The organism is Microvirga makkahensis (assembly GCF_009830105.1).
GTDB classification, from domain to species: Bacteria; Pseudomonadota; Alphaproteobacteria; order Rhizobiales; family Beijerinckiaceae; genus Microvirga; species Microvirga makkahensis.
The window spans coordinates 339,760-420,710 of record NZ_WURB01000002.1; the positions used below are offsets into that span (position 1 = coordinate 339,760).

The 80,951-nt window shown below is 62.3% G+C and carries 73 protein-coding genes and 3 pseudogenes (1 of these 76 running past the window's edge); 30 read left to right on the forward strand and 46 right to left on the reverse strand.

Going from position 1 to position 80,951, the window contains the following annotated elements; translation table 11 throughout:
- Together GR328_RS04490 and GR328_RS04495 are read left to right on the forward strand one after the other, a co-directional pair.
- Positions 1-190, forward strand: partial view of an ABC transporter permease gene (locus GR328_RS04490; RefSeq protein WP_160883317.1) — the 3' portion only. It extends 602 nt beyond the left edge of the window; only the last 190 of its 792 coding nucleotides appear in the window; its start codon lies off the left edge, out of view; the stop codon is at positions 188-190.
- Between the two features lie 45 nt (positions 191-235).
- Complete coding sequence (locus tag GR328_RS04495; protein ID WP_160883318.1) at positions 236-1,258, forward strand: ABC transporter substrate-binding protein; 1,023 nt, start codon at positions 236-238, stop codon at positions 1,256-1,258.
- Between the two features lie 130 nt (positions 1,259-1,388).
- Here GR328_RS04495 and GR328_RS04500 read toward each other — a convergent pair whose 3' ends face one another.
- Both GR328_RS04500 and aptA read right to left on the reverse strand, forming a co-directional pair.
- Positions 1,389-1,919: an ureidoglycolate lyase gene (locus GR328_RS04500; RefSeq protein ID WP_205789727.1), complete on the reverse strand. Its 531-nt coding sequence runs from the start codon at positions 1,917-1,919 to the stop codon at positions 1,389-1,391.
- A 450-nt stretch (positions 1,920-2,369) separates the two neighbouring features.
- The gene (aptA, locus tag GR328_RS04505) at positions 2,370-3,707 is read right to left on the reverse strand and encodes an omega-aminotransferase AptA (protein ID WP_160883319.1); all 1,338 of its coding nucleotides are present in this window, start codon (positions 3,705-3,707) and stop codon (positions 2,370-2,372) included.
- Positions 3,708-3,860: 153 nt separating this feature from the next.
- Here aptA and GR328_RS04510 point away from each other — a divergent pair, with 153 nt between their 5' ends.
- The gene (locus GR328_RS04510; RefSeq protein ID WP_160883320.1) at positions 3,861-4,409 is read left to right on the forward strand and encodes a cupin domain-containing protein; all 549 of its coding nucleotides are present in this window, start codon (positions 3,861-3,863) and stop codon (positions 4,407-4,409) included.
- 375 nt (positions 4,410-4,784) lie between these two features.
- Here the strand turns inward: GR328_RS04510 and GR328_RS04515 are convergent, their stop codons facing one another.
- The 14 genes from GR328_RS04515 to GR328_RS04580 all read right to left on the reverse strand — a co-directional run bounded on the left by GR328_RS04515 (position 4,785) and on the right by GR328_RS04580 (position 19,223).
- Positions 4,785-5,564 carry a FadR/GntR family transcriptional regulator gene (locus GR328_RS04515; RefSeq protein ID WP_160883321.1) on the reverse strand — a complete coding sequence of 260 codons (780 nt, stop codon included), beginning with the start codon at positions 5,562-5,564 and terminating at the stop codon, positions 4,785-4,787.
- A complete protein-coding gene (locus tag GR328_RS04520) occupies positions 5,561-7,063 on the reverse strand; it encodes a M81 family metallopeptidase (protein ID WP_160883322.1) in 1,503 nt (500 codons plus the stop codon). Before GR328_RS04520 ends, GR328_RS04515 begins: the two co-directional genes overlap by 4 nt.
- Positions 7,064-7,148: 85 nt before the next feature.
- The gene (locus GR328_RS04525) at positions 7,149-8,402 is read right to left on the reverse strand and encodes a M20 family metallo-hydrolase (protein ID WP_160883323.1); all 1,254 of its coding nucleotides are present in this window, start codon (positions 8,400-8,402) and stop codon (positions 7,149-7,151) included.
- Between the two features lie 25 nt (positions 8,403-8,427).
- On the reverse strand, positions 8,428-9,138 hold the full coding sequence (locus GR328_RS04530; protein ID WP_160883324.1) for an ABC transporter ATP-binding protein: 711 nt from the start codon (positions 9,136-9,138) through the stop codon (positions 8,428-8,430).
- Positions 9,135-9,908: an ABC transporter ATP-binding protein gene (locus tag GR328_RS04535; protein WP_160883325.1), complete on the reverse strand. Its 774-nt coding sequence runs from the start codon at positions 9,906-9,908 to the stop codon at positions 9,135-9,137. Before GR328_RS04535 ends, GR328_RS04530 begins: the two co-directional genes overlap by 4 nt.
- Positions 9,905-10,888: a branched-chain amino acid ABC transporter permease gene (locus GR328_RS04540; RefSeq protein WP_160883326.1), complete on the reverse strand. Its 984-nt coding sequence runs from the start codon at positions 10,886-10,888 to the stop codon at positions 9,905-9,907. The genes GR328_RS04535 and GR328_RS04540 overlap by 4 nt, the downstream gene beginning before the upstream one ends.
- Before the next feature lie 10 nt (positions 10,889-10,898).
- On the reverse strand, positions 10,899-11,753 hold the full coding sequence (locus tag GR328_RS04545; RefSeq protein WP_160883327.1) for an ABC transporter permease subunit: 855 nt from the start codon (positions 11,751-11,753) through the stop codon (positions 10,899-10,901).
- 70 nt (positions 11,754-11,823) lie between these two features.
- Complete coding sequence (locus GR328_RS04550; RefSeq protein WP_160883328.1) at positions 11,824-13,029, reverse strand: ABC transporter substrate-binding protein; 1,206 nt, start codon at positions 13,027-13,029, stop codon at positions 11,824-11,826.
- Between the two features lie 392 nt (positions 13,030-13,421).
- Positions 13,422-14,714: an NAD(P)/FAD-dependent oxidoreductase gene (locus GR328_RS04555; RefSeq protein WP_246215676.1), complete on the reverse strand. Its 1,293-nt coding sequence runs from the start codon at positions 14,712-14,714 to the stop codon at positions 13,422-13,424.
- A gap of 77 nt (positions 14,715-14,791) precedes the next feature.
- Positions 14,792-15,523 (reverse strand): cupin domain-containing protein, encoded by a 732-nt coding sequence (locus tag GR328_RS04560; RefSeq protein WP_160883330.1) that lies wholly within the window; start codon positions 15,521-15,523, stop codon positions 14,792-14,794.
- A 117-nt stretch (positions 15,524-15,640) separates the two neighbouring features.
- Positions 15,641-16,927, reverse strand: a complete 1,287-nt coding sequence (locus tag GR328_RS04565) for an NAD(P)/FAD-dependent oxidoreductase (RefSeq protein WP_160883331.1) — start codon at positions 16,925-16,927, stop codon at positions 15,641-15,643.
- 65 nt (positions 16,928-16,992) lie between these two features.
- The gene (locus GR328_RS04570) at positions 16,993-17,724 is read right to left on the reverse strand and encodes an amino acid ABC transporter ATP-binding protein (RefSeq protein WP_160883332.1); all 732 of its coding nucleotides are present in this window, start codon (positions 17,722-17,724) and stop codon (positions 16,993-16,995) included.
- The gene (locus GR328_RS04575; protein WP_160883333.1) at positions 17,721-18,374 is read right to left on the reverse strand and encodes an amino acid ABC transporter permease; all 654 of its coding nucleotides are present in this window, start codon (positions 18,372-18,374) and stop codon (positions 17,721-17,723) included. The genes GR328_RS04570 and GR328_RS04575 overlap by 4 nt, the downstream gene beginning before the upstream one ends.
- 90 nt (positions 18,375-18,464) lie before the next feature.
- Positions 18,465-19,223, reverse strand: a complete 759-nt coding sequence (locus tag GR328_RS04580; RefSeq protein ID WP_160883334.1) for an ABC transporter substrate-binding protein — start codon at positions 19,221-19,223, stop codon at positions 18,465-18,467.
- Positions 19,224-19,390: 167 nt separating this feature from the next.
- Here GR328_RS04580 and GR328_RS04585 point away from each other — a divergent pair, with 167 nt between their 5' ends.
- A complete protein-coding gene (locus tag GR328_RS04585) occupies positions 19,391-19,987 on the forward strand; it encodes a cupin domain-containing protein (protein WP_160883335.1) in 597 nt (198 codons plus the stop codon).
- 76 nt (positions 19,988-20,063) lie between these two features.
- Here GR328_RS04585 and GR328_RS04590 read toward each other — a convergent pair whose 3' ends face one another.
- The 7 genes from GR328_RS04590 to GR328_RS04620 all read right to left on the reverse strand — a co-directional run bounded on the left by GR328_RS04590 (position 20,064) and on the right by GR328_RS04620 (position 27,562).
- Positions 20,064-20,981 (reverse strand): sugar phosphate isomerase/epimerase family protein, encoded by a 918-nt coding sequence (locus tag GR328_RS04590; RefSeq protein ID WP_160883336.1) that lies wholly within the window; start codon positions 20,979-20,981, stop codon positions 20,064-20,066.
- A 229-nt stretch (positions 20,982-21,210) separates the two neighbouring features.
- Complete coding sequence (locus tag GR328_RS04595) at positions 21,211-21,957, reverse strand: glycerophosphodiester phosphodiesterase family protein (protein WP_160883337.1); 747 nt, start codon at positions 21,955-21,957, stop codon at positions 21,211-21,213.
- A 45-nt stretch (positions 21,958-22,002) separates the two neighbouring features.
- Entirely contained in the window at positions 22,003-22,878 is an 876-nt protein-coding gene (locus GR328_RS04600; protein ID WP_160883338.1) for an ABC transporter permease, read from the reverse strand.
- Between the two features lie 12 nt (positions 22,879-22,890).
- Positions 22,891-23,820 carry an ABC transporter permease gene (locus GR328_RS04605; RefSeq protein WP_160883339.1) on the reverse strand — a complete coding sequence of 310 codons (930 nt, stop codon included), beginning with the start codon at positions 23,818-23,820 and terminating at the stop codon, positions 22,891-22,893.
- 23 nt (positions 23,821-23,843) lie between these two features.
- Entirely contained in the window at positions 23,844-24,827 is a 984-nt protein-coding gene (locus GR328_RS04610; RefSeq protein ID WP_160883340.1) for an ABC transporter ATP-binding protein, read from the reverse strand.
- Positions 24,824-25,822, reverse strand: a complete 999-nt coding sequence (locus GR328_RS04615) for an ABC transporter ATP-binding protein (RefSeq protein WP_160883341.1) — start codon at positions 25,820-25,822, stop codon at positions 24,824-24,826. Before GR328_RS04615 ends, GR328_RS04610 begins: the two co-directional genes overlap by 4 nt.
- 111 nt (positions 25,823-25,933) lie before the next feature.
- Complete coding sequence (locus tag GR328_RS04620) at positions 25,934-27,562, reverse strand: ABC transporter substrate-binding protein (RefSeq protein ID WP_160883342.1); 1,629 nt, start codon at positions 27,560-27,562, stop codon at positions 25,934-25,936.
- A gap of 658 nt (positions 27,563-28,220) precedes the next feature.
- On the opposite strand from GR328_RS04620, the gene GR328_RS04625 reads away from it, so the two are divergent.
- On the forward strand, positions 28,221-29,129 hold the full coding sequence (locus GR328_RS04625; protein WP_160883343.1) for a LysR substrate-binding domain-containing protein: 909 nt from the start codon (positions 28,221-28,223) through the stop codon (positions 29,127-29,129).
- A 229-nt stretch (positions 29,130-29,358) separates the two neighbouring features.
- Here GR328_RS04625 and GR328_RS04630 read toward each other — a convergent pair whose 3' ends face one another.
- The 10 genes from GR328_RS04630 to GR328_RS04675 form a co-directional block, all read right to left on the reverse strand.
- A complete protein-coding gene (locus GR328_RS04630) occupies positions 29,359-30,312 on the reverse strand; it encodes a cyclase family protein (protein ID WP_425487012.1) in 954 nt (317 codons plus the stop codon).
- 347 nt (positions 30,313-30,659) lie between these two features.
- On the reverse strand, positions 30,660-31,793 hold the full coding sequence (locus tag GR328_RS04635) for a zinc-dependent alcohol dehydrogenase family protein (protein WP_160883345.1): 1,134 nt from the start codon (positions 31,791-31,793) through the stop codon (positions 30,660-30,662).
- A gap of 66 nt (positions 31,794-31,859) precedes the next feature.
- A complete protein-coding gene (locus tag GR328_RS04640) occupies positions 31,860-32,624 on the reverse strand; it encodes a glucose 1-dehydrogenase (protein ID WP_160883346.1) in 765 nt (254 codons plus the stop codon).
- A gap of 13 nt (positions 32,625-32,637) precedes the next feature.
- Entirely contained in the window at positions 32,638-34,113 is a 1,476-nt protein-coding gene (locus GR328_RS04645; RefSeq protein ID WP_160883347.1) for an aldehyde dehydrogenase family protein, read from the reverse strand.
- The gene (locus GR328_RS04650) at positions 34,110-34,787 is read right to left on the reverse strand and encodes an ATP-binding cassette domain-containing protein (RefSeq protein ID WP_160883348.1); all 678 of its coding nucleotides are present in this window, start codon (positions 34,785-34,787) and stop codon (positions 34,110-34,112) included. Before GR328_RS04650 ends, GR328_RS04645 begins: the two co-directional genes overlap by 4 nt.
- 3 nt (positions 34,788-34,790) lie before the next feature.
- A complete protein-coding gene (locus GR328_RS04655) occupies positions 34,791-35,549 on the reverse strand; it encodes an ABC transporter ATP-binding protein (RefSeq protein ID WP_160883349.1) in 759 nt (252 codons plus the stop codon).
- Positions 35,546-36,616, reverse strand: coding sequence for a branched-chain amino acid ABC transporter permease (locus GR328_RS04660; protein ID WP_246215677.1), 1,071 nt, complete (start codon positions 36,614-36,616; stop codon positions 35,546-35,548). Before GR328_RS04660 ends, GR328_RS04655 begins: the two co-directional genes overlap by 4 nt.
- Positions 36,616-37,521, reverse strand: coding sequence for a branched-chain amino acid ABC transporter permease (locus GR328_RS04665; protein WP_160883350.1), 906 nt, complete (start codon positions 37,519-37,521; stop codon positions 36,616-36,618). The genes GR328_RS04660 and GR328_RS04665 overlap by 1 nt, the downstream gene beginning before the upstream one ends.
- A 123-nt stretch (positions 37,522-37,644) precedes the next feature.
- Entirely contained in the window at positions 37,645-38,958 is a 1,314-nt protein-coding gene (locus tag GR328_RS04670) for an ABC transporter substrate-binding protein (RefSeq protein WP_170304103.1), read from the reverse strand.
- Positions 38,959-39,192: 234 nt separating this feature from the next.
- Positions 39,193-40,167, reverse strand: coding sequence for a LysR substrate-binding domain-containing protein (locus tag GR328_RS04675; RefSeq protein ID WP_160883351.1), 975 nt, complete (start codon positions 40,165-40,167; stop codon positions 39,193-39,195).
- A 291-nt stretch (positions 40,168-40,458) separates the two neighbouring features.
- Between GR328_RS04675 and GR328_RS04680 the strand changes: the two genes are divergently transcribed.
- Genes GR328_RS04680 through GR328_RS04690 form a run of 3 tightly spaced genes read left to right on the forward strand, consistent with a single transcriptional unit; the run spans position 40,459 to position 43,489 of the window.
- Positions 40,459-41,277 (forward strand): HpcH/HpaI aldolase/citrate lyase family protein, encoded by an 819-nt coding sequence (locus tag GR328_RS04680; RefSeq protein ID WP_160883352.1) that lies wholly within the window; start codon positions 40,459-40,461, stop codon positions 41,275-41,277.
- Between the two features lie 3 nt (positions 41,278-41,280).
- Positions 41,281-42,636, forward strand: a complete 1,356-nt coding sequence (locus tag GR328_RS04685; RefSeq protein WP_160883353.1) for an MmgE/PrpD family protein — start codon at positions 41,281-41,283, stop codon at positions 42,634-42,636.
- A gap of 10 nt (positions 42,637-42,646) precedes the next feature.
- Positions 42,647-43,489, forward strand: coding sequence for an HTD2 family dehydratase (locus GR328_RS04690; protein WP_160883354.1), 843 nt, complete (start codon positions 42,647-42,649; stop codon positions 43,487-43,489).
- Positions 43,490-43,612: 123 nt separating this feature from the next.
- Here the strand turns inward: GR328_RS04690 and GR328_RS04695 are convergent, their stop codons facing one another.
- Together GR328_RS04695 and GR328_RS04700 are read right to left on the reverse strand one after the other, a co-directional pair.
- A complete protein-coding gene (locus GR328_RS04695) occupies positions 43,613-43,753 on the reverse strand; it encodes a hypothetical protein (protein WP_160883355.1) in 141 nt (46 codons plus the stop codon).
- 25 nt (positions 43,754-43,778) lie between these two features.
- A complete protein-coding gene (locus GR328_RS04700; protein WP_160883356.1) occupies positions 43,779-45,290 on the reverse strand; it encodes a fumarate hydratase in 1,512 nt (503 codons plus the stop codon).
- A gap of 461 nt (positions 45,291-45,751) precedes the next feature.
- On the opposite strand from GR328_RS04700, the gene GR328_RS04705 reads away from it, so the two are divergent.
- The gene (locus GR328_RS04705; protein ID WP_160883357.1) at positions 45,752-46,915 is read left to right on the forward strand and encodes an acyl-CoA dehydrogenase family protein; all 1,164 of its coding nucleotides are present in this window, start codon (positions 45,752-45,754) and stop codon (positions 46,913-46,915) included.
- Positions 46,915-48,021 carry a CaiB/BaiF CoA transferase family protein gene (locus GR328_RS04710; protein ID WP_160883358.1) on the forward strand — a complete coding sequence of 369 codons (1,107 nt, stop codon included), beginning with the start codon at positions 46,915-46,917 and terminating at the stop codon, positions 48,019-48,021. Before GR328_RS04705 ends, GR328_RS04710 begins: the two co-directional genes overlap by 1 nt.
- A 206-nt stretch (positions 48,022-48,227) precedes the next feature.
- Here the strand turns inward: GR328_RS04710 and GR328_RS04715 are convergent.
- Both GR328_RS04715 and GR328_RS04720 read right to left on the reverse strand, forming a co-directional pair.
- Positions 48,228-48,647 (reverse strand): annotated as a pseudogene (locus GR328_RS04715) (RuBisCO large subunit C-terminal-like domain-containing protein); the annotation flags it as partial.
- Between the two features lie 171 nt (positions 48,648-48,818).
- Positions 48,819-49,139, reverse strand: coding sequence for a hypothetical protein (locus tag GR328_RS04720; protein WP_160883359.1), 321 nt, complete (start codon positions 49,137-49,139; stop codon positions 48,819-48,821).
- Positions 49,140-49,522: 383 nt separating this feature from the next.
- On the opposite strand from GR328_RS04720, the gene GR328_RS04725 reads away from it, so the two are divergent.
- Positions 49,523-51,862: a putative bifunctional diguanylate cyclase/phosphodiesterase gene (locus tag GR328_RS04725; RefSeq protein WP_160883360.1), complete on the forward strand. Its 2,340-nt coding sequence runs from the start codon at positions 49,523-49,525 to the stop codon at positions 51,860-51,862.
- A 540-nt stretch (positions 51,863-52,402) separates the two neighbouring features.
- On the opposite strand, the gene GR328_RS26630 is transcribed toward GR328_RS04725, so the two are convergent.
- A complete protein-coding gene (locus GR328_RS26630) occupies positions 52,403-52,555 on the reverse strand; it encodes a hypothetical protein (protein ID WP_170304104.1) in 153 nt (50 codons plus the stop codon).
- 96 nt (positions 52,556-52,651) lie between these two features.
- Here GR328_RS26630 and GR328_RS04730 point away from each other — a divergent pair, with 96 nt between their 5' ends.
- Both GR328_RS04730 and GR328_RS04735 read left to right on the forward strand, forming a co-directional pair.
- Positions 52,652-53,353 (forward strand): FadR/GntR family transcriptional regulator, encoded by a 702-nt coding sequence (locus GR328_RS04730; protein ID WP_246215678.1) that lies wholly within the window; start codon positions 52,652-52,654, stop codon positions 53,351-53,353.
- Between the two features lie 709 nt (positions 53,354-54,062).
- Entirely contained in the window at positions 54,063-54,641 is a 579-nt protein-coding gene (locus GR328_RS04735) for a cupin domain-containing protein (RefSeq protein WP_160883361.1), read from the forward strand.
- A gap of 36 nt (positions 54,642-54,677) precedes the next feature.
- On the opposite strand, the gene GR328_RS04740 is transcribed toward GR328_RS04735, so the two are convergent.
- Entirely contained in the window at positions 54,678-56,114 is a 1,437-nt protein-coding gene (locus GR328_RS04740) for an aldehyde dehydrogenase family protein (RefSeq protein WP_160883362.1), read from the reverse strand.
- Between the two features lie 400 nt (positions 56,115-56,514).
- On the opposite strand from GR328_RS04740, the gene gabT reads away from it, so the two are divergent.
- The 12 genes from gabT to GR328_RS04800 all read left to right on the forward strand — a co-directional run bounded on the left by gabT (position 56,515) and on the right by GR328_RS04800 (position 71,040).
- A complete protein-coding gene (gene gabT, locus GR328_RS04745) occupies positions 56,515-57,798 on the forward strand; it encodes a 4-aminobutyrate--2-oxoglutarate transaminase (protein WP_160883363.1) in 1,284 nt (427 codons plus the stop codon).
- A 30-nt stretch (positions 57,799-57,828) separates the two neighbouring features.
- On the forward strand, positions 57,829-59,385 hold the full coding sequence (locus tag GR328_RS04750) for an acetolactate synthase large subunit (RefSeq protein WP_160883364.1): 1,557 nt from the start codon (positions 57,829-57,831) through the stop codon (positions 59,383-59,385).
- Between the two features lie 465 nt (positions 59,386-59,850).
- A complete protein-coding gene (locus GR328_RS04755) occupies positions 59,851-61,320 on the forward strand; it encodes an ABC transporter substrate-binding protein (protein ID WP_246215679.1) in 1,470 nt (489 codons plus the stop codon).
- A 110-nt stretch (positions 61,321-61,430) separates the two neighbouring features.
- Entirely contained in the window at positions 61,431-62,408 is a 978-nt protein-coding gene (locus GR328_RS04760; RefSeq protein ID WP_160883366.1) for an ABC transporter permease subunit, read from the forward strand.
- A 7-nt stretch (positions 62,409-62,415) separates the two neighbouring features.
- Complete coding sequence (locus tag GR328_RS04765; RefSeq protein ID WP_160883367.1) at positions 62,416-63,252, forward strand: ABC transporter permease; 837 nt, start codon at positions 62,416-62,418, stop codon at positions 63,250-63,252.
- A 13-nt stretch (positions 63,253-63,265) separates the two neighbouring features.
- The gene (locus GR328_RS04770; RefSeq protein WP_160883407.1) at positions 63,266-64,894 is read left to right on the forward strand and encodes an ABC transporter ATP-binding protein; all 1,629 of its coding nucleotides are present in this window, start codon (positions 63,266-63,268) and stop codon (positions 64,892-64,894) included.
- A gap of 55 nt (positions 64,895-64,949) precedes the next feature.
- Positions 64,950-66,008, forward strand: a complete 1,059-nt coding sequence (locus GR328_RS04775; RefSeq protein WP_160883368.1) for a histone deacetylase family protein — start codon at positions 64,950-64,952, stop codon at positions 66,006-66,008.
- 102 nt (positions 66,009-66,110) lie between these two features.
- A complete protein-coding gene (locus GR328_RS04780) occupies positions 66,111-67,370 on the forward strand; it encodes a Zn-dependent hydrolase (RefSeq protein ID WP_160883369.1) in 1,260 nt (419 codons plus the stop codon).
- A 28-nt stretch (positions 67,371-67,398) separates the two neighbouring features.
- Positions 67,399-68,451, forward strand: coding sequence for a phosphotransferase (locus GR328_RS04785; RefSeq protein WP_246215701.1), 1,053 nt, complete (start codon positions 67,399-67,401; stop codon positions 68,449-68,451).
- A gap of 2 nt (positions 68,452-68,453) precedes the next feature.
- Positions 68,454-69,770: an aspartate aminotransferase family protein gene (locus tag GR328_RS04790; protein ID WP_160883371.1), complete on the forward strand. Its 1,317-nt coding sequence runs from the start codon at positions 68,454-68,456 to the stop codon at positions 69,768-69,770.
- Positions 69,771-69,779: 9 nt separating this feature from the next.
- On the forward strand, positions 69,780-70,730 hold the full coding sequence (locus GR328_RS04795; protein WP_160883372.1) for a DMT family transporter: 951 nt from the start codon (positions 69,780-69,782) through the stop codon (positions 70,728-70,730).
- Positions 70,720-71,040 (forward strand): cupin domain-containing protein, encoded by a 321-nt coding sequence (locus GR328_RS04800; RefSeq protein ID WP_160883373.1) that lies wholly within the window; start codon positions 70,720-70,722, stop codon positions 71,038-71,040. The genes GR328_RS04795 and GR328_RS04800 overlap by 11 nt, the downstream gene beginning before the upstream one ends.
- A gap of 85 nt (positions 71,041-71,125) precedes the next feature.
- On the opposite strand, the pseudogene GR328_RS04805 reads toward GR328_RS04800, so the two are convergent.
- Both GR328_RS04805 and GR328_RS04810 read right to left on the reverse strand, forming a co-directional pair.
- Positions 71,126-71,242: pseudogene (locus GR328_RS04805) on the reverse strand (LysE family translocator); the annotation flags it as partial.
- Between the two features lie 112 nt (positions 71,243-71,354).
- Positions 71,355-72,254 carry a LysR family transcriptional regulator gene (locus GR328_RS04810; RefSeq protein WP_160883374.1) on the reverse strand — a complete coding sequence of 300 codons (900 nt, stop codon included), beginning with the start codon at positions 72,252-72,254 and terminating at the stop codon, positions 71,355-71,357.
- 126 nt (positions 72,255-72,380) lie between these two features.
- Here GR328_RS04810 and GR328_RS04815 point away from each other — a divergent pair, with 126 nt between their 5' ends.
- The 4 genes from GR328_RS04815 (at position 72,381) to GR328_RS04830 (ending at position 75,601) form a co-directional block, all read left to right on the forward strand.
- Positions 72,381-72,926: a carboxymuconolactone decarboxylase family protein gene (locus tag GR328_RS04815; RefSeq protein ID WP_160883375.1), complete on the forward strand. Its 546-nt coding sequence runs from the start codon at positions 72,381-72,383 to the stop codon at positions 72,924-72,926.
- Between the two features lie 95 nt (positions 72,927-73,021).
- Positions 73,022-73,417, forward strand: coding sequence for a VOC family protein (locus tag GR328_RS04820; RefSeq protein ID WP_160883376.1), 396 nt, complete (start codon positions 73,022-73,024; stop codon positions 73,415-73,417).
- A 41-nt stretch (positions 73,418-73,458) separates the two neighbouring features.
- Complete coding sequence (locus GR328_RS28175; protein ID WP_160883377.1) at positions 73,459-75,060, forward strand: 2Fe-2S iron-sulfur cluster-binding protein; 1,602 nt, start codon at positions 73,459-73,461, stop codon at positions 75,058-75,060.
- A 19-nt stretch (positions 75,061-75,079) separates the two neighbouring features.
- On the forward strand, positions 75,080-75,601 hold the full coding sequence (locus GR328_RS04830; RefSeq protein ID WP_160883378.1) for an HPP family protein: 522 nt from the start codon (positions 75,080-75,082) through the stop codon (positions 75,599-75,601).
- Positions 75,602-75,875: 274 nt separating this feature from the next.
- Here GR328_RS04830 and GR328_RS04835 read toward each other — a convergent pair whose 3' ends face one another.
- From GR328_RS04835 to GR328_RS04850, 4 genes are read right to left on the reverse strand one after another with little or no spacing between them, the layout of a single operon-like run.
- Positions 75,876-76,991, reverse strand: coding sequence for a CobW family GTP-binding protein (locus GR328_RS04835; protein WP_160883379.1), 1,116 nt, complete (start codon positions 76,989-76,991; stop codon positions 75,876-75,878).
- Positions 76,984-77,313, reverse strand: coding sequence for a hypothetical protein (locus GR328_RS04840; protein WP_160883380.1), 330 nt, complete (start codon positions 77,311-77,313; stop codon positions 76,984-76,986). Before GR328_RS04840 ends, GR328_RS04835 begins: the two co-directional genes overlap by 8 nt.
- A gap of 53 nt (positions 77,314-77,366) precedes the next feature.
- Complete coding sequence (locus GR328_RS04845; protein ID WP_160883381.1) at positions 77,367-78,248, reverse strand: polysaccharide deacetylase family protein; 882 nt, start codon at positions 78,246-78,248, stop codon at positions 77,367-77,369.
- 33 nt (positions 78,249-78,281) lie between these two features.
- Positions 78,282-79,661: an amidase gene (locus GR328_RS04850; protein ID WP_160883382.1), complete on the reverse strand. Its 1,380-nt coding sequence runs from the start codon at positions 79,659-79,661 to the stop codon at positions 78,282-78,284.
- A 337-nt stretch (positions 79,662-79,998) separates the two neighbouring features.
- Between GR328_RS04850 and GR328_RS04855 the strand changes: the two genes are divergently transcribed.
- Positions 79,999-80,691 carry a glutathione S-transferase family protein gene (locus tag GR328_RS04855; RefSeq protein WP_160883383.1) on the forward strand — a complete coding sequence of 231 codons (693 nt, stop codon included), beginning with the start codon at positions 79,999-80,001 and terminating at the stop codon, positions 80,689-80,691.
- A gap of 43 nt (positions 80,692-80,734) precedes the next feature.
- Here the strand turns inward: GR328_RS04855 and GR328_RS04860 are convergent.
- A pseudogene (locus tag GR328_RS04860) lies at positions 80,735-80,951 on the reverse strand (nitroreductase family protein); the annotation flags it as partial.

The following is an 80,951-nucleotide window of genomic DNA, read 5'->3' on the forward strand; positions in this document are numbered from 1 at the left end:
GTATCTCGGCTCGTCCGCGGGACTCGGCTACAAGATCCACGAGGCGGAGAGCGTGTTCGACGTCACCGGCGTCTTTGCGGGCATGGTGATTCTGTCGATTTTCGTGATTCTCATAGACCTCGTGGTGACTCTCGTCGAAAGACGGCTCTTGGTCTGGCGCCCTGCCCCATCGACAAACGGGCAGGGTTAGGCGATCCTTTCATGCACAATCTGTATTCAAACAGGGAGAACTAGGATGGAACGCCGTACATTTCTCGTTGGAACGGGCGCGGCTGCTCTGACTGCCGGACTAAGCCGTAACGCTTTCGCACAGGAGGAGCCTGAAAAGACCAAGGTCACTCTGGGCGTCGGCGGCAAACCGCTGCTCTATTACCTCCCGCTGACGATCGCGGAGCGGAGAGGATTCTTCAAGGACGAAGGCCTGGAGGTGGAGATCAACGATTTCGGCGGCGGCGCCAAATCGCTCCAAGCCCTCATCGGCGGCTCCGTCGATGTCGTGACGGGGGCTTATGAGCATACCATCCGCATGCAGGCCAAGGGGCAGGATATTCGCGCCGTTACCGAGCTCGGGCGCTTCCCGGCCATCGTGATCGCGGTGAAGAAGGACAAGGCGGAGCAGGTCAAATCGGCCGCCGATTTCAAGGGCCTCAAAATCGGCGTGACGGCACCGGGCTCCTCCACTGCGCTCACGACTCAATACGCTATGGTGAAGGCGGGTCTAAAGCCTACCGATGCGGCCTTCATCGGTGTCGGATCCGGCGCGAGTGCGGTCGCCGCCATGCAGAAGGGCGAGATCGACGTGATCTCGCACCTCGACCCGGTGATTTCCAAGCTCGAATCGGATGGGGACATCTCTATCCTGATCGATACACGCACGGAGGCCGGCACGCGGTCGCTCTTCGGCGGCTCGAACCCGGCGGCGACGCTCTATACGACGAAAGACTTCATCGACGCCAACCCGGTGACGACCCAACGGCTCGTCAACGCATTCATGAAGTCGCTCAAATGGCTCCAGACGGCTAAGCCGGAGGATGTCGCCGAGACGGTGCCACCCGAGTATCATCTCGGTGATCGCCCGCTTTACCTCAAGGCCGTGCAAAACTCCCTTGAGAGCTATTCCCGTGACGGCATCATACCGCCTGATGGCATGAAGAGCGTCATGGATATGCTGCAGCAGCTCGACCCCGAGATGAGGGATGCCAAGGTTGATCTCTCCGCGACTTTCGATGGCCGCTTCGTGAAAAAGGCCGCTATTTAGCCGTGGTCCGATCCGGTGAGGAGGGCCGCTTCTGCGAACGCCCTCTGGTCACCCTGTCGTGCAGAGGTCTGCCCGCATTCCAGGGATGCGGGCAGCCGAATGTGTCGGTTAACCTGACGGATATCCCGTCTCACCCGGTGATGTGAAGTTGCCGTACGTCTCTGAGGCTCGTCTCCAGGGCCGGGTGAGCGCCGGAAAGGTGGCTGACGAGATCAAGCGTCGTCGATCGGCGGGTCAACATCAGACATGTGGCTTCCGGCCCACTTGTTCGGGTCGCATGCCAAACACCGGGGCGCATGCAGATTGCGACGCCGGGAGCCAAGCGAAAGGCTCGGAGCGTGGCAAGCTCAGGGGCGCCCTCTTTATCGCTTGTAGCCACGACCTGAATGATCTCTCCGGTCAGCGGCACGACTGCCTGCTGGGTCAGATGATGGACCTCTAAGCGAGTGATCACTCGACTGGCATCGCTGTAGGTCACCCAAAGGATCTCGACCTGCCCATTCGGTCCCGGGTCGAACAGATGCTCCTGCCAGAAGGAAGTCGCGGTATTCCGGTAGGCGGCACCGGATTCAACGGGATATGGCTTGCCAAGCATCCAGCCGAAGGGCGCAACCTCAACCGGATCGGGAAGCCGGACACTCACCGTTGCATCGACTGACATGCCCTTTCTCCCCCTTGTCCGGGCGCAGCTGATCTGGCGCTGGCCATAGCAGGTTAATCATGGGATTCGCATCAGGAGACCTGCGCAGACATGGGCACAAGTCCGTGCGATCAGCGGATTCTTTCACGAGATTTCGCCTGCTCCCAGTCAGAACACGACGGAGAATTCTCATCCCGGAAGCTGCTCTGAAGGGGGCATGGCCGATCCATTCTGATGGACGATGCGCGAGAATTGCGGCTGCGGTCAAGCAACGCGTCCGACCTGCCATCATTCGATCATTGCTCGGCCTTCGCTCAGGGAGAGGGCTACCTTGCGCTCAGCAGGATTGAGGCTGTCATACCCCGGGCCTGTTGGGCCCGGAGCTGTTCCTGGAGATGATACGGATGCTGGATCCAGACATGGCGTCCATCCAATCCGCGGCGATCCCATTCCGGACAAGCGCCGTAGGGATCAGGCGACCTGCTTCAAGACACCTGACAAGGTCTCGATGATTGCATCGATCTGAGAGGTCTCGATGATCAGCGGCGGCGACAGGGCAATGATGTCGCCGGTGATCCGGATCAGCAGCCCTTTCTCGAAACAGTCGACGAAAGCATCGTACGCTCTGCCACCTGGCGCTCCGGCACGACTTTCCAACTCGATGCCGGCGATGAGACCGATGGTCCGGATGTCGAGGACATGGGGCAATCCCTTCAGATTGTGGATCGCCTCGTGCCAGTAGCTCTCGAGCCCGGCTGCCCGGGTGAGCAATTCCTCGTCCTGGTAGATCGAGAGTGTCGCCATTCCCGCAGCGCAAGCCGCAGGATGGCCCGAATAGGTATAGCCGTGGAACAGCTCGATCTGTCCCTCGGGCCCCTGCATCAGCGCATCGTGCACCCTCCGGCTGGCGAACACGGCACCCATCGGAATGGCGCCGTTGGTCAGGCCCTTGGCCGTCGTCACGAGGTCCGGAACGACACCGAAGTAGTCAACGGCGAAGGGCGCACCGAGACGTCCGAAGCCTGTGATGACCTCGTCGAAGATCAGCAGGATGCCATGGCGGTCACAGATCGCCCGCAAGCGCTCGAGATAACCCTTCGGCGGAATGAGAACTCCGGTTGAGCCTGCAACCGGCTCGACGATCACGGCTGCAATCGTCTCGGCTCCATGGAGAGCGACGAGGCGCTCGAGATCATCTGCGAGTTCAGCGCCATGCTCAGGTTGCCCTTTTACGAACGCATTGCGAGCCGGATCGTGGGTATGCCGCAGATGGTCCGTACCCGGGATCTGCGGGAACACGCGGCGGTTGTTGACGATACCACCGACCGAAATGCCCCCGAAGCCGACCCCGTGATAGCCGCGCTCACGCCCAATCAGACGCGTTCTCGTGCCCTGGCCGATGGCGCGCTGATAGGCGATGGCGATCTTCAGGGCGGTATCGACGGATTCCGATCCGGAACCGGTAAAGAATACCCGGTCGAGGCCGGTGCTCGCCCCACCTGGCGCCATGGAGGCAAGCCGCTCTGCGAACTCGAAGGCAATCGGATGCCCCATCTGGAATGAGGGGGCGTAATCCATCGTAGAGAGTTGCCGTCCCACCGCGTCAGCGATCTCGCGACGCCCGTGGCCGGCGTTCACGCACCACAAGCCTGCCGTGCCATCAAGGATCTGACGCCCATCATCGCTCGTATAATACATTCCTTCTGCGCTTGCGAGCAGACGGGGTGAGGCTTTGAACTGGCGGTTCGCCGTGAAGGGCATCCAGTAGCTGTCGAGCCGGACGCTGTTGTGTCTATGAGGAGCATTCATGGCCGTGATCCTTTTCCTGGAGGATCATGGCCATGAGCGGGAGAAGACAACAAGTCCTTTTCTTCACTATGCCAAGATACTGATATTGTTAATCCCGCCAGTGTGTGTTTGTCTTATTTAGAACATACGAAACACACGGGTTGCGGTGACGGGATGGAATTCGATCTTGGCGGTCGGCTGCGTTATGTTCGGGGTCTGCACAATCTGTCCCAACGCGAACTCGCTAAGCGCGCAGGCATCACCAACTCGACGATCTCGCTAATCGAGTCCAATCAGACCAATCCCTCGGTCGGTGCGCTGAAGCGCATCCTTGACGGCATCCCGATCGGTCTGGCGGAGTTCTTCTCCCTGGAGCCGGAGAAGCCCAAACAGGCCTTTTACCGTTCCGACGAGCTGGTCGAGATCGGCAAGGGAAAGATCTCCTACCGCCAAGTCGGGAACAACCTGTTCGGCCGCGCGCTTCAGATCCTGAAGGAACGCTATGAGCCTGGGGCGGATACGGGCAAGGTTCCTCTGACGCATCAAGGCGAAGAGGGCGGCATTGTCCTGAGCGGACGCCTGGAGGTCACGGTCGATGACGAGCGGCGGATACTCGGGCCGGGTGATGCCTACTACTTCGAAAGCTGGAGACCGCACCGGTTTCGCTGTGTCGGCCCGGTGCCTTGTGAGGTCGTGAGCGCCTGTACACCGCCGACGTTCTGACTTGGCATGGTCGAGACGGACGTCGCATCCGGGCTCACGGCGGGCAAGACAATAGGCGGATTCATCACTTTGAGCGGGGCATGCGGGCAACGCGAGGCAGACAGGACAGGACGTGCGTGTGAATGTACTCGCGGCGCGCGGCGTGGGGGATAGCCACGCGGTGAAGGGTCGGATGTTCCGATCATGAGACAGAACTCCCAGACGGCCGGGCACTGACAGGCACCCTCTCTACGCGCCTAGGATTGTCGCCCGTCTGCCGCTCCAAGGTGATCTGCACGACCACGACCGTTTTTGGTAAAGCGTCTCGGGATCGGTTACGTTGAACGAGTGCGATGGAGAGGCGTCACCGCATGGCTCTGCCCCAAGCAGCCGGTCTCAGCCCGTGCTCAGCAGATCGGAGCGGAAGGAGGCGTCGAGGCGCTGCATGAAGCTCTCCGCGCAGCACATGTGCTCGCGCATGATGCGGCTGACGGCGCGGCGGTCCTTGGCGCGGAAGGCGGCCAGGAGGTCGCGGTGGCTTGCCACGTTGTGCTGACCGAAGGCTTCGTGCTCGTCGTAGCGGTCGCTGCGGAACTCGACGAGATCGCGCAGAAGGCCATTCAGGAAGCGGCAGATGAAGGCGAGCAGGGGATTGTCGCAGCTTTCGCAGAGGATGTCGTGGAACTCTATCTCGAGCCGTCGGCCCGAGACACGGTCGCCGCTGTCGCGCGCCTCGACGCATTGCTCAATATTGACCTCCAACCGTTTAAGCTGATCCTCCGTCAGGCGACCGACGACGCTATCCGCTAGGGAGACCTCAAGACTGCGCCGGAGGACGTAGATCTGCTCGAAATCCAGCACCTGGAAATGGAGATAACTGCGCAGCTGCTGCATGGCCGCGTCGGTTGAAACGGGCTGGATCTCGGCGCCACCGTTCGGGCCGGTCTGCATTTTTACGAGGCCCTGCACCTCAAGGGCCTTCAGCGCTTCGCGAAGAGTGCCCTTCGCGCAGCCGTAATGCTGCATCAATGTTTTCTCGTTGGGCAGCCGGTCCCCTGGCTTCAGGCCTTCCCGCGCGATCCAGCGCCTCAGGTCCTCGGCGATCTGGTCCGAGAGCTTCGTGCGCTGCATCCGCCCGCGCCCGCGGACCGGAACGCCTTCCTTCTCGTTTGTCATAGCCTCACAGCCTCAGGTCTCCACGATCCGTCTTGCTGGAGAGGATATACCGGACGAGCGAGCTTCTCGAAACGAAATAACTCATAATTCGAACTCGTCACGCCGCGGCTCGCGCACTCGACGACGGCTCTCGCGATGGGCTCGAAAACGGGGCGGCAATACATGCGGGACTTCAGGATCAGGTAGCGGCACGCACGGGGGTCGAGGCCGACGCTCATGAACACCGCCAGATCCCAGGGCTCGTGAGGCAGCTCGGTGACGAGCACCCGCGCCCGGCCGGTATCCAGAACGGCGGCCCGCCCCATGAAGCAGCGCATTCCCGTGTAGGTCGGACCGCTGATCGTGTACTCGCCGTCGCCCAGGGCGCGCACCATCCCGCCGAGCTCCAGCGGACGCTTGGAGACGCCGATGCGGGGCATCGCCACGCGATTGCCGATCCCAAGCTCGATCCGGGCTCCGACGCCCGCCGCCGTCATCGCCGCCACGGCCTCGGGGTCGCAGATCGGGCCCGCAACGATGTCATCAAGCCCCTGCGCGAGCGCCTCGCCGAGTACGTCCATGGTATCGCAGGTGCCGCCGGACATGCAGTTGTCGCCGTGATCGAGCAGAAGCACGGGACCCTCACCCGCTCGTTCGGCCGCGGCGCGCGCCGCGGCGATCGAATGGTGAAGCGGCTCCTCGTGGTAAACGAACTCGGCACGGCGCTCCCACAGGAGCCCGCCGATCTCACGCGCGATCTCCGCCGCGAGATCGGCCGTCTCTGCGACCGTGACCACCGATACGCCGGCCTCCGGGATGTCGGCAATGGGAAAGCCGCCGAAGACGCTGACGGCCAGCACGCCGGGCCGTTCCTCCGCATTTCTCGCAGCCGCGATCGCATCCTGCATGGCCCCGGGAACGCCGGTATTCATCCTCAGGGTATGGGCGAGTTGCGGTGGGTGGCACCAGGCCCGCTTCGGCGCCAGCCCTCCGGATAGCATACGCCCGACGAGCCTTGCCGCGTGGGCCCCGGTCTCGAACATGTCCACATGGGGATAGGTCTTGAAGCCGATCAGCACGTCGGCATTCGCGACCATGCGCGCGGTGATGTTGCCGTGAAGGTCGAGGGCTACGCCGACCGGCACGTCCGGCGCGACGGCACGGATGCGGGCGAGGAGCTCTCCTTCGCCGTCGTCCAGGCTCTCCGTCACCATTGCCCCGTGAAGATCGAGAAGAACGGCGTCGCACCCCTTCCCAACGGCCTCGACGATGGCCGCCGCCATGGCCTCGAAGGCGTCGTCCGCCACGGGGCCGCTTGGATTGGCGGTCGCGAAGACCGGCGTCGTCACCTCCGCCCCGCGCTCCTCCGCGAAGTCGAGGAAGGCGCCCATCGCCGTGCGGGAGCCCTTGCCGGCCCGCAGGGCATCCGCTCCCCAGCGCGGATCGAACGACGCCAGCGGCGTCGGCACCGGCGAGAAGGTATTGGTTTCATGATTCATGCGGGCGACAACGAAGCGCATGCGGGTCTATCCTTCTGAAGGCGCTGCCCAGCGCCGATGGGTTCCATGCATCCTGATGAAGCGTGAGCCGTTCGCCTGACGCATGTCAGCGCGGGCTTTCCGTCCCGCGCCCGTCGTAGTCGAGAACGGCACCGAGGAGCACCTGCGCCCCGGCCGCGCATTCCTCGAAGGAGGTGCTTTCCTCCTCATTGTGGCTCAGTCCACCCGCGCAGGGCACGAAGATCATGGCCGTCGGCGCGACGCGGGCGACGTAGGCCGCATCGTGGCCTGCGCCCGAGATCATGGGGCGCGCCGGATATCCCGCCGCCTCCGCGCTCCTGCGCACGGATGCAAGGCAATCGGCATCGAACCTGACGGCCGGCGACTCCCACACCGTCTTGAGCTCCACCGCGAGGTTCGTCTTGCGGGCCGTCTCCTCGACGGCTGCCTGGAGCTTCTGCTCCATGACATCGAGGGCGGCATCGTCGGGATGGCGGAAATCCACCGTGAAGAACACACGGCCCGGCACGACGTTGCGCGAGTTGGGCTGAGCTTCGATCAAGCCGACGGAACCCACGGCGGAGGGAGCGTGCTCCAGCGCGATGGCCTCCACCCGGTCGATGAGCCGGGCCGCGCCCACCAGGGCGTCGCGCCGCATGGGCATGGGCGTGGAGCCCGTATGCGCCTCCCGGCCCGTGACGGAAATTTCGTACCAGCGCATGCCCTGCACGCCTTCGACGATTCCGATGGACATCTCCTCCTGCTCGAGGATCGGCCCCTGTTCGATATGCAGCTCGAACATCGCGCCGAACTGGACCGACCCGGCCTTGGCTTCCCCCCGATATCCGATCGCCTCGACGGCCTCGCCGAACGTGACGCCCTGACGATCCTCCCGGCTGTCCGCATAGGCGCGGTCGAACACGCCCGCATAGACGCCGGACCCGAGCATGGCGGGCGCAAAGCGCGATCCCTCCTCGTTGGTCCAGTTCACCAGCATGAGCGGCGCGTTCGTCTCGTAGCCGGAATCCTGAAGGGTCCTGAGGATCTCCAGGCCACCGAGCACGCCGAGCACCCCGTCGAACTTTCCGCCCGTGGGCTGCGTGTCGAGATGGCTTCCGATCGCGATGGGTGGCAGATCTGAGCGCCTGCCGGGTCGAACGGCGAACATGTTGCCGACCTCGTCGACCGTCACGGTGCAGCCGAGCCTCTCGCATTCTGTTTTAAGCCAGTCGCGCACCTGCCTGTCGGCCTCCGTCAGGGTCAGCCGCGAGATGCCGCCCTTCGGCGTTCCGCCGATCCGGGCGGTATCCATCAGGCTGTCCCAGAGACGCCGGGCATCGATTTGGAGATTTGGAATCATTGGTTCTTTACCAGGGAACGTCGGGTCAGTGAGCCTTCACGCCGAGATAGCGGTCCTTCGTCGCCTCATCGGCCGCGAACTCGTCATGCGTGCCGTGATAGACGACACGGCCGAGCTCCAGGATGTAGTGGCGATCGGCGAGCTCCGTACAGACGGCGAGGTTCTGCTCCACAAGCAGGATCGGGATTCCGGTCGCTCGGATCTTCCTGATCTGGTCGACGATCTCGTCGACGATGACAGGAGCCAACCCTTCGACGGGTTCGTCCAGCATCAGGAGCTTCGGCGCGTTGAGAAGGGCGCGGGCGATGGCCAGCATCTGCTGCTCGCCGCCGGAGAGCTGGCCGCCTCCGTTGCGGCGGCGCTCCTCGAGACGCGGAAAGATCCGGTACACGTCCTTGAGCGACCAGGGCGAGCCCTTCCGCTCCGCGATGCGCAGATTTTCCTCCACGCTGAGCAATCCGAAGATGCCGCGATGTTCGGGCACGAGGGCGAGGCCGCGCTGCGCGATCCGGTGAGGGCGCCATCCCGTGACGTCCGTCCCCGCGAAGCGCACGCGCCCGGCGCTCGGCGAGAGCAGGCCGCTGATGCTCTTCAGGGTCGAGGTCTTGCCCGCGCCGTTCCGTCCGAGCAGCGTCACCACCTCCCCTGCCCGCACCTCAAGTGTCACGCCCTGAAGGATATGGCTCTTGCCGTAATAGCCGTGCACGTTTTCGATTTCGAGCAATGCGGCGGTCATGCAATGTCACCCGTGATCATGTTGCCGAGATAGGCACGCCGCACTTCAGGGTCGTCGCGCACCAGGGCGGGCGGCCCCTCCACCAGCACGCGCCCTGCGCGCATGACCGTCACGGTATCGCTGATGTTCATGACGATGCCCATGTTGTGCTCGATGAAGAGCACCGTGTGATCGCGGCCCAAATCACGGATCAGGGCTTTCATCGCCTCCACGTCGTCGATCCCCATTCCCGATGTCGGCTCGTCGAGCAGGATCAGCCGCGGCTTCGCCGCGACCGCCATGCCGACTTCGAGCCGTCTCTGCTGCCCGTGCGAGAGCTCGCCCGCGGCCCTCTCCGACACATGAGCCAGCTCCAGGCGCTCCATCACCTCGTCGGCGACGGCGAGCGCACCGCCGCGCGGATCGACACCGCGCCAGGGTGCGAGCGCCTGCAGGGGCGTGCGCCCCTGAGCCGCGAGGCGCAGGTTCTCGCGGACGCTCAGGTTCTGGAAGAGGCTCGTCACCTGGAAGGAGCGCGCGATGCCAAGAGGCACCCTCTTGTCGTCGGAGACATGGGTGATGTCCCGCCCGTTAAGGGAGATCCGCCCGCTCGATGCGCGCACCCGGCCGGTGAGGGCATGGAACAGGGTGGTTTTTCCGGCGCCGTTCGGGCCGATCACGGAATGGATGGTGTTGGGCCGGATGGACAGCGTGACGTCCGAGAGGGCCACGAAGCTGCCGTAGCGGACGCCGAGGTTGTCGGCTGCAAGGATCGGAACCTGGGTGCTCATATGCTCCTCCCCTCGGATTCCGGCCGGACGGGAGCCTCGACGGGAGACTTGCGGCCGTTCTGGAGAGCCTCGACCAGCCGTTCGAGGAGCCCCCAGAGGCCCTTCTGCATGAAGAGCGCCACCACCACGAGAAGCCCGCCGAGAAGGAGAAGCCAGCGCGGCCAGATCGACGAGAGCAGATCCGATACGATCACATAGAACCCGGCGCCCAGCACGGAGGCGAACAGGTTTCCGCTGCCGCCGATGATCGTCATGATCAGGATGCTTTCGCTCATGTGGTATTCGATGCTCGACAGCGGCGCGACGCCGATGAGGAGGGCATGGAGCGCCCCAGCGAGCCCCGTCACCGCGCCGGAAACGGCGAAGGCCGTGATCTTGAAGAGCCTGACGGGAAAGCCGATGGCGCGTGCGCGCTCCTCGTTGTCGCGGATGGCGAGCAGAGTCCGCCCGAAGGTGGAGCTCGCGACCCGCTGCAGGGCCGCGAAGACCAACAGGAAGAGCACCGCGACGAAGGCGTAATAGGCCCAGGACTCCCCTAGAGCGAACGGTCCGATGGCGGGCCGGGGAATGTTGAGCAGACCATTGTCGCCGCCCGTCACGTCCTTGAATGTATAGGCGAGGAAGTAGAAGAACTGCGAGAAGGCCAGCGTCAGCATGACGAAGTAGACGCCCTGCCTGCGGATCGAGAGCCAGCCGACGCCCGTGGCGGCGACGGCGCCCGCGATGGTCGCGAGCGCGAGCGCCGCGCCGAGCGGGAGCGAGGTGTGCAGCAATGTCAGTCCGGCCGCATAGCTCCCGAGACCGAAGAAGATTCCCTGGCCGAAGGACAGAAGGCCCGTATAGCCCAGAAGCAGATTGCAGGCGGCCGCGGCCATGGCGAAGATCAGCACCTCGGACGCGAGCGTGCCCGATCTCATGAAGAGCGGGAGCGCGATGGCGACGAGCGCGGCGAGGACGAAATGGAGGGAAGCGCGGTTCATGACGGCTTCCTCATGCCCGGCCGAGCAGGCCGCGGGGCATCGTCAGGATGACGAGACCCATGCCGAGATAGATCATCAGGCGAGCCCCCTCGGGCCAGAGGGTCGCCATGACGCTCTGCACGATCCCCACCAGGAGGCCGGCGATGAGCGCGCCCGTGTAGCTGCCCATGCCGCCGATGACGACAACGACGAAGGCAATGCCGAGGGCCTCTACGCCCATGAAGGGCTCGACGCCGCGAATCGGTGCCGCGAGGGCTCCGGCGAGGCCCGCGAGGCCCGCGCCGAGAGCGAAGACGGCCGTGTTCACCCGCACGATGTCGATGCCGAGCAGCGAGACCATGTCGGTCGATTCCGAGCCCGCGCGCACCACCGCGCCGAGTCGCGTGCCCTCCAGGAGCCACCAGAGTCCGATGGCGAGAACGAGGGTCAGGCCGATGACGAAGAGGCGGTACTGCGGATAGATGAAGTCGCCCAGCATGAAGACGCCGCCGAGCACGTCCGGAGGCGAGACGTTTCCGCCCACCGGTCCCCACAGGATGATGACCAGTTCCTGCACCATCAGGGCAAGCCCGACGGTTACGAGGATGTGGAACGTGTGAGGCAGATGATAGATGCGCCGCAGGAGAACGGCTTCCGTCAGGGCGGCAAGCCCCGCAACGACGACTGGCGCCAGGAGAAGCCCCGCCCAGAAGTTCACGCCCCGCTCGGTCATGTCATAGACGAGATAGGCGCCCAGGAGGTAAAATGCGCCGTGGGCGAAATTCACGAAATGAAGCAGCCCGAAGATGATGCTCAGTCCTACCGCGAGCAGGAAGTAGAGCATTCCCAGGCCGATGCCGTTCACCAGCTGAAAAAGATAGATCACGCGGCCACCCGACGTTGGAACCGATCGCTATTGGAAAGGAGGGGACGGTGCGCGGCCGCCCCCGTAACGTTCAGGCCATCTTGCAGAGGGCTTCCTCCGGGGACTGGAAGGACTTGCCGAAGCTGATGATGTCGGCGTAGTCGTCCTTGTCCTTCATAGCGCTCTTGGCCTTGCCCTTGAGAAGGTAGTAGTTCTTGATGACCTGATGGTCTGCGGCGCGGATCTCCTCCTCGCCGGTGAGGCCCGCATATTTCATGCCCTCCATGGCCTTGACGACAGCCGGTCCATCCGTGCTTCCCGCCTTCGCGGCCGCGTCGATCAGGAGCTTCGTCGTCAGATAGGCGCTCGCGAAGGCGTAGTTCGGGTTCATCTTGTGTTTGGCCTGCACCTTGGCGACCAGCTCGCGATTGAACGGCGAGTCGATGCCATGCCAGTACTGCGCCCCGAAATAGACGCCTTCCATCAGATCGGGCCCGAGGGTCTCGAACTGTTCGAGGCCCGAGGCCCAGGCGAGCAGGATCGTCATGCGCTGCTTCATGCCGAAGCTGACGGCCTGACGAAGCGTGTCGGAGGATTGCGAGCCGAAATTGAGGATGAGGAGCGCATCGGGCTTGGCCGCCATGGCATTTGTCAGGTAGCCACTGAACTCCTTCTCGGTGAGCGAGTGGTAGCTGTTGCCCACGTGCTCGATTCCCTTCTCCTTGAAGATCGCCTTCGCGGCGTTGAGCAGGCCGTCGCCAAAGACGTATTGAGGCGTGATCGTGTACCACCGCTTCGCGTTGGGAAGCTGCTCGATGAGCGGACGCACCGTCTGCTCGATGGCGCCGAAGGTCGGCACGCTCCACCGGAACGTCGCCCTGTTGCACTCGGAGCCGGTGATCTCGTCGGCGCCGGCCGTGGTGATGAAGACACCGTTGCCCTTCGCGACCTCCTTGCCCATCGCGAGGGCTTCGGAGGACAGGATGCCGCCGGAGAACATCGTCACACCGCGCTCCATCGCTTCCTGCACCTTGCGCACGGCGGTGGCGGGCTTCCCTTCCGTGTCGATCTCCAGATAGCCGAGCTTGCGGTCGAGGATTTTGCCGACTTCCTCGACGATCATCGCGGTGCCCATGGAGCCGAACTTGCCGTTGGCGGCGAAGGGGCCGGACATCGGCAGCGGTGCACCGATGGTGATGGCCTCGCCGGCGGCAAAGGCCGGGCGAAGGCCTGCGGGCAGGAGCAGCGAGCCTGCGGTCAGAGAGGACAGTTTCAGCAGATCACGACGATTGAGCATGGATACCTCTGGTCATTTATTTGTTCTATTTATACGAATAGTTATCATAGAAACCGGGGTGTCAAGAGGCGTCGGAAGACGCCGCCGGGATTTTCCTGGCTGCGAAGTCATTCGAGATCAGGGGCTCAGGGGCTCAGGGGCTCAGGGGCTCAGGGGCTCAGGGGCTCAGGGGCTCAGGGGCTTTCGAGCCCAAGCAGGTCCATGCGCTTAAGGCAACCTTGCTCCGTCCAGGCAGCCCCATGATAAACTCGCAGCCGCAATGCTTGCGGCACCAGCACGCCCTGAGTCGAGGCAAGAAAAAGCCGGGCCAAGGGCCCGGCGACGTCGAGGTCCGGCAGTCCAGCCAAACTTCCCCCGGAGGAAATGCCCGATGAATCGATGCCGTTCCACCGTCAGGTCTTGCGCCGTGTCCGCGCCGCCAGCCGATCCTGAAGGGTCAGCCAGGCGAACACCGCAGGCATGAACCACGCCTTTCCGTTGAACAGCGGAACGGCCGCGGGCGGCCTGAAGTCGAGGGCGGAGCCGCCCTCGTCGAGGCCGAGCACCTGCATGGCGGCCTTCTGTCCGGCCCATCGCGCCCACACGACGCCCGACCCGCAATAGCCGGCCGCATACCGGATGCCGCGGCGGGAGAAGATCCTGGGCACCATGTCGCGATTCATGGCTACATGGCCGTACCAGCTATGCGTGATCTCGGTCCCGGCAAGCTCCGGGAACAGGTCGACGAGCGTGCGGCGGAGGGCTTCGGTCGGCCAGTCCGGCTCCCCGGCAATGGTGCCGTCCCGTCCGCCGAACAGGATCCGTCGGCCGTCCGGGGACGGGCGATAGTAATAGCTGAGCTGGCGCGTGTCGCTGCACATCATGCCTCGCGGCATCAGCCCGGCCATCAGGTCCGGCGGGAGAGGAGCGGTTGCGATGATCCGGCTGCGCACGGGAACCAGCCGGCGTCGGAGCCACCGGTCGGACGCGTCCGTGTAGCCGTTCGTCCCCACGATGACGTCCCGCGCGCGCACCCTGCCTCGCAAGGTCGTGACCTCGTAGCCGTCGCCCTGCGGGGTGATGCCGAGAACGGGGGTCTCGCCGTGGATCACGGCGCCCGCATCCCGGGCCAGCCGCTGCATGCCGGCATGCAGCTTGGCCGGGTGCAGACCGCCGATATCCATCCGGACATATCCGCCGTGATAGAAATCGGTGCCGAGAACAGTGCGCTGTTCGCTTCTCGGCACGGCATAGGCCTCGATTCCGAGCGTCCGGCGAAGATCCTCGGCGCCCCGGGCGAGCCCTTCGTAATCGCCCGGGGACGCCGCCCCCGTGAAACGCCCGACCAGCGTGAAATCGCAATCGATCCCCTCTTCGGCGATGAAGCGGTACAGATCCTCGCGGGCGACCTTGGCCTCGGCCTCGATCGCGGCGGCTCTCGCCTGTCCGAAGCGCCGGACCATGTCCGCACGGCCGAGGCGAAGATTGCCGCTCGTGATGCCGCCATTACGCGTGGAGGCGCCTTCTCCGGGCCGCTCCTTGTCGAAGACCTGCACCGAACGTCCGGCCCGTGCGAGGGAGATCGCTGCGCTGAGTCCCGTGTAGCCCGCTCCCACGATGACGACATCGCTGGCCGGCGCGATCGCTCGATGCTCGACGGGAGCGAGCGGCGCGGTTTCCCACCAGAGTGGCTTGCTGTGTGTCATCATGACCTCGTCCCGGTTTGATGTCCTCGGTTGTTGTCCCATCGATCCAGGCGCCGGCCCGACCGGCAGAGCAGATCTCAGCCGATGGTGCAGAACACCTTGCGGACCGTCACCTCGCTCGACCATGTATTCTCGGCGCCCGCAGGGACGATGATGGTATCGCCTGCATCGACGGTCCAGGAACGTCCGGACGGTTGGATGAACGTGACGGCGCCGGACAAGATGTGCATCAGTTCGCAATGGGCCGGTGTCAGGGCCTTGCGGGAATAGGGCGTGCATTCCCAGACGCCGACCTGGAGATCGCCCGAGGAAGCCTCGAACCAGACCCGGCTGTGCGCCGCAGGCGGCGGGCTGGTGACGAGCAACTCGCGGGCAGGTCCATGGGAGGCGGCGAGATCCGATTGCGGATCGATCTTGACGACCGCGGACGCCGGTTCACCTCGCAGGCCGGGAAAAATCATGAAGGTGCGGCTGACGGGACCCGGCTGCTTCCAGCGGATTGCGACGCCGGAGGGAAGAACGGCGCAGTCTCCCGCCCTCAGGGTGACGCATGTCCCGTCGCTTTGAAGCAGCGACAGTTCCCCGGTGTCGACAACCGTGAATTCCGTGTACGCGAGGACGACGTCTTCATCGCGCGGGCCCGACCGGCTGATGCCTGCGCGATAGCCCAGGGTTTCGTCGGACAGGTAATAGGTGCGCCCATCGGCCAGTGGATCGCCGTCGAGATCCGGAATGCGCAGCGGCGTCGCCGCGTCCGCAACGATGCCTGCGCGCAGATGCAGGCATAACGGCCTCTGGTCGTGTTCCATCGCGATGCTGATCCTCGAATGAGCGGCCTTGAAGGGTAAAAGGGCGGGGAAGCGCATCTGTGCTCCCTCTAGGAGACAGCGCATCGTTCATGCGGACCCGAAGGGCCGCACGATGCGCTAGAGTCCGCCGTCGTTGAGGCGGTACCAGGCAATGATGGCCGAGACGTAGAGCTTGTGAAGCGCATGGAACGGCAGCGGCCGTATCGGCGAGAGGGGGACCGGAAGCGCGCCCTCGTCGCCTGTGGCGACGTATTCCGCCATCGCCCGGCCCATGGCGGTCTGCATGCCGACCCCGCGCCCCTGGCAGCCGATGTCGATCAGAAGGCCCGGCGCGGGCTCGTGAAGATGGGGCATGAAATCCCGCGTGATCGCCACGCGGCCGCACCAGCGGTACTCGATGGGAACGTCTTTGACCTGCGGAAACATCTTGCCGACGATCCGTTCGAGATGCGCCCAATCCTCCGGCCCCTTCGGCTCACGGAACGGTCCCCGGCCGCCCATGAGCAGGCGCCCGTTGTGGTCGAGACGGAAGTAGAGCAGCAATTTGCGGGTGTCGGAGCTGACATGGCCCTCGGGCAGAATCGTGCGCCGCAGGTTGTCCGAGAGCGGCCTGGTCGCGATCTGGAAGGAGTTCGCCGGAATGATGGTTTCGTGCAGCCTCGGCCAGAGCCCGCTGGTGTATCCATTGGTGCAGAGAACCACGCGGTCTGCGGTGACAGTCGCTCCTGACGCGGTTTTCACCGTCCAGCGCCCCCTCTCCTGCGCAAGGCCGGTCGCAGGGGTTCGCGTATGAATGATCGCGCCGGCCTTCTGTGCGGCCCGCGCGAGACCCCGGGCGTAGCTCAGCGGCTGAATGCCCCCACCCCGCCCGTCGATCCAGCCGCCGACATAGCGCTCGGAGCCGAGGAGGCGCCCAGTCTCCGACTGATCGAGAATGCGAACCGGCGCGCCGCGCCGGCCCCACTGCTCTGCCCGGCGCCGGGCCTGGTCCATGCCCTCCTGCGTATGCGCGCCCTGGATCCAGCCGTTGCGGATATGGGGCACGTCCATGGCGTATTTGTCGATCAGGCCGAACACCGCATCGGCCGTGCCGCCACCGAACGCGATGAGCCGCTCGCCCCGCTCGCGGCCGAACTTGGCGATCAGTTCGTCGGGATCGTATTTCAGGCCGGGAATGACTTGGCCTCCATTGCGGCCCGAGCCTCCGAAGCCGACCTCCTGCGCTTCGAGCACGACCGGCTTAAATCCGCGCTCGGCCAGATGAAGTGCCGTCGACAGGCCCGCATAGCCGCCGCCGATCACGACGATCTCGGTCGAGAGCGAGGCCTCCAACCGCGTGGTCTGCGGCGGTGCGGCGGCTGTTGCCGCCCAAAGGGATGGCTCGAGAGGAAATGGGTTGGCCATGGGGCTTCTCGCAGGTCTAGGGCACTTATCGGCGAAAGGATTGACTCCACCTCGGTGAATCATCCCTAGAGCGGGTGCAGGACGCGTCTCAGGAAATCCTGAGTGCGCGCATGCTTGGGATCATTGAGGACGTCCTTCGCAGCCCCCTGCTCGACGATGACGCCGCCGTCGATGAACAGCACCCGGTCGGCGACTTCCTTCGCGAAGCCCATCTCGTGGGTGACGACCACCATCGTCATGCCGTCGTCCGCGAGCTTGCGCATGACGCCGAGAACCTCGCCCACCAGCTCCGGATCGAGGGCGGATGTCGGCTCGTCGAAGAGAATGGCCTTGGGCTGCATGGCGAGCGCGCGGGCGATGGCGACCCGCTGCTGCTGTCCGCCGGAGAGCTGCGGCGGATGGGCGTCGGCCTTCTCGGCTAAGCCGACCTGCGCCAGCAGCATGCGAGCCCGCTCGATGGCCTCTTTGCGCGGCTCCTTCTTCACGAATACCGGACCCTCGATGACGTTCTCGAGCACGGTGCGGTGCGGGAATAGATTGAAGCGCTGAAACACCATCGACACCTGCGTGCGGATGGAGACGATGGACGGCGCGTTACGGTCGACACGCTGCCCTTCGACGAGGATCTCGCCGCTGTTGTAGCTCTCGAGTCCGTTGATGCAGCGCAGGATGGTCGATTTGCCCGATCCGGATGGGCCGATGATGCAGACGACCTCGCCCTTCTCGACGGAGGCCGTGATCCCTTTCAGGACCTCGACGCTGCCGTAGCTTTTGCGGATGTCCCTCAGCTCGATCATGGGCGGCCTGCTTTCTTCTCGAAGTGACGAACAAAGAGGATGAGGGGAATGCTCATGACGAGATAAAGGAGCGCTACGAGCGTGAAGACGCTCGTGTTCTTGAAGGTGGAGGAGGCGATCAGCTTGCCCTGGAGGGCGAGTTCAGCCACGGTGATGGTGGATGCCTGGGACGAATCCTTCAGCATCATGATCATGGTGTTTCCATAGGGCGGCAGGACGAGCCGCACGGCCTGCGGCAGCACGACCCGGCGCATGGTCATCCACCAGCCCATGCCGATGGACTGGGCCGCCTCGATCTGTCCCTTGTCGATAGCTTCGATGCCCGCGCGGAAGTTTTCCGCCTGGTACGCCGAGTAGGCGATGCCCAAGCCGATAATCGCGGCCTGAAGTGCCGTCAGCGAGACGCCCAGATCCGGCATCACGAAGTAGATGTAGAACAGCTGGACGATAATCGGGATGCCGCGGATCACGTTGATGATGCCCGCGCTCGTCCGGGAAATGAGCTTGATGCTCGAGACGCGCATTATGGCCCATACAAGGCCCAGGAGCGTGGACAGGATGAGCGAGCCGATGGTGACGAGGATCGTCAGCCTTACGCCCTCAAGGAGAATAGGCAGAAACTCGGTGGCATCGCGCAGAAAGGCTTGCATGAGCGCGGGTATCCGGGGAGGTCAGAAGAAGAGGGAGCGGCGGCGCGTGAACCGCGCCACCGGATGTTGCAAGACTTGGAAAGCCAAGACTTAGGAAGCCTTGAGGCCCCACTTCGCGAGGATCTTGTCGATCGTGCCGTTCGCCTTCAGCTTGGCGAGCGATGCGTTGATCTTTGCAAGGAGTTCCTGATCGTCCTTGCGGGTGCCGATGCCCACGGAGCCGAGCATGGTGGATTTGTAGCTTTCGACGAGACGCGCCTGCGGGAACTGGCCCTGCTTCAGGCTGTAGGCAACCACCGGGTAATCGGCGAACCCCGCCTTGAGGCGGCCGGCATTCACATCCCGCATGATGTCGGGGATCGTATCGTAGATCTTCACCTCGGAGAACAGGCCGGCTTTCTTCAGCGGCTCGACGAAGGCGGTTCCGACCTGAGCCCCGACCGCCTCGCCCTTCAGATCGTCGAAGCCCGCATAGTCCTTCGTATCGGATTTCGGGACAATCAGCCCCTCGCCGTAAGTGTAGACCGGCTCGGAGAAGCTGATTACCTCCTTGCGCGCCGGCGTGATGAACATCGCCGCCGAGATCACGTCGATCTTCTTGGATGTCAGAGCGGCGATCAGGGACGAGAACTGCATCGGCTCGACCTGCACCTGGAAGCCGGCATCCTTGCCAATTTCCGTGATGATATCGACCATGACGCCCTGAATGGTGTTCGTCTTGGTGTCGAGGAAGGTGAAGGGTACGCTAGTCGGCGTCGAGCCGACCTTGACGACCTGTTGGGCGAAGGCAGGCGCCCCTGCGGCGAGAGCAAGCGAAAGACAGGCCGCTTGCAGGACGGATTTGAACATGGTGGTCTCCCTCGATTGCCACGACACGAAGGGGTCCCTTACCCCGTTATGATGATCGTGTTTGACATAATTTCACATTTATGAAAAAATTTCTGCATATTTCCTGAAGTAATGCAAGCGATTTTCACATAAGTGAAAAAGAGGGTACGGATCAAGGCAATTTCCGCGTGAGCAGCCAGAACACCAGCAATCCACCATCCGAGAGACTCGTCGATCAGGCGGTTGGGCGCCGGCTTCGCGACCTCCGCCGCTTACGCGGCCTTTCGCTTGAGACCGTCGCAGCGCGCGCAAGCCTCTCGGTCGGCTTCATCAGCCAGATCGAGCGCGGTTTGTCCTCCCCGTCATTGCGGGTTCTCGCGACCCTGGCCGACGTGTTCGAAGTGAGCATCGCCGCGCTGTTCGATGCGGCTCCCCTGGAGAGCAGTCCCGAACAGATCGTCAGGCGGGAGCACGAGCGCGCAGAGCTCAATCTGTGGCGATCCGGCATTTCGAAGCAACTGTTGAGCCCCAAAGGGTCGGACGGCCGTCTCAACCTGTTCCTGATCTTCCTGGAGCCGGGGGCCAGCACCGGCGACGAGCTTTATACTCACGACGGCGAAGAGGCCGGCGTCGTTCTCGAAGGCGAGATGGTGCTGACCGTCGATTCCGCCACAATGACACTCGGCAAAGGCGACAGCTTCCGCTTCGCCAGCCGCAGGCCGCATCGCTTCGGCAATCCGTCCGATAGCAGCAGGGCGCTCGTCCTGTGGGTGAACTGCGTCTGAGCGGCCCGGTGCGTCTGAACGTGAAGGTGGGATCTGCCGCGGCGTTCTTGATCGTGGGACCGGGAGGCGGAACAGCTCAGGCTGCGGCGTCCATGGCCGTCCGGGCCTTCGCGGCCAGAGTCTTGGTTGTATCGACGCAGGCCTGACCGACGTGCCAGTATCGATCCTGCAGCTCGATGTTGAACACGACACCCTGCGGGAAGACGCAGGACGACATCAGCGCATCCCAGGGAATATCGCCCCACCCGACCGGCAGATGAAGATCGCCATGGCCGTAGGCGAGCCGCTCACCCTGCGTGAACATCCAGATGTCGTCTTGGCGGCCGAAGGAATCGTGTACGTGCAGATGCTTGGCGAAGGGTGCGAGCGCCGCGCATTCCGACACGAGATCGCCTCCGGTAAAGGAGAGATTCAGATAGGCATGGCTGAAATCCAGCGTCGCCACGACATGGCCATGCCCGATCGCCTCGAGCTCGCGGGCGAGCCGTGAGGGGCTCGCGGTATGGACCTTGCCCTCATAGCCGCCGAAGAGGTTCTCCACGCACAATATTATGTCGTGCTGTTTCGCGACGTCGCCGGCACGCGCCAGCCATTCCCGTTGCCGGGCGTAAGCCTCTTCGATCCCGTCGTTCTGCGTCACCCCGATCAGGCCGGAATGCATGACGTAGTGCACGGCACCCAACTCTGCGGAAATCTCCAGCGAGGCCTGCAGGACCTCGAAATGGCGCCGGTTGCGGAACGGCGCATCGAAGAAGTTGACTGCCAAAGGCCCATGAACGGTATAAATCACCTCGCGCCCGGCGCAGATCGCCTTGAGTGACTCAAGCTGATCCCTGCGAATGCGGCCGCCGACGATGAGATCGAGGTCGAAGATCGGCAGCTCGATCGTGTCCACACCGAAAGCCAGAGCCCGATCGAGGTTTCGGGCGAACTCGCTGAGGTCGGGCTTGCCGGACTTGGCCGAGATACCGGTGCCGAGAACATGCTGTGTCATCGAGAAGAACTCCTTCGGAGCGAAGGGCGGCGGCGCCGGCCGGGACGATCCAGACAAAGCCGCCTCAGCTGCCATGCCCTCCCGGTATTCTCGGCTTTCGGCCTTCGCCGTACCGACGTAGGAAAGATGCGTGACGGCGGGATGAAGCCCGCAAGACACGAGCATGACATACAATGGACTTGCGCTCCGCATACGGCCGGCGGCCCTCCATCCGGTACCGCCAGATGCTCTAGGCCGCCTGCAATCCGAGGGCCAGGTCAGGGCTGTCCGAGGTCACATAACCGATCTCTGTGCCGAGCCAGTGCCGCAACCGCTCCTCGTCGTTGACGGTCCAGACGCACAGCCTTTCCCTCGGATGGGCAGCGACGATACGGCTCCATTCAACGTCCATCAGCTCATGATGAACCGCGATGATGTCGACCAGCGGTTTCGCCTTCGTCAGGAAGGCCTCCATCCCTCCTGTCCTCTGGGCCCAATCGGCATTGACCGATAAGAGCCGCCTGATCTCGGGAGCGTACCGACGGCACGCCTCCAGAACCGTCATGTCGAAGCAGGTCAACCAGGCACGATCGGCAACCTCATAGCGGCGGAGCATGTCCGCAGCCCTTTCGACGAGACCGGGATAAGGCCGTCCGTTCCCATCGTGCTTGATCTCGACATGCACCAGCACGTCTTGATGGGGAGCGAGGACGCCGAGCACCTCTTCGAGAACGGGAATTCGATCGTCCACCAGACCCTCGGGCCCCTTGAGCCGCACCGTCCTGCGCTCATCGGCGCTCAGGGCTCTGACCGGACCTCTTCGATCGGTCGTCCGGTCCAGAGTAGCATCATGAATGACCAGAAGCTCACCCGAATCGCTGAGATGCAGGTCCAGCTCGACCGCCTTCACGCCAAGCTCCAGAACGTTGCGGAACCCCGTGAGCGAGTTCTCTGCCCAGAGATTGCGTGCGCCACGATGGCCGATGATTACCGTCATCGTTCTGTCCTTCCTTTCGAGGCTACGGGAGTGGCCGACGAGAGCTCAGCGCACCGTCGGGTCGAGCCTGTCGCGCAGCCAGTCTCCCGCCAGCGAAATCGACAGCGTCGTCAGCATGACGACCAGTGCCGGCGCCAGCATGATCCAGGGGGCGCGCGTGAGATACTCGCGGCCGAAACCGACCATGTTGCCCAGCGAGGTCTCCGGCGGCTGCACGCCGAGGCCCAGGAACGACAGGCCACTTTCCATCAGGATGATTTCCGGGAATGTCAGGGTCATCGAGACGATCAGCGTCGAGGCCACGTTCGGCAGGATGTGCTTGAGATAGATCCGCGCGGGCGTGGCGCCCAACTGCACGACGGCTGCGGCATATCCCTGAGCGCCTGCCGATATGGCGAGACCGCGTGCGATACGGGCGTAGCGTTCCCAGCCATAGAAGCCCATCAGGAAGACAAGGAGCGTCAAGGACGATCCGAAGAAGGCCAGCACCGAAAGGGCAAGAATCATGAACGGCAGGGCAGCCTGAAAGTCTGCCAGCGTCAGAACGAGATGCTCCACGATCCCGCGGAAGCGGGCGGCCAAGAAGCCCAGGGTCGTGCCGAACACCGCCGACAGTGCCGTCGCTCCAAAGGCAATGACGAGCGAAACCCGGATGGATTGCATCAGCCGGGACAGAACATCGCGCCCAAGCTCGTCCGTTCCCAACCAATGTCCGGGCGTTCCCGGAACGGCCAGGCGGGCGGAGAGGTCCATTTTGGTGACCGGGTAAGGCCGCACCCAGTCGGTCAGGAGCGCGACGAGGATCATCAGCGAGAGCCACAGAAGGCTCAAAATGACGAGAAAAGGCACCTTGGTCCGGATGCGCTTCAGCAGCCCCGGACGCGCCGTATTCATTGGAGCGGTCGCGATGAAGTCGGTCATGATCATGGCTCCTCAATGCACGCCCGACTTGCGGCTCAGGCGGGGGTCGAGCCAGCCATACAGGATATCAACTGCGAGATTGGCCAGGACCATCGTGCCCGCGATCACGAGAAGCAGGCATTGCACGACGGCAAGGTCACGGTTGGCGACCGATACGACCAGCAGCCGTCCGATGCCGGGCCAGGCGAAGATCGTCTCGACGACCACCGCCCCGGCGATCAGAGACCCTATCATGAAGCCGACGATGGTGACGATCGGCACCGAGGCGTTGGGAAGGGCGTGCTTCCACACGACATCGCGCCAGCTGACGCCTTTGGCGGAAGCGGCGCGGATATAGGGCTGGCCCAGGACCTCGATCATGGCCGAGCGGGAGAACCGCGCCAGAATGCCGACTCCGCCGATGCTCATCGTCAGGGTCGGAAGGATTCCATGGATCCAGCCGTCCTGACCGCCGGACGGCAGCCAGCCGAGCGTGACCGAAAAGATCAGGACGAGCAGCAAACCGATCACGAAGGACGGCATGGTGAAGCCAAGCACGGCCAGCATGATCACCCCCCGATCGGCGACGCTCTCCCGGTGCAGCGCGGCATAGACTCCCGCCGGAATGCCGATGCCGATCTTCAGGATCAGGGCCGGGACCGTGAGCTGAAGCGTCGTGGGAATGCGCTCCAGGACCAGTTGCAGCGCCGGCGACTTGTCCCGCATCGACATGCCGAAGTCGAGGGACAGGAGCGATCTAAGATACGCCCAGTATTGGACCAGGATAGGGTCGTTCAGCCCCCAACGCTCGCGAAAGGCATCGATCGCCTCCTGTGGAGCGTCGGGCCCGAGCAGAATCTGGGCCGGATCACCGGAGAGGCGCAGCACGCAGAAGGCGAAGGTCATGACCAGAAGCACGGTTATGAAGGCGCGCAGCAGCCGTGAAAGAACGAACGAAAGCATGAGACAGGTTCCTTGAGCGACGCTCACGTCACGAGGGGTACCTCAGACCGATCGAGAAGAAGGCAGGCCGCCGCGCGCTTGCTCTCAAGCGTCCGGAGCGCGGGAATCGAGGTCCGGCAGGGCGGCTGAGCCATGGGGCAGCGCGGATGGAACGCGCAACCGGAAGGTCGTTTGGCCGGGTTCGGCGGCTCTCCCTGCAGGATGATCCGGCTCTTGAGCCTCCGCCCGGGAACCGGCACCGAGGATACCAGCGCCTGAGTGTAGGGATGCAACGGCTTGACGAAAATGTCTTCGGAAGAGGCCTCCTCCACGATCCGACCCAGATACATCACCGCCACGCGATCCGCGATATTCCGCACGACCTTGAGATCATGGCTGATGAACACCATGGCGAGGCCGTGCCTGTCCTGCAGATCGCGCAGGAGGTTCACCACCTGTGCCTGGATCGAGACGTCAAGGGCCGATACCGGCTCGTCGCACACCAGCAGTTTCGGCTCGGTGGCAAGCGCACGGGCGATGACGACCCGCTGCCGCTGTCCCCCCGAAAGCTCGTGCGGGTAGCGTTCTGCCTGATCACGCCTCAGACCGACAGCGGCCATCAGCTCCGATACGCGATCCTTCACGTCGGCTTTCGCGACGAGACCGTGGATTATCAAGGGCTCCCCGATCTGCTCGGCGATCGGCAAGCGACGGTCCAGGGCGGCCAGCGGGTCTTGAAACACCAATTGCATCTGCGCCCGGAGCTTGCGCCATTCGGGCGTTCCACGGGCGGGCATCGGCTTTCCACTGAACAGCACCTGCCCTCCGGCCGCGGGGTCGATCCCGAGAAGAACCCGACCGAGTGTGGACTTTCCTGAGCCGCTTTCTCCGACAATCCCCAGTGTTTCGCCTGCCGAAACCGCCAGACTCACGCCGTCGACGGCCCGCACGAAAGCGGGTTTTGCCAAAAGACCGCGCTGGACTTCATAGACGCGCACCAAGTCGGCGGCTTCAAGAAGGGCAGTCATGCCGCGGCGCTCCCACGGCAATCGAGAACCTGTGGACGCTGCCCGTACACAGGTACCGGATGGATGCAGGATAGCTGGCGACCATCCGGCTGAGGGTTCAGCAAAGGCAGGTTGTCACGACAGAAACCCGTCGCCCGAGGACAGCGAGGGGAGAATGTGCAACCCTGCGGCAGGTTTTTCGGATCCGGCACAGTGCCGTGGATCGGGACGAGCCTTCCGCGCCCGCCATCGAGGCGGGGAATGGCGTCGAACAGACCACGCGTGTAAGGATGATGCGGATCGTCGAAAAGGAGCTGAACCGGTCCCTCCTCGACGATACGTCCGGCATACATGACGCAGATTCGCTCGCAGATATGGCTGACGGCACCGAGGTCATGGGAAATGAACACCATGGCCATGCCGGTTTCGTCCCGGACGGTCCCCAGAAGGTCGAGAATCTGCGCCTGAATTGTTGCGTCTAGTGCCGTCGTCGGTTCATCGGCAATCAGCAGATCCGGTTCTCCGGCGAGCGCCATGGCGATCATCAGGCGCTGACACTGCCCTCCCGAGAATTCATGCGGATAGGTATTGAATCGGCCGCGAGCATCGGGAATGCCGACCATATCCATCAGGCGGATGGCTTCGTTTCGAGCGGTGTCCCCCTCCAGCGCGCGGTGGATGCGAAGCGCTTCGGTGATCTGGCGCCCCACCCGGACGACAGGATTCAGCGAGGACGACGGGTCTTGAAAGATCATCGCGATGCGTCCTCCTCGCACTCTCTCCAAGGCCGCGCGGGACGCTCCGCAAAGTTCCTGTCCTTCCAGAGTCACGGAACCCGTGACACGGGCTTTGCCCGGCAGAAGTCCCAGCGCTGCCAGCCAAGTCACGGATTTCCCGCATCCGGACTCTCCGACCAAACCGACGGCTTCGCCCTTTGCGACATCAAGATCGATGCCGTGAAGGACCTGTGTACCGTCGAAGGCGACCCGCAGGTCACGCATCTTCACGAAAGACATGGCAGACCTCCTGATCCGATGAGCCGCATGATCCGATGGCTCGATGTGCACACGGGCAGAGCGACATGGACTTGCCCCTGGTCAGGGCATCCGCCAGGGGCAAGCCGCAGGTCAGAGGAACCAGTTCTCTTTGCGGAAATCCATCGCGAAGGCCGGAGCGGCCTTCCACTTCAGGGACGATTTCACGCCGGTGAACACTGCATTCTGGTGAATGATCTGATAGGCAGGGTCCTCGCGCTCGCAGATCTCGAGCATCCGGGCGAAGGCCTTCTTCCGGGCTGCGCGATCCGTCGACTTCTGGATGATCTCGGCCATCCTGTTGGCCTCCTCATTGGTCCAGTCCTTCTTCTGCTGAACCTCGCCGTTGGGGCCGAACTGGTTGACGATCGTTGCGACCGGATCGTTGAAGGCGCCGCCAGCCGACCAGTCGCGGACGCCGCGCGGAGCGGAGGCATCATGGATCTGCGCCCAGTTTTCCTTCATCTCGATTTCAACGTTCAGGCCAATCTGCTTCCACATCTCGACCATGATCTGGGCATTGGGGACCTGATTGGTGTAGTAATTGTTCAGCACACGGAAGGGGATGGGGTCGCCCTTGTAGCCGGCCTCCTTCAGCATGCTCTGCGCGAGCTTCGGATCATAGGCCGGCACGTCCCAGCCATTGACGAACATATCCCCATAGAACTCGAACTGGAGGCCTTTCGGGATGTTGGTCTTTCCTGCCCACAGAGCTTCCACGATCGCCTGACGGTCGATCGCGTGAGTCATCGCGCGACGGACCAGCGGATTCTCCAGGACAGGATGGTACTTGTTGAAGGTCGAGATGCGGTGGTTCAGGATGGGAGAGCCCTGCACTTCGAAACCGCTGGCCTTCTCCACAGCTCCGACCTGATCCGGCGGCAGGTCGCACGCAAAGTCGTACTCGCCTGAGAGCAGACCATTGATGCGCGAGGACACCTCCGGCACCTCAATGAAGCGGATCTGCTGCAGCGGCGGGCGGCCGCCCCAGTACTCATCGTGAGCCTCCAGCACCAGTGATATGTCGGGCTTGTACTCGACGACCTTGTAGGGCCCCGTCGTGACGGGTCTGCGTGCCCATTCCGTATAGGACTTGGCTTCGTTCCAGGCGCGGCGACTGGTGATCTGACTGCCGAAGGCGAACAGTCGCCCCTCCAAAGTCACGTCGGGCGACGCATTGTGGAACCGCACTGTGTATTGGTCGACAGCCTCGACGCCCCGCAGGGCGGGCCATATGCGGCGTGCGACGCCGGGGATGGAAGCCGGGAGCTCCTTATCCGTCTTGGGCTTGTAGTCGTCCTCATATATGGTCTTGCCGCCATCCGGCTGCGTGTCCGCGAACATCCGCTCGGGGGAGAACGAGAACACGACGTCATCGGCGGTCATCTCGTCGCCGTTGTGGAACTTGACACCTCGGCGCAACGTGAGCTCGACGGTCTTGTCGTCGAGACGCTTCCATTCCGTGGCAAGCCCAGGAACCGGGCCTTGATTGCCCATCCAGTCACGCAGGATCAATCCTTCCCAGAGATTTGGGAAGAACACGCGCTCGCCCACATTGGACTGCTCGTACCACACGTCGAGCGTGCCGTTGATGGTGATCTTTTGCACCGCAACGGTAATGGAGGGGCGGGCGCTCTGTCCGATGGCAACTCGCGGCAGGATCAGGCTGCCGCTGGCTGCGCCGAGAAGTCCGAGTGCTTGGCGGCGGTTCATCTTCAGCATTCAAATTTTCCTTGGCTAGCGCATCGTTCGGACCAAAGGGCCACGTTCGTGAAAGCTGGACCCGGTTTTCCACGCCGGACGTCTCCGCCTCGGCTCGAAAGACAGCTGGCGGAGCCGGAAACGCGAACCGGTTGCGACGGACTTGGTCCTATTGTGGATGTGCAACGGCTGGATGATATTCAGATGATGGTTTGATGACGCCCGCATCGAAGGCTCGGCGCCGACAGGCGGGGCGCGACCAGGACAGCTGCTCTCGTCCGGTTCCCGACCCCGTCATGGCGATCTTCACCGATCTGCTCGAGATTGATCCCGCAGATTTCCTCGCAGGTGAGGATGCTTTGCCGAGGAGCGTGACGGCTATCGCTTTCCCTCGGAACGGGAGTGCCCAGTGTGCCCCTGCCCTGCTGGCGGGGTTCCTCGTTCGAACGGCAGGTCGGCGAGCTGCTCGAGCGACATCCGTTGCAGGACCGGATGGGAGAGCGGATCCTTCTCCCACTCCTTCTCCCACTCCTTCTCCCAGCCTGAGGGTTCCTCGAGGAATCTCGAGAGGCGCTTGAGCCGTTCGACCAGTCCTGACAGGTTCAACATGCCTATAGGCTGGGCCACTTGCCCCCCGAAGGAAATCGCGTATTTATGCGTCTGAGTATAGGAAATCTATATGCACGTCCTGAACCGCTTCCACCTGAACGGCCTGCGTGCGCTCGAGGCGGCCGCGCGCCTGGGAAGCCTGCGGGCGGCCGCCGAGGAGCTCGGCGTCACCATCGGCGCGGTGAGTCAGCAGGTGCTCAAGGCCGAGGAACAGTTCGGCCATCCCGTGTTCGAGCGCCACCCCAAGGGGCTGAGGCCGACACCCTTCGGGCAGGAGGTCCTGCGCTACCTGAGCGCGGGCTTTGCGGAGATCTCCGCCGGCCTCACCCGCGCCAGCCGCCAGCGCGAGGGCGTGCTCACGGTTTCGGTCGCTCCGGTCTTCGCCAGCAAGTGGCTGGTGTGGCGCCTCCAGCGCTTCCGCGAGCAGCATCCCGACATCCGCATCCGCATCGACGCCGACGTCGCCCTGGTGGACCCGAACACTTCGGACGTGGACGTGTGCATCCGGGTCGGTCGCGGCGACTGGCGGAATGTCAGAGCCGAGAGGCTACTCGATCAGCTCGTGTTCCCGGTGTGCAGCCGAGCCTTGGCCGAGCGGCTGTGGCACCCTCATGACCTTGCCCACGTTCCCATCATCCGTGAGCCGACGCCGATGTTCGACTGGAATGTCTGGCTCGCCCCCAATGGCCTCGATGAAACAATCCTAGGCGACGGACCCGTCTTCTCGGACGCATCGCTGTGCCTGGATGCGGCGGTAGCGGGCCAGGGTGTCTTCCTCGGCTGGGAGACGCTGGCCTGCGATGCCATTGCCATGGGCCGCCTCACCTCTCCGTTTCCGGACCGCTACGCCACCGGAATCTCCTATTGGTTCGTGACTTCCCGGTCGGCGCCTTCCGCTCGGGCAGTGCAAGCCTTCCGCGACTGGCTGAAGGCCGAGCTGTCTACGGGAGTGCGGCAGGACGGAACCCTTGTCCCCTAGGGTTGGGCAAGCGGCGGCGGATGCCTGCGGATCGGCTTCGCCTCGACCACCGCGGCCTGCAGCACCCAGCCCTTCACCCTGATGGCGGTCAGGGCGGCGCTCTTCCACGCGCTCACCACCCTTTTCACCAAATCGCTTCCGGCACCCCGCCGCACCTGATCGCCCTGGGAGACCCGGCACGATCAATTCGGCCGGATCGCAAGCACGCTTGGTCGCCAATTCACCGCTTCTAGCGAATTGCGGTGGGATTGATGATGCTCTGGACGCCGCCCGTCATCTTTGAATGTCCGAGTACGAACATAAACTCGTAGGCGCGGTCGCGCGCGAGTTCCGCCGTGTTGATGTTCTCGAGAATGAAGATCCCGTTCTTCGGAATGAGGATCTGATGGACCTCGAAGATGCCCACTCCCGGCTCGAACGGTATCGCCTCAACTCCCCAAGTGTCTGCCCCGACGGCAATGACGTCCTTGCTCGCGAGGTACTCTGCGCCCTCCTTGCCGAGGCCGGGTTCGCCGGAGATGTAGCGCTTGTCGTCCTTGCCGACGAGTGAGAGCCATCCCGTGTGGAACAGCACGACGTCTCCCTTGCGGATTTCGATGCCCTGCTTGGCTGCGACCTCGTCGATCTCCTTGCGGTTGAAGGCGGTTCCCTCCGGGACGACATCCTTGCCGTAGTGGGCAGCCATGTCGAGTACGATGCCTCGGGTCACGATGTTTGGAATCTTCTCGATTCCGAGCTTCGTCAGACCGTTCGCCTGCACGAACTCGCTGTTCTTGTTGCAATTGTAATAAACGTTATCGACGCCGATATGCCCTAAGCCGTCGATCTGGGTGCCCGTCCCGACATAGCCCATATAGATGTCGTCGTTGTAGTTCGTTTTCGTGTGCCCGAGGCCAACCCCACCTACCTGACCGGGCTGGTTGATCGCGAGAGCCCAGCTCCGGGGGCCGAAGGCCGGTGTCTTGGAATTTGTTTCAACGCCAAGGGAATAGGTCTTGCCTGTCTTGATGAGCTTGGCTGCATTCATCGTCAGCTCTGGGCCGAGGAGGTTTGCGGCGCCGATCTCGTCGTGTGGACCGTATTTTGATTGACACCAGCTCTTTGGATCGCTGGGCTGGGCATTGGCATAAGATGAGAGCAGGCATGCGGTTGCCAGTCCAACCGCAATAAGAGAAGATTTCATCATGTTTCCTCCACGCCTTGATGCTTTGGATGAGCCTTGCCTCGGTGGAAGGGGGCTCATCCTGAAAGGATGCACAAGGTTTGGACGAAATTCTAAGAAAGCTTAGTTCTGGCTGGTATAAGCTGCGCCTATAACGGTGGCGTTACAGAAGACGTGGATAAACTCTCCTCATAAGCCTGACGAGTTTGAATCCGTATCCACTGACGTGGGGTCATCTCGCTTCTCCGGTTCGCTCGAAAATGCTCTGGATCGCCGGCACGAACCTCTCCGTACTTCCGACTGCTTGAATCAGGTTTCGAGCCTTTCACACCATCGTTTTGCGCGATCTGCAATGAGCCTTCGTGAAATCAGTCGAAGACCACGACCTGACGGATTGCCTTACCCTGATCGAGCAGGTCGAAGCCCTCGTTGATCTGGTCGAGGGTCAGCACGCCCGTCAAGAGCTTGTCGACGGGCAGCTTGCCTGCGCGGTACAGGGAAATGAAACGCGGGATGTCGCGCTGAGGCACGCAGGAGCCCATGTAGCTACCCTTTACGGTGCGCTCGTCGGCCACGAGGTTCACGGCCGGAATCGGGAACGTCGAGGTGGGCGAAGCCAGCCCTGCCGTCACGGTCTGTCCGCCGCGCCGGGTGATCTTGTAGGCGGTTTCGAAGGCGGCGACAGCACCGGCCAGTTCCACCGCGTGATCGACGCCTCCACCGGTCGCCTCACGAACGTTCCGCACCACGTCTGGATCCGAAGCGAGGAAGGCGTGGGTCGCGCCCAGTTGGAGGGCGACCTTGAGCTTCTCCTCGGAAAGATCGATCGCGACGATAGGGATGGCCCCCGAGGCCACAGCGCCCAGAAGGGCAGCGAGCCCTACTCCGCCCAGACCGACAATGGCCACGCTCTGTCCGGGATGGACGTTGCAGGTGTTCATTACAGCACCCACGCCCGTTTGCACCGCGCAGCCGAAGAGCGCCAATTCGGCGAAGGGAATGCCCGGCTCGACCTTGACGATGGAATGGCGCGAAATCACGGCATATTCCGCATAACCCGAAACGCCACAATGATGATAAATATCGTGGTGGTCGTGCCAGTCATGCAGGCGGATCTCACCCGACATCAGCACACCCTTGCCGTTGGCCTCGGCACCCGGAACGCACAGGGCGGGACGGCCCTCGGCGCAGGGCAGACAGCAGCCGCAAGTCGGCTGGAAGGCCATCACGACGATGTCGCCTTCCTTCAGATCGCGAATGTTCGAACCTGCCTTGACGACGGTGCCTGCCGCCTCGTGGCCCAGCACCATGGGAGTCGGACGCGGACGATGGCCATTGATCACCGACAGGTCGGAATGGCAGAGCCCCGCGGCCCCGATCTTGATGAGCACTTCCTCGGGGCCGGGCTGATCCAGCTCGACCTCTTCGATGACCAGCGGACGGCTCTCCGCGAAAGGTGCCTTGACCGGTGAGTGCTTCAGGACTGCGGCGCGGATCTTCATCGATTGCCTCGTTGGAACGGTGATCGGGCCCCATCGATGGAGCCCGAAGTCGGTTGCGGATTGGGATCAGACCGTGCGGCCGCCATCGACCGGCAGCAGAACGCCGGTGATGAAGTTGGCGTCGTCTGAGGCCAGATAGAGCGTGGCGCGGGCGATATCGTCGGGGCGCGACATTCGTCCCATCGGAATCGTCGCCACGAACTTGGCGCGGTTCTCAGGCGTATCGGGCAGGCCCATGAAAGCCTCCAGAAGACCCGTCTCACCCATGACCGGGCAGATCGCGTTCACGCGGATGTTGTCGGGGGCGAGCTCCACGGCCATGGATTGCGACAGGATGTTCACCGCGCCCTTGGTCGAGTTGTACCAGGTAAGGCCAGGGCGGGGACGGATGCCCGCCACCGAGCCGATGTTGACGATCGAGCCGCCACCCTTCCGGCGCATCATCGGCACGATGATGTTGGTGATGTGGTAGATCGACTTGACGTTGATGGCATAGACGCGATCGAACTCCTCCTCGGTGACTTCGAGCATGGACTTGTTGCGATGCGTCCATCCGGCATTGTTAACCCAAATATCGGGCACTCCGAAAGCGTCCACCATCCTGGCGACGGCGGCCTCCATCTGCTCACGCGAGGTGACATCCGCGGCAAGAGCCACCGCATCGGCCCCGATCTCGGCCGCCACTCGCTCGGCTGCGTCCGCACGCAGGTCGAGCACGCCCACTTTCGCGCCTTCCTGAGCGAAGAGCTTCGCGATCCCCTCTCCAAAGCCGCCGCCCGCTCCGGTCACAACGGTGATCTTGCCTTCAAGGCGGCCTTTGCCCGTGCTCATTCACACACCTCTCTCAATCGTGCTTCATCACAATGGTCTTGAGCGCGGAGAATTCATAAAGCGCCTCAAAACCCTTTTCGCGGCCATGGCCGGACTTCTTCACGCCGCCGAAGGGCAGCTCGATGCCGCCGCCTGCGCCATAGGCGTTGATGTAGACCTGACCTGCGCGCACCTTTCGGGCCAGACGAACGGCGCGCTTCGCGTCGGTGGTCCAGATGCCGGCCACGAGCCCGTATTCCGTGCCATTGGCAAGCTCAAGTGCTTCGGCTTCGTCCTCGAACGGAGTTGCGGCCAGGATCGGGCCGAAGATCTCCTCGCAGGCCAACACATTGTCGCGCGGGACCGGGCCATAGACGGTCGGAAGCACGTAGAATCCGTCGGCGGGGGCTTTCTCATGCAGGCTTCCTTGGCCGATGACCGGTATGTTGTCCGTTCTCGCGCGCTCGAGAAAGGCCTCGATGCGGCGTTTCTGCTTGGCATTGATGACGGGGCCAAGATCGGGATTGTCTTTGGGAAGGCCTGCTTTCAGCCCATTGAAGCGCTTAGCGAGTTCCGCCGCGACCTTGTCCCATATCGACGCCTGGATCAGAACCCGCGCACCCGCCGAACAGGTTTGACCCGAGTTCTGCACGATGGCCGCCACCACTACCGGGATTGCGGTTTCGAGATCGGCATCCTCGAAGATGATCTGGGGGGACTTTCCGCCCAGTTCGAGCACACAGCCGATGTGGTTTCTGGCGGCAGCGGTCTGGACCATCACGCCCACCTGCGGGCTGCCCGTGAAGGCAATGAAATCGACACCCGGATGCTCGCTCAGCGCAGCGCCTGCTTCATGGCCAAGGCCCGGCACGACGTTGATAGCCCCCGGCGGGAAGCCAGCTTCCGCAGCGAGTTCGGCGACGCGCAGCGGTGCGAGGCAGGCGTCCTCGGCAGGCTTCAACACGGTGGCGTTGCCCATGGCCAGCGCCGGGCCCAATGTGCGGCCCATCATCTGAAGCGGGTAGTTCCAGGGAGTGATGTGAGCGGTGACGCCAAGCGCCTCGCGCTCTCCCGTCACGTAGTAGCCATTCAGGAACGGGATCTGCTCGCCATGAACCTTATCGGCCGCGCCGCCATAATATTCGAAATAGCGGGCAATGGCCTCGACATCGCCGCGCGCAAGCCTCATGGGCTTGCCGCAGTCGCGGGCTTCGAGGGCCGCGAGTTCTTCGATGTTCTCAAGGATCAGCCGGCCGAGCCTTTGCAGCAGGCGTCCGCGCTCGATGGGGCTCAGCTGCGACCATGGGCCGCCGTCATAGGCTGCGCGGGCGGCTTTGACGGCCCGATCGACATCGTCCGGACCGGCGGCCGCGATCTCCGCGAAGATGACGCCTTCGGCGGGGGCTACCACCGGCACGGTCCGGCCGGTCGACACAGGAACCCATTCATTGTTGATGAAGGCTCCCTTGGCAGCGAGGATCTCGGCCGCGCGAGGGTAAACGAAGTTCATGCTTCCATCCTTTCAGTCTTGATGTCGCTGTCGATCTGGCCGCGCTCGATGGTGATGGCGCGTGCTGCGAAGCTCTTGAGCAGGTGCGGGTTGGATTCGGTGATGATGATGGCCAGGGACGGGTCGATCTCGCGCAACTTGCCGAGCGCCTCGGCGTAGCGATGAGCCAGAACCGGGGCGAGCCCCTGGAAGGGCTCGTCCAAGAGCAGGAGCTTGGTCGAAAGCATCAGGGCCCGGCCAAGCGCCACCATCTTGCCCTGACCGCCCGAGACCGAGCCTGCAGGGCGCGGACCAAGGGTCTCGAGTTCGGGCATGACAAAGTATATGCGCTCTAAGCGACGCTTCGTCTCGGACGCATCCAGGCCTGCGACCCGCGCGGGCAGCATGATGTTCTCGGTGATCGTGAAGCGCGAGAAGAGACGCCGGTCCTCGGGCGCGTATCCGATGCCGAGCTCGGGCCGTTTGTGCGCCACGATCTCGCTCAGATTCCTGCTCTCGAAGTGGATATCTCCCGCGGACTGGGTGAAGCCCATGATCGTGCGCAAGAGCGTGGTCTTGCCTGCGCCGTTGCGGCCGACCAGCGCGATCGTCTCCGCAGGGTCCACCGTGAAGGTGATGTTGCGCAGGATAGGGATATTAGCGATGGACGCATGGACATTGTTGAGCTTCAGCATGTCTCAGCCTCCGATCACATTGCGGACCACGTCCGGGTCGTTGAGGACGACCTCAGGTGCTCCCGTGGTCTGGATCTTGCCTTGCGCCCATACGGCGACACGGGTGGCGTAGCGCGACACCATCTCCATATCGTGCTCGACGAAAACCGAAGACACCTTGGCCTGACGGAGTGCGTTCATCAGCGTCTCCATCACATCGAACTTGTCGGCAGAGGCCACACCCGAGGTCGGTTCATCCATCAGCAGGACCCGCGGCTTCAGCGCGAGAGCGATCGCGATATCGGCCAGCTTGCGCTTACCTTCGGGCAATTCCGACGCTACGCGATCGCGCACGTCGGAGCATCCGACCAGCTCGAGCAGCCCCTCCATCTCACGACGTTCGGGCACGGCATGGAGGTTGCGAAGCGGGTTCCAATGGCGTTCGCGCACCGAGACCGCGAGCAACATATTCTCCAGCACCGTCTGCTCGGCGAACAGCTGCGGAATCTGAAAGGCGCGGGCGATGCCCAGACGCGTGATCTGGCGCGGTGGCTGCGCCGTGATCTCCCGGTTCTCGAAGCGTACCGAGCCGCCCTGTGGCCGCAGATAGCCCGTGCAGATGTTGAGGAAGGTGGTTTTTCCAGCCCCGTTGGGGCCAATGATGGCCAGATGCTCGCCCTCGTGCAGCGACAGATCGATGCCGTCTGCGGCGATGATGCCGCCGAAGCGCAGTTTCAGACCTTCCGCTTGCAGAAGAAGCGGGGACGCGGAGTAGTCGCTCATCGGCCCGCCTCCGGAGTCAGGGTCTTGGCGCGGTCGAGGCCTGTGAGGCGCCTGAACAGTTCAACCATGCCGCCTGGCGCCCAAAGGATGATGACGATCAGGGTCACGCCGAGTATGAGTTGCCAGCTGTCATCGAGCAACGCTGCCGCATAGGTGCGCACCGCCTCGAAGACCACGGTGCCACCGAAGGCGCCAGCCACATGAGCCGGTCCCCCGAGAGCCGCGATGAAGACGAGTTCCGACGACCGTGTCCAGAATGCGTGTTCCGGCGTCGCGAGTCCTTGCACCATGCCCATGAATACGCCACCGATCCCGCAAAGCACCGCCGAAGCGATGTAGCCGCCCAGGAGCACCGACTTGGCCGAGAGTCCGACATATTCGAGGCGGGTCTCGTTCGATTTTACCGCACGCAGCGCCTCGCCCATGGGTGAGCGCAGATAGCGCCATACCAGCCAGACGCTCAGGAGCGCAAAGAGGAGAATGACGTAGTAGATCGCGATGTCGAACTCGGCGCGCTTGAGCTCCATCCCCAGAAGCGTAGGACGGCGGATGCGCATACCGTCAGAACCGCCGGTGATGTGGAAGGCCTTCTCGAGGATCGAATAGAACACCATCGAGAAGGCCAGATTGACCATACCGAAGAAGATACCGCGGTAGCGGGTCACGAAGATGCCTACGATCGCCCCGGCCACACCGGAGGCTAGAATGGCGGCCCCGATCAGCAGCAGCATGTCGATGCCACGGAAGGCGGACGACAGGAAGGCTGCAGCATAGGCTCCGATCGCGAAATACATTGCATGGCCAAAGGAGACCTGGCCTGCACGCAGCAGGATCAGGATTCCTAGAACCGCGAGCCCTTTGGCAAGGGACATCGCAATGAAGGTGGTCGAGGTGCCGAACGTGAACGGCACCACAGCCAGCAGCACCGCTACGATGATGAAGGCCAGAAGTTCCTTGTTCATCGCATATTTCTCACGGTGCCTGCGCCGGACTGGCCATGGGGCTTCTGCAGCGGCGGTGGCGCTGACAGCATGATCGGGGAAGGCATCCAGAGATTTCCTGCTCATCAGATTTTTCTCGCTGTGTCTTTACCGAACAGGCCATTGGGCTTCACCAGAAGCACCAGCACCATGATCAGGTAAGGCATGATGACTTCGAGCTCCGGGCTGAGATAGACGGCAAACGCGCGCGCGACGCCGATCATCAATGCAGAGACCGCAGCGCCTTCGATCTGACCGAGCCCGGCCGTGGCAGCGACGGCAAAGGAGAGTACGATCATGTTCGCGCCCATGCCTGTCACGAGCGAGGTCGTCGGTGTCGCTAGCGCCCCGCCCAGTGCGGCAAAGCAGGCGCCGATGACGAAAGTCATGAAATAGACCCGGGTGGCGTTGATCCCGATCGAGGTTGCGGCTTCGCGGTCTTCGGTCACGGCGAGGATCTGCGCGCCTATCGCGGTGTGACGCAGGAAGTGACGCAAAGCGAAAAGAACGACGATAGCGGCCGCCGGAAGGAACAGAACTTGGTAGGCGGTGTAGTTGATGCCTAGGAAGGATATGTTGCCCAGCAGGTTCAGCGGCGTCGACATGAAATAGGGCTGAACACCCCAGATCATGCGCTGCAGGTTCTCGAGGATCATGAAGACCGCGAAAGTCACCAGGAGCTGCAGAACCTCGTCTTTTTTGTAAATTCGTTGAAGCAAGAATCTTTCCAGCATTCCTCCCAGCGCGATGCCGACGACAGTGGCTCCAGCGAACAGAGCTGGGAAGGTAAGCCATGGATTGTAGCCGTTGGCGACAAGCCATTGACCCAAGGTGGCGGCGACATAGGCGCCGATCGCGTAGAGACTGCCATGGGCGATATTCAGGATGCCGAGGACCCCGAAGACCAGGGTCAGGCCGACCGCAACCAGGAACAAGAGGGATGCATATGCTATGCCGTCGAGCAAAGCGAGGACGGCGAAATTCGGTGTCATGAGCATATCTCGATACAGGGGCTAGGGCCGGGAGGAGCTAGCCCGGGGAGAGGCGGGCGACGTGAGACTGCGTCGCAATCACGTGGCGGCCTGCCGGAGCAGGCCGCCATGCCATAGACGAGACTATTGATGGCGATAGGGGGTCGCAGGAACCTTGCTCAGGAAATCCGCCTTGAACTTGGAGATCCACGCCAGCGACTTTTCGCCGACCGGAGCCATGAGGTCCTTGCCGTCATAGATCTCCATCTGATCGATGACCTTGAAGTCGTAGCCATCCCGTTTTGCGGTGGTGCCGACGAGTTGGGCTTCGATAGCCTGGCCGTCCTCACGGATGACCAGCGGGCGACCCAGACCTTTGAAGTTGAGGCCGATCATGGCTTCGGCGATCTGCTCCTTGGTCGGCCATTCGCCGCCATTAGCCTTGATCGCTTTGTCATAGACCGCTTCCAGCGCCGCGAAGGCCTGGACCATGTGAGCCGCCGAGTAGATCGGATACTCGCCGGTGCGCTCTTTGAACTTCTCATTGAAGGCCTTAAACTTCTCGTCGTTGCGCGTTTCCGGATGGAGGAAGTAGTGGTCACCGCGGGCGCCCACGATCACGCCTTCGGGCAGGTCGTCGCGCAGGCGCTGCAGCGAGGACTCGGCCAGCGGCAGGACGAATTTCGAACTTTCAAACAGACCGCGCTGCTTGGCCTGACGCACGAAGGTATCGAGGTCCCCGCCCCAGGAAGTCGATAGGATGACGTCCGGTTTCAAGGCTTGCAGGCGCGACACTTCGGTCGAGAAATCCGCTGCGCCGAATGCCGGGAAGAGTTCGGCGACGACCTTCACGTCGGGACGCTGAGTCTTCAGGGCGTTGGAGAAAATTTCCCAGCTGTCGCGGCCCCAGGCATAATCCTGGTTCACGACCGCGATGGTTTTGAAGTCCGGGTTCGTCTTCAGCAGATAAGCCAGCGGCGCCAGCACTTCGGGCGTGGCATTCGCCTGGGTCCGGAAGACATAGTCGTACTTGTCGTCCTCGAGGATACGCTGAGTGCCGCAATCCCACATGAAGTTTACGACTTCCAAGTCTTCCGCCAACGGGGCCATCTTGTTGCATACGCCGGAAGAAATCGACGCAAAGGTGACATCCACACCCTCGTCCTCGACCAGACGGCGGTATTCGGCCATCAGGGTCTCGAGACCCGCGCCTTCATCGATGAAGTAGAGTTTGACCGGAACACCGTTGATTCCGCCCTTCGCGTTGATTCCCTCCGCAAGAATCTCGGCCGCATGGCGTGCAGGAACGCCGAACACGGAGGCCGAGCCAGAGCTATAGGTCGTAATGCCGATCTTGAGCTCAGAGGGCTTGTCGGCAGCCCAAGCCGCACTGGTCAGCGCCGCAGCGGACATGGCCGCAGCCAGAACGCCGCCCAGGGAAAGCTTGTTGAATATCATTGAATCCTCCCAAACCTGTCGACATCCGGAGGTTTTCCTCCAGACCGACCAATCCTTGGGGGGCCATAATCTTTAGGCAAATTGATTATTTCGCTTGCCCCTATAGAAATTCGTTATAGAAGCCGCAAAAATCAACCAATAAGTTCTATGGCTCGCAGAATTCGCGCTGCCATGGCTCCGCCGATGATTTCAAAATATCGAAACGGCGCGACGCGCCAAGGGCAATTTGCCGGATCAGGGCTGCATCTCGCAGTCTATGTCCAGCTCTTGAGGCGCGACACCCGCCCACCTTCCAGATTTCACGAGCTCCCTGAGCACCTCGTGCGTCAAGGATTCGATCGCCGCTACAGCGTGGATCTTGGGACGGCTCACGGCATGGGCAATGTGGACGCCACGGGTCAGGTTCGGATCACGGATGCGCCAGCTCCGCAGGGAGCCTGCCTCTACTTCCTTCGAGATCGCATTGAAGGGAAGAATGGAGTAACCGTAATCGACGGCGACGAGCTCTTTGATGCTGGCGTAGGAATCGATGTCGATGACGGAATTCAGGACAAGTGTCCGCGCCAGGGCATGACGTTCGATCAGATCACGCAGTCCATGGTTCTGGCTGGGCAATATCAGCGGAAATTGCGCCACGTCCTCGAACGCGAGACTGCGTTGGGCCGGGTCGGGTGCCCTGTTGCCTCGCGCCGGATGGGCCGGCCCGAAGAATACTAGTTCCTCGTCGAGAACATGAGTCAAGCTGATGCCCGCGTCATCGGGTTTGTTGTAGAGTATCGCCAAATCAACCCGCTGCTCGCGCAACCAATCCAGCACGAACCCGCTCATGGCTTCGGCAATGCGCAACTTCATCCTCGGATATCGCGTTCGCGCGGCCATGATCAGCGGAACGGAAAGAATTTGGCTGATTGTTCCCGGCAGGCCCAATCTCACTTCGCCCGCAGGATCGTTCTCCTGCCCCCGGATTTCCTCTTCGACGATTGCGAGTTGGTCCAGGATGATGCGCGCGTTCCTCAACAGGATCTCGCCTGTCTCGGTCGGCACGACGCCCTTCGAACTGCGAAGCAGGAGCGAGGTGCCCAGATGAGCTTCCATGTTGCGCACGTGAAGCGACAGCGCAGGCTGGGCGATGTTCAGAAGCGAGGCCGCCCGCGTAAAGGATTTCTGCTCGACAACTGCTATGAAATAGCGAAGCTGGCGTATGTCCATCGGCCTCTCACTATATATAAAATCTATAGATACCGCCTGGGTAACACATTGTAAATTATGCCACAACGCGGCTGGCCTGGGCTGACGAGACGTTGGCCAAGCCGCGATCCAGCGCCTCCCGATGCTGCTTCCATTCAAGATTGCACATGGTGGCTTTGGCGTCCTGCGGCATGACAGGAGGGGCAAAGGGGAAGCCGATATAATTTTTCTATAATAGAGAAACCAAATGAATATTTCACTTATGCGTTCCGGCCTTTCATCTTCTGGCCCAACCCAGAACAGAGTCTCGACATGAAGAGCCGCCTCGCAGCTTGTACTTTGCCACTTTTTGTCCCCGCAGACCGAACGGAGCGATTCCCCAAGGCCGCAGCCGCGGGCCCCGATGCCATCGTCATCGATCTCGAGGATGCGGTGGCGGCGGAGAACAAGGTCGCCGCCCGAGACGGTCTGGCCGGGGCGCTGGCTGAAACCGATCTGGGAGGGCTGCCGATTTTGTTGCGGGTGAATGCCACCCATGCTGAATGGGCGGTGGACGATCTGGCGGCGGCATCGAGGCTGCCTCTGGACGCGATCATCCTGCCCAAGGCTGAAACGGCCGGAGACATTCTGGCCGCCGGCCGTGCCTCGGGTCTGCCGGTGATCGCCCTGGTGGAAACTGCGCGAGGTCTGAGAAACATCTTCGAGATCGCCGAAGCGGCTGACCGCATTGCCTTTGGATCGATCGATTTCGCGGCTGATCTGAACATCGGTCATACCCGCGAGGCGCTTCTTTTCGCCCGTGCTCAGATCGTTCTGGCCTCGCGCTGCGCCGGCAAGCCTGCGCCGATTGATGGTGTGACTACCGAGATCAGGAATGAGGCGATCATCGTCTCCGACAGTCGGTATGCGGTGGAGCAGGGTTTTGGCGGCAAGCTCCTGATCCACCCGGCCCAGATCGCTCCTGCCCGCCATGGCTTCGCCCCGACCGAAGCCGAGATCGACTGGGCGGGCCGCGTGCTCGAGGCCGCGGCCTCGGGGCTTGCCGCAATCAAAATCGATGAGGCGATGGTCGATGCCCCTGTCATCATCAAAGCGCGCCAGATCTTCCAGCGCGCCGGAAAGGATGTTTGAGCCATGAGCGTGACCTGCACCCTTGCGACATTCGCGGCCGAGACCAAAGCCGAGAGCCTGCCCCCCGAGGTTCCCAGCCGCGCCCTCGCCCTGACGACCGATCTGATCGGCTCGATGATCCGGGCGGCGAACGAGGCGGACTCGACACCCTCGGTACTCAAGATGCTGGCGCGGCTGGGGCTTGATGCGCCGGGAGAATGCACGGTCTTCGGCCTTTCGCGGCGCTATACGCCCGCAACGGCCGCCCTGTTGAACGGCACCTTCGGCCACTCACTCGATTTCGACGACACTCATTCCGACAGTTCGCTCCATCCTTCGGCCGCCGTGGTCCCCGCAGCCCTCGCGGCAGCCGAGATGACCGGCGCGTCGGGGGCCGATCTCCTCGCTGCGATCGTCGTGGGCTTCGAGGTCTGTTGCCGGCTGGGCAATGCGCTTGATCCGACCGCACACTATGCCCGCGGCTTCCATCCGACCGCGACGGCGGGCAATTTCGGGGCCGCGGCCGCGGCGGGCCGCCTTCTGGGCCTCGGCGCTGATCGGATGTGCTCGGCCTTTGGTGTTGCCGCAAGTCAGGCCTCCGGTTCTCTCCAGTTCCTGGTGAACGGCGCCTGGAACAAGCGCTATCAGGTGGGCGAAGCCTCGATGAAGGGGCTGATCGCCGCGACGCTGGCGCTCGAAGGGTTCACCGGTTCCGCCGAGGCGATTGACGGCAAGCACGGCTTCCTGAAGGGCTACAGCGACGGGGCCGACCCTGCAAAGGCCGTTGCGGGTCTTGGCGAGGTCTGGGAAACGATGAACATCGGCGTCAAACCCTATCCGGCCTGCCGCTACACCCATGCTGCTGTTGACGGACTTCTGGCGTTGAAGCGCGAGCATGGTCTGGCCGCAGCGCATATCGACAGCATCACCGTCGGCCTTCATCGCAACGGCATCACGCTTGTCGGGGCGCCGCTTGACGAAAAACGCCGCGCCCGCAGCATCGTCGACGGGCAGTTCTCGATGCCCTTTGCCGCCGCCGTGGCGCTGACCCGCGACCGTTTCGGTTGGGATGACTACGAACTCCTGGGTAAGCCGGAGATCGACGCGCTCGCCGACAAGGTCGATGTGATCCGTGACGAAAGCCTCGAAGGGCTGCGCCATCCTTTCGGGGCCACGCTGAAGGTCCGCGCCACAGGGCGGGAGTATGACCTGCGGATTGCCGATCCCTCGGGCGAGCCCGAGACCTTTCCGACCTCGGCGGCTTTGATCGAGAAATTCCGCGCATTGACGGGACCCTGCCTGAACGCGGGGACCGAGCCGATGCTGGCCAGACTTGCTGCCCTGGGCGGAGCCGAAAGCCTGAAGGGCTATTTCGGCTGAAGGAGAAGAAATGAGCCTGGAACTCGATATCAATCATCTGAAAGGATGGATCGGGACCGTACGCGTCAGCGAGGACATCATCACACCCCGCCTGGCGAACTCGCTGGCCGCAATCCTGGATGAGCCCTGCAATTTGAAAGCGGGCGACCCGGCGCCGGTGGGTGCACACTGGTGCCTCTCGCCCGATATCGCTCCGATGTCGGGACTGGGTCCGGATGGTCACCCCGCTCGGGGCGGCTTCCTTCCTCCCGTGCCCCTGCCGCGCCGCATGTGGGCGGGCGGGGAACTCCGATTCTCGGGCGAGTTTTACGTGGGCGACGAGGTCAAACGCATCTCGCGAATCTCCGACGTGGCGATGAAGACGGGGCGCACGGGCACGCTCTGCTTCGTGGCTGTCGATCACGAATACTACACCGGAGCGGGCCTCGTGCTGCAGGAGCGCCATGACATCGTCTACCGTGCGCTCGAGGTGCCTACGGGCGGACAGCCCCCGAAGGTCGAACTGCCCGAGCCCGACCTGACGCTTGCGGTCGAAGGGACTCCGGTTCTCCTCGCGCGCTATTCTGCCGTAACCTTCAACGGCCACCGCATTCATTACGACCGCGAATATTGCATCACGGAAGAGTTCTACCCGGGGCTGATCGTGCATGGCCCGCTGCAGGCGAACTTCCTCCTGCGCATGGCCCGTCAGATGAACGGAAATGCGTTCCCTGCGCGTTTCAAGTTCCGTGGCACCTCGCCGCTTTTCGACGGCTCGGTCTTTACCGTGAACGGCAAGGCTGAGGGCGAAGGGTTCAGGCTTTGGGTCGCCGACACCGATGGCGTCATGACCATGCAGGCCAGCGCGGAGTAGCCTGCACAGGCGTTTCTGGAGCATTGGTCTTGAAAAGTGGACCTGCACTTTTGGAAACGGTCCGATGCTCCCTGCTTGGATGAACCTATCGTGTCATGGCCGGGCCTGCCCCGGCCATCCCGATCAGAGGAACGCTGCGCTCGACGCAATCGGGATCACCGGCACAAGGCCGGTGATGACGTCGAGGGCCGAGCGGGCAAAGACCCAAGTCCACATTTCACCGAGGCGGCCCCTCGGATCGCCGACGCGTCCGCCTGGGTCCATACGATGCGCCAATTCACACCACCCGCTATGGGTCATCGGCCTTGGCCTCTGCAATCCGTTTCCGCCAGAGCGCAGGGCCTGTTTTGTGAATCGATTGGCCCGTGGCATCGACAGCAACCGTCACCGGCATGTCCTCCACCTCCATTTCGAAAATCGCTTCCATGCCAAGGTCTTCGAAAGCCAGTAACTTGGCGGAGCGGATCGACTTGGAAATGAGATAAGCCGCGCCTCCCGTGGCCGCGAGATAGACTGCGCCATGACGGGCCAGGGTCTCGACAGTGGCATCGCCGCGCTCGGCCTTGCCGATCATTCCGAGAAGTCCGGTTTCCAGCATCATCTCGCTGAACCCGTCCATCCGGGTGGCGGTGGTGGGGCCCGCCGGGCCTACGGCCTCGTCGCCAACCGCGTCCACAGGACCTACGTAATAGATGAACCGATCCTTGAACGTCACAGGGAAGGGTTCGCCTCGGGCCTGCATGTCCGCCAGCCGTCTATGCGCGGCATCCCGCCCGGTCAGAATGCGCCCCGTCAAAAGCAGAGTCTCGCCCGCTCTCCAGCCCGCGATTTCGGCGTGGGTCAGCCTATCAAGGCACACCCGTCTGCCGGTTGCGCTTTCCTCCTCAGGCATCTCGGGCCAGTCGCTCAGCGCAGGAGGCTCGAATTCCGCGGGCCCGCTGCCGTCGAGGTGAAAATGCACGTGGCGGTTCGCCGCGCATTGCGGGATGAGCGCCACAGGTTTGGAGGCCGCATGCGTGGGGTAGGTCGCGATTTTCACGTCGACGACGGTCGTCATGCCGCCCAGACCCTGCGCCCCAATGCCAAGCGCGTTGATCTTTTCATAAAGGGAGACGCGCAGCCCCTCGAGAGGGGTCTGCGGCCCCCGTTCGAGCAGATCGAGCATGTCGATGGGCTCGTTCAGCGCTTCCTTGGCCATCAGCATGGCCTTTTCGGCGCTGCCGCCCACGCCAAGCGCGATCATGCCGGGAGGACACCAGCCGGCACCAAGCGTCGGCATGGTGGCCAGAACCCAATCCTCGATCGAGGCGGCAGGATTCAGGGTCGTGAAGCGCGCTTTGTTTTCCGACCCGCCGCCTTTGGCGCCGATGCTCATGCTGAGGCCGGGCCCCTGCACCAGCTGAGTGTGAATCACCGCTGGCGTGTTGTCGCGGGTGTTCTTGCGCTCGAAGATCGGGTCGGCCACCATCGAGGCTCGCAAGGGATTCCCGACATCACGATAAGCGCGGCGCACACCCTCATTGACCAGATCTTCGAGGGGGCGATCGGAAAGAATGCGGCTTTCCATTCCCAGTTTCGCGAAGACGACAATCATACCCGTATCCTGGCAGAGCGGACGGCGCCCATAGGCCGACATGCGCGAATTTCGCAGGATCTGCGCCATAGCGGCTTTGGCGGCGGGGCTTTCCTCGCGTGTGTATGCTGTACTCAAGTGGCGGATGTAGTCCGCCGGATGGAAATAAGAGATGAACTGTGCCGCCCGGTAGACGCTTTCGACGATGTCGTCCCCTTTGATGTCCATCGCTCGCCCCTTTCCTGTCCTCAGCTCATATCTTGAGGGCGGGCGGGCCGAATATCAACAAACGACACCGTTCGGGCAACCACGATCTGAGATTCCAGACCATGGCGTGCGCCCTGTTTCAGGCTTGTGGCGTCGTTCGCGGTCTGCGGTCCTGACTACCGATTGATATCGCATGGACATAGACGGCCCGCGCGTCTGAAGGTCCTGCAGGACGAAGACCCGGTCAGAATAATTCCGTTGCCTCCAGGGATCGGATCCGGTCGGTGGCCAGTTGGAACCTTTGCCCGTCGGACTGACCTGGTCATGAGCATTCAGCGCTCAGCTTGGCGGCCTCCCAGCGCTCGCGATATAATAAAGATATATACGTTAGTAAAACTGTATATTTGACTTGTATCGGTCCATGCGAAAATTTCCCTGGACACACCGCGATTTCGCGCAACGTTCCAGACCGCATATTGTCCATGACACATTCCATCGCCGACCAGCACCAGGATATCCGGGACGCAGTACGCTCTCTTTGTGCCCAGTTCCCTGCCGAATATCACCGCAAGATCGACGAGGCCCGGGGCTATCCCGAGAAATTCGTCGACGCTCTCACCAAAGCGGGTTGGATGGCGGCCCTCATTCCTGAGGAATACGGCGGTTCAGGCCTCGGCTTGACCGAGGCTTCGGTGGTCATGGAAGAGATCAATCGCGCAGGCGGCAACTCGGGCGCCTGTCACGGGCAGATGTACAACATGAACACGCTCGTGCGCCACGGCTCGGAGGAGCAGCGCCGATACTATCTGCCCAAGATTGCCTCGGGCGAACTGCGCCTCCAATCCATGGGCGTAACGGAACCCACCACCGGCACCGACACGACCAAGATCAAGACGACCGCCGTCAGAAAGGGCGACCGTTACGTCATCAACGGACAGAAGGTCTGGATCAGCCGTGTGCAACACTCTGACTTGATGATTCTCCTGGCCCGCACCACGCCCATCTCGGATGTGAAGAAGAAATCGGAAGGTCTCTCGCTCTTCATCGTCGACATCAAGGAGGCCATGAAGGGCGGAATGGAGGTCCGTCCGATCCTGAACATGGTGAATCACGAAACCAATGAGCTCTTCTTCGATAACCTCGAGATCCCGGCCGAGAACCTGATCGGCGAGGAAGGCCAGGGTTTCAAATACATACTCACCGGACTCAACGCGGAGCGCGTTCTGATTGCTGCCGAGTGCATCGGCGACGGCTACTGGTTCACCGACAAGGTCGTGCAATACGCCAAGGAGCGTATCGTCTTCGGCCGTCCGATCGGCCAGAACCAAGGTGTCCAGTTCCCGATTGCAGAGGCCTTCATCGAGTTGGAAGCCGCCAATCTGATGCGCTTCGAGGCTTGCCGTCTCTACGATGCTCAGCAGGCTTGCGGCGCACAAGCGAACATGGCGAAGTACCTCGCTGCGAAAGCCAGCTGGGAGGCCGCAAACGCGTGCATCCAGTTCCACGGCGGTTTCGGCTTTGCCTGCGAATATGATGTCGAGCGCAAGTTCCGCGAGACCCGTCTCTATCAAGTTGCCCCGGTCTCGACCAACCTGATCCTGAGCTATGTCGCCGAGCACGTGCTTGGCTTGCCGAGGTCGTTCTGATGGTTGAGGCGTCCCTTCCCCTCCACGGTCTGACGGTCGTGGCTCTCGAGCAGGCCGTGGCTGCCCCCTTCGCCTCCTCACGTCTTGCTGATGCCGGAGCGCGGGTGATCAAGATCGAGCGCCCGGGCGGCGATTTCGCCCGCGGCTATGATGATGTCGCCAACGGTCAGTCGAGCTATTTCGTCTGGTTGAACCGCGGCAAGGAATCTGTCGCAGCCGATCTGACCAAACCCGGCGACAAGGCCATGTTCGCCGAGCTATTGGCAGGGGCGGATATCCTGATCCAGAATCTCAAACCCGGCGCGCTCGAGCGACTCGGCTTCAGCGTCGAGCATCTGAGGTTGGAATATCCCAGGTTGATCGTCTGCTCGATCTCGGGCTATGGCGAAACCGGCCCGATGGCCGACCGCAAGGCTTACGATCTGCTGGTGCAAGCCGAAACCGGCCTTTGCTCGATCACGGGCGGGCCGGAACAGGCCTCGCGCGTAGGAATATCCATCGTCGACATCGCAACCGGCGCCACCGCCCATGCGGCCATCCTCGAGGCTCTGATCCACCGCGGCATTTCAGGCAAGGGATCGCAGATTTCGATCTCGATGTTCGACGTGCTCGCCGATTGGCTAACCGTGCCGCTTCTCCAGCAGGAAGGTGGTAAGCCGCCGAAACGCGTTGGGCTCGCCCACCCCTCCATCTCGCCCTATGGTGTCTTCACCTGTAAGGATGGCCACCCGATTCTAATATCGATCCAGAGCGATCGTGAATGGGTGAAGTTCGCCACCGAATTCATGGGCCGTCCTGAAATGGGACATGATCCAAAATACGCAACCAATGTGGCTCGCGTGGAGAACCGCCCCGCGACCGATGGCGCCGTTGCCGAGGCATTCGCGATGATGAGTGCCGAAGAGGCGACGGAAAAGCTCGTCAGGGCCGATATTGCGTTCGCCTCATTGAATGATATGGCCGGTCTTTCCTCACACCCGCAACTGCGGCGTATCACCGTCGAAACGCCGAACGGACCTGTTTCCTACCCGGCACCTGCGCCAATTGTGTCCGGCTCTACCCGCCGGTACGGCGCGGTTCCGGCCATGCCGGTCCCCAAGGCGTGATGATCCCGTCACTTCGATCGAAGTCGGGGGAGTGAAGGCAAACTCCTTTCTGACCTGCAATGCCTCGTCAGCCGCCATGAGATGGCTGAACCTCCCTTTCATCGACAGCGCGTCGTTCATTGCGAGGAAACCGGGTCCACTTTTCGCTCACGCAGCGCCTCGGGTCACGGAAGCGGCCCTCCGGGTGCGCACTATGCCCCAGCGCCACGCGCCCATTTTGCCATGGACTGAATCGCCGTGGAGCCGATCACGAGGTCGATCATGACGATCACCGATCCAAGCTCCCTGGCGAATTCGGCGCGTTCGTACATTTCCTTCATGGCCGCTGCGATCACGTTGAGATAGGTGACCTTGACCTCCCCGCTGGCCGCCTGCGCCTTGCTGACGGCCTCCATGCAGTAGAGAAAGCGCTCCCGCCAGTGCATGCAGGGCTTCGAATTGATACTCTCGTCGTCCTTCGTGAAGTCAGGTCCGCCATTGAGCGCCACATAGACGACGCGGCCGTAATTGCGGCCCGTCAGGCCGAGATTCGGCTTGACCGTCGCGCCGAGGAGCGGAGGGCCGAACTTGTCGAGACCCTCGCGCTCGCCAACGGTCCCTGTGGCCGGCCCCTGGAAGGTCGTCACCTACGCGGCTGACATCCCTGCCCAACCAACGCCACCCTCAACCCGAGCCGCGCTCCACCAGCCGTTGGAAATTGCAAAAAATCGCGTTTGTGACCGTTTGCTGGCGCCACTCTGCCTGCTGCCGGTCCTCCAATTGCGGCAGGCCGCAGCCCTGGTGGACGGAAATCAGGTTTAGCGGTTCTCCGCCTTCAGTTGGGATTGCTCTATGTCTATGTAGATTCGGTAGGCGTTACCGCGCTTATCCTCCTCGAGGGCCGGCAGATCCTTGTATCCCGGCCGATCCGTCTGCGCGTAAGCGGTATCGTAGTCGGTCCAGCTCTCCGTCGCGTTCTGCATCGCATTGCGCACGAAGAGGATGCAGTCCCGTGTGGAGGCAATAGCCCCTTGGGCAGTGGCCTTGCGGTGTCCGGAGCCGATCATGATCGGTGCGAGCTGCTCGACTTCATCGAGCGCCTTCAGCCATGTCGTCGTGTCGACGTCGTCGCTGTTCATGAAAGGAGCGCGCGAGCGTCTCTTGCACCGTTACAGCTTTCGTTCCGCCGCTCTGACGTTGGCGGCCCATGATGCGGTGCTGCCACCGTGTCACAGAAATTAACGATGCGATAAGGTACGTATTATCACCCAACGTTCCTGATTGACTTTCAGGTCCCGACGACGAAACCTGAAGACCGACATAGCAGATCTGGTGGGTTGACGGGACACGTGGCGCGCGACCGCTCAAAGGCATGAAGCTGCCCCGCCAAGGCTGGTGAGAGTCCGGCATTCCTAATCCACGTTCTTAAAAACCGGATAAACCGACGGCCCAAGCTGCACATGCGGGTAGCATCTCTGCGGCCTTGATCAGAGTCGCACGCCATTCTTTGAGGTGTAGTAAGTTGAATCGTTCTGCATCGTTAGGAACACGTACGCCGCTTCAAACGAAGATCGTGGTGCCTGTGAGCATAGTCACGATAGCCGCTCTGTTCCTGTGTGGTTTTGCTCTTATCTGGACAGCCCGGGAAAGCAACATCATCTCAATCGATCGCCAGCTTCGCACAACCGAGCGATCGATCAGAGCTATTGTTGACGAGCTTGCCCAACAGCAAGAAATGGTCGCGGTCTGGGACGACGCCATTCTGCAGCTCCGCAAAAAGGACCTGGATTGGCAGTGGCTCGACGCAAATATGGGTGTCTGGCTGAGCAGAACATTCGGTCAAGACCAAGTCTATATTCTTGATCCTGACGACAGGCCGATTTATGCCGCCGTTGATCAGGAGAGGGCTCCGGTTGCCGTGTTCGCCCAGGCTCGCCCCTACCTGGAGGGCCTCGTCCTTGGCCTGCGTGGCCATGAGCAGTCCCCTCACGCAAAGCATGTCCAGCTATCGAAAGACAACCGCGTCCTGAAGACAGGGAAAGCTGTCTTTGACGCGCATCTGCTAGAGTTGCTCGGTAGACCGGCAGCTGTGAGCGCCATGATGATTGTTCCCGAATCCGACCAGGTTACCCAGGAGCAAGGCCGGGAGTTCCTTCTCGTTAGCATCCGCTTTCTGGACACGAGTTTCCTGGAGCAACTCTCCGAGAGAAATCTGATCGAGGGTCTTCGCTTCTCGCGCTGGAACGGAGGTCTGGAAGGCGAGGCTTCTGTTCCACTCCTATCGGATGAAGGGCAGTTGATCGGCTACTTTCTTTGGACACCGGAACTCCCGGGGGCACGATCCCTCTATGTACTCGCACCGGCTGCAGGCCTAACGGCGGTCACGATCGTTGCCGTCATGATGCTCCTTGTCCGTTCACTGCGACGCTCGGTGGCACAACAGGAGATCATAATATGTGAGCTCCGGGCTAGCGAAGCCCAAGCGCAACACCTTGCATTTCACGATGTTCTGACAGGTCTTCCGAACCGAGCGCTGTTTGACGACCGCCTCGATCAAGCTCTGGCTCGGACGCAAAGGGGCGGGAGGACCGCAGTGCTTATGCTCGATCTCGACCGCTTCAAGCATGTAAATGACACCCTCGGGCATCATGCTGGCGACAGTCTTATTCGTGAGGTTGCAGGTCGGCTCTCGAAACTAACGAGGAGCAGCGACACAGTCGCCCGGCTGGGCGGCGACGAGTTTGCAATCGTGCAGACCGATATCTTTGACGAGGAAGACGTGAACTCCCTTTGCGTCCGGATTCTCGCCGCTGTCCAGCAACCGTTCGAAGTACTCGGCCATCAAGTCTTCGTAGGAGGCAGCATCGGCGTCGCCCTGGCGCCTGAAGCGGGATCGGAGCGCGTCGAAATCGTGCGGAAAGCCGATATTGCGCTCTACCGCGCCAAGGAAGACGGGCGAGGGTGCCATCGCATATTCAGCTCTGCCATGGATGAGACGGTGAAGGTTCGCAGTTCGATAGAGGATGAACTGCGCGCCGCATTGACGACCGGAGAGGGTTTTGAGGTAGCTTATCAAGCTCAGGTAGCGGCGGCGGGCAAGTCTATCGTCGGTCTCGAGGCCCTGCTGCGGTGGCGACATCCAGCCCTCGGAACGATCCTGCCGGAGCAGTTTATTCCTGTCGCCGAACAAACCGGTCTCATCATCCGGCTCGGAGAATGGGTTCTGCACGAGGCCTGTTCAGTGTCGCAACGCTGGCCAGATCTGTTCATTTCGATCAACCTGTCACCCATCCAGTTTCGAAGCGAGAATTTTGCAGAGAGGGTCATTGCAATTGTAAGAGCGAGTGGCGCTGATCCTCGCAAGATCGAATTGGAGGTTACTGAGGGAGTTCTCCTCGACGCCGGAGGCGAGACAGCCAATGCATTGAGAAAGCTGCGGCGGGCCGGCTTCAGGATTGCCTTGGATGATTTCGGCACTGGCTACTCAAGCCTGGGCTACCTTCAGAAATTCGAGGTCGACAAGATCAAGATCGACCGATCTTTTGTAAAGAACCTAGGACAGGATGAGAATGCCACAGCGATTGTCGAGGCAATCGTAGCCCTTGGACAAGCGCTGAACCTGACAGTAACGGCCGAAGGTGTGGAAACCAGGGAGCAAGGACGCTTCCTCGATAAAGCAGGATGTGACGAACTGCAGGGCTATCTGTTCTCGAAAGCCCTTCCCACGGAGCAGATCGCTCTTTTGCTTGCGGCCCCGCCGCCGACCTCACAGGTTCAACGCTCCGGCCCGTCGTCTCTCCATCAGGCTCATGACGACAGAAGAGAGATCGTCGGCATCGGGGGACCAGCTAGCGCCTCGTGAATAAAGTGGATTCGGAGATCGTCTTGTCTCGCAGGCTCCAGTTCAGCTTGCGATCTCCCTCCGCGTCAGTTGTCGGCAGCCTTCATGGTGGCGCCCGGCAGAAGCGTCGCCTCGCCGCTGTGGATCGACAGGTTCTCCATGCGTCGGATCGGGCGCGAACCCGGAAAGGCGGACGGATTCGACTCGCCACGGGGACGGCCGCCATGATCATCTGGAGAAACGAGTCGGTCTTGCGCATTCTCGGTTCCGGTGGAAAACGCGATCTGGCCTGTGGCACGGCCCGGTATGGGGTCCGCGCAGTGGGATGATCTAACCCTGGATCGGGGAGACGCCGGTTTGTCCGATCGGGACGTTAGCCTTCGACAGCGGCAACATCCGCCGACCTGGCCGCGAAGGAAGCGAACAGCCTGCCGACGCCGATATAACCGACACGGACGACCTGAGCGGGAAGGCCCAGCCGGATCCAGTCTGCCGGCTTCACATGCTTCCTCGGCGGGATGTCATCGTTCCCGCATTGCGCGAGTTCAGCCCGGTCCCAACTCACAGAACTCGGAGGAAGCCGTCGATGACGATCCACGCGAACACCGGATAGATCGACAGCCCCAGGATAGTGCCTATGAGGCGGCCCAATTGGACCGCCGGGACACGCCTAGGCTCGTCACCGAAAAACCGGTCGACCATCGCAGCTCTCATCAGACGTTCTCCTCTGCTCTTCCGGCCCGGGCGCGACTTTCGTGCCGTAGTCCGACCTGCTACATAGACCGGAGCGACATTGGTCTAGAAATTGGTATGAAAGCCATGCTTGGCGCACGACTGACGGTGGACGCGGCCACTCGGCGCCTGCGCGCCTATCTGCGACATCGCGCGTACGGCCCGCAGGACCGGCTGGAACCGGAGCGGGTCCTGGCGCCCAAAATTGGCTGCAGCCGCGAGACGCTCCGGGCGTCGCTTGATGTGCTGGAGAAGGAAGGTCTGATCTGGCGGCATGTGGGTCAGGGTACCTTCGTCGGGCCGCGCCCGGCCTATGAGCCGATCCGCCCATCGGTCTTAGCCGAGATGGCGTCTCCGGCTGACGTGCTCGACGCACGCCTTCTGATCGAGCCTCCCATTGCGGGCGAAGCCACGCTGCGGGCGACAGCCGACGAGATCATCGTTCTTCGCAATCACGCGCTCCTGAGCAGCGAAGCGCCCGACTGGCAGGCCTACGAGCAGGCGGACGATGCCTTCCACAAGGGGATCGCTCGGATGACCGGGAACCCGTTGCTGATCGCCTTTCTCGATGTCTTGTCATCGGTCCGCGGTCGCGCCCGCTGGCAACGCCAGCACGACCTCGCCTTCCGGCGTGCACGGAAGAAGGAATACGCGTCGCAACAGGGGCGCATGCACCTGGCCGTCGTCGAGGCCATCTCAGCGCGCGACCCGGAGGCGGCGAGACAGGCCATGCTCGACCACCTGAGCGCCATCCGGACCATCATGGTGCAGGAACTGTAAATGCGATGCGGCTGATCTGCACGGCTTCGGTGAAAGTGTGGCCGCCCCGTTCTGATCGGCCGCCCGCCAGAGCCGCTGCCAGATCACTTGCGAATGCGATGAAAAACTCATCGAAGTGCTATTTGCCGCCAGCTGCCGGAAGACGCTTGCGGAACTGGCCGGTAAAGTTCTGACGAGCTTGAGCGTCCCTCCCCGCACTGTCTCTTGGCAGACCAGGACGCCCATTCCGGCGAGGCCCCGTTGACCGTGCGTAAACTGAATGGAACGGTAAAGTAGAGACACTCGGATCGGCCGGTTACTTCAGTCGGGAAGGGATGATAGCATAGCGAGGACTGCGCGGCGGCCAACTCCCTCACGCCTGCCAGCATCCTGCCATTTCTGAATTACATTGACGGTGCCGCAAGGATTGACATTATAAACCGCGCCGAACTAGACGCAGAGCGGGAGAGAAAGCACACTAAAGCGTCTGACGTCGAAGATTATTTCTCCTGCTGAAACCATGAGCCGGAAGTGTTGAGCTGCTGGAGCAGAGCTACCTGTCACGGGCTCCGAAACCAAAGGCTATGAAAGCGCCGCATTGATTTCGGTCATGCTTGTACCCGAACTCGCGAGCGTACAAATGGCTGTTCGATGAGAATGGCGATCAAGCTGCAAGCCGCGCGTTAGTTAAAAGTGAAGCATCCTGATAACAAGGATCCGGGAATTCGATATGAGTTTCGATGTCGGCGGCCGATTGAAGGAAATCAGGCTGGCAAAAGGGTTGTCGCAGAGGGATCTCGCAGCTCGCTCTGGTGTCACTCATGGCCTCATCTCCCTGATTGAACAGAATAAGACCAGCCCCTCTGTCGCCTCTCTGCGCAAGATCCTGGGCGGGATCCCGATGACGATGTCCGAGTTCTTCAACGATGATCGGCAGCTGCAGGATAAGGTCTTCTTCTCGCCAGAAGAACTCGTCGATCTCACCTCAAGACTGCATCAGGTGAATGGTGGACGGGCTCAGGGCAAGCTCACACTGCGACAGGTCGGGGACGCGCGCGCCCATAACCTGCAGATCCTGCACGAGAGCTATGAGCCCGGAGCCGATACAGGCACGACGATGCTCGAGCACAACTCTCATGAGGGCGGCGTGATACTATCGGGAGAACTTGAGATCACCGTAGGCGATCAAGTGCGAGTGCTTACGGCGGGCGATGCCTATCTCTTTGACAGTCGGATTCCCCACCGCTTCCGCAATGTCGGCACGGAATGCTGCATCGTCGTGAGCGCCTGTAGCCCGCCCTATCTCTGACAGCGGCGGCATTACTGCCGCCGCCTCTATGCCTACTTACGCGGCGTCTATGCCGTAACCGAACATCGACTTGATCTCGAGAAAGTCTTCGAAACCGAAGCGACCCCACTCTCTGCCGTTACCAGACTGTTTGTAGCCGCCAAAGGCTGCTGCCAGATCGCCGCCTGCGCCATTGATATGCACCATGCCGGCTCGAATACGCCGCGCGACGGCACGCGCGTGGTCGATATCGCCAGATGTTACATAGCTTGAAAGTCCATACACTGTGTCATTGGCGATGGCGATGGCCTCTTCCTCGCTGTTATACGGCAGGATAGACAGAACGGGGCCGAAGATTTCCTCGCGCGCAATCGTCATGTCGTTGCGCACATCAGCAAATACCGTAGGCCGCACATAATAGCCGCGATTGACGTTCTCCGGTCGACCGAGACCGCCAGCGACGAGACGCGCCCCCTCCGCTATGCCGGCCTCGATGAGCGACTGAATCTTGTCAAATTGGGCTTTACTGACCACCGGGCCGATCATCGTGTCTTCAGCTCGGGGGTTACCGACGCGCGTCTCGCCGGCGATGCGGCGGGCGACCGCAACAGCCTCTTCCTGGCGGTCGGCGGGCACGAGCATGCGAGTTGGTGCGTTACATGACTGACCGCTGTTCGAGAAGCACTGACGGGTGCCGTGCGCAACGGCGCGCGCGAGGTCGGCATCGGGCAGGATGATGTTGGGCGACTTTCCGCCGAGTTCCTGGGCGACCCGCTTCACTGTATCGGCTGCTGCGCGCGCTACCGCAATGCCCGCGCGCGTTGAGCCCGTGAACGACATCATGTCGATATCAGGATGGGCAGCGAGAGCCTGTCCGACAACCGGTCCGTCACCATTGATCATGTTGTAGACGCCCGCCGGCACGCCCGCCTCATGCATGATCTCGGTAAAGACGATGGCTGAGACAGGCGCAACCTCGCTTGGCTTGAGTACCATTGTACAACCCGCCGCCAGAGCGGGTCCAACCTTGCAGGCAATCTGGTTGAGTGGCCAGTTCCAAGGTGTGATGAATCCACATACGCCGACCGGTTCGCGGGTTACCAGAGTTTGATTGATCACCTCGTCGAATTCGTAGGTGCGCAACACGCTGAGGACCTCGGCCAAGTGCCCGAGGCCAGCCGCAGCCTGCGCATTCTTTGCAAAGCTGAGGGGCGCTCCCATTTCGTCGCTGATTGCCGCGGCGATGTCGTCATAGCGCTTCTTGTATACCGCGATAACCGTTTCAAGAAGCTCTACGCGCTCCTTGCGGCTGGTGCCGCTAAAGCTCCGGAACGCCCGGCTGGCGGCTGAAACCGCCTTATCAACGTCAGCCACCTCGCCCAACGCGATCCGTGCGTATGCCTCTTCATTTGCCGGATTGATGACTTCAAGCGTCCGACCGCCAGATGGCGGAACCCAGGCCCCGTCGATGTAGAAATCAAGATATTCTTGCATATTCGCCTCGCCGCTTTGAAGGAATGAGAAGCACGATTATCATTATAGCGAGCGCAGTCAGCTTGCTCAATATTTTATACAGAATTTAGTACCTTGCATGTTGCCGATCGACAACCCCGCGCATTGCCGAATGCGATGAGGCTTCTCAGTCCATCGCAAGGTCATCCAGAACGAGATTTACAGGCACCGAGGTAATACTATGGTATAGGTCGCTACACCGCTTCTCGCTCCGGTGAGAGCAGGGACCACCGGGACGCGCAGCGAACAATGCCTGCGGCTCTCGCATTCTGTCTCCGAATTCGACTTTCTGCTGAATATCAGTGCTTGCAATCGGCGGACTGCTTAATATCCTCAACACTTCGGTGCGCCCAGAGACCCGCTGCATCCAAGGGAGAGTGCTGTGACCGCAGAACCGTTGGCCGAACGCCAGAGACAGGCCGTGCCCCAAGGCATCGCGACGAAGGGGATTTATGCGGCCCGGGCCGAGAACTCGGAGCTGTGGGACGTCAACGGTAAACGGTACATTGATTTTGCTGCTGGCATCGCCGTGCTCAATACGGGACACAGACATCCGTCCGTGCTCGCTGCGGTTAAACAGCAGGCCGACAACTTCACGCATACCTGCTTCCATGTCGCTCCGTATGAGAGCTACATTCGTCTTGCCGAACGGCTAAACGGACTGGTACCAGGCGACCACCCGAAAAAAACGATGTTTGTGACGACGGGCGCCGAGGCCGTTGAGAACGCGGTCAAAGTCGCCCGGGCTGCAAGTGGGCGTTCAGCCGTCATCGCATTTGGCGGGGCATTCCACGGCCGCACGCTTCTTGGCATGGCGTTGACAGGCAAAGTAGCCCCATACAAAAGGGGTTTCGGTCCATTTCCTGCCGATATTTACCATGTGCCGTATCCGAAGACCTACCACGGAATCGGCACGGCCGAGGCGATTGCCGGCCTGCGCCAACTCTTTCAGAGCGACGTGGATCCAAGTCGCGTTGCGGCTATCATTGTCGAGCCCGTACAGGGCGAGGGCGGATTCTATATAGCACCGAGCGAGTTCCTGCAGGCCCTCAGGCAGATCTGCGACGAACACGGCATTCTGCTCATTGCTGACGAAATTCAGACCGGCATTGCCCGTACGGGGCGTATGTTTGCCATAGAGCATGCAGGGGTCGTGCCTGATCTCGTAACCATGGCGAAGGGTCTTGCCGGAGGGTTTCCGCTCGCAGCTTTGACAGGCCGCCCGGAGATCATGGACGCAGCCGAGCCTGGCGGTCTAGGCGGAACCTATGGCGGCAGCCCCGTTGGCATCGCCGCCGCCCATGCCGTGCTCGACGTCATCGAAGAAGAGCGATTGTGTGAAAGGGCCGAGGAGATCGGATACGTGATGCGTTCGCGTCTTCAGGAGATGGCGCGCCGCAACAGCTTCAACGCGATCGGCGAAGTGCGTGGGCTCGGAGCCATGGTGGCCTTTGAACTGGTGAAGGACCGCACCACGCGAGCGCCCGACGCGGCACTCACTGCCGCCCTTATCGCGAAAGCTCAGGAGAAAGGGCTTATTCTGCTCTCCTGTGGCGTTGACTCCAACATCATCCGGCTACTCGCACCGCTGACTGTTCCTCGAGCGCAACTGGAGGAAGGGCTCACGATCATCGAGGACGCACTTGCCGAAGTTGTCGGACCCTGAAACCCGCGGCACGAACGAGTGAGAAGTTAAATGAACGGTGCCGATCGACTGTGCGAGACCTTGCTCGCTAACGATATCGACGTCTGCTTTGCCAATCCCGGCACGTCCGAAATGCACTTCGTAGCCGCTCTGGACCGTCGGCCGCAGATGCGCTGTGTTCTCGGCCTCTTCGAGGGGGTGGCGACAGGGGCCGCTGACGGGTACGCCCGAATGGCTGACAAACCCGCTGCGACATTGCTGCATCTCGGGCCCGGTTTGGCGAATGGCCTTGCTAATCTTCATAATGCACGACGTGCCCGCACTCCGATGCTCAATGTGGTTGGGGACCACGCCACATACTTCCTCAAGCACGATGCTCCCCTCACAAGCGATATTGAGAGCCTTGCTCGCCCAATGTCGCAATGGGTCGGATATATCGGCAGCGCTGCCGAGGTGGAGGCAAGAACATCAGAAGCCTACCGAGCGGCTATGCGCATGCCAGGTGTGGCAACGTTGATCCTGCCGGCTGACGCTGCCTGGGGAGACGTGCCGTCTGACCGACCGCCCGTGCGCACTACCCTGCCCGACCTTGCAGCGGCCTCCACGCAGGCAGTCCGTAACGCGGCCGAGACGTTGCGCTCCCAACGCCGCGTGGCTCTGCTCCTCACCGGCCAGGCGTTGCGTGCGCACGCGCTTGAAATTGCAGGCCGCATAGCCGATGCGACTGGCGCACGCTTGCTGATGCAGACATCCAACGGGCGTGTCCAGCGGGGCGCGGGACGCGTTGTGATCGGCAGCGTCCCTTATTCCGTCGATGCAGCGCTTGAGGCGCTGCATGACGTCGATGCCATGATCGTGGTTGGGGCGAAAGTCCCTGTGGCATTCTTTGCCTATCCTGGAAAACCAGGTCTGCTGGTGCGAGAGGATTGTGAGATCGTCGACCTCGCTCGTCCGGGAGAGGATCTTGTGCAGGCTCTTGCACATTTGGCGGACGAGCTCGGCATCAAAGCCAACACACCTGTATCTGTCAGTCCGGGGTTCACTGACGATGCGACGCTGCCGAGGGGCCCATTGACGGATGAGGCGGTCGCGTTCACTGTCGCACGGATGCTGCCGGAGCACGCCATCGTCTGCGACGAGAGCATAACGGCAGGTGCGAGCTTCTTCCGTCACTCTCAACACGCTGCGCCCCACGATTATTTGCGCATCACCGGGGGGGCGATCGGAATCGGTATTCCACTTGCTGCAGGCGCTGCCGTTGCTTGCCCTGACCGCAAAGTGGTCGCCCTACAGGCCGACGGAAGTGGCATGTACACCGTGCAGGGTTTTTGGACACAAGCCCGCGAGAACCTCGACGTCGTCACGATCGTGTTCGCCAACCGTAGCTATGCCATCCTGCAAGGTGAGATGCGCAACGTTGGCGTTGAACACTTCGGGTCCAACGCTAAGCGAATGTTGAGTATCGACGAACCCACGCTCGACTGGGTTTCAATGGCACGCGGAATGGGAGTTGATGGCGGGCGGGCGACAACCGTTGAGGAGTTCAGGACTCTGCTTGAAGCCGCGCTCAAGCAGCGGGGTCCATTCGTTATCGAAGCCGTCGTATGATGCGCGCATGTGCGGTTGGGGTCTGAGAATGACGATCTCACCGCCAGGCGTGCATGCCGGCTGACAGCAACATGTGACGCATCAGGATGGGGGTCAGACTGACGGGGATTGAGGGATCGGCAAGATCAGGTTGGGTAAATCATGATGACGCCCGCGCCAGCCGGCGGCTGCCGAGCCGGTGAAGTCAGCTGCGAGCGAGAGAATGGCGTCAGCCAAGGCCCAAGATACGTACTCGATGATGGTCTGCTGCTATGCGGATTGCTTCCGGGTCTTCCACCGCCAGCACGAGTATCGGATCACGGCAGAATGGACGCTGCAGGGGTTCGAACAAGAGTCCAAGGGAACGGAGAAAAGCATATGAATATGTCGAAACGATTCATTTATGGTCTAGTCAGCTTGGCCACCATCGCTATGGCCGGTAGCTCACTCGCCCAAAACAGTCCCACACCAGGCGGGACGCTTAACATGATTGCCCAGCCCGAGCCGCCTGTGCTCATGGTAGGCCTGAATTCTCAGGGTCCGACGCTCTATGTCGGAGGGCAGATATACCAAAGCCTGCTAAGCTACGGCAAGGATCTCAAGATTCTGCCGTCACTCGCGAAAGCGTGGGAGGCATCGGATGATGGCCTTACCTACACGTTCACGCTTCAAGATGGTGTGAAGTGGCACGATGGCAAACCTTTCAGCGCCGATGACGTCGTGTTCACTGCCGACAAGTTCCTTCGAGAGGCGCATCCGCGGTGGCGCTACATTGCGAACACTTACGTCGAAACGATCACATCTCCTTCACCCGACAAGGTGATTTTCAAGCTGAAGAAGCCGTTCTCCGCCTTCCTGTACGCGTTCGAACTTAGTTCCTTCCCTGTGGTGCCAAAGCACATTTACGAAGGCACTGATTACCGCACCAATCCGGCCAATCAAACGCCGATCGGCACGGGGCCCTTCAAGTTCAAGGAGTGGAAACGCGGCTCCTACATTCACCTCGTGAAGAATGAAGACTACTGGAAGGAGGGCAAGCCCTACCTGGACGAGCTGTATTTCCGCATCGTGCCCGATGCGGCCTCCCGCGGCGTAGCGTTCGAAAAGGGAGCTGTCGACGTCCTGCGCGGTGGCGACGTCGAAGGGTTCGAAGTACGTCGCCTTTCGAAACTCGAGGGAGTCACAACGACGACTGAGGGCTGGGAGATGTACTCTCCTCTGGTCTTCCTCCAGATGAACTTGCGTAAGGCGCCTTTCGACAACAAGCTCGTGCGCAAGGCCGTTATGCACGCGATCAATCGTGAGTTCATTGTCAAGAACGTATGGTTCGGCCTCGGCGAGCCCGCGACAGGCCCCCTCGCTTCGACGACACGGTTCTATACGAAGGACACGACGAGTTATCCTTTTGACCTGAACGCTGCCAAGAAGCTCATTGCCGAGTCCGGCATCAAGCCGCAGGAGCATACCATCCGCCTCATGCCGATCCCTTATGGATCGCAGTGGGACCGAATGGCCGAGTACGTCAGACAGCAGCTCGAGCAACTTGGCTTCAAGGTCAACATTCAAGCAGTCGACGCCGGCGGTTGGTCGCAGGCGCTCAGTGACTGGAACTTCGACGTAACCTTCAACTTCACCTACCAGTACGGCGATCCGGCCTTGGGCGTAGCCCGTCACTATCTTTCCAGCAACATCATCAAGGGTACTCCCTTCGGCAACAACGGCGGCTACTCCAATTCTAAGGTCGACGAGCTCTTCCTCGCAGCTGCCGAAGCCGTGCAGACGGACCAAGCTGCGAAAGCTTACGCCGAGGCTCAGAAGATCCTGACGGATGAGGTGCCGATCGGCTGGCTCTTTGAACAGCGGAACGTTACCATCATGCGTGACAAGGTGAAGAACCTCGTCCGCACCGGCATCGGTGTGAACGAGTCGATGGACGAAGTCTGGATCGCCAAGTAAGGCGCCCGCCACCAAGTCCGACGGCGGCTTGTGAAAGCGCCGCCGTCACTCGGGGGTCTTACACGGGAACGTGGCACCCTAACATCGTGATCAATTGCCTGGAGTAGCGTGTGAAGACGCTTGAGTTCCTCATCCAGCGCCTCGCTAAGGCCGTCATGGTCGTCATCGGGGTCGTCATTCTTAATTTTCTTCTCATCCAATTGGCGCCTGGCGATCCGGCTGCGGTGCTCGCCGGCGAGGCAGGGGCCGGCGACGAGCAGTTCATTGCACAACTCAGGGCCCAGTTTGGCCTGGACCAGCCACTTTACGTACAACTGCTGAGCTATCTCAAGAATGTGATCGCCGGTGACCTGGGATTTTCCTATCGGAATCACGTGCCTGTTGCCGACCTCATCCTTGAGCGCCTGCCGGCCACACTTTTGCTTACCGGAAGTGCTTTTGTCTTCTCACTCGTGCTTGGCATCACCCTGGGTGTGATCGCTGCCCGCAGGCGCGGAAGCATCGGTGACAGCGTGATCATGACAGGGGCGCTCGTATTCTACGCCACGCCTCTCTTCTGGGTGGCCCTTATGGCCGTTCTCGTCTTTTCCATTCATCTCGATTGGCTCCCGCCCTTCGATATGGAGACGGTCGGCGCAGGCTACACAGGATGGGCACGGGTGCTCGACATTGCTCATCACCTGATCCTGCCCGCAGTAACACTCGGCCTCTTCTTCACGGCGGTCTATACACGTCTAACGCGAGCCTCGATGCTCGAGGTAATGAACCTCGATTTCGTCAAGACGGCTCGTGCAAAGGGCGTCCCAAGAGGGCGGATCATCCGGCGGCACGTTCTGCGCAACGCCGTTCTGCCAGTCTTCACGTTCGCGAGCGTGCAGGCCGGCCAGCTCGTCGGCGGGGCGGTGCTCACGGAAACGGTCTTCGCTTGGCCTGGCATTGGCCGCCTGATGTTCGACGCTCTCCTGCAGCGTGATTACCCGGTATTGCTCGGCGTCTTCCTCGTCACGGCTACCGTCGTCGTCGCCATCAATCTTGTGACCGACCTGCTCTATCGCATCGTCGATCCGCGCATCGAAGCAACAGGATGACCCAGCTATGAGCTTTTTTCGGCGTTATGCCCAAAACGTCGGCGCCCTCGTTGGCCTTGCCATCCTCGTCGTCGTCATCATTGTAGCTGCTGCTGCGCCTATCCTTTATCCCGTTAGCCCGTGGCAAGGTATCGGCGACCCCTTGCTCGGTCCTTTCGAGGATAGTGCCTTTCCGCTTGGGACGGACATGCTCGGTCGCGATATCGCCGCGGGGTTGGCCTACGGTGCGCGGGTGTCGCTGCTGATCGGCGTCATCTCGACCGCCGTCGCTGTTCTCATCGGTGTATCGCTCGGCGCAGTTGCCGGATATTACGGTGGGCGGGTCGACGATCTGCTGATGCGGTTTACCGAGTTCTTCCAGACGATTCCCGCTTTCGCCATGGCCGTGGTCTTGGTCGCAATTTTTAGTCCGACGATCACTTCCATCACGCTGGCGATTGCAGTTGTCTCCTGGCCGCCGGTGGCCCGCCTCGTTCGTGGCGAGTTTTTGAGCCTTCGTTCCCGCGAGTTCGTCCAGGCAGCGATCGTGATTGGTCAGACAGGCCCACGTATCATGTTGACGCAGATTCTGCCTAACGCCATCTCGCCTATCATCGTGACAGCATCACTCATGGTAGCCACCGCTATCCTTACTGAGAGCTCCCTCTCCTTCCTCGGACTTGGAGACCGCAACATGATGAGCTGGGGATTCATGATAGGTGCGGCGCGCACAATGCTGCGTGAGGCGTGGTGGCTCAGCGTGTTCCCAGGGGTTGCGATCCTTGTGACAGTGCTCGCTATCAATCTGATCGGTGAAGGATTGAACGATGCAATGAACCCGCATTTGCGCGGACGCAAAGGATGAGGACTAGCTGATGATGAATTCTGCTGCTCCCCTTCTCGAAGTCGCTTCGCTGTCGATCCCGCTCCCCCCGGGGCTTGACCGGGAGTATGCCGTCGAGAACGTGACCTACACGCTCAACTCGGGCGAGATCCTGTGCGTCGTGGGCGAGTCCGGTTCCGGCAAGTCCATGACGGCGAACGCCATCATGGGACTTTTGCCGTCATATTTGAAGCCTTCGGGTGGGCGAATTCTCTTCCGCGGCCGTGACCTCCTGACGATGAGCGAGACCGAACTCGCCCATGAACGCGGCCGATCCGTCGCCATGATCTTTCAGGAACCCCTGTCTGCCCTTAACCCGCTGATGAAGGTGGGGGACCAGATTGCCGAGGTATTGCTGGTACATGGTGAACGCGATTCGGCGCGGCGGGAGGCCCGCGTGCTTGACCTTCTCGCGTATGTGGGCTTGCCCGACCCATCCAACTTGCGATACGCCTATCCGTTCCGTCTGTCGGGAGGTCAGCGCCAGCGCGTTATGATCGCCATGGCCCTTGCACTGGAGCCGGCCATGCTCATCGCAGATGAGCCGACGACAGCACTCGATGTGACGACGCAAGCCCAGATCCTTGAGCTTATCCGCAGCATTCAACGTGCGAAGGGCATGGGCGTGCTCTTCATCACTCACGACTTTGGTGTCGTTGCCGACATCGCCGACAAAGTCGTGGTGATGGAGCAAGGGGTGGTTGTCGAGCAAGGTCGGGCCGGTGACGTGCTCAACCGGCCGCAGCACCCATATACGCGACGCCTCATCGCCGCCGTCCCCCATCGGGACGGGCAGAATGAGCGTGCCTCCACGATCGGCGAGCCTTTGCTTGAGGTAAGAAACCTGAGCAAGGTTTATCGCTCTGGCGGCGGCCTCTTCAGCAAGCCTCGTGTCGTCAGGGCGGTCGACAACGTCAGCTTCACTCTCCGGCGCGGGGAAACTCTCGGCGTCGTCGGGGAATCCGGCTCCGGCAAGTCGACCCTCGGACGCTGTCTGCTGAAGCTGACCGACGTCGAGGGCGGTGAGATCCGCTTCCGCGGGCAGGATCTCGTGCCACTGACGCCTGCGGCCTTTCGCCCGATGCGGCGCCACCTCCAGATGGTGTTTCAGGACCCGTTCGCCTCGCTCAACCCGCGCCAGACCATCGGACGAATCTTGACCGACGGACCTGTGGCGAATGGTGTGCCTCTCGTCGATGCCGAGAGGAAGGCGCGCGATCTACTGGGCCTCGTAGGCCTCGAGCCCTCGGCCTATGATCGCTATCCGCATGAGTTCTCCGGCGGTCAGCGTCAGCGTGTCGGCATTGCCCGAGCGCTTGCACTTGATCCGGAGCTGCTCATCGCCGACGAAAGCGTATCCGCGCTTGATGTTTCGGTGCAGGCACAGGTGCTGGAACTTCTGCAAGAGCTCCAGAGGAAGCTCGATATCGCCATCATCTTCATCACGCACGACCTTCGAGTGGCAGCGCAGGTGTGCGATCGAATCGCGGTGATGTACCGTGGCGCCATTGTTGAATGCGGCCCCCCGTCGCAAGTCTTCGATGCGCCTCGACACGACTATACAAGGCGGCTGATCGCCGCCATTCCCGGGCTGCATTGGGATCCCCGTGCAGCTGTAGCCTGATCTTGCTGCCCATTGAAGCGTGGGCCGTGCAAATTTCACTTATGGATGGAACGTCATGCGGGCATTCTTTCACCCCGATCAGCATCTTCACGATCCCAAGCAGTTCATGCGAGTCGGCCGCATCAGCGCTCCGACGGATCTACCGAGCCGGACCGATGCTCTGCTCGGTGCCCTGAGGTCGCACGGCATCGAGCCGGAGATGCCGGCCGACTATGGCATCTCTCCTGCGCTGACGATTCACAAGCAACATTATCTCGATTTTCTCGCGACCGCCTACGAGCGCTGGGTGGAAATTCCCAATGCTGGACCGGAGGTATTGCCCAATGTCTCGCCCTATTGGAATGGCAGTCCGGACCGCGACGGGCGCCCTCCTTGCCGCTCGCAATCGGTCATCGCTCAGGCAGGCTACTATCTGGGTGATCTCGCCGTTCCAATCGGCCCGAACACCTGGCGCTCGGCATTGACATCGACGCATACGGCAGCAGCCGCGGCCGATGCGATTGTTGCAGGCGCAGATACGGCTTATGCACTCTGCCGGCCGTCGGGACACCATGCCCGAACTGATCGGGCGACAGGCTTCTGCTATCTGAACAATTCGGCCATTGCGGCAGAGCGACTGCGCACGCGCTTCCGGCGTGTTGCGGTGCTCGATGTCGACGCGCACCATGGGGATGGTACCCAGGAGATATTCTATCGGCGTGATGACGTGCTCACTGTCTCCGTCCATGTTCATCCGGATGCCTACTATCCGTTCTTCATCGGTTATGAGGACGAACGCGGAAGCGGAAACGGCGAAGGCTTCAACCTCAACATCCCTCTTCCACCTCGGTCCGATGATGCAGCCTTTCTTGCAGCGGTGGATCGCGGAGCAGAGGCTGTTGAAGCCTTCGAAGCAGAGGCGCTTGTCGTTGCGTTGGGATACGACAGCCATCGCGAGGATCCGATCGGACTACTCAATGTCTCGACCGAGGGTTTCCGTGGCGTTGGGGAGCGGGTTGCCCGTTTGGGTATCCCGACCGTCGTCGTCCAGGAAGGAGGCTATCAGATCTCGGTCATCGGCGCCTGCCTCAGCGAGTTCATAACTGGATTGGGGGGCGGTAAGCGGACTGTTTAACGAATGCTCCACATGTGTGGTGCTGCAATTGGCGGATGCCTTCGTCCCGGAAACATCATTCGCTCCATACCTTCTGACATCTAAGCCGATGGATTAACCGTCATGCCTCACACTCCGCAGAGCCTGTCGCCCGATACACGCGTCGATACAGAACGCTTTTCCGCAACCCTCGCGCGTTCGGCCGAGATCGGGGTGGGTCGCGAGGGCGGCTTGTCGCGCCTGGCGCTCACGGACGCGGACCGGGAGATGCGCGATGTCTTCGTCTCCTGGTGTCGGGAAGCGGGTCTTTCTGTAACCATCGACAGGGTTGGCAATATCTTCGCCCGGCGCCAAGGACAAGATAACGATCTGCCGCCTGTTGTGATGGGCAGCCACCTTGACACGCAGGCCAATGGCGGGCGCTTTGACGGCATCGTAGGAGTGCTGGGTGCATTGGAGGTCGTACGACGACTCAACGATATCGGGCATATCACGCGACGGCCCATCGAAATCGTGAACTGGACGAATGAGGAGGGCGGGCGCTTCTCCCCGCCGATGACGGCCTCTGGCTGCTTTGCAGGCGCCTATCCCGTGGACTGGGTGCACGAACGCCCCTCCGATGACGGCGCGACCTTTGGTGGGGAACTCGCCCGCATCGGGTACCTTGGGGAGGCTCCGGTGGGCGAGCGCCCACTCGATGCCTATTTCGAGTTGCATATTGAGCAGGGGCCGATCCTCGACAGCGAGAGGATCCAGATTGGCGTTGTTACTCACGCCTACACCTCACACGGCTTCCTTGTTTCCTTCAACGGAGAAACGGCACATACCGGCCCTTGGCCGATGGAAAGGCGCAAGAACGCGCTCGTTGCCGCAGCGCGCTTTCTCGTAGCCGTAGACAACATAGGTTGGGACTTTGCCGGCACCGGCGGCAAAGGCACGGCATCCCGCCTCGTTGCTTGGCCCAACAAGGCGGGAATTCTCTCCGATTGGGCGGAAGCTGTCTGCGACGTGCGCCACGAAGACCCAGCCGCGGCTGCGGTAATGGCTGAGCGCGTCATTCGCGCAGTCAGTGAAGCAGCAGCACGAGCCGGCTGCACGGCTGAAATCCGCGACCGCTGGGACTGGGGTGGAGCAATCTTTGACGCGGACTTGGTCTCCGTGGTACGGGAGACCGCCCGGATGCTCGGTTACAGCCACCGTGACCTACCAAGTCAAGCGGGGCATGACGCCTACTTTCTCGCCCGCGTTTGTCCCACGACGATGATCTTCACGCCGTGCCGCGGCGGCGTCACTCACAACAATAACGAATTCGCCGGTCAGGAAGACCTCGAGCCTGGGCTTAACGTGCTGCTCCACAGTACCGTAGCGCGGGCCGATCGCTGACGATGCGAGAGAGGCTGCCGTGACGAAGATGATAGATGCGCCCGGTGAGTTGCTTGCAACATCCGTCCCGCCGATCGGCAGGGCGGAAGCGGAGGAGCTTGCTCGAACGTACTTTGGTCTTCAAGCCATAGCGAACCCGTTGAAGGGAGAGCGTGATAGCAATTTCTTGTTGGAGGCTGTAGATGGCCGCCGCTTCGTCCTAAAGCTCGCAAATCCGGCAGAGGACCGGGCGGTCATAGATTTCCAGACTCGGGCGCTTCAGCACATCGCACGTGTCGATCCTACCCTGCCGGTGCCTCACGTCGTGCCTGCTTGTGATGGCACAGACATGGTGGCGATCGACGGACCAGCCGGATCTCGATTACTGCGGGTACTCACCTTTGTCGAGGGTTCACCGCTTCATTCCGTACCGCACAGCAGCGGTCAGCGTCGCCAGATAGGGACGCTCGTAGCGCGTCTTGATCGTGCGCTGGAGAATTTTTCTCATCCTGCCGCCGATTTCACCTTGCTGTGGGATATCAAGCGTGCAGCGAGCGTACGCGATCTCTTCGATCATTTACCATCGGATCGCGATCACAATCTGCCGCGCTTCTTCCTCGACTCCTTCGAGGAGCATGTCCTTCCGGTCCTCAATCAGTTACGAACCCAAGTCATTCACAACGACATGAATCCGCACAACTTGCTCGTGAGGTCGGATTCAAAGGACGAAATTGCGGGTATCATCGACTTCGGCGACATGGTGCGATCCCCCCTCGCGCAAGAGGTTGCCGTTGCGGCCGCGTACCAGCTTCACGGTGCTGGGCATCCTCTTGCAGGGGCGGCCGATGTCATTGCCGGCTACCATGCGCATCTTCCGCTGCTCGACCGGGAGATCGACCTATTATTCGATTTCATAGCCACGCGTCTCGTACTCATCGTCACCATTGGCGGATGGCGGGCTGCGCGCTATCCGGAGAACAGCGCCTATATCCTGCGCAACAATGCCGCAGCATGGACAGGCCTCGCCAAACTTGCTGCCTTGAAACGGGATGAGGCGCGAGCCTATCTCCACGCGGCCTGCGAAGGATCAATACCGAGGTGATCATGACCAACCCTCATCGCCCAGCGGCGAAAGGCGAGAGTGCCGAGGCCACGCGAGCAATGATCGCGCGCCGCCAACAGCTGCTAGGTCCCGCGTACAGGCTGTTCTACGAAAACCCGGTCCATGTCGTGCGCGGGGAAGGCGTCTGGCTCTACGATCCGGATGGGAACGCCTATCTCGACGTCTATAATAATGTCGCGTGTGTGGGTCACTGCCATCCGCGAGTGGTCGAGGCAATTGCCCGACAGGCGAGCGTGCTCAACACGCATACGCGCTACCTTCACGACCTCGTGCTCGACTATGCCGAGCGCCTTCTCAGTTATTTCCCACCGGATCTCGGACATGTGATGTTCACATGTACGGGCAGTGAGGCGAACGATCTTGCGCTCAGGATCGCCAAGGCGCACAGCGGCGGTTCCGGTTTCATCGTCACGCAGAATGCCTATCATGGAGTGACCGATGTCCTGGCAGGCATGTCGCCCTCGCTTGGGGCGAGCATGGTTCTCGGTGATCACGTCCGCATTGTTCCAGCGCCCGATACGTACCGCAGTGGCGGTGATGTCGGAAGTGCTTTTGCGGAACACGTCGAAGCAGCGATTGGCGATCTCGCTCGCTCTGGTGTCCGGCCTGCTGCGCTCATCGTCGATACGATCTTTTCCAGTGATGGAATCTTCCCTGATCCAACCGGCCTTTTGAAGCCGGCTGTCGAGGCGATCCGCCGCGCGGGTGGCCTTTTCATCGCTGACGAAGTCCAGCCCGGTTTCGGCCGCACAGGGAGTCACATGTGGGGCTTTGCCCGGCATGGCATCGTTCCGGACCTGGTGAGCCTTGGCAAGCCGATGGGCAATGGCCATCCGGTGGCGGGGCTCGTGGCGCGCCCGGAAGTTCTGTCCACCTTTGGGGCACGGATGCGGTATTTCAATACATTCGGCGGCAATCCTGTTTCCTGTGCCGCCGGTATGGCAGTGCTCGACGTCATCGAGGGAGAGGCATTACTTGGAAACGCTCGCCGTACCGGCGAGTACCTGCGCACGGGTCTCGATGAACTTGCCGCGCGGCATGCCTTGATCGGAGATGTGCGCGCTGCCGGTTTGTTCGTGGGCGTCGAGTTGGTTCGCGAGCATTCAACGCGCGAGCCGGCAAGCGAAGCTGCGGCACGGGTTGTCAACGGTCTGCGTGAACGGCGCATCCTCATCAGCACCGCCGGCCCCAACGGAAATGTTCTCAAGATTCGGCCACCTCTCGTCTTCACCTGCGAGAATGCGAACGTCTTTCTTGCGGCCCTCGACGACACGCTTGCCGAGATCGAGCGGATTTAGGGGCGTAATATGGGCGTGACCGCAACGACAGTGACCTCGCCGGCTCCGAGTGCTTCTGCGCGTCATTATCTGGTGGTGCCACTGCTCGCAATTCTGTGGGGTTTCAACTGGCCCGCGGTGCGCGTCATTCTCGATGAGATTCCTCCGTGGACTCTACGCACGCTGGGCCTCTCGCTTGCTGGCGCCGTCTTGCTCCTGGTCGCGCTGACACGGGGCCAAGCGCTTGCCGTCCCGCGCCGGCACTGGCCACGCCTGCTGCTTGCCGGGACGCTTTCGATCACCGCATTCAACATTCTGCTCGCTTTCGCCCAGTTGTCAGCCCCGACCTCCCGAGCCGTGATCGTTACCTTTACGATGCCCCTCTGGGCCGTATTGTTTGCCCGTCCGATCCTCGGTGAGCGACTGAATAGATCTCAGAGCATCGGACTCGCCCTTGGCGCCGCGGGACTCGTTGCGCTCGGCTGGCCGCTTCTCGTTTCCGGCGCCTGGTCCGTCGGTCTGGCTTATGCACTGCTCGCCGGCATGGCTTGGGCCCTTGGAACCGTCATGACGAAGCGTGCGCCTGTCGATGCGTCGCCTCTCGTCTTCACCGGCTGGCAACTGATGGCGGGTGCCGTCTGTGCTGGCTTCGGAATGCTCTTGTTCGAGGGGGCGGCAATGCCGCGCCTCCCCAGTCCAGGTGTTCTGGCGGCACTGGCATACCATGTCCTGCTCTCTCAGGCGCTCGCATACGTATTGTGGTTTGCGACCGTTGCTCGCTTGCCCGCCGGCACAGCAAGCTTAGGCACGCTGATGGTTCCTGCGGTCGGCGTATTCGGTGCCGTGCTCATTCTCGGCGAGCGGCCGACGCTTACCGACTGGGCCGGCCTTGCACTCATGCTTGCTGCAGCCGCTTCCGTACTTCCCCTGGCGCAGATGCGCCTTCTCAGCCCTCGAACTGGAGAGTCCAATGGCGTTTGAATGCAAGATCCCCGCTTCACCGACAGTGCAACAGGATGATGCCGACATTCGCATCACACGTTGGGATTTCGAGCCAGGCGCGGTAACGGGCTGGCACAGCCATGGGTGGCCATACTTCGTGATCATGCTGACGGACGGCGTCCTTCGCATCCACAACGGGAAAGAGGCGCACGACAACAAGCTGGTCGCCGGACAATCCTACATGCGTCAAGCTGGGGTGGAGCACGATGTCATGAACGGCTCCGATCACCCTATCGCTTTCATCGAGATTGAGGTGAAACGCCCGGAGGCCTTCGCGCGCAATCCCTAAGCCTGGTGTCGGTTCCTATTCAGATGGGATCTTCGGCTTGAGCCCCCATCTTGTTCAGAACCTGCCGTATGCTCTCGGCGCGCGGCATGTAGAACACGAAGCCGAGGATCACCCCGAGCAGTGAGCTGAACGCAGCCAGGCACCCCTGCATGATCGAGCGCGTGATCAGGCAGATCATGTTCGGCCCGGGCGTAAGCGCCATGCCGAGGACACGAGACCAATGACAATCCCTGAAACGACCGCTGGCGAGCGCCTGCCCGGCACTCCTGATCCCGGACGGGATAAGCCGGCTCGCGACGATTCGCCGGAACCGTTCAGTTGATGGAGCCGTCCGCACGCAGGCGCTGAGCCGCGAAATCGACGAAGGCCCGCACCCGGGCAGAGGCCTGCCGGCCCTCCCGGTGCACGAGGTGGATCGGCACCGGCGCGGGCTCGTGCTCGGCCAGCACGATCCTCAGCCGGCCCGCCGCCATCTCGGGCGCGACCATGTAAGACAGCACCCGCGTCAGCCCGTGGCCCTGCACGGCCGCGGTGATCGCCATCTCGGCCGTGTTCACCTCCAGGCGCGGCGACGGCCGGACCCTCACCTCGGAGCCGCCACTCCGGAACGACCATTCCGGCGAGGGCGTGACGCCCTGGAAGGCGATCGTCTGGTGGCGGATCAGGTCGGCGGGCTCCTGCGGGATGCCGTGCTCGGCAAGATAGGCGGGCGACGCGCAGACGAGGCGCCGCACCGATCCCACCTTCAGCGCCGTCATCCCCGAATCCGGCAGGTGGGCGATGCGCACCGCCACGTCGAGGCCTTCCTCCATGAGGTTCACGACCCGGTCGACGAAGAGGGTGCGGGCGCTCACCCGGGGATGGCGACCGAGGAAGTCGAGCAGGATAGGAGCGATGTACATGCGTCCGAACAGCACCGAGGCGGTAACCGCCAGTTGCCCCTGCGGCTCGCGGTGCGAGCCTGCCGCCGTCTCCTCCGCCTCGTCGATCTCGGCCAGGATGCGCCGGCAATCCTCGAGATAGCGGGTTCCGGCCTCCGTCAGGCGCACGTTGCGGGTGGTGCGGTGGAGCAGTCGGGTGCCGATCCGGGCTTCGAGGGCGGCGATCGCCCGCGTCACCACAGGCGGCGACATCGCCAGCCGCCGGGCCGCGGGGGCGAAACCCTCCTCCTCCGCGACGGCCACGAACACCGTCATCGCCTGCAACCTGTCCATGGCTGATTATTCCTAAAATAGAAATGATTCATTGTCATTAATGAACATTCACCTCTTCCGGGACAAGGACGATTATTCTCCCAACGAGCGGCGACCGCCGTTCGGACCCAATTGAAAGGACGCCCCATGGCCCGCATCTCCGCCGTTGACCCCACCACCGCCCCCGTCGAGGCCAAGATCCTCCTCGAGGCCGTGCACGCGAAGCTCGGCATGACGCCGAACTTCCTGCGCGTGCTCGCCCACTCGCCTGCCGCCCTCGGCTCCTTCCTCGGCCTGTACGGCATCGCCGAGCAGGGCAGCCTCGACCGCCGGACCCGCGAGCGCATCGCCCTGGCGCTGGCAGAGCAGAACAGTTGCGAGTACTGCCTGTCGGCCCACACTGCCATCGGCCGCAGCGCCGGCCTGACGGGCGACGAGATGGAGGCCAATCGCCAGGGCACGTCGCAGGATGCCAAGGCGGCAGCCGCGGTGGCGTTCGCCCGGGCGCTGGTCGAGCACACGGGCGAGGTGACGAACGCCGAGATCGAGGCGGTGCGCAACGCAGGTTACGGCGAGGCCGAGATCGTCGAGATCATCGTGCATGTGGGCATGAACCTGCTCACCAACATCCTCGGCAAGGCGAGCCGGGTCGAGATCGACTTCCCGAAGGTGGCGCTCAGACAGGCCGCCTGACCCCACCTCGCGCGGACCCTTGCCGGCTCCGCCTGGGCGGGCGCTCCCCTCCGGGGCCCGCCCCCTCCTCCGATCGGCCCTGCAGGAGAAGCACGATGACCAAAGCCGCTCTGGCGTCCGGCGTCGACCACGCTGGTGTGACCGTCTACGACCTCGCCGCCTCTCGGGCCTTCTTCACCGACTGTCTCGGCTGGCCGCCGCTCGGAGAGAACCCGGACTACCCGGCCGTCCTCGTCACGGACCGCGCCAGCCACGTGCCGTTCGACCGGCACAAGATCGGCCTGCACCATCTCGCCTTCCATGTCGCGGACCTCGCGACGTCCCGGGCCGTTCACGAGCGCGCGGCGGAATGGCCCCGCGCCATCGTGGAGCTTGCGCCGGAGCGCAACGGCGCGGGACCGAGGATTCACTGCATGGTCCGGGAGCCGGGCGGTAACCGCCTCGAGTTCACGTGCCTGCCTCAGGACACCGCCCTTCACCCATATGGGTGAGCCACACCAGCGGTCCTCTGCCTTCAAGGAGCACGCGAGCCATGGCCCGGGCCTTTTCAGAGATCACCTTCACCCCCAGCGTCAGGGCGGCTCAAGCCCGCTACGGCAGCCGCGCCGCCAATGCCGGATTCGATCTGGCCGAGGAGCGTCGTGACGCCCTCACCGACCGCGAGGCCGAGTTTATCCATGCCCGCGACGGCTTCTATCAGGCCAGCGTGGGCGAGACCGGCTGGCCTTACGTGCAGTTCCGCGGCGGCCCGAAGGGTTTCCTGAAAGTGCTCGACGATCGCACGATCGGCTATGCGGACTTTCGCGGCAACGTCCAGTACATCAGCACGGGCAACATCAATGCGGACGGCCGTGTCGCGCTGATCCTGATGGACTATCCGAACCGGCGCCGCCTGAAGATCTGGGCGCGGGCACGGATCGTGCACGAGAGCGAGGATCCGGCTCTCCTCGTCCGTCTCGAGGTCCCGACCTACCGCGCCCGGGTCGAGCGGGCCGTGGTGATGACGGTCGAGGCCTTCGACTGGAATTGCCCGCAGCACATCACCCCCCGCTTCACCGAGGAAGAGATTGCCGGGCTCGTAGCACCGCTTCGGCGACAGCTCGCGCAGGTCACGGCAGAGAACGAGACCCTGCGGACGACAGCGGCCTCGGACGTGCAGGCGGGCGGCAGCGGTCCGCTGGAGCTGGTGGTCACGGGCCTGCGCCAGTTGACGCCCCGGATCAGGTCGTACGAGCTGCGGGCCGCCGACGGTGGACTCCTGCCCGCCTGGAAGGCGGGCGCTCATCTCACCGTGCCCGTCCGTCTGCCGGGCGGACGGGAGCAGACCCGCAGCTACTCGCTGATGGGCGATCCGGCCAATCGTCACGTGTACGAGATCGCGGTATTGCGCGAGGATCCGGGCAGCGGCGGCTCGGCAGCCGTCCACCGGGACTATCGCCTTGGCACGGTTCTCCGCTGCGGCTATCCCCGGGACCTGTTCACGCTCCATGACGACGGCAGACCAAGCGTGCTCATCGCGGGCGGGATCGGCATCACTCCGATCCGCGCCATGGCTCTGACCCTGCTCGCATCCGGCCGCCCCTTCGAGCTCCACTACGCCGCCCGGACACCCGCCGAGATGGCGCTACGCCAAGACCTAGAGGCTCGGCTCGGCGACCGTCTGCGGACCTACTTCAGCGAGGACGCCGCGCCGACGCCGTTGGATGTCGGCAAGGTCCTGGCGGAGGCGCCGCCGAATGCGGTGGTCTACGTCTGCGGTCCCGCAACCCTGATCGCAGCCGTGCACGGGCATGCGGAGGCGATGGGCATGTCCCCGGATCGAATCCGGTCCGAGCGATTCGCGGCGGACACGCCACGCGAAGGAGACCGGCCGATCACGGTGCACCTGGCGCGGAGCGGCCGAACCCTCGCGGTCGCCCGTGAGCAGACGATCCTTGATGCGCTCATCACCGCCGGAACCGGTCCACTTTACGACTGCCGTACCGGCACCTGCGGCACCTGCGCCGCGAAGGTTCTCGACGGTGTGCCCGACCACCGGGACAGCGCCCTCTCCGAGGCGGAGCGGACCCGTGCCGGCCTGATATGCACCTGTGTCTCGCGGTCCCTGACCGACCACCTCACCCTCGATCTCTAAACCGATAGGAGACACATTGATGAGCCCCCAGCCGCCCTCGCCCTCGATCCAGCCCCGTCCCGCCAGTCTCCTACCGCCTCTGGCGTCACCACGGGCCATCATTCTCGCCGGGCTTGGCGGCGCTGTCGCGACATTGGCCCTGTTCGCCCTGGCGCAATGGTCGGGGCTCGCCTTTGTCATGGCGCCGTTCGGGGCCACCTGCGTGCTCGCCTTCGCCCTTCCCGACAGTCCTCTGTCGCAGCCACGCAGCATCGTCGGCGGGCATCTCATCGCCACGACGGTCGGCCTCGCGGTGAGCACGCTGCTCGGTGTCTCCCCCTGGACTATCGCCCTGGCTGTGGGCCTTGCCACAGCGCTGATGCTGGCCACACGCACGACCCATGCCCCGGCGGGCGCCGATCCGCTTCTGGTAATGCTCGCGATGCCGGACTGGTCGTTCCTGCTCACGCCGGTGCTGACGGGCACCCTGGCGCTGGTCGCCGTGGCGTTCGCCTACCATCGCGTCACCGGCCGCCGGGATTACCCCCGCTACTGGTTCTGAACGCGAGGCAACGGCAATGTCCAAGCTGATCGAGGATCCGACTCCCACAATCGCCGTAACCGTTCGGGCGCGACCGGAAGCGGGCGCCGTGTTCAGCGTCGACTCGTTCGTCGTTCCCGCCTCCACCCGCGAGGCGTTCCTTGCGAAGGTCCGCGCAACCTGCGGCCTGATCGGAACGAGGGAGGGGTGCCGTCGGAATCGCATTCTGGAGCAGGTGTCCCGCCCCGGCGGCACAACATCGTCACCGCGGTCGGGTGGAACAGCGCCCCATCTCCTACGGCTGTTTCCAGTCGCATCCGTTCGTGTGCAGGAAGGCGGACAGCGACCGCTCGATGATGGCGCGGTCGAGACCATCCACGATAAAAACAATCCGCGACCGGCGGTCCTCATCGGGCCACGACGCCATGTGCACCGGCGGATGGACCAGGTGCTGCACTCCGTGCACGGCCACTGGTGCCGGCGAACCCGTGACGTTGAGGATGCCCTTCACGCGCAGGATCCTGGGTCCATGCCGGTTGAGCAGCATGGTCAGCCATATGCCGAACACGGTCCAATCGAGCGGCTTCTCAAACACCAACGCAAATGCATGGATGCTGTCGGCGTGGCAGTTGATTTCAGGCCCGTACGCTCCTCCCTTGCCTGAAGCACGAGGAGAGCGGACCTGCTCGACGTCACCTGAGGCATGACTGTACCGGTTTAGCCGCCACTGCCCCATGAGCGCGGTGGCGAACCAATGCTGCGCCCTCTCGCTCCTGCCCGCCAGTTCGAACTCCTCGTGGGAGAGCAATCCCTCCGCGTCGAGCGGGTCATGCGGGACGCGCCAGAGCGGGGCCAGCGGGTTGAGCTGGCGGATCCGCGGAATGAGCATCTCGACCGCCGCCTCGTCGGCCAGATCGGTCTTGGTGATGACCAGCCGATCGGCCACAGCCACCTGCTTGGCGTTCTCCTGCTGGCGGGCAAGCTGGACCCCGCCGTTCACGGCATCGACCGTCGCAATCACATTGCCCAGACGGAAATGATGCTTCAGCACCGGATCGGCATGGACGGTGGAAAGGATTGGGAATGGATCGGCAAGTCCCGTGCTCTCGATTACCAGCCGCCGGAAGAACGGTATCCGCCCGACTTCGCGCCTGGAATGCAGGTCCTTTATCGCGGACGAAAGCTCCCCCCGGATCGTGCAGCACAGGCAGCCCGACTGCAGAAGCACCATGGTCTCGTCGACGCGCTCAAGCAGATGATGGTCGAGACCGACCTCACCGAATTCGTTGATCAGGACCGCCGTGTCGGCAAGGGCCGGATCGCGCAGCAGGCGCTGGAGCAAGGTTGTCTTGCCGGAGCCCAGGAAGCCGGTGATCAGATTGACCGGCGTCAATGCCGGCCTCTCAGTCATATTCCGCCTCGAGCCGGGCAATCAGCGCCGGATCGAGAGGATCGCAAAGGCGGCCGGTCAGCTTCTCGGCCTTGATCCACAGATGGGCCAGATGATCGACAATCTCCGTCTTGCCGGTGGCGGTGGCGAGCAGAAAGGCGGATCCCTGCCAATCGCGCAGCTTCAGGCCATAGGATTTGAGCACCCTGTTGGCGCACTGCACGCGCCTCATGCGCTCGCGCCGACGCTCCGCAGTATCCGAATTGCGGCTGAACACTCCTGGACGAGCGATGGCGTCCGTCCAGTGATCGGCGCTGCCCAGAACCCCGCAAAGTGCGCACATGGTCCACCCTTTCTTCTTGCTGCGGCCCGGCGAATGCGCGGGGAGCTGCCAGGCTACTTCCTTCGCGGGGAGCGGCGTGCAAAGTCGTCGGCGATTTCGTCCATGGTGACGAAGCGGACGCCCGGATGGCCGACCATGTGATGATAGAGGCGCTCCAGCATCATCAGCACCTGCGGGCGGCCGGACACATCCGGGTGGATCGTGATCGGGAACACGGCATATTCGTACTCCCGATACACCCAGTCGAACTGGTCCCGCCACAGCTGCTCGATGTCGCGCGGATTGACGAAGCCGTGGCTGTTCGGCGACGCCTTGATGAACATCATCGGCGGCAGGTCATCGAGGTACCAGCTCGCCGGGATCTCGATGAGGTCCGTTTCCTCGCCACGCACGAGGGGCTTCATCCACTCGGAAGCCTTCTTGGAGTAATCGATCTTCGTCCAGCGGTCACCGACGCGCACATAATACGGTCGGAAATCATGATGCATCAGCGAGTGGTCGTACTTGATGCCGCGTTCCAGCAGCAGCTCGTTGGTGACGGTCGAGAACTCCCACCAGGGGGCGACATAGCCTGTGGGCCGTCGGCCGGAAAGCTGGGTCACGAGCTCGATGCACTTGTCCAGGACCTCTGTTTCCTGCTCACGGGTCATCGCTATGGGGTTCTCATGGCTGTAGCCATGGATGCCGATTTCATGGCCCGCATCGGCGACGGCCTTCATCTGCTCCGGGAAGGTCTCGATGGAATGGCCCGGGATGAACCATGTCGTCTTGATGCCGAACCGGTCGAAGAGCTCTAGCAGGCGTAAACTTCCCACCTCACCCGCAAACAGGCCGCGGGAGATATCGTCCGGAGAATCCTCGCCGCCATAGCTTCCGAGCCAGCCTGCGACGGCATCAACGTCGATGCCGAAGCTGCAAAGGATTTCTTTCGCCATTGCTGCGTATCCTCCTGTATGTGATGGTCTGCTCTAGGACCGGTCGTGAGGCGATTGTCCCACGTCGTCACGGATGATGCTTTCCGCCGCGAGCGCCATGGCGAGCAGGTGATCGTCGCGTCCGGGACCTCCCGACAGCAGGAATCCGGTCGGCATCCCCTCCGCATCGAACCCGTTCGGAATCGAAACGCCGCACCAGTCGAGGAAGTTACCCAAAAGCGTATTGCGCAGCGTTTTCATGTTGATGCGCACAAAGAGGTCGTCGTCGGCTTCGAGCGCATCGATGGACGGCGCCACATGAGCGACCGTCGGATAGGCCACCAGCCAGCCACCCTCCAGCATCGCCGCCGTTTCCGCCACGAGCCGGCGGCGTGCCTCCATGATGGCGATATAGGCCGTGAGGGACGTCGCGGCCGCGAGCCTGATCCGCGAGGCGACCCGCCGGTCCATCTGGGCCGCGGCCTCTCCGTCCACGCGCTCCTTGTGCAGCGCGTAGGCCTCGGCATTCACGATGGGCCCATACCGAGCGTTCAGTGCCAGAACCTCGTCGAGGGCGGGGATAATCCGGCGCTCGATGCGCGCGCCAGCGTTCTCCAGGCGGCCCAGCGCAGCTTCGAAATTCGCGGTGACGGCAGGTTCGCAATCATCGAGGACCACATTGGTCGGCGCGATCAGCCGAAGATCCCTGATGCGGCCCCGCCGGAGATCGGGCGCTGCAAGACGTCGCGCTGCGGCATCGACCAGGATCGCATCAAGCACAGCCAGACAAAGGATCCCGAGCGTATCCAATGTGTGGGACAACGGGTAGGCGCCATGCATGGGCCAGCGCCCGCCGGAGGTCTTGAAGCCGACGACGCCATTGAACGCCGCCGGAATGCGCACCGACCCGCTCGTGTCGGTCCCGATGGAGACCGGCACAAGCCCCCGCGCCACCGCAACGCCTGAGCCGGATGAGGACCCGCCCGGGACGCGGCGCTGCCCGTGAGGGTTGACAGGGGTGCCATAATGCGGGTTGAGGCCGAGCCCCGAAAACGCGAACTCCGTCATGTTGACTCGGCCGACGCTGACCATGCCCGCCGCTTCCAATCGCGTGACGATGGCGGCGTCAGCCGTTGCGGGCGGGGCGTCGGCAAGCACGCGGGATCCTGCTGTCGTCGGATGCCCCGAGAGATCGAAGAGGTCCTTCCACGCGACAGGAACGCCGTCGAGCCATCCGAGCGGGCAACGGCCTCGCTGTCGGCTCAAGGAGGCTCGCGCTGCCGTGCGAGCCCGCTCGGGCGTTGTCAATGTGAAGATGGCTCGGTCATCGCAGGCATCGACGGCGGCCAGCGTCTGGTCAATGGCGTCGGCGGCGTCGACGACGCCTGCCGCCAATTGCGCCGCCCACTGAGCGGTGGAGCGGCGGGCTGGCATAAACCTGATTTCCCTGCTCATGATGCAACCTGACGAATGCTGGGTCCCTGTGCGCCCACGTGAGCGGCATCGCGAATGCAAGGGCAGAGCCGATGCGGGATGTGCCTCGATGCGGCCCTTCGATCCTCAACGGAACGTCTCTTGCCAGGTTCCATCGGCTCTGCGAACCCGACCGCAGTCTCAGCCTCCTCCGGGATCATCATGGTCTTGGGCCCGTTGTCTTGGGCCCGTTCGGAGTGTGCCAACAGCAGCGTTCGATCACCCCGCCCTGCTTGGCAGTTGCCCACGTGGAACGGTAAGGTTCCGGTTCAGCCGAACGCCAAGGGAATCTTCCGGAATGACGATCAAGCTCTATGAACTCGCAGGCGCCGATGACGACCGGCGCTTCAGCCCCTATTGCTGGAGGATCCGCTATGCTCTCCAGCACAAGGGCCTCGATTTCGAGACCATCGCCTGCCGCTTCACCGACAAGCACGTGATCGCCTTCTCCGGACAGGACAAGGTGCCGGTACTGGCCGACGGCGATGAGGTCGTTTCCGACTCCTGGGCCATCGCCTGTCATCTCGAACGAGCCTACCCCGATCGCCCCTCGCTCTTCGGGGGGCCTGCCGGACTGGCCCTGTCACGCTTCTATGTGGACTGGGCAGACACGGTGCTGCACGGCACCCTGATCCGGCTGCTGGCGAGCGACATCCATGCGCACCTTCATGAGAAGGACAAGGACTATTTCCGCGAGACTCGGGAGAGGCGGTTCGGGACCACCCTGGAGGCGTTCTCCTCTGATCAGGCCAGAACGCTGCAGGAGCTCAAGCGCATTCTCACGCCTCTGAGGCGTACTCTGCAAGGCCAGCCCTATCTCGGCGGAGATGCTCCCCTCTATGCCGATTATACGGTGATGGGCGCCTTCATGTGGGCTCGCTGTGTGAGCCAGGTGCCCCTCCTGGAGTCTGCCGATCCTGTGACGCTCTGGAGAAGCCGTCTCCTCGACCTGCTCGATGAGGAGGCCTTGCGTCTGAGAGCCTATGGCTGATGCCCGCGGCAGATGCGCAGCGCCCAGCTTCCTTGGAGCATCCTCACAGCCAGGAGGCGATCGTCTCCAGAGGTTTCTTGATCCCGCCGTGAACCGGCACCGTGCAGCCCTGGGCCGGGTAGCCGACAACAAGGAGGATGTACGGTTTCTCCGTCTCCGGGCGGCCGCAGATCTCGTTGAGGAAACCCATCGGACTGGGAGTGTGGGTAAGCGTAACAAGCCCCGCCGCATGCAGAGCCGCGATCAGGAAGCCGGTGGCG

Bases quoted from the DNA above. Each gene is read 5' to 3' on its own strand.
- GR328_RS04495 (WP_160883318.1), top strand. From the start codon at position 236: ATGGAACGCCGTACATTTCTCGTTGGAACGGGCGCGGCTGCTCTGACT.
- GR328_RS04500 (WP_205789727.1), bottom strand. From the start codon at position 1,919: ATGTCAGTCGATGCAACGGTGAGTGTCCGGCTTCCCGATCCGGTTGAG.
- aptA (WP_160883319.1), bottom strand. From the start codon at position 3,707: ATGAATGCTCCTCATAGACACAACAGCGTCCGGCTCGACAGCTACTGG.
- GR328_RS04510 (WP_160883320.1), top strand. From the start codon at position 3,861: ATGGAATTCGATCTTGGCGGTCGGCTGCGTTATGTTCGGGGTCTGCAC.
- GR328_RS04515 (WP_160883321.1), bottom strand. From the start codon at position 5,564: ATGACAAACGAGAAGGAAGGCGTTCCGGTCCGCGGGCGCGGGCGGATG.
- GR328_RS04520 (WP_160883322.1), bottom strand. From the start codon at position 7,063: ATGCGCTTCGTTGTCGCCCGCATGAATCATGAAACCAATACCTTCTCG.
- GR328_RS04525 (WP_160883323.1), bottom strand. From the start codon at position 8,402: ATGATTCCAAATCTCCAAATCGATGCCCGGCGTCTCTGGGACAGCCTG.
- GR328_RS04530 (WP_160883324.1), bottom strand. From the start codon at position 9,138: ATGACCGCCGCATTGCTCGAAATCGAAAACGTGCACGGCTATTACGGC.
- GR328_RS04535 (WP_160883325.1), bottom strand. From the start codon at position 9,908: ATGAGCACCCAGGTTCCGATCCTTGCAGCCGACAACCTCGGCGTCCGC.
- GR328_RS04540 (WP_160883326.1), bottom strand. From the start codon at position 10,888: ATGAACCGCGCTTCCCTCCATTTCGTCCTCGCCGCGCTCGTCGCCATC.
- GR328_RS04550 (WP_160883328.1), bottom strand. From the start codon at position 13,029: ATGCTCAATCGTCGTGATCTGCTGAAACTGTCCTCTCTGACCGCAGGC.
- GR328_RS04555 (WP_246215676.1), bottom strand. From the start codon at position 14,714: ATGACACACAGCAAGCCACTCTGGTGGGAAACCGCGCCGCTCGCTCCC.
- GR328_RS04560 (WP_160883330.1), bottom strand. From the start codon at position 15,523: ATGGAACACGACCAGAGGCCGTTATGCCTGCATCTGCGCGCAGGCATC.
- GR328_RS04565 (WP_160883331.1), bottom strand. From the start codon at position 16,927: ATGGCCAACCCATTTCCTCTCGAGCCATCCCTTTGGGCGGCAACAGCC.
- GR328_RS04570 (WP_160883332.1), bottom strand. From the start codon at position 17,724: ATGATCGAGCTGAGGGACATCCGCAAAAGCTACGGCAGCGTCGAGGTC.
- GR328_RS04575 (WP_160883333.1), bottom strand. From the start codon at position 18,374: ATGCAAGCCTTTCTGCGCGATGCCACCGAGTTTCTGCCTATTCTCCTT.
- GR328_RS04580 (WP_160883334.1), bottom strand. From the start codon at position 19,223: ATGTTCAAATCCGTCCTGCAAGCGGCCTGTCTTTCGCTTGCTCTCGCC.
- GR328_RS04590 (WP_160883336.1), bottom strand. From the start codon at position 20,981: ATGACACAGCATGTTCTCGGCACCGGTATCTCGGCCAAGTCCGGCAAG.
- GR328_RS04595 (WP_160883337.1), bottom strand. From the start codon at position 21,957: ATGACGGTAATCATCGGCCATCGTGGCGCACGCAATCTCTGGGCAGAG.
- GR328_RS04600 (WP_160883338.1), bottom strand. From the start codon at position 22,878: ATGACCGACTTCATCGCGACCGCTCCAATGAATACGGCGCGTCCGGGG.
- GR328_RS04605 (WP_160883339.1), bottom strand. From the start codon at position 23,820: ATGCTTTCGTTCGTTCTTTCACGGCTGCTGCGCGCCTTCATAACCGTG.
- GR328_RS04610 (WP_160883340.1), bottom strand. From the start codon at position 24,827: ATGACTGCCCTTCTTGAAGCCGCCGACTTGGTGCGCGTCTATGAAGTC.
- GR328_RS04615 (WP_160883341.1), bottom strand. From the start codon at position 25,822: ATGTCTTTCGTGAAGATGCGTGACCTGCGGGTCGCCTTCGACGGTACA.
- GR328_RS04620 (WP_160883342.1), bottom strand. From the start codon at position 27,562: ATGCTGAAGATGAACCGCCGCCAAGCACTCGGACTTCTCGGCGCAGCC.
- GR328_RS04625 (WP_160883343.1), top strand. From the start codon at position 28,221: ATGCACGTCCTGAACCGCTTCCACCTGAACGGCCTGCGTGCGCTCGAG.
- GR328_RS04630 (WP_425487012.1), bottom strand. From the start codon at position 30,312: ATGAAATCTTCTCTTATTGCGGTTGGACTGGCAACCGCATGCCTGCTC.
- GR328_RS04635 (WP_160883345.1), bottom strand. From the start codon at position 31,793: ATGAAGATCCGCGCCGCAGTCCTGAAGCACTCACCGGTCAAGGCACCT.
- GR328_RS04640 (WP_160883346.1), bottom strand. From the start codon at position 32,624: ATGAGCACGGGCAAAGGCCGCCTTGAAGGCAAGATCACCGTTGTGACC.
- GR328_RS04645 (WP_160883347.1), bottom strand. From the start codon at position 34,113: ATGAACTTCGTTTACCCTCGCGCGGCCGAGATCCTCGCTGCCAAGGGA.
- GR328_RS04650 (WP_160883348.1), bottom strand. From the start codon at position 34,787: ATGCTGAAGCTCAACAATGTCCATGCGTCCATCGCTAATATCCCTATC.
- GR328_RS04655 (WP_160883349.1), bottom strand. From the start codon at position 35,549: ATGAGCGACTACTCCGCGTCCCCGCTTCTTCTGCAAGCGGAAGGTCTG.
- GR328_RS04660 (WP_246215677.1), bottom strand. From the start codon at position 36,616: ATGAGCAGGAAATCTCTGGATGCCTTCCCCGATCATGCTGTCAGCGCC.
- GR328_RS04665 (WP_160883350.1), bottom strand. From the start codon at position 37,521: ATGACACCGAATTTCGCCGTCCTCGCTTTGCTCGACGGCATAGCATAT.
- GR328_RS04670 (WP_170304103.1), bottom strand. From the start codon at position 38,958: ATGATATTCAACAAGCTTTCCCTGGGCGGCGTTCTGGCTGCGGCCATG.
- GR328_RS04675 (WP_160883351.1), bottom strand. From the start codon at position 40,167: ATGGACATACGCCAGCTTCGCTATTTCATAGCAGTTGTCGAGCAGAAA.
- GR328_RS04680 (WP_160883352.1), top strand. From the start codon at position 40,459: ATGAAGAGCCGCCTCGCAGCTTGTACTTTGCCACTTTTTGTCCCCGCA.
- GR328_RS04685 (WP_160883353.1), top strand. From the start codon at position 41,281: ATGAGCGTGACCTGCACCCTTGCGACATTCGCGGCCGAGACCAAAGCC.
- GR328_RS04690 (WP_160883354.1), top strand. From the start codon at position 42,647: ATGAGCCTGGAACTCGATATCAATCATCTGAAAGGATGGATCGGGACC.
- GR328_RS04695 (WP_160883355.1), bottom strand. From the start codon at position 43,753: ATGGACCCAGGCGGACGCGTCGGCGATCCGAGGGGCCGCCTCGGTGAA.
- GR328_RS04700 (WP_160883356.1), bottom strand. From the start codon at position 45,290: ATGGACATCAAAGGGGACGACATCGTCGAAAGCGTCTACCGGGCGGCA.
- GR328_RS04705 (WP_160883357.1), top strand. From the start codon at position 45,752: ATGACACATTCCATCGCCGACCAGCACCAGGATATCCGGGACGCAGTA.
- GR328_RS04710 (WP_160883358.1), top strand. From the start codon at position 46,915: ATGGTTGAGGCGTCCCTTCCCCTCCACGGTCTGACGGTCGTGGCTCTC.
- GR328_RS04720 (WP_160883359.1), bottom strand. From the start codon at position 49,139: ATGAACAGCGACGACGTCGACACGACGACATGGCTGAAGGCGCTCGAT.
- GR328_RS26630 (WP_170304104.1), bottom strand. From the start codon at position 52,555: ATGAGAGCTGCGATGGTCGACCGGTTTTTCGGTGACGAGCCTAGGCGT.
- GR328_RS04730 (WP_246215678.1), top strand. From the start codon at position 52,652: ATGAAAGCCATGCTTGGCGCACGACTGACGGTGGACGCGGCCACTCGG.
- GR328_RS04735 (WP_160883361.1), top strand. From the start codon at position 54,063: ATGAGTTTCGATGTCGGCGGCCGATTGAAGGAAATCAGGCTGGCAAAA.
- GR328_RS04740 (WP_160883362.1), bottom strand. From the start codon at position 56,114: ATGCAAGAATATCTTGATTTCTACATCGACGGGGCCTGGGTTCCGCCA.
- GR328_RS04750 (WP_160883364.1), top strand. From the start codon at position 57,829: ATGAACGGTGCCGATCGACTGTGCGAGACCTTGCTCGCTAACGATATC.
- GR328_RS04755 (WP_246215679.1), top strand. From the start codon at position 59,851: ATGATTGCCCAGCCCGAGCCGCCTGTGCTCATGGTAGGCCTGAATTCT.
- GR328_RS04765 (WP_160883367.1), top strand. From the start codon at position 62,416: ATGAGCTTTTTTCGGCGTTATGCCCAAAACGTCGGCGCCCTCGTTGGC.
- GR328_RS04770 (WP_160883407.1), top strand. From the start codon at position 63,266: ATGAATTCTGCTGCTCCCCTTCTCGAAGTCGCTTCGCTGTCGATCCCG.
- GR328_RS04775 (WP_160883368.1), top strand. From the start codon at position 64,950: ATGCGGGCATTCTTTCACCCCGATCAGCATCTTCACGATCCCAAGCAG.
- GR328_RS04780 (WP_160883369.1), top strand. From the start codon at position 66,111: ATGCCTCACACTCCGCAGAGCCTGTCGCCCGATACACGCGTCGATACA.
- GR328_RS04785 (WP_246215701.1), top strand. From the start codon at position 67,399: ATGATAGATGCGCCCGGTGAGTTGCTTGCAACATCCGTCCCGCCGATC.
- GR328_RS04790 (WP_160883371.1), top strand. From the start codon at position 68,454: ATGACCAACCCTCATCGCCCAGCGGCGAAAGGCGAGAGTGCCGAGGCC.
- GR328_RS04795 (WP_160883372.1), top strand. From the start codon at position 69,780: ATGGGCGTGACCGCAACGACAGTGACCTCGCCGGCTCCGAGTGCTTCT.
- GR328_RS04800 (WP_160883373.1), top strand. From the start codon at position 70,720: ATGGCGTTTGAATGCAAGATCCCCGCTTCACCGACAGTGCAACAGGAT.
- GR328_RS04810 (WP_160883374.1), bottom strand. From the start codon at position 72,254: ATGGACAGGTTGCAGGCGATGACGGTGTTCGTGGCCGTCGCGGAGGAG.
- GR328_RS04815 (WP_160883375.1), top strand. From the start codon at position 72,381: ATGGCCCGCATCTCCGCCGTTGACCCCACCACCGCCCCCGTCGAGGCC.
- GR328_RS04820 (WP_160883376.1), top strand. From the start codon at position 73,022: ATGACCAAAGCCGCTCTGGCGTCCGGCGTCGACCACGCTGGTGTGACC.
- GR328_RS28175 (WP_160883377.1), top strand. From the start codon at position 73,459: ATGGCCCGGGCCTTTTCAGAGATCACCTTCACCCCCAGCGTCAGGGCG.
- GR328_RS04830 (WP_160883378.1), top strand. From the start codon at position 75,080: ATGAGCCCCCAGCCGCCCTCGCCCTCGATCCAGCCCCGTCCCGCCAGT.
- GR328_RS04835 (WP_160883379.1), bottom strand. From the start codon at position 76,991: ATGACTGAGAGGCCGGCATTGACGCCGGTCAATCTGATCACCGGCTTC.
- GR328_RS04840 (WP_160883380.1), bottom strand. From the start codon at position 77,313: ATGTGCGCACTTTGCGGGGTTCTGGGCAGCGCCGATCACTGGACGGAC.
- GR328_RS04845 (WP_160883381.1), bottom strand. From the start codon at position 78,248: ATGGCGAAAGAAATCCTTTGCAGCTTCGGCATCGACGTTGATGCCGTC.
- GR328_RS04850 (WP_160883382.1), bottom strand. From the start codon at position 79,661: ATGCCAGCCCGCCGCTCCACCGCTCAGTGGGCGGCGCAATTGGCGGCA.
- GR328_RS04855 (WP_160883383.1), top strand. From the start codon at position 79,999: ATGACGATCAAGCTCTATGAACTCGCAGGCGCCGATGACGACCGGCGC.